This window comes from Mycobacteroides abscessus ATCC 19977, from assembly GCF_000069185.1.
GTDB classification, from domain to species: Bacteria; Actinomycetota; Actinomycetes; order Mycobacteriales; family Mycobacteriaceae; genus Mycobacterium; species Mycobacterium abscessus.
The window spans coordinates 2622922-2737122 of sequence record NC_010397.1; the positions used below are offsets into that span (position 1 = coordinate 2622922).

The 114201-nt window shown below is 63.5% G+C and carries 111 protein-coding genes, 1 tRNA gene and 1 pseudogene (2 of these 113 cut by a window edge); 52 read left to right on the plus strand and 61 right to left on the minus strand.

What is annotated here, in order from left to right; translation table 11 throughout:
* On the plus strand, positions 1 to 227 hold the 3' end of the coding sequence (locus MAB_RS13110) for a TetR/AcrR family transcriptional regulator (protein ID WP_005111103.1). 427 nt of this gene lie to the left of the window's left edge; the window shows 227 of its 654 coding nt (coding positions 428-654); its start codon lies off the left edge, out of view; its stop codon occupies positions 225 to 227.
* Between the two features lie 55 nt (positions 228 to 282).
* On the opposite strand, the gene MAB_RS13115 is transcribed toward MAB_RS13110, so the two are convergent.
* Positions 283 to 834 (minus strand): YaeQ family protein, encoded by a 552-nt coding sequence (locus MAB_RS13115; protein WP_005058086.1) that lies wholly within the window; start codon positions 832 to 834, stop codon positions 283 to 285.
* 337 nt (positions 835 to 1171) lie between these two features.
* On the opposite strand from MAB_RS13115, the gene MAB_RS13120 reads away from it, so the two are divergent.
* The 3 genes from MAB_RS13120 (at position 1172) to MAB_RS13130 (ending at position 5519) form a co-directional block, all read left to right on the plus strand.
* Positions 1172 to 1420, plus strand: a complete 249-nt coding sequence (locus MAB_RS13120) for a DUF3297 family protein (RefSeq protein ID WP_005058085.1) — start codon at positions 1172 to 1174, stop codon at positions 1418 to 1420.
* A gap of 1818 nt (positions 1421 to 3238) precedes the next feature.
* Complete coding sequence (locus tag MAB_RS13125; RefSeq protein WP_005082111.1) at positions 3239 to 3988, plus strand: response regulator transcription factor; 750 nt, start codon at positions 3239 to 3241, stop codon at positions 3986 to 3988.
* On the plus strand, positions 3966 to 5519 hold the full coding sequence (locus MAB_RS13130; RefSeq protein WP_005130271.1) for a sensor histidine kinase: 1554 nt from the start codon (positions 3966 to 3968) through the stop codon (positions 5517 to 5519). The genes MAB_RS13125 and MAB_RS13130 overlap by 23 nt, the downstream gene beginning before the upstream one ends.
* A 168-nt stretch (positions 5520 to 5687) precedes the next feature.
* Here MAB_RS13130 and MAB_RS13135 read toward each other — a convergent pair whose 3' ends face one another.
* Complete coding sequence (locus MAB_RS13135; protein WP_005111108.1) at positions 5688 to 6407, minus strand: DJ-1/PfpI family protein; 720 nt, start codon at positions 6405 to 6407, stop codon at positions 5688 to 5690.
* Positions 6408 to 6675: 268 nt separating this feature from the next.
* On the opposite strand from MAB_RS13135, the gene MAB_RS13140 reads away from it, so the two are divergent.
* From MAB_RS13140 to MAB_RS13160, 5 genes are all read left to right on the plus strand, one after another.
* Positions 6676 to 7701: an alpha/beta hydrolase gene (locus MAB_RS13140; protein WP_005111110.1), complete on the plus strand. Its 1026-nt coding sequence runs from the start codon at positions 6676 to 6678 to the stop codon at positions 7699 to 7701.
* Positions 7610 to 7960 carry an ectoine synthase gene (locus tag MAB_RS13145; protein WP_012296567.1) on the plus strand — a complete coding sequence of 117 codons (351 nt, stop codon included), beginning with the start codon at positions 7610 to 7612 and terminating at the stop codon, positions 7958 to 7960. Before MAB_RS13140 ends, MAB_RS13145 begins: the two co-directional genes overlap by 92 nt.
* A 224-nt stretch (positions 7961 to 8184) precedes the next feature.
* Positions 8185 to 8769, plus strand: coding sequence for a PAS and ANTAR domain-containing protein (locus MAB_RS13150; protein ID WP_005111113.1), 585 nt, complete (start codon positions 8185 to 8187; stop codon positions 8767 to 8769).
* A gap of 98 nt (positions 8770 to 8867) precedes the next feature.
* Positions 8868 to 9833, plus strand: coding sequence for a cytochrome c oxidase assembly protein (locus MAB_RS13155; protein ID WP_005111115.1), 966 nt, complete (start codon positions 8868 to 8870; stop codon positions 9831 to 9833).
* Between the two features lie 170 nt (positions 9834 to 10003).
* Positions 10004 to 10447 (plus strand): hypothetical protein, encoded by a 444-nt coding sequence (locus MAB_RS13160; protein WP_005111117.1) that lies wholly within the window; start codon positions 10004 to 10006, stop codon positions 10445 to 10447.
* A gap of 16 nt (positions 10448 to 10463) precedes the next feature.
* On the opposite strand, the gene MAB_RS13165 is transcribed toward MAB_RS13160, so the two are convergent.
* Positions 10464 to 11237 (minus strand): DUF2127 domain-containing protein, encoded by a 774-nt coding sequence (locus MAB_RS13165; protein ID WP_005082127.1) that lies wholly within the window; start codon positions 11235 to 11237, stop codon positions 10464 to 10466.
* Positions 11238 to 11307: 70 nt separating this feature from the next.
* Here MAB_RS13165 and MAB_RS13170 point away from each other — a divergent pair, with 70 nt between their 5' ends.
* Entirely contained in the window at positions 11308 to 12072 is a 765-nt protein-coding gene (locus MAB_RS13170; RefSeq protein ID WP_005082129.1) for a polysaccharide deacetylase family protein, read from the plus strand.
* Here MAB_RS13170 and MAB_RS13175 read toward each other — a convergent pair.
* Positions 12069 to 12924 (minus strand): annotated as a pseudogene (locus MAB_RS13175) (phytanoyl-CoA dioxygenase family protein). The gene MAB_RS13170 and the pseudogene MAB_RS13175 overlap by 4 nt on opposite strands.
* Before the next feature lie 42 nt (positions 12925 to 12966).
* Between MAB_RS13175 and MAB_RS13180 the strand changes: the two are divergent.
* From MAB_RS13180 to MAB_RS13190, 3 genes are read left to right on the plus strand one after another with little or no spacing between them, the layout of a single operon-like run.
* Complete coding sequence (locus MAB_RS13180) at positions 12967 to 13548, plus strand: TetR/AcrR family transcriptional regulator (protein WP_005122637.1); 582 nt, start codon at positions 12967 to 12969, stop codon at positions 13546 to 13548.
* 57 nt (positions 13549 to 13605) lie between these two features.
* Entirely contained in the window at positions 13606 to 14040 is a 435-nt protein-coding gene (locus MAB_RS13185) for a hypothetical protein (RefSeq protein ID WP_005086751.1), read from the plus strand.
* Between the two features lie 57 nt (positions 14041 to 14097).
* On the plus strand, positions 14098 to 14529 hold the full coding sequence (locus MAB_RS13190) for a PPOX class F420-dependent oxidoreductase (protein ID WP_005082136.1): 432 nt from the start codon (positions 14098 to 14100) through the stop codon (positions 14527 to 14529).
* Between the two features lie 3 nt (positions 14530 to 14532).
* Here the strand turns inward: MAB_RS13190 and MAB_RS13195 are convergent, their stop codons facing one another.
* A complete protein-coding gene (locus MAB_RS13195; protein ID WP_005082139.1) occupies positions 14533 to 14979 on the minus strand; it encodes a nuclear transport factor 2 family protein in 447 nt (148 codons plus the stop codon).
* An 83-nt stretch (positions 14980 to 15062) separates the two neighbouring features.
* On the opposite strand from MAB_RS13195, the gene MAB_RS13200 reads away from it, so the two are divergent.
* Positions 15063 to 15398, plus strand: coding sequence for a YnfA family protein (locus tag MAB_RS13200; protein WP_005082141.1), 336 nt, complete (start codon positions 15063 to 15065; stop codon positions 15396 to 15398).
* Positions 15395 to 16654 carry an APC family permease gene (locus tag MAB_RS13205; RefSeq protein WP_005111120.1) on the plus strand — a complete coding sequence of 420 codons (1260 nt, stop codon included), beginning with the start codon at positions 15395 to 15397 and terminating at the stop codon, positions 16652 to 16654. The genes MAB_RS13200 and MAB_RS13205 overlap by 4 nt, the downstream gene beginning before the upstream one ends.
* On the opposite strand, the gene MAB_RS13210 is transcribed toward MAB_RS13205, so the two are convergent.
* Genes MAB_RS13210 through MAB_RS13235 form a run of 6 tightly spaced genes read right to left on the minus strand, consistent with a single transcriptional unit; the run spans position 16629 to position 21545 of the window.
* Complete coding sequence (locus MAB_RS13210; RefSeq protein WP_005082147.1) at positions 16629 to 17627, minus strand: cation diffusion facilitator family transporter; 999 nt, start codon at positions 17625 to 17627, stop codon at positions 16629 to 16631. The genes MAB_RS13205 and MAB_RS13210 overlap by 26 nt on opposite strands.
* Positions 17627 to 18001 (minus strand): ArsR/SmtB family transcription factor, encoded by a 375-nt coding sequence (locus MAB_RS13215; protein WP_005082150.1) that lies wholly within the window; start codon positions 17999 to 18001, stop codon positions 17627 to 17629. Before MAB_RS13215 ends, MAB_RS13210 begins: the two co-directional genes overlap by 1 nt.
* 49 nt (positions 18002 to 18050) lie before the next feature.
* Positions 18051 to 18728 carry a cation efflux transmembrane domain-containing protein gene (locus MAB_RS13220; protein ID WP_005086746.1) on the minus strand — a complete coding sequence of 226 codons (678 nt, stop codon included), beginning with the start codon at positions 18726 to 18728 and terminating at the stop codon, positions 18051 to 18053.
* Positions 18728 to 19048, minus strand: coding sequence for an ArsR/SmtB family transcription factor (locus MAB_RS13225; protein ID WP_005082154.1), 321 nt, complete (start codon positions 19046 to 19048; stop codon positions 18728 to 18730). Before MAB_RS13225 ends, MAB_RS13220 begins: the two co-directional genes overlap by 1 nt.
* Before the next feature lie 42 nt (positions 19049 to 19090).
* Entirely contained in the window at positions 19091 to 20893 is a 1803-nt protein-coding gene (locus MAB_RS13230) for an N-acyl-D-amino-acid deacylase family protein (RefSeq protein ID WP_005111122.1), read from the minus strand.
* A 22-nt stretch (positions 20894 to 20915) separates the two neighbouring features.
* A complete protein-coding gene (locus MAB_RS13235) occupies positions 20916 to 21545 on the minus strand; it encodes a TetR/AcrR family transcriptional regulator (RefSeq protein ID WP_005111124.1) in 630 nt (209 codons plus the stop codon).
* Positions 21546 to 21663: 118 nt separating this feature from the next.
* Between MAB_RS13235 and MAB_RS13240 the strand changes: the two genes are divergently transcribed.
* From MAB_RS13240 to MAB_RS13275, 9 genes are all read left to right on the plus strand, one after another.
* A complete protein-coding gene (locus MAB_RS13240) occupies positions 21664 to 22986 on the plus strand; it encodes a flavin-containing monooxygenase (RefSeq protein WP_005111128.1) in 1323 nt (440 codons plus the stop codon).
* Positions 22983 to 23897, plus strand: coding sequence for an alpha/beta hydrolase (locus tag MAB_RS13245; RefSeq protein ID WP_005111129.1), 915 nt, complete (start codon positions 22983 to 22985; stop codon positions 23895 to 23897). Before MAB_RS13240 ends, MAB_RS13245 begins: the two co-directional genes overlap by 4 nt.
* Complete coding sequence (gene fadD1, locus MAB_RS13250; protein WP_005093450.1) at positions 23890 to 25542, plus strand: fatty-acid--CoA ligase FadD1; 1653 nt, start codon at positions 23890 to 23892, stop codon at positions 25540 to 25542. The genes MAB_RS13245 and fadD1 overlap by 8 nt, the downstream gene beginning before the upstream one ends.
* Before the next feature lie 361 nt (positions 25543 to 25903).
* The gene (locus MAB_RS13255) at positions 25904 to 27229 is read left to right on the plus strand and encodes a DegT/DnrJ/EryC1/StrS family aminotransferase (protein WP_005086731.1); all 1326 of its coding nucleotides are present in this window, start codon (positions 25904 to 25906) and stop codon (positions 27227 to 27229) included.
* Entirely contained in the window at positions 27213 to 28043 is an 831-nt protein-coding gene (locus MAB_RS13260) for an HAD-IIB family hydrolase (protein WP_005082162.1), read from the plus strand. Before MAB_RS13255 ends, MAB_RS13260 begins: the two co-directional genes overlap by 17 nt.
* 2 nt (positions 28044 to 28045) lie before the next feature.
* Positions 28046 to 29131 (plus strand): Gfo/Idh/MocA family protein, encoded by a 1086-nt coding sequence (locus MAB_RS13265; protein WP_005082163.1) that lies wholly within the window; start codon positions 28046 to 28048, stop codon positions 29129 to 29131.
* Positions 29132 to 29178: 47 nt separating this feature from the next.
* Positions 29179 to 30267 (plus strand): MFS transporter, encoded by a 1089-nt coding sequence (locus MAB_RS13270; protein WP_005111134.1) that lies wholly within the window; start codon positions 29179 to 29181, stop codon positions 30265 to 30267.
* A 347-nt stretch (positions 30268 to 30614) separates the two neighbouring features.
* Positions 30615 to 30986 (plus strand): HNH endonuclease signature motif containing protein, encoded by a 372-nt coding sequence (locus MAB_RS25415; RefSeq protein ID WP_234824821.1) that lies wholly within the window; start codon positions 30615 to 30617, stop codon positions 30984 to 30986.
* Positions 30987 to 31021: 35 nt separating this feature from the next.
* On the plus strand, positions 31022 to 32224 hold the full coding sequence (locus tag MAB_RS13275; RefSeq protein ID WP_005111136.1) for an FAD-dependent oxidoreductase: 1203 nt from the start codon (positions 31022 to 31024) through the stop codon (positions 32222 to 32224).
* Positions 32225 to 32233: 9 nt separating this feature from the next.
* Here MAB_RS13275 and polA read toward each other — a convergent pair whose 3' ends face one another.
* Genes polA through ctaD form a run of 3 tightly spaced genes read right to left on the minus strand, consistent with a single transcriptional unit; the run spans position 32234 to position 37100 of the window.
* Positions 32234 to 34942: a DNA polymerase I gene (polA, locus tag MAB_RS13280; RefSeq protein WP_005111138.1), complete on the minus strand. Its 2709-nt coding sequence runs from the start codon at positions 34940 to 34942 to the stop codon at positions 32234 to 32236.
* Positions 34943 to 34974: 32 nt separating this feature from the next.
* The gene (locus MAB_RS13285) at positions 34975 to 35373 is read right to left on the minus strand and encodes a VOC family protein (protein ID WP_005057988.1); all 399 of its coding nucleotides are present in this window, start codon (positions 35371 to 35373) and stop codon (positions 34975 to 34977) included.
* A 32-nt stretch (positions 35374 to 35405) separates the two neighbouring features.
* Positions 35406 to 37100: an aa3-type cytochrome oxidase subunit I gene (gene ctaD, locus MAB_RS13290; protein WP_005111140.1), complete on the minus strand. Its 1695-nt coding sequence runs from the start codon at positions 37098 to 37100 to the stop codon at positions 35406 to 35408.
* A 337-nt stretch (positions 37101 to 37437) separates the two neighbouring features.
* Between ctaD and MAB_RS13295 the strand changes: the two genes are divergently transcribed.
* From MAB_RS13295 to MAB_RS13305, 3 genes are read left to right on the plus strand one after another with little or no spacing between them, the layout of a single operon-like run.
* Entirely contained in the window at positions 37438 to 37878 is a 441-nt protein-coding gene (locus tag MAB_RS13295; protein ID WP_005075834.1) for a Zn-ribbon domain-containing OB-fold protein, read from the plus strand.
* Positions 37875 to 39080: a lipid-transfer protein gene (locus tag MAB_RS13300; RefSeq protein WP_005057979.1), complete on the plus strand. Its 1206-nt coding sequence runs from the start codon at positions 37875 to 37877 to the stop codon at positions 39078 to 39080. The genes MAB_RS13295 and MAB_RS13300 overlap by 4 nt, the downstream gene beginning before the upstream one ends.
* 40 nt (positions 39081 to 39120) lie before the next feature.
* A complete protein-coding gene (locus tag MAB_RS13305) occupies positions 39121 to 39840 on the plus strand; it encodes a YwaF family protein (protein ID WP_005111142.1) in 720 nt (239 codons plus the stop codon).
* On the opposite strand, the gene MAB_RS13310 is transcribed toward MAB_RS13305, so the two are convergent.
* From MAB_RS13310 to MAB_RS13335, 6 genes are all read right to left on the minus strand, one after another.
* Entirely contained in the window at positions 39822 to 40547 is a 726-nt protein-coding gene (locus MAB_RS13310; RefSeq protein ID WP_005111144.1) for an ABC transporter ATP-binding protein, read from the minus strand. The two genes, MAB_RS13305 and MAB_RS13310, sit on opposite strands and share 19 nt — an antisense overlap.
* On the minus strand, positions 40548 to 41492 hold the full coding sequence (locus tag MAB_RS13315) for an ABC transporter ATP-binding protein (RefSeq protein ID WP_005075839.1): 945 nt from the start codon (positions 41490 to 41492) through the stop codon (positions 40548 to 40550).
* Positions 41489 to 42661 carry a branched-chain amino acid ABC transporter permease gene (locus MAB_RS13320; protein ID WP_005075840.1) on the minus strand — a complete coding sequence of 391 codons (1173 nt, stop codon included), beginning with the start codon at positions 42659 to 42661 and terminating at the stop codon, positions 41489 to 41491. Before MAB_RS13320 ends, MAB_RS13315 begins: the two co-directional genes overlap by 4 nt.
* Positions 42658 to 43728 (minus strand): branched-chain amino acid ABC transporter permease, encoded by a 1071-nt coding sequence (locus MAB_RS13325; protein ID WP_005111147.1) that lies wholly within the window; start codon positions 43726 to 43728, stop codon positions 42658 to 42660. The genes MAB_RS13320 and MAB_RS13325 overlap by 4 nt, the downstream gene beginning before the upstream one ends.
* 30 nt (positions 43729 to 43758) lie before the next feature.
* A complete protein-coding gene (locus tag MAB_RS13330; RefSeq protein WP_005111150.1) occupies positions 43759 to 44943 on the minus strand; it encodes a branched-chain amino acid ABC transporter substrate-binding protein in 1185 nt (394 codons plus the stop codon).
* A 91-nt stretch (positions 44944 to 45034) separates the two neighbouring features.
* Entirely contained in the window at positions 45035 to 45652 is a 618-nt protein-coding gene (locus MAB_RS13335; RefSeq protein ID WP_005057960.1) for an ANTAR domain-containing response regulator, read from the minus strand.
* A 124-nt stretch (positions 45653 to 45776) separates the two neighbouring features.
* On the opposite strand from MAB_RS13335, the gene MAB_RS13340 reads away from it, so the two are divergent.
* Positions 45777 to 45853 (plus strand) — tRNA-Leu (locus tag MAB_RS13340).
* Positions 45854 to 45874: 21 nt separating this feature from the next.
* Here MAB_RS13340 and MAB_RS13345 read toward each other — a convergent pair.
* Positions 45875 to 46246, minus strand: coding sequence for a hypothetical protein (locus MAB_RS13345; protein WP_005068515.1), 372 nt, complete (start codon positions 46244 to 46246; stop codon positions 45875 to 45877).
* A 124-nt stretch (positions 46247 to 46370) separates the two neighbouring features.
* On the opposite strand from MAB_RS13345, the gene MAB_RS13350 reads away from it, so the two are divergent.
* The 6 genes from MAB_RS13350 to MAB_RS13375 all read left to right on the plus strand — a co-directional run bounded on the left by MAB_RS13350 (position 46371) and on the right by MAB_RS13375 (position 53406).
* Entirely contained in the window at positions 46371 to 46856 is a 486-nt protein-coding gene (locus MAB_RS13350; protein WP_005057955.1) for a nuclear transport factor 2 family protein, read from the plus strand.
* A 256-nt stretch (positions 46857 to 47112) separates the two neighbouring features.
* Positions 47113 to 48567, plus strand: coding sequence for a cytochrome ubiquinol oxidase subunit I (locus MAB_RS13355; protein WP_005111152.1), 1455 nt, complete (start codon positions 47113 to 47115; stop codon positions 48565 to 48567).
* 31 nt (positions 48568 to 48598) lie between these two features.
* The gene (cydB, locus tag MAB_RS13360; RefSeq protein ID WP_005111154.1) at positions 48599 to 49627 is read left to right on the plus strand and encodes a cytochrome d ubiquinol oxidase subunit II; all 1029 of its coding nucleotides are present in this window, start codon (positions 48599 to 48601) and stop codon (positions 49625 to 49627) included.
* Entirely contained in the window at positions 49624 to 51297 is a 1674-nt protein-coding gene (gene cydD, locus MAB_RS13365) for a thiol reductant ABC exporter subunit CydD (protein ID WP_005114396.1), read from the plus strand. The genes cydB and cydD overlap by 4 nt, the downstream gene beginning before the upstream one ends.
* A complete protein-coding gene (cydC, locus tag MAB_RS13370) occupies positions 51281 to 52927 on the plus strand; it encodes a thiol reductant ABC exporter subunit CydC (RefSeq protein ID WP_005111158.1) in 1647 nt (548 codons plus the stop codon). Before cydD ends, cydC begins: the two co-directional genes overlap by 17 nt.
* The gene (locus tag MAB_RS13375; RefSeq protein ID WP_005111160.1) at positions 52924 to 53406 is read left to right on the plus strand and encodes a DUF4190 domain-containing protein; all 483 of its coding nucleotides are present in this window, start codon (positions 52924 to 52926) and stop codon (positions 53404 to 53406) included. Before cydC ends, MAB_RS13375 begins: the two co-directional genes overlap by 4 nt.
* Before the next feature lie 3 nt (positions 53407 to 53409).
* Here the strand turns inward: MAB_RS13375 and MAB_RS13380 are convergent, their stop codons facing one another.
* The 14 genes from MAB_RS13380 to MAB_RS13445 form a co-directional block, all read right to left on the minus strand.
* Positions 53410 to 55104, minus strand: coding sequence for a purine-cytosine permease family protein (locus MAB_RS13380; protein WP_005111162.1), 1695 nt, complete (start codon positions 55102 to 55104; stop codon positions 53410 to 53412).
* A gap of 56 nt (positions 55105 to 55160) precedes the next feature.
* On the minus strand, positions 55161 to 56570 hold the full coding sequence (locus tag MAB_RS13385) for a bifunctional lysylphosphatidylglycerol flippase/synthetase MprF (protein WP_005111163.1): 1410 nt from the start codon (positions 56568 to 56570) through the stop codon (positions 55161 to 55163).
* Between the two features lie 48 nt (positions 56571 to 56618).
* The gene (locus MAB_RS13390; protein ID WP_005082187.1) at positions 56619 to 56804 is read right to left on the minus strand and encodes a PLD nuclease N-terminal domain-containing protein; all 186 of its coding nucleotides are present in this window, start codon (positions 56802 to 56804) and stop codon (positions 56619 to 56621) included.
* Positions 56801 to 57670, minus strand: coding sequence for an acyl-CoA thioesterase II (locus MAB_RS13395; protein WP_178051513.1), 870 nt, complete (start codon positions 57668 to 57670; stop codon positions 56801 to 56803). The genes MAB_RS13390 and MAB_RS13395 overlap by 4 nt, the downstream gene beginning before the upstream one ends.
* 9 nt (positions 57671 to 57679) lie before the next feature.
* Entirely contained in the window at positions 57680 to 59098 is a 1419-nt protein-coding gene (gene pyk / locus MAB_RS13400) for a pyruvate kinase (RefSeq protein WP_012296575.1), read from the minus strand.
* An 87-nt stretch (positions 59099 to 59185) separates the two neighbouring features.
* Positions 59186 to 59500 (minus strand): quaternary ammonium compound efflux SMR transporter SugE, encoded by a 315-nt coding sequence (gene sugE / locus MAB_RS13405; protein WP_005111167.1) that lies wholly within the window; start codon positions 59498 to 59500, stop codon positions 59186 to 59188.
* 83 nt (positions 59501 to 59583) lie between these two features.
* On the minus strand, positions 59584 to 59940 hold the full coding sequence (locus MAB_RS13410; protein ID WP_005132930.1) for an NINE protein: 357 nt from the start codon (positions 59938 to 59940) through the stop codon (positions 59584 to 59586).
* Entirely contained in the window at positions 59937 to 60968 is a 1032-nt protein-coding gene (gene lgt / locus MAB_RS13415) for a prolipoprotein diacylglyceryl transferase (protein WP_005075865.1), read from the minus strand. The genes MAB_RS13410 and lgt overlap by 4 nt, the downstream gene beginning before the upstream one ends.
* A gap of 25 nt (positions 60969 to 60993) precedes the next feature.
* A complete protein-coding gene (gene trpA / locus MAB_RS13420) occupies positions 60994 to 61782 on the minus strand; it encodes a tryptophan synthase subunit alpha (protein WP_005075867.1) in 789 nt (262 codons plus the stop codon).
* The gene (gene trpB / locus MAB_RS13425) at positions 61779 to 63038 is read right to left on the minus strand and encodes a tryptophan synthase subunit beta (protein WP_005111170.1); all 1260 of its coding nucleotides are present in this window, start codon (positions 63036 to 63038) and stop codon (positions 61779 to 61781) included. Before trpB ends, trpA begins: the two co-directional genes overlap by 4 nt.
* Before the next feature lie 5 nt (positions 63039 to 63043).
* A complete protein-coding gene (gene trpC, locus MAB_RS13430) occupies positions 63044 to 63862 on the minus strand; it encodes an indole-3-glycerol phosphate synthase TrpC (RefSeq protein ID WP_005057938.1) in 819 nt (272 codons plus the stop codon).
* Positions 63863 to 63982: 120 nt separating this feature from the next.
* Complete coding sequence (locus MAB_RS13435; RefSeq protein ID WP_012296576.1) at positions 63983 to 64600, minus strand: TIGR02234 family membrane protein; 618 nt, start codon at positions 64598 to 64600, stop codon at positions 63983 to 63985.
* Complete coding sequence (locus MAB_RS13440) at positions 64593 to 66128, minus strand: anthranilate synthase component I (protein WP_005111172.1); 1536 nt, start codon at positions 66126 to 66128, stop codon at positions 64593 to 64595. The genes MAB_RS13435 and MAB_RS13440 overlap by 8 nt, the downstream gene beginning before the upstream one ends.
* 64 nt (positions 66129 to 66192) lie before the next feature.
* The gene (locus tag MAB_RS13445; protein ID WP_005057935.1) at positions 66193 to 66684 is read right to left on the minus strand and encodes a MarR family winged helix-turn-helix transcriptional regulator; all 492 of its coding nucleotides are present in this window, start codon (positions 66682 to 66684) and stop codon (positions 66193 to 66195) included.
* 368 nt (positions 66685 to 67052) lie between these two features.
* Here MAB_RS13445 and MAB_RS13450 point away from each other — a divergent pair, with 368 nt between their 5' ends.
* Both MAB_RS13450 and MAB_RS13455 read left to right on the plus strand, forming a co-directional pair.
* On the plus strand, positions 67053 to 67496 hold the full coding sequence (locus MAB_RS13450; RefSeq protein WP_005115927.1) for an MmpS family transport accessory protein: 444 nt from the start codon (positions 67053 to 67055) through the stop codon (positions 67494 to 67496).
* On the plus strand, positions 67493 to 70312 hold the full coding sequence (locus MAB_RS13455) for an MMPL/RND family transporter (protein WP_005111175.1): 2820 nt from the start codon (positions 67493 to 67495) through the stop codon (positions 70310 to 70312). Before MAB_RS13450 ends, MAB_RS13455 begins: the two co-directional genes overlap by 4 nt.
* Positions 70313 to 70449: 137 nt before the next feature.
* Here MAB_RS13455 and MAB_RS13460 read toward each other — a convergent pair whose 3' ends face one another.
* The 3 genes from MAB_RS13460 to MAB_RS13470 all read right to left on the minus strand — a co-directional run bounded on the left by MAB_RS13460 (position 70450) and on the right by MAB_RS13470 (position 73616).
* Positions 70450 to 71751 (minus strand): NAD(P)/FAD-dependent oxidoreductase, encoded by a 1302-nt coding sequence (locus MAB_RS13460; protein WP_005111176.1) that lies wholly within the window; start codon positions 71749 to 71751, stop codon positions 70450 to 70452.
* Positions 71752 to 71909: 158 nt separating this feature from the next.
* On the minus strand, positions 71910 to 72161 hold the full coding sequence (locus tag MAB_RS13465; RefSeq protein WP_005114400.1) for a Rossmann-fold NAD(P)-binding domain-containing protein: 252 nt from the start codon (positions 72159 to 72161) through the stop codon (positions 71910 to 71912).
* Between the two features lie 240 nt (positions 72162 to 72401).
* Complete coding sequence (locus MAB_RS13470) at positions 72402 to 73616, minus strand: PucR family transcriptional regulator (protein WP_005111182.1); 1215 nt, start codon at positions 73614 to 73616, stop codon at positions 72402 to 72404.
* 161 nt (positions 73617 to 73777) lie between these two features.
* On the opposite strand from MAB_RS13470, the gene MAB_RS13475 reads away from it, so the two are divergent.
* Genes MAB_RS13475 through MAB_RS13485 form a run of 3 tightly spaced genes read left to right on the plus strand, consistent with a single transcriptional unit; the run spans position 73778 to position 77145 of the window.
* Positions 73778 to 75349: a flavin-containing monooxygenase gene (locus tag MAB_RS13475; RefSeq protein WP_005111186.1), complete on the plus strand. Its 1572-nt coding sequence runs from the start codon at positions 73778 to 73780 to the stop codon at positions 75347 to 75349.
* A complete protein-coding gene (locus MAB_RS13480; RefSeq protein WP_005111188.1) occupies positions 75346 to 76395 on the plus strand; it encodes an alpha/beta hydrolase in 1050 nt (349 codons plus the stop codon). Before MAB_RS13475 ends, MAB_RS13480 begins: the two co-directional genes overlap by 4 nt.
* 42 nt (positions 76396 to 76437) lie before the next feature.
* Entirely contained in the window at positions 76438 to 77145 is a 708-nt protein-coding gene (locus MAB_RS13485; RefSeq protein ID WP_005111190.1) for a carbonic anhydrase, read from the plus strand.
* A gap of 92 nt (positions 77146 to 77237) precedes the next feature.
* Here the strand turns inward: MAB_RS13485 and MAB_RS13490 are convergent, their stop codons facing one another.
* Positions 77238 to 78485 (minus strand): PucR family transcriptional regulator, encoded by a 1248-nt coding sequence (locus MAB_RS13490; RefSeq protein WP_005111191.1) that lies wholly within the window; start codon positions 78483 to 78485, stop codon positions 77238 to 77240.
* A gap of 342 nt (positions 78486 to 78827) precedes the next feature.
* Between MAB_RS13490 and MAB_RS13495 the strand changes: the two genes are divergently transcribed.
* The 3 genes from MAB_RS13495 (at position 78828) to MAB_RS13505 (ending at position 82249) form a co-directional block, all read left to right on the plus strand.
* On the plus strand, positions 78828 to 79538 hold the full coding sequence (locus MAB_RS13495) for a hypothetical protein (RefSeq protein WP_005111193.1): 711 nt from the start codon (positions 78828 to 78830) through the stop codon (positions 79536 to 79538).
* Positions 79539 to 80299: 761 nt separating this feature from the next.
* Entirely contained in the window at positions 80300 to 81688 is a 1389-nt protein-coding gene (locus tag MAB_RS13500) for a flavin monoamine oxidase family protein (RefSeq protein ID WP_005111195.1), read from the plus strand.
* Between the two features lie 120 nt (positions 81689 to 81808).
* Complete coding sequence (locus tag MAB_RS13505; RefSeq protein WP_005114401.1) at positions 81809 to 82249, plus strand: HIT family protein; 441 nt, start codon at positions 81809 to 81811, stop codon at positions 82247 to 82249.
* Here MAB_RS13505 and MAB_RS13510 read toward each other — a convergent pair.
* Positions 82236 to 82895 (minus strand): nitroreductase, encoded by a 660-nt coding sequence (locus tag MAB_RS13510; protein ID WP_005111198.1) that lies wholly within the window; start codon positions 82893 to 82895, stop codon positions 82236 to 82238. The two genes, MAB_RS13505 and MAB_RS13510, sit on opposite strands and share 14 nt — an antisense overlap.
* Before the next feature lie 50 nt (positions 82896 to 82945).
* Between MAB_RS13510 and MAB_RS13515 the strand changes: the two genes are divergently transcribed.
* The gene (locus MAB_RS13515) at positions 82946 to 83404 is read left to right on the plus strand and encodes a peroxiredoxin (RefSeq protein WP_005111199.1); all 459 of its coding nucleotides are present in this window, start codon (positions 82946 to 82948) and stop codon (positions 83402 to 83404) included.
* Here MAB_RS13515 and hisI read toward each other — a convergent pair whose 3' ends face one another.
* Genes hisI through hisD form a run of 8 tightly spaced genes read right to left on the minus strand, consistent with a single transcriptional unit; the run spans position 83405 to position 89810 of the window.
* The gene (hisI, locus tag MAB_RS13520) at positions 83405 to 83755 is read right to left on the minus strand and encodes a phosphoribosyl-AMP cyclohydrolase (protein ID WP_005111201.1); all 351 of its coding nucleotides are present in this window, start codon (positions 83753 to 83755) and stop codon (positions 83405 to 83407) included. It abuts the gene before it with no gap.
* The gene (hisF, locus tag MAB_RS13525) at positions 83752 to 84525 is read right to left on the minus strand and encodes an imidazole glycerol phosphate synthase subunit HisF (RefSeq protein ID WP_005111203.1); all 774 of its coding nucleotides are present in this window, start codon (positions 84523 to 84525) and stop codon (positions 83752 to 83754) included. The genes hisI and hisF overlap by 4 nt, the downstream gene beginning before the upstream one ends.
* Entirely contained in the window at positions 84522 to 85337 is an 816-nt protein-coding gene (locus tag MAB_RS13530) for an inositol monophosphatase family protein (RefSeq protein WP_005111206.1), read from the minus strand. The genes hisF and MAB_RS13530 overlap by 4 nt, the downstream gene beginning before the upstream one ends.
* Before the next feature lies 1 nt (position 85338).
* A complete protein-coding gene (priA, locus tag MAB_RS13535; protein ID WP_005114402.1) occupies positions 85339 to 86070 on the minus strand; it encodes a bifunctional 1-(5-phosphoribosyl)-5-((5-phosphoribosylamino)methylideneamino)imidazole-4-carboxamide isomerase/phosphoribosylanthranilate isomerase PriA in 732 nt (243 codons plus the stop codon).
* Complete coding sequence (gene hisH, locus MAB_RS13540; RefSeq protein ID WP_005057924.1) at positions 86067 to 86717, minus strand: imidazole glycerol phosphate synthase subunit HisH; 651 nt, start codon at positions 86715 to 86717, stop codon at positions 86067 to 86069. Before hisH ends, priA begins: the two co-directional genes overlap by 4 nt.
* Positions 86714 to 87337, minus strand: a complete 624-nt coding sequence (hisB, locus tag MAB_RS13545) for an imidazoleglycerol-phosphate dehydratase HisB (RefSeq protein WP_005082200.1) — start codon at positions 87335 to 87337, stop codon at positions 86714 to 86716. The genes hisH and hisB overlap by 4 nt, the downstream gene beginning before the upstream one ends.
* Positions 87334 to 88464: a histidinol-phosphate transaminase gene (locus MAB_RS13550; RefSeq protein ID WP_005068570.1), complete on the minus strand. Its 1131-nt coding sequence runs from the start codon at positions 88462 to 88464 to the stop codon at positions 87334 to 87336. Before MAB_RS13550 ends, hisB begins: the two co-directional genes overlap by 4 nt.
* Positions 88461 to 89810 carry a histidinol dehydrogenase gene (gene hisD, locus MAB_RS13555; RefSeq protein WP_005068574.1) on the minus strand — a complete coding sequence of 450 codons (1350 nt, stop codon included), beginning with the start codon at positions 89808 to 89810 and terminating at the stop codon, positions 88461 to 88463. Before hisD ends, MAB_RS13550 begins: the two co-directional genes overlap by 4 nt.
* Positions 89811 to 89954: 144 nt before the next feature.
* Between hisD and MAB_RS13560 the strand changes: the two genes are divergently transcribed.
* Positions 89955 to 90329, plus strand: a complete 375-nt coding sequence (locus MAB_RS13560) for a nitroreductase family deazaflavin-dependent oxidoreductase (RefSeq protein WP_005111210.1) — start codon at positions 89955 to 89957, stop codon at positions 90327 to 90329.
* 35 nt (positions 90330 to 90364) lie between these two features.
* Here the strand turns inward: MAB_RS13560 and nadC are convergent, their stop codons facing one another.
* From nadC to nadA, 3 genes are read right to left on the minus strand one after another with little or no spacing between them, the layout of a single operon-like run.
* A complete protein-coding gene (gene nadC, locus MAB_RS13565; protein WP_005082204.1) occupies positions 90365 to 91231 on the minus strand; it encodes a carboxylating nicotinate-nucleotide diphosphorylase in 867 nt (288 codons plus the stop codon).
* Entirely contained in the window at positions 91225 to 92790 is a 1566-nt protein-coding gene (locus MAB_RS13570; protein WP_005111211.1) for an L-aspartate oxidase, read from the minus strand. Before MAB_RS13570 ends, nadC begins: the two co-directional genes overlap by 7 nt.
* Before the next feature lie 2 nt (positions 92791 to 92792).
* The gene (gene nadA, locus MAB_RS13575) at positions 92793 to 93821 is read right to left on the minus strand and encodes a quinolinate synthase NadA (protein WP_012296580.1); all 1029 of its coding nucleotides are present in this window, start codon (positions 93819 to 93821) and stop codon (positions 92793 to 92795) included.
* A gap of 82 nt (positions 93822 to 93903) precedes the next feature.
* Between nadA and MAB_RS13580 the strand changes: the two genes are divergently transcribed.
* Together MAB_RS13580 and MAB_RS13585 are read left to right on the plus strand one after the other, a co-directional pair.
* Complete coding sequence (locus MAB_RS13580; RefSeq protein WP_005111216.1) at positions 93904 to 94599, plus strand: NUDIX hydrolase; 696 nt, start codon at positions 93904 to 93906, stop codon at positions 94597 to 94599.
* A gap of 63 nt (positions 94600 to 94662) precedes the next feature.
* A complete protein-coding gene (locus tag MAB_RS13585; protein ID WP_005111219.1) occupies positions 94663 to 95985 on the plus strand; it encodes a lipase family protein in 1323 nt (440 codons plus the stop codon).
* A gap of 6 nt (positions 95986 to 95991) precedes the next feature.
* Here the strand turns inward: MAB_RS13585 and MAB_RS13590 are convergent, their stop codons facing one another.
* Complete coding sequence (locus tag MAB_RS13590; RefSeq protein WP_005111221.1) at positions 95992 to 96528, minus strand: TetR/AcrR family transcriptional regulator; 537 nt, start codon at positions 96526 to 96528, stop codon at positions 95992 to 95994.
* An 80-nt stretch (positions 96529 to 96608) separates the two neighbouring features.
* Between MAB_RS13590 and MAB_RS13595 the strand changes: the two genes are divergently transcribed.
* Complete coding sequence (locus MAB_RS13595; protein WP_005111224.1) at positions 96609 to 97829, plus strand: FAD-dependent monooxygenase; 1221 nt, start codon at positions 96609 to 96611, stop codon at positions 97827 to 97829.
* A 159-nt stretch (positions 97830 to 97988) separates the two neighbouring features.
* Positions 97989 to 99719, plus strand: coding sequence for a prolipoprotein diacylglyceryl transferase (locus MAB_RS13600; RefSeq protein ID WP_005111228.1), 1731 nt, complete (start codon positions 97989 to 97991; stop codon positions 99717 to 99719).
* On the opposite strand, the gene MAB_RS13605 is transcribed toward MAB_RS13600, so the two are convergent.
* Positions 99716 to 100636, minus strand: a complete 921-nt coding sequence (locus tag MAB_RS13605) for a LysR family transcriptional regulator (protein ID WP_005111231.1) — start codon at positions 100634 to 100636, stop codon at positions 99716 to 99718. The genes MAB_RS13600 and MAB_RS13605 overlap by 4 nt on opposite strands.
* 60 nt (positions 100637 to 100696) lie before the next feature.
* Here MAB_RS13605 and MAB_RS13610 point away from each other — a divergent pair, with 60 nt between their 5' ends.
* Positions 100697 to 102199 (plus strand): malate:quinone oxidoreductase, encoded by a 1503-nt coding sequence (locus MAB_RS13610; RefSeq protein ID WP_005115934.1) that lies wholly within the window; start codon positions 100697 to 100699, stop codon positions 102197 to 102199.
* Here MAB_RS13610 and MAB_RS13615 read toward each other — a convergent pair.
* The 3 genes from MAB_RS13615 to bioB are packed head-to-tail and all read right to left on the minus strand — an operon-like array spanning position 102183 to position 104244.
* A complete protein-coding gene (locus MAB_RS13615) occupies positions 102183 to 102941 on the minus strand; it encodes a DUF2567 domain-containing protein (protein WP_032668104.1) in 759 nt (252 codons plus the stop codon). The two genes, MAB_RS13610 and MAB_RS13615, sit on opposite strands and share 17 nt — an antisense overlap.
* Before the next feature lie 26 nt (positions 102942 to 102967).
* On the minus strand, positions 102968 to 103219 hold the full coding sequence (gene bsaP, locus MAB_RS13620) for a biotin synthase auxiliary protein BsaP (RefSeq protein ID WP_005057908.1): 252 nt from the start codon (positions 103217 to 103219) through the stop codon (positions 102968 to 102970).
* Positions 103216 to 104244, minus strand: a complete 1029-nt coding sequence (gene bioB / locus MAB_RS13625; RefSeq protein WP_005057907.1) for a biotin synthase BioB — start codon at positions 104242 to 104244, stop codon at positions 103216 to 103218. The genes bsaP and bioB overlap by 4 nt, the downstream gene beginning before the upstream one ends.
* Before the next feature lie 61 nt (positions 104245 to 104305).
* Here bioB and MAB_RS13630 point away from each other — a divergent pair, with 61 nt between their 5' ends.
* The gene (locus MAB_RS13630; RefSeq protein ID WP_005111238.1) at positions 104306 to 104980 is read left to right on the plus strand and encodes a TetR/AcrR family transcriptional regulator C-terminal domain-containing protein; all 675 of its coding nucleotides are present in this window, start codon (positions 104306 to 104308) and stop codon (positions 104978 to 104980) included.
* Here the strand turns inward: MAB_RS13630 and bioD are convergent.
* From bioD to MAB_RS13645, 3 genes are read right to left on the minus strand one after another with little or no spacing between them, the layout of a single operon-like run.
* On the minus strand, positions 104977 to 105654 hold the full coding sequence (gene bioD / locus MAB_RS13635) for a dethiobiotin synthase (RefSeq protein WP_005111240.1): 678 nt from the start codon (positions 105652 to 105654) through the stop codon (positions 104977 to 104979). The two genes, MAB_RS13630 and bioD, sit on opposite strands and share 4 nt — an antisense overlap.
* On the minus strand, positions 105651 to 106796 hold the full coding sequence (locus tag MAB_RS13640) for an 8-amino-7-oxononanoate synthase (RefSeq protein WP_005111242.1): 1146 nt from the start codon (positions 106794 to 106796) through the stop codon (positions 105651 to 105653). The genes bioD and MAB_RS13640 overlap by 4 nt, the downstream gene beginning before the upstream one ends.
* 30 nt (positions 106797 to 106826) lie before the next feature.
* The gene (locus MAB_RS13645) at positions 106827 to 108143 is read right to left on the minus strand and encodes an adenosylmethionine--8-amino-7-oxononanoate transaminase (protein WP_005111243.1); all 1317 of its coding nucleotides are present in this window, start codon (positions 108141 to 108143) and stop codon (positions 106827 to 106829) included.
* 123 nt (positions 108144 to 108266) lie between these two features.
* Between MAB_RS13645 and MAB_RS13650 the strand changes: the two genes are divergently transcribed.
* The gene (locus tag MAB_RS13650) at positions 108267 to 110447 is read left to right on the plus strand and encodes an acyltransferase family protein (RefSeq protein ID WP_005111245.1); all 2181 of its coding nucleotides are present in this window, start codon (positions 108267 to 108269) and stop codon (positions 110445 to 110447) included.
* Positions 110448 to 110487: 40 nt separating this feature from the next.
* Positions 110488 to 112629, plus strand: a complete 2142-nt coding sequence (gene glgX, locus MAB_RS13655; protein ID WP_005111246.1) for a glycogen debranching protein GlgX — start codon at positions 110488 to 110490, stop codon at positions 112627 to 112629.
* A gap of 5 nt (positions 112630 to 112634) precedes the next feature.
* Here the strand turns inward: glgX and ilvA are convergent, their stop codons facing one another.
* A complete protein-coding gene (ilvA, locus tag MAB_RS13660) occupies positions 112635 to 113876 on the minus strand; it encodes a threonine ammonia-lyase IlvA (RefSeq protein ID WP_005111248.1) in 1242 nt (413 codons plus the stop codon).
* 14 nt (positions 113877 to 113890) lie between these two features.
* Positions 113891 to 114201, minus strand: partial view of a nitroreductase family deazaflavin-dependent oxidoreductase gene (locus MAB_RS13665; RefSeq protein WP_005057895.1) — the 3' portion only. The gene runs 127 nt beyond the window's last position; 311 of the gene's 438 nt are visible here — the last part of the coding sequence; the start codon falls outside the window, past its right edge — the gene reads right to left on this strand; its stop codon occupies positions 113891 to 113893.

Sequence of the window (114201 nt, forward strand, 5' to 3'; positions counted from 1 at the left end):
CCGGTCGATTCACTGTTGACGACTCCAAATTGGCCCTGGCCGTCGCTGCCGGGGCGCTCCTCGGACTCGGCAAGCTCTTGCAGCAAGAGCCCGAACGCGATGACGCGACGGCCGCGGATCGGGTCACCGAAGACGTATTGCGACTGCTCGGACTGCCCGCCGAGGAGGCGCGTCAGATCTGCAAGCGGCCGCTTCCCAGCCTTGATGGCGCCAGTGAACATGATTGACCTGATCGGAATCCAAGACGGTGATGCTATCGACTAGCACCTCGGGCTCAGTCGTTTACTCCAATGGCGCGGGCGTGAAGGTGACGTCGACCCCGCCTATGGTCATCGTCACCTGACCCTCGATCACCATCACCTGCGCCGAGACCCGTCGATCGACAGTCTGGGCCAGTTGCTGCACCGCCGCATGCGGTATCTGCACTACCGACAGGTTCGACAGCCCCGCCACTTTGGGGCCGGCGGTGCGCCACCAGGTCGCCACGCCGGCGGCGAACGGGAAGAGCAGCACCTGTTCGGCCTGGCTGGCCGCCTTGCCCAATGCGCGTTCATCGGGCTGGCCGACGTTGATCCATTCCAGGATCCGGCCGGTGTAGTCGGCTAGCCGCAAGTCCGGTACACCAGGAGTGGACAGGCCTGGCCCGAACGCCAACTCGCCGTCGACATCGCTGAGTCGGTGTGCACGAAGCCCAAAAGCCAACAACCGCACCACCATCCGTTCATCGGTCTCGCTGGGATGGCGGGCCACGGTCAGCGCGTGATCGGCGTAGTAGCCGTGATCGACATCGGAGATGCCAAGTTCGACTTTGAAAACTGTTGCAGAAAGGGCCACGTCATAGTGTCCACCCAAGTGGTGCGCCCCGAGCAGGCGGGCCGCATTCAGTGGTCGGGCCGACGAGCCAGACGCCAGTTCGAGTCGCCACCAGGCACGCAACCATGCAGCAACAGTGGGGTATGGCGATGGCGGCGGCGCTGATCGCCTGTGAAGATTCGGTACTCAGGTTGGTGGATGTGCGCGATGGGAGAGAGGCGCGTTCCTCCCGATACGAACGTGTGGACGGCAGGGGGAGCGGCCCTCCTGGACCTACGCGCAACCCACTACCGCAGGGTCGCGTAGATTCTTTGAGAACAATCCGAGCACCTAAACGCAGCATTCAACGAAGGCCATCATGTCCGAGGACCAGAACACAGACGTTCCACCGAATCACCTCTCCATCGATCCGCGTAGCGCCTTCTATAGCGAAGAGGTGCTTCGCCGCGACGTGGGTATTCGCTTTAATGGTGTCGAGAAAACCAATGTTCACGAATACAACGTGGCCGAGGGTTGGGTGCGTGTTGAAGTCCCCACCGCGAAGGATCGCCGCGGAAATCCGATGGTCGTCAAGCTCAGTGGCACGGTTGAACCTTTCTTCCGCTGAGCAAAAATGCAGACGCCCCTGGATTTCTGGCGCGGCTGTCAACCGTTGGGTTCCAGGTCGATGACTATTCCGACACCGGCCCATTACGTTTCTGTGGTGTCGCCTGAGTGGACGGTTCCATATACCGCGACCGTCGCCGACAGCGGCCTGCACTACCAAGCAGTGCACGACGACGTAGACATCCTGAATCACCACCGCATAACTGACATAATGTGTCTTATCGGCGTTAGATATGTGCAGGAGTTCCGAGTGACATTGGTTCAGGCTGCCGCATGGACCTCGGTTGGGCTAATGGCACCCACCCACGAGGCAAGCTGCTGCCCCTAGGGGCAGCTAACGACACCTAGCGCCCGCCGTGAACGGACGTCTCATGACCCGCCAGCGATACGTATCGGGTCCCGTCTAAACCATCGGTGCGTGCGAGAAAGTCTCCACAACAGCATCTTTCGAGTTTTGAGTGTTCCTCCTACCCGCCCAGTCCCATGGCGGCAAAACGTCACTGTGACGGTATGGCACCTCGTCGTTCTTCGACGAGCGGTGTGGCGGAGACGTTTGGCAGAGCCTTGGTGCATCAAGGGAATGCAATGTGGCCCAGCCGGCGCCTCGCCATGTGTAGTCGGCGGCGACCGTCCAGGCTCGGTGAATTGCCATACTCCCCAATGCGACAGATGAATGTGCTCTACGCGCGAACCCGACTGCACAAAAGGCCTAAGTCATGCAGTCGTATTCACGGTCGGGGCCGCACCCACCCCACTGTCCATCGGCGCCCCCCTAGGGATTATTGCGTCACAGTGACGTAATGATTGTGAATGGTGTTGCCCTGCAATACTTCTACCACCATGGGAAAGCTGGTTCTGTTCGCATCGAAGGTTTTGTTCCATAGCCAACGCACAGATTCTGCCCATTTAATACAAAGCCGGTCGGGTTAACGTTCTTTATAGCAGGGCTTTTCGGCGACGATAAGGTTTTGCGATCTATGGCCCCACTCTTCTGCGCTAAAATGCGCGGCGGACTCGGCGGTCATCGAGCCGGACGCGGCACGCGCCCCCGACCCCCACGGCGTGCCGCGTCCTCGGCGCGTCCCTATACTTCAGCGCTCGTATCCGGAGTGGATTGCCAAAGGCATTGCTAGGCAGAGCTTTTAGAGAATTCGGCAGTATTGGTGATGAGGTCGATATCCGGGTGGATCAACCTGAGAGGGGCGGTGCTGCCAGCCGGCGACCACCCCTCCCAGCCACCGTGCGAGCGCCTCTAGTGGAAGAAGGGCCCGTCTGGTCCGGGTCCGTCCGGGCCCGGAACGCCAGGTCCAGGTATGCCCGGGCCCGGGCCTGGAACACCTGGTCCAGGTATGCCGGGTCCCGGAGGCCCTCCGGGACCGGGAAGGCCCGGGACGGGGATGGGCGGAGGCGGCTCCGCCGACGCAACGCTGGCGCCAAAGCCTAGAATCCCCAGCGTCAGGCCACCTGCGACAGCGCCGTAGGTCAGTGCTCTTGCCATCTTCACGTGCTGCTCCTTCTGTTATGGCTACATCTCGGGAGATGTGGCGATATCCAAAGTACGATCCGATATTTTGCGGTAGATATGTCCAGACTGTGTGTTTGCTATGTGTGGGCGCACGGCTGAAGGCCAGCACATAGAACGGGAACCGCTTGTGTAAAAGGCATTTAGGGAAGCAAGACAAGAAGGTGCTGTCACGTATGCCCGGACGCAGTATGTTCGAGTCAACGGATAGCAGTTTGCTCTTTGCCCGTCCACACAGCGCACATAGGCGACTCACAGCTGACGCATAGACTGATCGTTGAGGATCGGTAGGTGGCCATGTCAGATGCAGCGTCGGTGAGCTCCGAGAAAGCACGCTCCTCATTACGTCGGCCTGACGGAAGCCCCGTCAGGGTATTAGTTGTCGACGACGAACGTTCGTTGGCCGAGCTGATTTCGATGGCGCTGCGCTACGAGGGCTGGGAAATTCACGTCGCCGGCGATGGCATGAGTGCCGTCAAACTGGCGCGCCAGGTACATCCCGACATTGTGGTGCTGGATGTGATGTTGCCTGACGTCAGCGGCCTGGAAGTGCTGCGGCAGCTTCGTGACCTTTACCCGGGATTGCCGCTGTTGCTGCTCACGGCGAAGGACTCACTGGAAGATCGGATAGCGGGCCTGACCGCTGGCGGCGACGACTACGTGACTAAGCCGTTCAGCCTGGAGGAAGTGGTGTTGCGCCTACGGGCATTACTGCGTCGGACGGGAATCGCGGGCGACAGCGGCGACGCACGATTGATCGTGGGCGACCTTGTCCTGGACGAGGACAGCCACGAGGTGACCCGCGACGGCGAGCTGATCAATCTGACGGCCACCGAGTTTGAGCTCCTGCGCTTCATGATGCGCAACAACAAACGTGTACTGAGCAAGCATCAGATCCTTGACCGGGTGTGGAGTTATGACTTCGGTGGACGTTCCAATGTGGTCGAGCTCTACATCTCGTACTTGCGGAAGAAGATAGACACAGGGCGCGAGCCCATGATTCATACGTTGCGTGGCGCCGGATATGTTCTCAAACCGGCGCATTAGCAGAGCAATTCGCCGTGCTCTGCCTAGGCCGTGGTCGCTGCGGGCGCGCCTATTGGCGGTCCAGGCCGCGTTGCTGGCTTTTGTCTGCGTGGGTATTGGCGCGGGCACCCTACTTGCGATGAACCGGTTCCTGAACACCCAGTTGGATGAGCAGGTACGGGACGCCGGCAACCGATCGGTTGTCTTGTTCGAACTAGGTCCCCCACCCCCGCTATCCCTTCCCCGACCGCTTGCCAACGGCTGGCGCCCCACCGACGGTCCGGGGCCGGCATTCCTTGACGCGCCGGGCCAGTCCATTGGCATGGTCGGGGCCGTTGCTGTCAATGGACACGTCACGGAAGCGGCTCGCATCACGGCCGACGGCTCACGAGAGCGTCTCTCTCCGCAGGCATGTCGAGAGGTGGAAGGTCTGCTACAGCAGTCCACCAGCACGGTCGATCTGGACCATGCGGGTCTGTACCGTCTGGTCACGATGCCCACCAATGGCGGAGCAGTGATCGTCACTGGGCTCCCCGCAGAAGGCGTCGGCCAGACCTTGTCGTCGGTCTTCGGCATCATCTGTGTGGTGGGTGCAGCTGCACTGATCACGGCGATCGGTGCAGGGATAGTCATAATCCGTCGTCAGCTCGATCCGTTGTCGCAGGTAGCCACAGCCGCACAAGAAGTCGCCGAATTGGAGTTGCACCGGGGCGAAGTCAATCTTCCTACGCCCATCATCGACGTCGCATCGAATCGGACTCACACGGAACTCGGACAACTTGGTGCGGCCTTGAACCGGATGTTAGAGCGTATCGACGACGCCCTGTCCGCTCGGCATGTCAGCGAGACCCGAGTGCGTCAGTTTGTCGCCGATGCCAGTCATGAACTGCGGACGCCGCTCGCTGCCATCAGCGGTTACGCCGAACTCGCGCGACGCAATCACGACGCGTTGCCCACAGATGTGGCACACGCAATGTCTCGGGTGCAGTCCGAAGCCGCCCGTATGACTGAGCTTGTCGAAGATCTGCTGCTGCTAGCACGACTGGACTCTGGGCGACCTCTTGCTCAAGAACCTGTCGATCTGTCCCGGCTTGTGGTCGACGCTGCCAGTGATGCACACATAGCCGCGTCGGAACATCGTTGGTTACTCAACTTGCCGGAAGATCCGGTTATCGTGTGTGGCGATACACCCCGCCTGCACCAGGTGGTCGCGAACCTGTTGTCTAACTGCCGTATCCACACACCGCCCGGCACCACCGTCACAGTGACGCTGAGAAGCGACGGCAACTCCACTTATCTCACAGTGGCAGATGACGGACCAGGCATTCCCGCCGGGCAGCAGAACGAGATTTTCGAACGGTTCGCGCGCGGCGATACGTCGCGGTCGCGCCGTGCGGGCAGCACGGGCTTGGGACTGGCGATCGCCGCGGCGGTGATCAAGGCGCACCACGGGGAGATCCGCGTGAATAGCGTTGCCGGTGAGACGGTTTTCACCATCACATTGCCCACGGCGGGCACACAGCACGGGGCGTTCACGGAGAAGCTGCCGTAATTGAATGGGAATGATTTCGGCCGCGGATAGCTGGGCTCGCCTGCGGCCCTGGACGAATCAGTATGTTCACGGGCTTGAGAACCTTCTCGCGGACAGCAGGTTTCGTGCGTGTCGGAAGCACACGGCTGGCACTTTCACCGAAGTGCTGCTCACTTGCCGTTCACGCGCCTAGAGCTGCCACTGGTGTGTGTATTGAAGTGCATGGGCCACGTCATTGGCTCGCGAGGGACCGCCCAGTTTTGACACGACATACAACGCCATGTCCACGCCCGCGCTTACCCCCGATGAAGTGACGTAGTTGCCGCCATCGACGTATCGACTGTTGCGATCAACGATGATGGTCGAGTCGAGTTGGGTCAACGTATCCAATGCGCTCCAGTGCGTGGTGGCGCGCCGATTCTTGAGGAATCCGGCCTTGGCCAGAAGTAGTGCGCCGGTGCATACGCTCGCGACGAGTTCAACACGCTCGGTGAGTTTCTGAATTTTGGCGATCGACTCGGGTTGGTCGACCAGAGTCCGCCAGCCCTTGCCGCCCGGGACCAGCAGGACATCGATCGGCGGGGCGGCCTCATATGTATGTTGAGCAACAACATCGAGCCCCTGCGCGCATCTGACTTGCCGTGAGGCCAAGGAAATGCTGACTGGTTTGTATTTGTCCTGAGGGAAATCCGCCGCCCACGCACCGAACACCTCCCACGGGCCAGCGAAATCCAGCTCCTCGACACCGTCGAAAAGCAATAGACCGATCGTCTTCGCATCCCCAACGTTCTCGGGAGCCGGGAGTTCACCCCCGGTGATGTTCGTATCGTGTCCGCTGCTGACATATCCGCCTGTGAAACCGGCAGTCGCAGCGACTGCGCTCGCAATCACGGTGGACCCCAACAGCATGCGTCGGGATACCGTCTGACCGCTTTGCTCAGGCTGATCGCCAGTCATTACGCCCGGTGACCTCTCTCGCTATGTGGTTGTCCTGCAACGGAATCATACAATCCGCACCGACCTGCGGAACTTCGGCCATCCATACTGCACACCTTTTTGAAAACCAGCGCATGCGTTTAGTCCCGGCAGAGCTGGGTAAGAACGTTCAGTGCTGCTCGCGCACAGTGAGAGGCCTGCGACGTGAGCCGCGGAACGTCAAGCACACGGAGGAGGTCATATGGTGTCGGTCCGCGCCCGGGCCTTCATCGCGGCGGCCCGGCTGCAGCGCAAGAAGTCGTTCTACGCCACCGCGGCGGGAATGCGTCGCCGCTTGAGTGCGCATCAGAGCGCCGCCCGCTGCGAGCCGCCACGGTCGGTGCGGCGCCATCGCCGAATCACCCGCCATGAGGTTCAGGGGCATTCCTGTTACACCCTGCATCCCGACGGCCGCTGGGACGGTTTGCATGTCTTTCATCTTCACGGTGGCGGTTTCGTCGAGCAGCCAGAGAAGCATCACTGGCGGTTCGCGGACAACCTCGTCGGCGCTCTTGGCTGCCGCTACAGCATGTTCATGTACCCACTTGCTCCCGAACACGATCATCGCGAAATCACCGCCGTGAGCCGCCGTGCCTATCGCGAAATGATGGCCGATACTCCGCAAAGCGGTCGGGTGTTGTTCGGCGACTCTGCCGGTGGCAGCCTCTCACTGGGCATCACGCAGGAACTTCGGGACCGTGGCGAGGCGCAGCCTGCCTGCATAGCGCTGTTCTCGCCCTGGCTGAACATGGCCGTCGACCACGAGCTGTCGCAGGTCATTGAACCTCATGATCCCGAGCTGGGTCTTGCAGGTCTGCAGCAGGCAGGGCGGTGGTACGCGGCGGATCGCCCCCTCGATGACCCCGAGCTGAGCCCGGAACATGCCAATCTTGCCGGTATTGCGGCATTGAGCATTTTCATCGGCACGCGCGACATACTGCTCCCGGACGCACTCCTGCTGCATTTCAACGCCTGCACCGTAGGTACCACTTCCCGGCTCCAGATCTACGACGGCATGTTCCACAACTGGGCAATGAAGCCCATCCCTGAGGCTCACCGAGCCCGTAGACAGCTGATCGAATTCCTTGCCGAGAGCACTCGCGCGGCGGCATTGAGCGAAAAGGAGCAAACTCATCATGATCGTTCGGACAACCGAAGAGATCACCGGAACCGACCGACAGCGCGACACCGAGAACTGGACGTCGAAGCGGATCGTTCTCGCGGATGACGGCGTGGGCTTCTCATTCCATGAGACGACGATTCATCCTGGCACCGAGACGCCGCTGCACTACCCCGACTACATCGAGGCCGTGTGGATCGTCGAGGGTCACGGACAACTGATCGATCGCGATCACGGCGCAACACATCGGCTTGCGCCGGGAACCATGTATCTGCTCGACAAGCATGACCGACACACCATCGTGGCCGACTCGCGTATTCGGGCACTTTGCGTCTTCGTGCCGGCGGTACCACCAGGGAGCCCATGACTCGCTGGTGGGCTCTGACGCCGCCTCGGCGGACACAGACATGCGCAGAAGCCACCCCAGCCACACATTTACGGTGTAAATTAGTAGTTCAATAGGCCGTAAATGGCTGTGTCACTTGATAAATGAGGGGTGCAGTGAGGGGTTCAACAGGGACGCCTGGGCTCGAGGACGACGACAAATCGTGGGAAGTCGCCGCCGTTTTGGGTGGAGGATCGCATCCACATGTGGGCACATTCCAGTACTTCATCGACGGCCAGCGCTGGGTGTGGTCGGACACCATCGCGCGAATCCACGGCTATCAGCCAGGGCAAGTGCAGCCCACTACCGACTTGTTATTGAGCCATAAGCATCCCGACGACCGTGCCAAGGTTGCCGAAATCTTGCACCGCGTACAAGCTGGCGGGCCCTTCAGCAGCCGTCATCGCATCATCGACACTCACGGCGCCACCCACTGGGTTGTCGTGGTGGGCGACCAAATGATGGACGACAGCGGCGAGGTAGTAGGAACCGAGGGCTTTTATATTGACGTCACCGACGGCCTGCAGTCCGACATTACGACGGAAACTTCCAGGATTCTCAAATCCCGTTCCATCATCGATCAAGCCAAGGGGGTATTGATGGTGGCCTACGGGATCGACGATGCGCGGGCCTTCGAGGTTCTGAAGTTGAGCTCTCAGCTGGCTCAAGTCAAATTAGCCACTGTCGCAAGACAATTCCTCGATGCTATTCGGTCTCACGGGTTGCCGCCCGAGACGGTCCGGACCATCGATCGGCTGTTGGTTCAAACCCGTCAAAGCTATCAAAAATAGGCCGCGATGGTGACTAGTGCGCGTGCCCGCACACAGGAGATTGGCAGGTGGGGAAACTAGCCTGATCCCTCAATCCGAGAATTGACGGGAAGCGCACGATGACGTTCAGCTCGCCGACAGAGCCACTTGCCTGGGCGACAGCGTGGCGTGCATGGCATTTCGATATGGCAGCCACGGTATGCGCAGTCCTGCTCGTGGCCGGATACGCCTGGCCGCTGTCCCGTGCCCGCCGACACCGATCCGACACCAGCGCGGGCTGGGTGAGTTGTTTCGTCATCGGTATTGGATGCTGGGTCCTGGCGAGCATGAGCTTTGTCGGTGTCTATGCACACACGCTGTTTTGGATCCGGGCCTTGCAGGTTGTACTGCTGCTACTGGTCGCGCCATTCTTCCTCACACTTGGCCGGCCGATGACGATCACGCGGAATGCACTGCCGCAGTGGGCGCTGGACGGGTTGAGCCGCGCGGTACCGTCAACGCTGGCGAGGACTATGACCCACCCGCTGACAACATCCCTGGCGATGTTGGCCACGCCCTGGTTGCTATATCTGACGCCGTGGTACACAGCGTCACTCACCAATGGTGCGCTTGGCGCCGCGACGCGAATCATGTTGGTGTTGATCGGGTTTTCCTATTTCTATGCGCGGCTACAAGTGGACCCGGTGCCCCGACGGTACCCGCAGCTGATATCGCTGTTGATCAGTGTCGCCGAGACCATCGGTGACGGGGTGCTCGGTTTGGTGCTTTGGCAAGGCCCGCTGGTGGCGTCTACCTACTACCTCGCGCTACACCGCTCCTGGGGACCGGATCTGCGGACCGATCAGACGATCGGCGCCGGCATTCTCTGGATTCTCGGCGACGTCCTTGGGCTGCCGTTCCTGGTGCTGCTCATGCGCGCATTGTCCGCGGACGACAGGGCACACGCTGCACAGATTGATGCCGAACTCGACCGGGTGGGCCAATCCCCGTCCGCAACGGCCACCGCGCCCGCCCAGGATCTGGCCACATCCACGCTATGGTGGGAGAACGACCCGCAGCTGCGTGACCGGTTCGGACGGCACTGAGATTGTTGGGCTTCCTACCCCTTCCACTGGGACGTAACCCGGACTTCTGTACAGTACGTCTATTTTTCGGGCAGTATGTACAGATGGACGTCCCTCAGTGCGCTCTATCGTCACTCACTGAAACCCCGTCGGCATCGTCACAACGTCCGTCACGACCGCCCTCCCCTGCCGTGGATAGATCAACGCCCATCGGACGTGCCGTCGCGGGGTTTTACCTGGCCTTCGAGGCTGTCGACGACTCCGATCGGCTTCGTGAAGCCGCCAATTCGGTGGGCAGCCGACAAGCTCCTGAATCAGACTCTCGTGGCAAGTACCTGGCTCTGGCCAACGCGATCACCAATGTGGAAAAAATTCGGCGTCATGCGGCGCGCACGTTGCGTGATATCGCCGCCAGCGCTTCGAATACGGCCACTCGCCTCACAGATAGCAGGACAGGCCTGCCCTCCGATATCAACGACGCGATCAACGCAGCAGTACGCCACGAGAGCGTCGCGGTCTGCCAGCGTGCCGTGGGCATGATCAACGACCAGACCCGGCTGGTTCTGGACCTCGACGAGGTCACCGCCACCATGTCGGTCGATGAGTGGTTGATGAGCCACCGTCTGGCCGATTGATCGGTATCAGCTGTGGCTAGGCCGCTTCTAAATTCTCGCCCAGCGCCGCCCGCTCGACGCTGAGGAGGCTCTCGGCGCGATGCTCCCGCTCGTACGCCTTGCCACCACCGTTGAGGCCGAACAGCCGCTTGCTCCACAGCAGCCAGACCACCGCCACAATGTTCACCAACAGCGCCAAAACTCGCAGTACGGTTACTTTTTCGATGAGCTCGTAGATTTCCAGCGGTAGAAAAATACTGGTGGCGATGACAGCGAAGTACTCACCCCAACGCTTCATCAACCAGAGTCCGATCGCTTCGATGAACTCGATCGAGGCATAAGCGGCAAGGCCCACCGCTACCCATAACAACGTCGTGGACGACAGCGAAAAGGCCTGGCCGATATGGTGAATTATCTTGGAGTTGTCGGGGTTCCAGCCGATCTGATTGGCCAGCGGACGAATCAACGGAATGTCTTGCTCGAACACCCGCTGAAGATGTTCCCGCGACCCGCGGACCTTCACCACGACAACGGCCAGTAGGACGAACACCAGCCCCCGGACCACGCGCTCGACGGCGAGCACTCGCATCAAGGTCCGGTCGCGCAGCAGCCGCCCGCGCGGGACCTCGGGCGCGGTGTCGGCCGGGCCCCGGTAGCGGGGCGTTCCCACCACAAATGTTTCGCATCGCAAGCACCGCCACGCCTCGCCGACCGGAGTGCTAACCCGCAATCGTTCGCGTAGCGGCTGTTCGTCGGGATCGAATGTCGCGTGCCCGCGCAGGCCGCACGAGCGCAGAGCAAAGTTGATCACGGAAGAAACGGTAGCCCGGCAACGGGAGCGGCGCCGCGCGATATCCAGGTTCCGGGTCTACCCTGTCACCGTGTTCGACCGACGTCGGTTCTTGACGCTGCTGGCAGGCGCCGCCGCGGCGGGGGCTTCGTTCATCGAGTATGTCTCGGCGGCCGCTGATCCCGGTACCGCCGCGGGATCGTCGAACAGCGGTCTGCCACGGGTTCCCCTGCCGGGAGGCGGCACCTTGACCGCGTTGCCATCGCGCACCGACGGTCAGCGTCTCCTTGCCTTGACTCTCGATGACGGCACCGATGCGAACGTCATCGCGGCCTACACACAACTGGCCCGCGATACCGGAATGCGCCTGACCTACTTTGTCAATGGCGTGAACGCGGGATGGACACAGAACGCTCCAATGCTGCGCCCGCTCGTCGACAGTGGGCAGATCCAGCTCGGCAATCACACCTGGTCTCATCCCAATCTGACGACGCTTACCGCTGAGCAGATCGCCGATCAAATGGCCCGAAACACCAAATTCTTGGTCAATACCTACGGGGTCGATCCGGCGCCGTACTTCCGGCCGCCGTACGGAAAGCACAATGCGGCAACGGATTCGGTTACCCGGGGACTGGGCTACGGCCCACCGGTCCTTTGGTATGGATCACTATCGGACTCCGGCGTAGTTACCCCGGAGTACATCGTGGACATGGCCCGCAAGTACTTCAACCCACAGGCAATTGTCATCGGGCACCTCAACCACCCGCCCGTGACGACGGTCTATCGCCAACTGCTCGACGTCATCGGCGAAAGACAATTGCGCACGGTCACGCTCAACGACGTGTATCAGCACTAGATCGGATGTGGTCCCGGCTCCAGCAGTCGCTTGGGGTGCATACCGTCGACCTGCCCGATAAAGGGCGGATGGATGCTGTATCCGAGCATGCGCCGAATATCCTCCGATACCGCGCGGACCGTATCGCGTGTCATCGACAGCGTGAATGCTTCCTGCGGACGAAGCCACGGCTCGCAGTACTGCGCGGTGAGCGCCAAGCGCGCCGAGTCCGACTGGTTCGCGCCGCCGCCATGCCATAGTGTGCCGAGAAAGAACACACAGGATCCCGCGGCCATCACCACAGGTGTTCGATCAGCCTCTTTCGGTGTCTTATCTCCCCAAAGGTGGCTGCCCGCAATGATATCGGTGGCTCCGTTGTCCGCGGTGAAATCGTCAATCGCCCAGATGGTGGCCGCACCGAGGGCGGCACGGGGCCGAGGGATCGGATAGAAGCCGTCGTCGGTGTGCAGCATCTGCGCCTGTTCACCCGGCAGAATGTTGATGACCTGAAGCATGGACAGCAGGTAGTTCGGCAAGAAGAGGCGATCCAACAACGCAAGTACCCGGGGGGTGGTCCGCGATCCGGTCACAAGCGCGCGTCTTGTTCAGCACGCTGTACACCCGTTGCGTGGTATGTCCCTCAAACCGGTTGCGCCCGTGCAGATCCAGCAGCGGTACGACGGCCTCCCGGATCTCAATGAGATCGTCCGCGGTCAGCAGATCAGGCAAGATCACATAGCCGTCGCGCCGCAGCATGGCCAGGTCCGCATCCGCGACGGCCGGATCGACGCTGTCGCCGCTGCTAGGTGTCCATCGATAAGTTCCCGCCAGATCGCCCGCGAGGTTCACCAATGACGAGACTTCAGCGCTCACTACGCCTCCCAAACATAAGATAATTATGTTTTGTAGAATCACATGATGGCACGCTCGCCAATTGGACGTCAACAGCTTCTCGATGCTGCCCGCGAGGAACTTGTGTGCGGCGGTGGCGTGATCGACCTCAGCGGCTTGACCCGCCGTGCAGGCCTGAGCACCGGCGCGCTCTACCACCACTTCGGGTCCAAAGCCGGCTTGCTGGTAGTGATCTACGACGATTTCTACGACGGCTTGGTCCACGCGATCGCCGACACGCATCTGGACCTGGAGACCGAGTGGCGTGTTCACGAATTCGAGCGCACCCGCCGCTTCGTGGACTATCACATGACCGATCCGCTGGCGCCGATCCTGTTGAATCGCTCGGCACTTGACCCACAACTCGCCGAGCTGGAGGCAACGTACCTCCAGCGGATAAGTCACAATGCCGGCAAGAACATCCGCCGCGGACAGAAATTGGGGCAGCTGCCCGTCGATATCGACCCGGATAGCGCCGGCGCCTTCATCATCGGCGGCATTCGCCACGGGATTGCTCAGCAGTTGCGGGTGGGGCCACTCCCCGATCCGGGCATTGTCACCGCACGGCTGTGGCGCCTGATCTCCGCCGCCCTCGGAGTCGCCTGAGAACCCTCGCGCGGGAAATGGCGGTCAGTGGAAGAGCGCATGAGCGATACTCCCTGCATGCGTTCGATAACTGTCGGCCGTGCGGCCATCCTGACCTTCGCGATCACCGGCTCCGGGTTCGCCATCTGTCCCATAGCGGCGGCAGCGCCATCGGGTGAGGTCGCTTTATGCTTCGACGGCGATGTCCGGGTCAGCGCCTGGCAAGCCAGTCAAGCCGACGCGCGTCGCGATCTGATCCCCGGCACACTCAACATGAACGCCACCGATGGCCTCGCCGGCCCCAAGCAGGCATATTTTCACTGGCGCAACCTGACCACCGGCGCCGCCGGTGAGGCACACGGGGATGGCTCCGGCACGGCGGGCGCGTCGACATTCAACGTCGTCACCGGCCCCGGCCAGGTGGAGATCACCACGGAATATGGGGGACGTTCCGGCTTCTTCTGGAACGACGAGAACCTTGCCCAGTGCACCGGCACGGTGACCGTGATCTGACCTCAAAGGTCTTGTGCCCGGCGGAATACCGTCGCGACGCAGGGGGTTGGCCGTAGCATGGCCTCCGATCGGTTTGATCCGCATGCGCTCATCACCGAGAGCCGTCTCGGTATCTTGGCGACAATCAAGTCCAGTGGACTACCACAGCTCTCCCCTGTCACCCCGTACTACGACCGGGACAACGGCATCATCTACGTCTCGATGACCGATGGGCGTGCCAAGACGGCGAACCTACGCCGCGACCCTCGCGCCGCGCTCGAATGCACCAGCTCGGACGGGCGGGCCTGGGCCACCGCCGAAGGACATGTCACGCTCACCGGGCCCGGAGCAGACCCTGATGGTCCGGAGGTGCAGGCGCTTGTCGACTACTACCGCGGCGCAGCGGGAGAACATCCCGACTGGGACGAATATCGCTCGGTGATGGTGTCGGACCGCAGGGTACTCATGGCGCTGCGCGTCGAACGGGTTTACGGCCAGAAACTGGGCTGAAGGTCAGACCTGACCGGTCGCGTCGTAGATCCAGCTCATGTCTGCGCTCATGAGGTTCTCCATCCAGGACGGCGGCGCTGAATTGGTGAGCGCGCCCATGTCCCAATAGTCCTTCCAGAGCGTGATCTTGCCGTCGTCCACTCTCAACACGGAGGCGAAATGCAGAAGAGCGGTTTCGCCGGTATCCCAGGTCCACGTCTCGGAATGCTCATACATCACGTCCTGACCATTGGAGATGATCAGACCATCGTGATGCGCGTAGTCCTTTAATGGCTCCAAACCCATTTTCAGACGTTTGACGATATTTTCCGGTCCGCGTGCTGCCGCGGCCGGCCCTACCGGCATATCCAGATAGATGCAGCCGTCGTCGAGAAACGTCTTGACCGCTTCCCAGTTGCGTTGCGCCAGCGCCAACCACAAACCGAGAGCCAACGATGCTTGCGCCGCCATCTACAACTTTCCTTCGCCCGGTGTACACAGATTCTTGAATCTGTGTACACCCCTTGTCTGGCGCCGGCAACTAGGCTCACCAGGTGCTCGTCGCAAAGTCGATTCTTTTGTTCACCGCGGCCGCGGTCCTGGAAATCGGTGGTGCCTGGCTTGTCTGGCAGGGGGTGCGCGAGCACCGCGGCTGGGCATGGATGGGTCTGGGTGCTATCGCCCTGGGTGCCTATGGATTTGTCGCGACCTTGCAACCTGACGCCCATTTCGGCCGGATCCTGGCGGCTTACGGCGGGATATTTGTCGCCGGTTCGCTGCTGTGGGGAATCGCGCTCGACGGATTCCGCCCTGACCGGTGGGACGTCATCGGTGCGCTGGTGTGCCTGGCCGGGGTGGGAGTCATCATGTACATGCCCCGCAGCGCATGAGCAGCCAACAGCCCGGGGCGCTGCGGCGCGAATTGGGCACCTTCGACGCCGTCATGATCGGGTTAGGCTCGATGATCGGTGCCGGGATCTTCGCGGCCCTGGCACCCGCGGCCCGGTCTGCCGGTTCCGCCTTGCTCATCGGTCTGTGTGTCGCCGCAGTCATCGCCTACTGCAATGCCACCTCGTCGGCCCGGCTAGCTGCGGTGTACCCCGCCTCAGGCGGCACATACGTATACGGGCGCGAACGTCTGGGCGACTTCTGGGGATACCTGGCCGGTTGGGGATTCGTGGTGGGCAAAACCGCGTCATGCGCGGCGATGGCGTTGACGATCGGCTTCTACGCATGGCCCGGACATGCGCATGCCGTCGCGGTGGCATCGGTGGTGGCGCTGACGGCGATTAACTATGTGGGAGTGCAGAAATCAGCGTGGCTGACGCGTGTCATCGTGGCGATTGTGTTGTCAGTACTGGCCGCGATTGTGGCTACCGCGGCGGGCTCCGGCAGCGTGGATATCGCGGCCCTCGACCTTACTGGCACGTCGTGGCGTGGAGTCCTGCAAGCTGCGGGCCTGTTGTTCTTCGCCTTCGCTGGGTATGCCCGCATCGCAACGCTGGGCGAAGAGGTCCGCGACCCGGCGCGCACTATCCCTCGTGCCATCCCGATCGCCCTGGGAATCGCACTGGTGGTGTATGTCGTTGTGGCATTGGCGGTCTTGATAACACTGGGGCCTTCGCGGCTGGCGAGCTCAGCGGCTCCCCTGCTCGATGCCGTCACCGCGGCGGGCGCTGGATGGATGGAGCCGGTGGTGCGGATCGGTGCCGTCGTGGCCGCCACCGGCTCGCTACTGGCGCTCATCCTCGGGGTATCACGCACCACCTTTGCGATGGCTCGCGACCGCCACCTGCCGCACACACTTGCCACGGTGCATCCCAAGTACGGTGTGCCATACCGCGCTGAAATCCTTGTCGGCCTTGTTGTTTCGGTACTTGCGGCCACAGCCGACCTGCGGGGCGCGATTGGCTTCTCATCCTTTGCGGTGCTGGTCTACTACGCGGTGGCCAACGCGTCGGCCTGGACGCTGACCCCGTCCCAAGGACGGCCTGCGCGGATCATCCCGGCAGTCGGTCTGGTCGGGTGTGTGATCGTGTCCCTTGCGTTGCCCCTGTCCTCGGTGGCGGCCGGTACGGGGGTGCTGGCCGTTGGCGTCATTGTCTACGCGCTGCGCCGGGTCAGTGGCCCGGGTAGGCGTGAATAAGAGCCGTATCGAGCTTTGGAACTGCGTGGGTCAGTTCATGTTCGGCGACATGGGCAATGCGGTGCGCCTCGCTGAGGCTGACGTCCGGATCGATGTCGAGTTCGGCGTCCGCATGCAACCGGTGCCCAATCCACCGCAACCGCACGCTGCGCACCGTACGCACCCCAGGCTGGGCTGCCAGCGCTGTTTCGGCAGCATCCACTAACGCAGGATCCACCCCGTCCATCAATCTCCGGAACACATCCCGCACCGCGGTACGGAGCACCGCGAGAATCGCGACAGTGATCACCAGCCCAATGATGGGATCGGCCAAGGGATATCCCAGCGCGACGCCTGCCGCCCCGAGCACCACGGCCAGCGATGTGAAACCGTCCGTGCGTGCATGGAGGCCATCGGCAACAAGGGCCGCCGAACCGATCCTGCGGCCCACACGAATGCGGTACAGGGCAACCAGTTCGTTGCCGAGGAAGCCAACCACGCCCGCTGCGGCTACCCAGCCCAATTGGCCGATCTGCATGGGATGGATGAGGCGCATTACCGCCTCGTAACCGGCCACCGCCGCCGACAACGCAATCATCGACACCACGAACAAACCCGCCAGGTCCTCGGCACGACCAAATCCATAGGTGTAACGCCTTGTCGCGGCGCGCGTTCCCAGTGCGAAGGCAATCCAGAGCGGAACGGCGGTGAGCGCGTCGGAGAAGTTGTGGATGGTGTCGGCCGCCAATGCCACCGATCCAGATACGACCACAATGGCCACCTGGAAAGCAGCGGTCATCAGCAACGCCACCAGGCTGATCTTGACCGCCCGGGTACCGGCAGCGCTGGCGCTCAGCGCGTCATCGATGCTGTCGGCGGCGTCGTGGCTGTGTGGGGTGACGATCTCCGCCAGCAGCCCCCTGAGCCCTGCCCCGTGCTGATGGTCGTGGTCGTGGTCGAGGTGATGAGCGGGGGCGGATCGGTTGTGGCTCATCACCGGCCGCCATTCTTCACGGCACGAAGCGCTGCCTCGGTACGGTGATGCGGTGGGATTCCCGGGCCCGCATGCTCGGCGTTGTAGACCGCATCGGTCACCAGCTGTTCGACATGTTCGTTTTCCAGGCTGTAGTAGACCGTCGTGCCGTCGCGGCGGGTCCGCACCAGTCGAGCCATGCGCAACTTTGCCAAGTGCTGGGACACCGACGGCGCCGGCTTGCCCACCGAGTCGGCCAGCTCATTGACCGAGAGTTCACCTGCGGTGAGCGCCCACAAGACACGCACGCGTGTGGCGTCAGCCAGCATCCGAAAGACCTCGACCACCAGCCCGACCTGCTCATCGCCCAGCGGTGGTCTATCCCGCTGTTCCATATCGGACACTCCTCCTGCATACCTGCATTGATACGCAGATAGTAGACCACTAGGGCGCGCGACGCTCGCAGCAGCCGCATTGGCTACCGGTCAACTCCGACGCTCCAGCGGCGAACACTGGCATGCAGCAGGATTCGCCGCGCCAGGCGTTCATGCCTTCACGTACCGCGATCACCGCGATCGCCAGCGCTGCGATCGGGTCAGCCCACGACCATGCGAACAGAGAGTTGACCAACAGCCCGGCGAGCAGAACCGCCGACAGATACGTGCACAACAACGTCTGTTTGGAGTCGGCGACCGCCGAAGCGGACCCCAATTCCCTGCCGGTTCGCCGCTGGGCCCAGGACAGCGCAGGCATGATCACGAGGCTGGCCGCCGCGAGGGCGATCCCCACCGTCGACTGCCTGGCTTGGTCGAGGCCCGCCAACGCTCGTACCGAGTCGACGGCCACGTAGGCGGCCAGCGCGAAGAATGAGAATGCGATCACCCGCAGGGCCACCTTCTCCCGCGTCTCTGGGTCCTTGGCGCTGAACTGCCAGGCCACTGCCGCCGCGGACGACACCTCGATGACCGAATCCAGGCCAAAGCCGATCAGGGCCGTCGACGACACCCGAGAACCCTCGGTGAGGGCCACGATGGCCTCGATCACGTTGTAGGCGATGGTGGCAACGACAAAGAACCGGATCCGGCGGTTGAGCACATCTCGCCGTTGTTGCGCGAGCACCATCAGCATTCCTCGCCCACTGGGCAGTACGACGGATCCACCGTCAGCACCAGGTCCACCAGGTCATCCAGGGCTCGTCCGATTCGTTCGTCCGCCAGCTCATATCGAGTGCGACGGCCCTCGGCGATCCCAACAACCAATCCGCAACCACGCAGGCAGGCAAGGTGATTCGACGTTATCTGCCGCGATACCCCCACCGCCTCGGCGAGTTCGGACGGATATCCGGGCCGTGACCGCAAGCTCAGCAGGATCGCGGCCCGGGTCGGGTCGGAGAGCGCGCATCCGAATCTCGTCAGGGCGTCACGATGAACCAACGTCGCCACGCGCCGATAGTACAGCTTGTCCTGTATTCAGATCTAGATGTACTAATGGGGCGCCGGCGCCGTATCGACGGGAACCGCGCGTGCCTTCGCCCCCGCCGGCAGGAAGCGACCGGTCCGCCGCTTGCCCAAGAGATCGCGGAGTTGTCCGTCAACCACGACCGGCTGTCCACCGATCAACACCGTGCTCACGGTCGCATCGTTGCGATTGACCATCCGGGACAACCCGCCGTAGGCGTCAACCGACTCCTCGGCATACGCGGTCAGTGTTGCGTCGAGCTTCTCCGGGTCGATCACGAAAAGATCAGCGCGGTCCCCGATTCGGAGGTGGCCGGCATCAATCTGATACCAGTCCGCCAGCTCGCCGGTAAGGCGGTGCACTGCCTGTTCGACGGTCATGAACGGTCTCCCGGCCTGTTGCGCCTCACGTACGTGGCGCAGAAGCCGAAGCCCGAAGTTGTAGAAGGCCATGTTCCTCAAGTGGGCTCCGGCATCGGAGAAGCCGATCTGGACACCGGGGTCTTGTGCCAGCTGCTTGAGCACCTCGGGCCTGTGGTTGGAAATGGTGGTGCGCCAGCGCATTGCCGTGCCGTGTTCGAGCACCAAATCGAGGAAGGCGTCCACCGGGTGCAGGCCCCCGCGATCCATGCCGACCTGCCCGAAAGACTTACCGAGAACCGACTTGTCCGGGCAGGAAACGATCTCGGCATCGAAGAAGTCTCTGTGCCAAACGCGTACCCCGAACTTGCTCTCGTACTCCTTGCGAAACCTGCGCCGATACTTCTCGTCGCGCAGTAGCTCATTCCGTTCGACCTCGTCCCGAAGGTGCAACGCGGCCGCCCCGGCACCAAATTCTTCGAAAATGACCAGGTCGATGCCGTCCGCATACACCTCGAACGGCACCGGAAGGTGCTGCCAGCGGAAGTTGCCGCCAAGCTTGTTCACCAGGCTTGCGACCGGCCCCATCGCCCGGATCGCGTACGGGTTGGCCTTGATGTCCGCGGCCGACAGCAGCGACGTGGACAGTGGCCTACGCAGGATGCCGAGGGACTGGACGGCTTGCGACAGCACATTGAGCGGGTTCTGAATGTCTGGGCCGGACTGCAGGACCCGGTTTCGTTGGCGCAATTGCGCTTTCAGCCTACGGAGCTCGCGAGGTTTCGCATAGGTGGAAGGCAAGGTGCGGGACCGGCAGACGTCGCCATCGAGCTTGTCGAACAACAGCTGCTGAGAGGACATGCCGACGAATCCGGCATCCAGGGCCTCGGTCAGCCACCGATCCATTTGCGCCTGTTCGGCGGCCGTCGGGCGCTCATCCTTTCGGGTCGCGCGATCCAACCCCATCGCAGCGGCGCGTATATCCGAATGCCCAAGGAAGGCAGCAACATTCGGCCCCAGAGGCAACGATTCCAACGCTGCGACGTATTGACCGGCATTCGTCCAGGTCTTGTACCGGTCGACGACCTGAATCACGTGGTCACGCGGTATCGCCTCCACCCTGCCGAAGATGTCCCCGGCATCGACGCCGTCGACGTGTACGACCGACAGGGAGCAAGAACCAAGCAAGACCGTGGTCACGCCATGACGCACCGACTCCGACAACGCCGGTGCGGCCAGCACTTCGATGTCGTAGTGAGTGTGGATGTCCACTAGCCCAGGCAGCACCCACTTTCCGCTGGCGTCAATGATGTTCGGACAGTGTGTCTCGTCGAGGTCGTCGGCCGAGACCGCGGCCACATGGCCATCCTTGATACCGATGTTACGTATGGCGGACGGCGCCCCCGTCCCGTCGAACCATCGCCCATTTCGGATGACGGTGTCGAACTGGGCATCACTGCACGGAACCATGCTGATTCTCCTTGTGGTACAGCTATTTCACGGGCGCAATACGAAGCGCCGGTAGGACATAACGCCGGAAGTGGCGGCGAAGCGACGCTGGATCATCGGGATCGATGCGATTTCCCGGAACGCTGCCCAGGCTGATCATCACCCGAGCAATCCATTCGCTGGCCTCCTCGATGTCGGTCAGCGCATGAATCTCGCCGGTGTCACGGGCGGCCTCTAGGTAGGGTCGCCAGAATCCAGCCAGGTCGGGCACCAGACCTTGGACACCCGTACCGGCGCACGCCATGAATTCCTCCGGCTCGCGCAGGCGGATGCGCATCAGCAAGGTGCCGGGATCGTCATAGGCACGCCGGCCGATCTTGACGCCGGCCACCAGCCGGGCCTCAAAACCGTCGATGTCCGCAAGTTCGGCCGCCGACTGGGCCCAGCTCACCTCGATCAGGCGAATGATCGCCGCTCCCACCAGGGTTGGCTTGTCGGGGAAATGGCGATACAGCCAGGAACGGGAAACACCCGCCTCCTCCGCCACATCCGTCATCGTGGTTGCACGAATCCCCTTGTCGGCCAAGAGTTTCTCGGTAGCGTCCAGCAGTCGCGTGGTCACCGAGTCGCCATCGGATTCAGGAGCTGAACCTTCGTCGAACACTGCGGTCATGGCCACAATCTAAACAAAGTGTAGACACATTTCAAGATCTGTGTACACTCCGAATGCACAGATTTTCAAAACTGTTCACAGGCGGCCGCACGGGTGCGGACGTATCGCAAGGAGGGCCATGACCGGACCCAGTACCGCAATCATCGGAGCCGGCATCAGCGGACTCACCTCCGTAAAGATGCTGTCTGATTACGGGATTCCGCATACGTGTTTCGAGACCTCGGATCGGATAGGCGGAAACTGGGCCTTCGGCAATCCGAACGGACACAGCAGTGCCTACCGCTCGCTGCACATCGACACCTCGCGGCATCAACTTTCGTTTCGGGACTTCCCGATGCCAGACAGCTACCCGCACTTTCCACACCACACGCTCATCAAGCAATATCTCGAGGACTACGCCAGAGCCTTTGACCTCAAGCGCAACATCGAATTTCAGAACGGCATCGTCCATGCCGAACATCGGCCGGGTGGCGGATGGGAGCTGCTGACACAGGCGGGCGAACGGCGGCTGTTCGACCTCCTCGTCGTAGCCAACGGGCATCACTGGGACCCCCGATACCCCGACTTCCCGGGGACCTTTACCGGCACCGCGCTGCATTCACACCACTACATCGATCCGCGGACTCCGCTAGACCTCATGGACAAAAGAATCCTGGTTGTTGGACTCGGCAACAGTGCGGCGGACATCGCCGTCGAGCTGTCCTCGCGGGCCACCGGCAATACCGTGACCCTGTCCACCCGATCCGGTGCGTGGATCGTTCCGAAGTACGTAGCCGGCCAACCTGCGGACAAGTACTTTCGCACCAGCCCACACCTCCCGATGTCCTGGCAGCGCAAGCTTTTTCAGATGATGCAACCGCTCATGTCGGGCCGTCCCGACCAGTTGGGACTCCCGATGCCGAACCACAAGTTCGGAGAGGCGCATTTCACCCAGTCCGTCGAGCTCCCCTTGCGCCTGGGATCGGGCGATATCGTTCCCAAGCCCGACATCAGCCGCTTCGACGGCCACACGGTGCACTTCGAGGACGGCACGTCCACGGACGTCGACGTCATCATCTTTGCCACCGGGTACAACATCACGTTCCCGTTCTTCGACCCGGAGTTCCTCAGCGCGCCGGACAATCGCATTGACTTGTACAAGCGGATGTTCAAACCAGGCCTCGACGATCTGATCTTTGTGGGCCTGGCACAGGCGGTCCCATCGCTATTTCCGTTCGTTGAGTGCCAGGCCCGGTTGGTGGGCGCCTACGCTGCGGGCAAGTACCGGCTGCCTCCTGTCGATGAGATGCGTGCGGTCATCGAGGCGGAGCATCGCAAATACACCGGGCATATGTTGGATCGCCCCCGGCATACCCAGCAGTTGGACTACTTCCTCTATGAACACGACATGAGGACCAAAGAGCTGCCCCGGGGTCTCGCGCGGGCAGGGGGTGTGGCATGAACCGGCAGAGTATTCGATTCAATAGCCATGGAATCGACTGTGAAGCATGGCTGTATCGGGCGCAGACCGTCGAGGATACGGCGCCGATAGTGGTCATGGCCCACGGCGTGGGCGGGACCAAGGACTCGGGACTGGAGCCGTTCGCCGTGCGCCTGGCGGAGGCCGGCATGCACGCACTCGCGTTCGACTACCGCGGCTTCGGTGCATCCGACGGCTTTCCCCGGCAGCACGTGTCGTTTACCCACCAAATCGGTGACTACCACGCGGCAGTGAATATGGCCAGACGGCTGCCTGGTGTGGATCCCACGCGGATCGTCCTATGGGGCGTGTCCCTGGCCGGAGGTCACGTCATGGCGGTTGCCGGTGCGCGCAACGACGTGGCCGCGGTCATCGCACTCACACCACTGGTCGACGGCATAGCGGCGGCCCGTTCGGCGATGACTGAACACAGCGCGGGCACCCTGCTGCGTTCTGCGGTGACCGGACTTCGCAGTCGGCTTGGCCGTCAGCAACGCACGATCCCCATCGTCGGACGCGCTGGTGAACTTGCGGCGTTGACCTCCGACGGATATTACGAGGCGCATCTGGCGATAGCCGGCCCCGCATGGCGCAACGAGATCGATGCGACGGTGGGCACGCAGCTCGTCTCGTATCGGCCCACCAGGTGCGCTTCTCGGATCGGCTGTCCCATCCTGGTCCAGATCGCCGACTTCGACCGTGCGGCACCTCCTCATGCGGCAGCCAAGGCCGCTTTCAAGGCGCGCGCCGAGGTGCGCCACTACCCCTGCGATCACTTCGGCGTGTACCACGGCCAGGAGTGTCACGAGCTCGTCATTGGCCACCAAATAAGTTTCCTGTCAAGGCATCTGAGCATCGAAGCAGTATCGCACACCGAAGCACTTCATGGCTGAGACGATCCAGCAACTGGTGCTGGCCCGTGCCACCGACGACAGCATTGGACTCATCTACCGGGGACAAACCTGGACATGGCGCGCTCATCTGGCCGCGGCCGCGCGCCACGCCGCGGCGCTGATCGGGATTGCCGACCCCACAAGGCCATTGCACGTGGGAACCCTCCTTGGGAATACGCCCGCGATGACAACGGCGATGGCGGCAGCGGCGCAGGGCGGATACATCTTGTGCGCCATCAACAACACGCGCCGTGGCGAAGGTCTGCTACGTGACATCCGGAAGTCCGATGTGCAGGTACTGCTGGTGGACGCCGAACATCGACCGCTCCTCGACGCGGTGGACCTGCCAGATGTGACGGTGATCGACGTCGACAGTGCCGAGTGGATCGAACGGATGAAGACGCCCGGCGAACTGCATCCCTACCGGACTGCCGCCCCCCTTGACCCCTTCATGATGATCTTCACGTCAGGAACCAGCGGCGACCCGAAAGCCGTTTTGGTGACACACGCGACGGTGCTCGTTGCCGCCGAATCACTGGTGGAGCGCTTCTCGCTGTCTGCCGCCGACGTCTGTTACGTATCGATGCCGCTGTTCCATTCGAATGCCGTGCTGGCGGGATGGGCCGTCGCCGTCGCCGCAGGAGCCGCATTGGCTCCTGCGAAATTCTCCGCGTCGCGATTTCTGGCCGACATCCGCGAGGTCGGCGCCACGTACATGAACTATGTGGGCAAGCCGCTGGCCTACGTGCTGGCGACCGCAGAACACGCGGACGACGCCGCCAATCCACTGCGGGTGGCATTCGGAAACGAAGCTTCCGAATCTGATATCGCCGAATTCGCAAGGCGATTCGATGTCACGGTGTACGACGGATTCGGTTCGACCGAGAACGCGGTGATCATAACCCGGGAGGAGGGAACGCCGACGGGATCCATCGGCAAGGGTTTCCCCGGCATAGCGGTCTACAACCCGGACACGTTGCGCGAATGCGCGGTGGCGCGCTTCGACGCGCACGGCATACTGGCCAACCCCGCTGATGCGGTCGGCGAGTTGGTGAATACCCAGGGCGCTGGGTTCTTTTCGGGGTACTACAACGACGACGACGCCACCGGCGAACGCATGCGGCACGGCATGTATTGGTCCGGCGACCTTGCCTACCGCGATGCCGATGGCTGGATCTACTTGGCGGGGCGCACGCCGGACTGGATGCGGATCAACGGTGAGAATCTTGCCGCGGCACCGATCGAGCGGGTTCTCCAACGCCACCCCGCGATCAGCCAAGCAGCGGTGTACGCGGTTCGTGATGAACATGGTGGCGACGCCGTGATGGCCGCGTTGGTGTTGCGTGCCCCGCTGACGTACCTGGGCCTGGCCGAGTTTCTTTCCGCCCAGCAAGACCTGCCGCGTATCGGATGGCCACGGTATATCCGGTTGAGTGAAAATCTCCCCACTACCGCGACCAACAAAATACTGAAACGTGTACTGATTTCCGAAGGTCTCGATATTGCGGACGAGACATTGTGGTATCGCGCGGAACGCGGTGCGGAATATATCGATTTCGATCCAGTGGGCCATTCGCCGCATCTCATCGCGCCAAGGCTCCGCAGCATAGGTGCCGCGGCCCCGCCAAGCGAGCCAACAAGGTGATTCTTGACTATTCCTTGAGGTCATTGAACCACGATGATTTCTGGACTGTTTACCCAGTTCAACGCTGTTATTTTCCGCATAAAACGTAAATAAAGCCGAATTTATCGAATGTGCAGATGACAGTGATCGACGTTCCGAATATCTGGGAATTTACTGTGAAGCCACATTAAGCACACGCTGATCAGATTAATTAGAAGTTAAGCATGCGTGATGGCTGCGTGAAAGCGGGTGTCATATCTATTGACGACGGCCCAATTAAATGACACGTTGCTTTTTGTGCCCGCCGTCGCATGACGCCCGGCGGAGCGGCGACAAGTCGCCATCACAGTTGATTAACCTGCCTTCTTTCCGGGAGTGTCATATGTCTATTGCCGAATCCGCCAATGCGTCGGTGCGCACGGGACCGGCGCCGTCCTCGAAAACCCGGGAGTTCGCGCGGGCGATACTCTCCGGTACCGCGGTGCATCCCGAGGAGATCCCTGCTGGTCGCGCATATACGACGCTACGAGACCTGGCCACCCATCCGGGTCTGCGCGATGTGACCGACGTGTTGATCCCGGGAAGCGCGCCCGACACGGTTGATTTCCTTCCGCTGGCGAGGCTGGTCAACGCCGCCGAACTGCCTGCGATACGTGCTGCCATCGACAGCGTGTTGCCATCCGGCAAGTTCACCTCCGGCCCCCATGTCGACGCATTCGAAGACGAAATTGCGACCTACCTGGGCATCGATCACGTAATCGGGGCCTCCAGCGGCACCGATGCGATGACCGCGGTTCTGTTGGCGCTGGGTGCGGGGCCGGGAACCGAAGTCATCTTGCCCGCCAACAGTTTTGCCGCTACCGAGAACGCGGTCTTCCTGACCGGTGCTCGGCCCGTCCTGGTGGATACCCGGGCAGACGACCACCTACTGGACCCCACCGAAGTGGAGGCGGCCATCACGAGTCGCACGGTCGCGGTACTTCCCGTGCACCTCTACGGTGCGTTCGCCGATATCCATGCTCTGACGGAGGTTACTTCGCGTCACGGAATCCCGGTAGTGGAGGACGGATGCCAGGGAATCGGCTTAGATGGGCTGGGCCACCACAGCGACGCGGCGATTCTCAGCTTCAATCCCTATAAGAATCTCGGCGCGGTGGGGAAAGCGGGCGCGGTGGCAACCCGCTTACCCGGCCTTGCACGCCGAGTCACCGAACTGCTCTATCACGGCTTCGCCGCCGGCCAAAAGAATGTCAAGGCAGCCGGATACGGTCTGAATTCACGCTTGGACAATCTGCAGGCAGCGGTTCTGCGCGCCCGACTCGATTGGCTCGGCGAGAACAACCTCGCCCGCAGCATTCTTGCCCGGCGATACGTCGACGGTCTGGCCGACCTGGCGGAGAGCGGGCTTCTTCGCCTGCCCCATTGGGATACCGACCACGTCTGGCATCTGTTCACCGTCGAAGTGACGAAGCATGACCGAGACAAGGTCACCGAGTCGCTGCGAGCCGCAGGCGTCGCAACTGATCTCTACTACCCGGTGCTCACCCACCGGCACCGAGTGCCCTTGGTGGCAGACCTATTCGAGGGAGTGCGGCTACCCCGCACCGAGGCTGCACATGCACGAATGTTCCAGCTCCCGCTCTATCCCACGCTCACGCTTGCCGAACAAGACCGAGTGATTGGTGTCCTACATGACGTCCTTGGTTGATATTCGCACGGCGACAGACTGGCTGGTGCTGTGCGATTTCGATGAGACATTCTTTGCTCATGACCCTGCGGTCCGCTCGCGACGCGACCTCGCTGACTTGGCAGCGCTGGTCAACAGCCTATCCGCCTCCCGGGGGCTCCGATTCGGGTTCATCACCGGGAGCGCCCCGTCGACAGTGATCGCGGTACTCGGCGATCTGGCCACGTCGCTACAGCCGGCGTTCATCGGTGGCAACTTGGGGACGGACCTACTGGTGGCAGATGCCTCCGGCGCACTCGTTCCCGATCTACTCTGGCATGCGAGATTCCCGGCGCCCGAGGAGTTTTCGGCCCGGGTAGACAGTGTACTGACGTCGCTGCCCGAGTTGATCCTCGCGCCGCAATCGACTCATGGGGCGGGCACCTACAAACGCAATTTCTATCTGCGCGCGGTGACGGAAAACCTCGATGACGACAGCCGGGTCTGGTCGTTGCGGCAGGCGACGGCTGCGCACTCCCTCGCGATCAACGTCAACCACTGCAATCCCGCGGCCGGTGACCCCGAGGGATACCTCGATGTCGACTTCCTGCCATTGGGTGCGGGCAAGCACGAAATCGCACGCTTCTTGCAGGAGACCTGGCAAGTACCGGCAAGCCGCACATTGGCTTTCGGTGATAGTGGTAACGATCTCGGCATGCTCGCCTGTGCCGGGCACGCCTGGCTCGTATCCAACGCCACTGCCGAGGCGCGCCAGGCCCATCCACACGTCACCGCCCGGCCGCACGCAGGCGGAATCGTCGACACCATCGCCAATATTCTTACGAAGGAGCAGTAGCCATGTTGAAAGTCGGAATTATCGGGGCCGGCGGTGTCGCCCGTGCCCACGCTCGCGCGCTGAACACCCTCAAATCTGCCGAACTGGTGGGTGTATTGGATATCGATGCCCGGGCCGCCGAGTCCTTCACCGACGCCTACGGCGGTACCCCGGTCACCGATGTCGATGCGCTGCTGGAACTGGCCGATGCCGTCGTAGTCGCCTCTCCCAACTTTACGCACCGCGACCATTCACTATCGGCACTGCGCGCCGGTCGATCGGTGCTGTGCGAGAAGCCACTCGCACTCTCTCGCGTCGAGGCCAAGGAAATGGTGGCGGCCGCCGGTGAGATCGCCTCCCCCGCACTCGTGGGATTCAACTACCGCCATCTGCCCGTGGTCACTGAGCTGCGCCGCCGACTGCAGCACGGCGACTTCGGCACGATCTGCGCCGTGGAACTTGGGTTTCGGAAGGACTCCGCATACCGGCGCAAGAACCACACATGGCGCGATAGCGGACGTTCCAACGGCACCAGCGGCGCGCTGGGTGATCTCGGCGTGCACCTGCTTGACCTGCTGACCTACATCTCCGGCGGCAGAATTCTCGTCGACGAATGCCAAGCCCGGATCACCACTCATGTGACCAACAAGAGCGACGAGGCGGTCGAGGTCGATGACCATGCGGAGATCTACGGACGCCTCAGCACCGGAAGCATTTTCACGCTCGTGGCCTCCAAAGCCGCGCCGGCGGCTGACTGCGGATTCTCCATCCGGATCGTTGGCACCAACGCGGTGTTCCGGTACCACACGGCCGATCCGGGGCGTTATCTAGTTTCCCGCGGTGCCGACACCGAAACCGTTGACTTGGCGCGTACCTTGCTGTCCGATCCGGACAACGAGGTGCACGGCTGGTCGGATTCCTTCCGCTCCGAAATCGATCACTGGAGCCGTCTTGTGGCGGTAGGCGGTGGAGCCAACCGACAGGCCCTCGCGACATTCGATGATGGTTTGGCCGCGCAAGAGGTCTTGGAGTCGCTGCTGCGTGGAAGTAAGCCGCAGCCAGAGCGCCTGCCGGTCGAGCACACGTTACCGACTCCTGCGGAATTGTGACGCGACGTGACCACGTTCACCTCGCATCGTGCGGTGCCTACGCGGGAGTGGGCACCGCACATGTGTTCTGGGGCACGGTTTCCCCCTACGCCCTGCCTGCCGACTCGGCCGGTCATACGCTGGCGGCCCTAGTCGCCGCGCAGTTCACCGGATTCTTGCTCGGTGTGCTCTCGGCGCCCCGACTCAGTGCCCGTATCGGGGTGGGTCGACACATCGCCATCGCGCTGGCACTCTTCGCGGTTGCGTTGTCGGCGCCGCTGTGGGGACTGAGTCCGCCAATTCTTTTGGCTGCCAGCGTCCTCCTCGGCGCAGCGGCCGGATCGCTGGAGACACAGATCGGCGCTCTGGCACTTGAACCTACCCGAGGGCCCAGGGCTCTGACGGTGCTGGAAGCGTGCTTCGGGTTCGCTGCCTTGTTGTTTCCCGTGCTGGTCTTTCTGCTATCACCGGCGATCTCGTGGCGGGCCCCGGTGGCGGCAGCTGCTATCGCCATGGCCCTGCTCAGTGTGACCTGGTCTTACATCCACAAGGTGTCCTTGGTACGCCCGGTTGGCGAGAGGCGGCCCGGCCCGACATCGCGTCGTGTACCAACCGCGGCCGCGTGCCTACTGCTGGCCTTTGCCATGGTGTACGCCGGGTTTGAGACCAACTTCGCGAATTTCCTGCCGCGAATTGTCGGCTCAGACGGTGAGGTCGGCGCCAGCGTCCTTGCGGTGAGCGGTTTTTGGTTCGGCATCACATCTGGCCGTCTCATCACCGTGACGGTGGTGCATGCCGTCGTCGGGCGAAAGGCATTGGCCGGCCTGGCTGTTGGCCTTACTGGTGTGCTGGTTGGCCTCGCCCAGTTTGGCGATGGGCTGCTCGCGGCCTTGCCGTGGGTGGTGGCGGCCGGGGTGTTTGCCTCAGCCATGTTCCCGGTGGCACTGACGCTGGCTACCCGGAACGGCGGCATTCCCATCCCGATCATGACGAGCTATTTTGTGGCCTGCGCAAGCCTTGGCGGCGCAGCGATGGCCGTCCCCGTCGGGTTCACGCTCGACAGGTTCGGATCGCATGGCGTTGTGCTGCTATTCGCAAGTGTTGCTACGCTTCTCGTAGCTCTCATCATCGCACCAACCCGCCTCCCCAAGGGGTGACGCTGTGCCTGCCGCGTGTGACACAAGTTGTTACGAAAGACGATGCACTGCTACGCCCGTACCACTTTATTCGAATATATGTTTGGCATACTGGGGGATGGTGAGCTGATCGATGTGATCGTGTCCTCCCAACGGACCGAGGCCCAGGCCGCACGGCTACCACGACACCCTGGAGGACCCCGAAAGTCCCGAGCCGGCGCAGCTATCCGGATTCGGAGTCACCAACGCCGCTCAGGCCCGTCGGATCGCCGCACAACCCGGCACCAGGATCCGCGCACTCGATGGACCGACGGATACCGAGGGTTACCGCCCGTCCCGTGCCCTGGACCGCTTCGTTCGGTGTCGTGATGAGACGCTTCCCCGGCTGCTCGCAGCCCGCCGAAAGCGCCGACCTCGATCACAGCATCCCGTACGCAATCGGTGGGCATACGAGTGCCGATAATCTGAAAGCGCTGTGCCGTAAGCATCATCTGTTGAAGACCTGCTGTGGATGGCGCGAAGTTCAAGAACCCGACGGCATCATCGTCTGGAAGGCGCCCACGGACACATTTACCGCTCCGGCCTGCGCGCTACTCTTCGCCAACCTCACTCGCTCTCGTACCCGAGCTCAAGATCGCAAACAACGGCGACGAACCGAGCGAAATTGTAACCGGCGCACACGATTACAGTGCGAAGATGCTCGGTTGGCGTACGCGGAAGCCAACCCACCTCCCTTTTAGCCTCCGCGGGAGCGTATCCGGCGTAGCGTCCAGATATGGCGCAAGTGCTACGAACTCAAGTGTGTGTCGCCGGCGGCGGTCCTGCGGGACTGATGCACGCCCTATTGCTGGCCAGGGCCGGGATCAACGTTGTGGTCCTGGAAAAGCACGGTGATTTCTTGCGTGACTTCCGCGGGGACACTGTGCATCCCACCACGATGCGGATCATGGATGACATCGGGCTCATCGATGAATTCCTCACGCTCCCCCATCAGAAAGTCGATCACATCGCGTTCGACGGCGACGGACAGTTGCGCACCTTCGGCGACTTCCGCGCCCTGAAATGGCTGGGCTACAAACAGCCGTATATCGCCTTCATACCGCAATGGGATTTTCTTGACTTCCTCGCCGAAAAAGCTGAGCGGTACCCGGAATTCACCCTGATTCGCAACGCGGAGGTCACCGACCTTGTCCTCGAAGGTCACCAGGTGACCGGCGTACGATCGTCGGCTCGGGAAGTGCGGGCAGACGTGGTGATCGCCGCCGACGGGCGCAACTCGGCAGTGCGTGCCGCCTCCGGTCTGCAGACCGCCAGCGAAAGCTCACCGATGGATGTGCTGTGGTTCCGGTTGAACCGCCGGCCCGGAGACCCGAACGAGAGCTTCGCTGTCCTGCGCCGGGGCATGCTGCTGGCAATGATCCACCGCGGCGACTACTGGCAGGTGGCTCACCTGCTACCCAAGGGCACGGGCGCACAGCGGGGTTCACTGGACGCGTTCAAAAAACGACTGGTGACGGCGCGCCCCCAGCTACGTGAGCACGTCGACGACCTGCATACCTGGGATGACACCAGCCATTTGGATGTCCGGGTCGACAGGCTCAAAACATGGTGGCGGCCCGGCCTGCTGTGTATCGGCGATGCTGCGCACGCCATGTCACCGGCCGGCGGTGTCGGGATCAACCTGGCCGTCGCCGATGCGGTGGCTGCCGCCAATATCCTGGTGGAACCACTGCGCACCGGGAGCCTGAGCGACCATCACCTCGAGGCAGTACAGCGGCGACGCGAACTGCCCACCAAGGTGGTCCAAGCCTTTCAGGTGTTCCTTCAGAACAACGCGATCGAGCCCGTCCTCAGCGGGGACCTGTCCCCTATCAAGCTGCCGTTTTTCGTGGGGCGGTGGCCGCTCAAATTCATACCGCCGATCGCCGTCGGCAGGGGGCTGCGTCCCGAGCGGGTACACACGCCCGACGTGCACTAGCGCGCAATATCAGTGTGCGGCGGCATCCCAGCTGCGGCCGTACCCCACGGAAACCTCGAGCGGCACATCGAGTGGATACGCCGAGCCCATGGTCTTGCGTACCAATGCCTCGAGGCTCTCGCGTTCGCCCTCGGCAACCTCGAAGAGGAGCTCATCGTGCACCTGCAGGAGCATTCGTGACCGTAAGCCCTTGTCCCTCAATGCCTTATCCGTGGTGATCATCGCAACCTTGATGATGTCGGCGGCGCTCCCCTGGATTGGAGCGTTCAGAGCCGCGCGTTCTGCGGCCTCGCGGCGGAGGCGATCGCCACTGTCCAAATCGGGCAGGTATCGACGGCGCCCCAGCACGGTCGAGGTGTATCCATCCTTGCGGGCCTGATCGACAACTGCACGCAGATAGTCGCGCACCCCGCCAAACCGCGAGAAATATTGGTCCATCTGCTCTTTGGCCTCATCATTGGAGATCTTGAGCTGTGTGGCCAGTCCATAGGCCGACAGACCATACGCCAGGCCGTAGGACATTGCCTTGACCCGCCGGCGCAACTCCGCGGTGACCTCGTCGATGGGCACACCGAAGGCACGGGCGGCCACGAACGAGTGTAAATCCTCACCGGTGTTGAACGCCTCGATGAGGCCCTCGTCGGCCGACAGGTGCGCCATGATGCGCATCTCGATCTGGCTGTAGTCGACGGTCATCAGCTCGCGGTAGCCCGCGCCGACCACGAATCCGTCGCGGATCTCCCGCCCGGCCTCGGTACGTACCGGGATGTTCTGCAAGTTCGGTTCGGTCGAGGACAGCCGACCAGTCGCCGCGATGGTCTGGTTGAACGTGGTGTGAATACGCCCGTCGGCCGCAACAGATTTGAGCAAGCCGTCGACAGTCACCTTCAGCCTGGTGACATCACGGTGCGTGAGCAGATGCTCCAGAAACGGATGCCCGGTCTTATCGAACAGCGTCTGTAGGGCGTCCGCGTCGGTGGTGTAACCGGTCTTTGTCTTCTTGGTCTTGGGCATACCCAACTCGTCGAACAGCACCACCTGCAGCTGCTTGGGTGAGCCCAGGTTGATCTGCTTACCGATGACGGCGTACGCGGCATCCGCAGCCTCACGGATGCCGCTGGCGAACTGATTCTGCAGCGAAGACAGATGATCGGTGTCGACCGCGATACCGACGGATTCCAGACCGGCCAGCACCCGCTGAACCGGCAGCTCCATGTCGGTGAGCAGCCCTGCCGATTCGATGCGTTCGAGCTCGACATCGAGCGCGTCGGCCAGATCGATCACCGCACGGGCACGCAACATCTGGGCTTGAGCTGCCTTCGCATCGCCCGCGCCATCCTCGTCCAGTAGTGAGAGCTGTTGTTCTCCATCATCTTCAGCGCGAAGTTCGCGACGCAGATACCGCAACGACAAGTCGTCGAGTGCGAAGCTGCGCTGCCCCGGGCGCACCAGATACGCAGCCAGCGCGGTATCGGAGGTCACTCCGCCGAGCTCCCACCCGCGGCCGGCCAAAGCGTGTATGGCCTGCTTCGCCTCATGCAATGCCTTGGGACGGGCCGCATCGGCCAGCCACTCGGCAAGTGCCGCCTCATCGTCCGGAGTCACCGTCGTGGTGTCTATATAGGCGCCGTCGCCATCGGCGGACGCGATCGCCACCGCGGTAGCGTCGCCGTCATAGGGCGTATAGGTCCCGACCACCGCCAAACCGCTACGGCGGCCATCCCCGGTGTGTTCGGCCAGCCACGCGGCGACCGTGCCGGGTTCCAGCGCCTGGCCGGCCAGCTGGAAGCCCTCGTCCACCTCGGGTTCGACCGCTTCCAGGGTTTCGAACAGCCGGTCACGCAGGACCCGGAACTCGAGGTCGTCGAACAGCCGGTGAATCTGGTCCCGATCCCACGGCGCCAGCGCCAACTGGGCGGGCACATAGGGCAGCGGCACCGTCCGCACCAGATCGGTCAGTTCGCGGTTCAGGATCACCGAGGCGAGGTTGGCGCGCAGCGAATCCCCCACCTTTCCGCGCACGGTATCGGCCTTGTCAACCAGCTCTTGGAGCGATCCGTACTCGAGGATCCACTTGGACGCGGTCTTCTCCCCAACTCCAGGAATTCCCGGCAGGTTGTCGCTCGGGTCACCGCGCAGCGCCGCGAAGTCCGGGTACTGGGAGGGCGTGAGTCCGTACTTCTCGACTACCGCTTCCGGGGTGAATCGGGTGAGATCGCTGACACCCTTGCGCGGGTAGAGCACCGTCACGTCCTCGTTGACGAGCTGCAGCGAGTCGCGATCGCCCGTGACCACGAACACCTTGAAACCCTCGGCCTGCCCCTGGGTGGCCAGGGTGGCGATGATGTCGTCGGCCTCGAACCCCTCCTCTGCCAGCACCGTGATGCCCAGGGCCTGGAGTACTTCCTTGGTGATGTCGATCTGTCCGCGGAACTCGTCGGGGGTGGCCGACCGAGTGGCCTTGTACTCGGGGTACCGGTCGGACCGGAACGTCTTGCGGGAGACATCGAAGGCGGCCGCCACGTGTGTGGGCGCCTCATCGCGCAGCAGATTGATCAACATCGAGGTGAACCCGTATACCGCGTTGGTGGTCAAGCCCGACTGCGTCTTGAAATTCTCGGCCGGAAGCGCGTAGAACGCGCGGAACGCCAGCGAGTTACCGTCGAGCAGCAGGAGGGTCGGCTGTTTGGTTCCGGTCTTCGTCGCAGGCGCAGTCACACTCCTACCCTAGGCAACGGGTGCGACAGGACCTACGACCCCGACGCTTCCCCTGACCCGTAGGGCCGGGTGAGGATCTCCAGGTAGTGGCCCGAGGGATCCCGGAAGTACACACCGCGGCCACCGTCGTTGTGATTGATCTCGCCCGGATGCTGCGCGCGCGGGTCAGCCCAATGGATGATGCCGCGGTCGGTGATCCGGCCGTAAATCGCATCGAAGTCGTCTTCCGATACCAGGAAGGCGTAGTGCTGCGGGGTTAGCTGCCCGTGCTCGATGGTGGCGAAATCGAGATTGCCGCCGTATTCGAGCGCGACATTGAGGAAGGGGCCGGCCTCCACGGCCTCCGGCAAGCCGAAGACCTCCGTGAAGAACCGGGCCGATTCTTCACGGTTCTCGGAATGAACGATTGTGTGATTGAACGCGATACCCATAGATCCTCGCTAACTCGTAGAAGCACATGGTGTCAAGGCTGCGCACGCACCACGTGTGCCTCGGCGCGCATGCGCTCAGACATGTGCGGATAGTGCAGTTCGAAGGCCGGGCGCTCGGACCGGATTTGGGGCAGCTCGGAGAAGTTGTGCCGCGGCGGCGGGCAGCTGGTGGCCCACTCCAGAGAGTTGCCGTAGCCCCACGGATCATCGACCGTGACAACCTCGCCGTAGCGGTAGCTCGTGAACACGTTCCACAGGAACGGCAGCATGGAAGCCCCGAGAATGAAGGCGCCAACCGTGGACACGATGTTCAAATCCGTGAAGCCGTCAGAGGGCAGGTAGTCGGCGTACCGGCGGGGCATGCCCTCGTTACCCAGCCAGTGCTGCACCAGGAACGTCGAGTGGAAGCCGATGAAGGTCAGCCAGAAGTGGAACTTGCCCAGGCGCTCGTCGAGCAGACGGCCCGTCATCTTTGGGAACCAGAAGTACACCCCGGCGAAGGTTGAGAAGACGATGGTGCCGAAGAGCACGTAGTGAAAATGTGCGACCACAAAATACGAGTCGGTCACATGGAAATCCAGGGGCGGTGAGGCGAGCAAGACACCGGTCAACCCTCCGAAGAGGAACGTGACCAAGAACCCGACCGCGAACAGCATGGGGGTCTCGAAGGTCAACTGCCCCTTCCACATGGTGCCGATCCAGTTGAAGAACTTGATGCCCGTCGGCACTGCGATGAGATAGGTCATGAAGGAGAAGAACGGCAGGAGCACCGCGCCGGTGGCGAACATGTGGTGCGCCCACACGGCCACGGATAGAATCCCGATGCCAACGGTCGCGTAAACCAATGTGTGGTAACCGAATATGGGCTTGCGGCTGAACACCGGGAAGATCTCCGACACGATGCCAAAGAACGGCAAGGCGACGATATAGACCTCGGGATGTCCGAAGAACCAGAACAAGTGCTGCCAGAGGATCGGCCCCCCGTTGGCAGGGTCGAAGATATGGGCTCCGAGGTGGCGGTCGGCAGCCAGACCGAACAGCGCGGCGGTCAGCAGCGGGAACGCGATCAGCACGAGCCAGCTGGTCACCAGGATGTTCCAGGTGAAGATCGGCATCCGGAACATCGTCATACCCGGGGCACGCATACACACGACCGTGGTGATCATGTTCACGGCCCCAAGGATGGTGCCGACCCCGCCGACGGCCAGACCCATGATCCACAGGTCTCCGCCCACCCCGGGACTGTGTACGGCATTGGAAAGCGGCGCATAGGCGGTCCAGCCAAAGTCGGCGGCGCCGCCCGGCGCGATGAACCCGGCCAGGGTGATCAATCCGCCGCACAGAAACAGCCAGTAGGACAAGGCATTCAAGCGCGGAAAAGCCACATCTGGCGCGCCGATATGCAGCGGCAGCACCAGATTGGCGAAGCCGAACACGATCGGCGTGGCGTAGAACAGCAGCATGACCGTGCCGTGCATGGTGAACAGTTGGTTGTACTGCTCATTCGAGAGGAATTGAAGCCCGGGATGAACCAGTTCAGCACGCATCAGCAGGGCCATCAACCCGCCCACGAAGAAAAAGCCGAAGCAGGTGACGACGTACATCACGCCGATCAACTTGTGATCGGTGGTGCCGAGCAGCCGGTAGACGAGAGTGCCGCGCAGACCCCGCGCCGGAAAGGGGCGCTGGGCCGGCACCGGCACGAGAAACTGCGTTTGTGCGCTCATCCGAGTTCCCGGCGGGCCGTGGCGGCCTGCCCGTGGACTCGTGACAGATTTCGTGTACTCAACATGGTTACGACCCAACAGATGCGTTGCGTATCTACACCTCTACACCCGACTCTCGATCCTTCAACGGTAGCCCCCTGACGCCGGGCGGTGCCAGGGCGTTTTCACTTTCGGCGCCGCGCGGTACCGACGGCGAGGCCCCTGGAGGACAAATCTCCATATCCGATGTCGACGGGATCCCAATACCCGGTTCCCACCGGGCGGAAACCCTTCTGACATTCGGCGCCAAAACTGACACACGTTTCAATTCGCTCCGCGGCATGGGTAATCTGACCGGGTGCCTACAGACCAAGCGCCCGCCATCGACGGCTGGTTCGACACCGACGAGTCCGGCCGGCCGCATTTGATCGGCGGTAAATGCACGCACTGCGCCACCATCGTCTTTCCGCCGCGTGCCAATAACTGCCCCAACCCCTCCTGCGACAGCGATGTGCTGGATCAGGTGCCGCTGTCCTCACGCGGCACGGTCTGGAGCTACACCGAGAACCAGTACGCACCGCCCCCGCCATATCCCGCCTCCGACCCGTACGAGCCATACGCGATCGCGGCGGTCGAGCTGTCTGCCGAGGGCATCATCGTGCTCGGCAAGGTGGTGACCGGCACCGGTGCCGCCGACCTGAGGGTCGGTCAGGCGATGGAACTCGCGCTGGAACCTCTCTATACCGACGACGAGGGCGTCGAGCGTCTGGTCTACGCATGGAAGAAGGTCTCCGCATGAGCCGTACCCCCGATCCGGTCTACATCCTCGGCGCGGGAATGCATCCGTGGGGTAAGTGGGGGCGCGACTTCACCGAGTACGGTGTCGCCGCGGCCCGCACCGCGCTGCAAGACGCCGAATTGGATTGGCGGCAAATTCAATTCGTCGCCGGCGCGGACACCATCCGCAACGGCTATCCGGGCTTCATCGCGGGGTCGACCTTCGCCCAGAAGCTGGGCTGGAACGGTGTGCCCATCAGTTCCACGTACGCCGCGTGTGCCAGCGGCTCGCAGGCTCTGCAAAGTGCCCGCGCGCAGATTCTCGCCGGATTCTGCGACGTGGCGCTGGTCATCGGTGCCGACACCACCCCGAAAGGCTTCTTCGCCCCCGTCGGCGGCGAGCGCAAGGCTGACCCGGACTGGCAGCGTTTTCACCTCATCGGTGCCACCAACCCCGTGTACTTCGCGCTGCTCGCGCGACGGCGAATGGACCTCTTTGGCGCGACCGTCGAAGACTTCGCCCAGGTCAAGGTGAAGAACTCGCGGCATGGCCTCAACAATCCGAATGCCAGGTTCCGCAAGGAGTCCTCTGTCGCGGACGTGCTGGCGAGCCCGGTCGTATCGGATCCACTGCGGCTGCTGGACATCTGTGCGACCAGCGACGGCGCGGCGGCACTCATCGTGGCCAGCGCCGATTTCGCGAAGAAGCATCTGGGTTCGGTCGACGGCGTCCCCTCCGTGCGCGCCGTTGCGACCATCACCCCCAAGTACCCCCAACATCTTCCGGAATTGCCGGACATCGCAACCGATTCCACCGCGGTGGTGCCGGCCCCGGAACGCGTGTTCAAGGATCAGATCGTCGACGCCGCGTATGCCGAGGCCGGTATCGGGCCCGAGGACATCAGCCTCGCCGAGGTCTACGACCTTTCGACGGCCCTTGAGCTGGACTGGTATGAGCACCTAGGCCTGTGCGCGAAGGGTGAGGGTGAGCAACTGCTGCGCAGCGGTGCCACGACCGTCGGCGGCCGGGTTCCGGTGAACGCCTCCGGTGGCCTCGCGTGTTTCGGTGAGGCCATCCCGGCACAGGCCATCGCACAGGTGTGCGAACTGACCTGGCAGCTGCGTGGACAGGCCGGAGATCGGCAGGTTGAGGGTGCCCGCGTCGGTATCACCGCGAATCAGGGCTTGTTCGGCAATGGTTCATCGGTCATCGTTGCCCGTTAGCCTGACCGGGCGGCAATTCGTTCGGCGATAGCCTCACACGATGGCATCGTCTGCGCTACGGGAGTTTCACCAGTACGGCCCATCTCATATCGCCGCCATGACACTCTTCGCATGTGGCGCGATGGCCCTAGTATGGTTGGGGCGCAAGCAAACTGAGACGCAGGCACGCATCCTCGGCCGGGTCCTCGGGGTAATCACGGCGGCCATCTACGTGGTGGTGCTGGCAGCGGGCCTGAATCCGCCGCGGCTCGAAGTGTCTGTACCGCTACGGCTGACCGATCTCGCCACCGTGGTGGGCGCCTATGCCCTGTGGTCGCAGCGACATTGGGCATATGCGCTGACCTACTACTGGGGCTTGGTGCTCAGCAGCCAAGCGCTCATCTCGCCGGCTCTCGACGGGCCCGACTTCCCCAGCTTCGGCTTTCTCGCCTTCTGGTCGATTCACCTGCTGGTCGTCTGGGCCGCGATCTACCTGACCTGGGGCCGGGGCCTGCGGCCAACGTGGCGCAGCTATCGGATGGTGGCCACCGTCAGCCTGACATGGACGGTTTTCACGATGGGTTTCAACGCCGTCGCCGGCTCCAACTACGGATTTCTCAATCGGAAGCCCTCGACGGCAAGTCTTTTCGACCTAATGGGTCCGTGGCCGTGGTACGTGGTGGTGGCGACCGTGTTGGTGCTGGCGGTGTGGGCACTGATGACCTGGCCGTGGGAACGGCCCTGGGGCAAGACGGTTACCTCTCAGACCACTCCGAGATAAGCCGACCGAATACTGTCGTCTTGCAACAGCTCTCGGCCAGCACCGGATCGAACCACCGATCCGGTCTCCAGGATATAGGCGTGATCCGAACGGCTCAGCGCCTGCTGGGCGTTCTGCTCAACGAGCACCACGGTGGTTCCGGCGGCGTTGATCTCCTCAATAATATTGAAGATCTTGGTGATCAGCAGCGGTGCCAGGCCCATCGACGGCTCGTCCAGGAGCAGGATCTTCGGCCTGGCCATGAGCGCACGGCCGATCGACAGCATCTGCTGCTCACCGCCGGACAGCGTGCCCCCAGGCTGATGTCGGCGTTCAGCAAGCCTGGGGAAGAGCGCGTTAATCCAATCCAGACGCTCCCGACGCTCCGCTCGTGACTTGAATTTGCGGCCGTAGCAACCCATTTCCAAATTCTCCGCGACCGTCATACCTGGGAATATGCCTCGGCCCTCGGGCGCTTGCACGATCCCGGCTCTGACGCGCCTGTGCGCCTTCATCTTCGAGATGTCCTGTCCCTCGAAGAATATGGTGCCGGAGCTGAGCGGGACCAGGCCGGATATGGCCCGCATGGCGGTCGATTTGCCGGCCCCGTTGGAACCCAGCAGCGTGACCAGCTCACCCTCACGCACATCGAACGAGAGCGTGTTCACAGCCTGGATGGGGCCGTAATGCACGCCGACGTTGTTGAGTTTCAGCTGTACGGGAGGCATCTACCTCTCGCTTTCAGAATCGGGTGGGGCCGAATCGAGCCACCCGGGCCCGTGGAAATCCTCATCCGCGACTCCCAGATATGCCTCGATGACGGCCGGGTCGTTCCTGACCTCGGCAGGCAGACCGTCGGCGATCTTCCTACCGAATTCGAGTACCACGATGCGGTCGGTGACACCCATGACCAGCTTCATATCGTGTTCGATGAGCAGCACGGTGTATCCGTAGTCCCGGATGCGCTGGATCAGCTCGATCAGCGAATCCTTCTCACTGGGGGTAAAGCCGGCCGCGGGCTCGTCCAAACACAGCAGCTTGGGCTCGGTGGCCAGCGCCCGTGCGATCTCAAGCCTGCGCTGACTTCCGTACGGCAGGTTTTTGGCCTTGACGTCAGCGTCGTCGGCGATGCCGACGAAGTCGAGCAGACCCATTCCCACGTCGACTGCGTAGTGCTCCTCGCGGCGGTGACGCGGTGTGCGCAGCAGTGCTCCCAACACTGAGGTCTTGTGGCGGGCATCAGTGCCCACGGCGACGTTCTCCAGTGCCGTCATCTCCCCGAACAGCCGAATGTTCTGGAATGTGCGGGCGATGCCACGGCGCGTTATCTGATGACGCCGCAGCCGGCGAAGCGGTTTGCCGTTGAAGACGATACTGCCGGACGTCGGCTTGTATACCCCGGTGATGGCGTTGAAGCAGGTGGTCTTGCCCGCGCCGTTGGGTCCCACGAGACCGAGGATCTCACCGCGCCGGATGTCGAAACTCACCCCGTCGAGCGCCTGCAGACCGCCAAACTTGAGCGTCAGGTCCTTGACCTCGAGCAGGACTTCGGCTTCGCCGGGGTCGACTGGTACCCCGGATTCACCCTCATCCGATCCCTCCTCGATCTCGGCCTGGAGCATCTCGACGGAGTCCTGCTCGTCATCAAGGCTGCTGTCGCGATGTTTGGTCATGCCCCGGCCTCGACTTCGTCGGGTTTCTGGGCACTCAAACGTTCGGATGTCTTGCGCCAGTAGGCCATCAATTTCTGATGCGCGGGGAACAGCCCCTGTGGGCGGAAGAGCATCAGCACCACCAGCGCCAGCCCGAAGAACAGATACTTCAGGTTGCCCAGGTCGATTCCCTGTACCTGCACGCCCAACAGGCGGTTTGGCAGGTAGACGATGATGAACGCACCGACGACGACACCAAGCTTGTTGCCTTGTCCGCCGAGGACCACCGCGCACAGAAACAGCATCGAGTTGATGATGTTGAAGGTCGGCGATGCCACATATTGGACCTGGCCCGCATACAGTGCGCCGGACAACCCGCCGATACTCGCCCCAATCACGAAGGCCCACAGCTTGAAGCGGAAGGTGGGCACGCCCATCATTTCGGCGGCGTCCTCGTCCTCACGAATAGCCACCCACGAACGCCCCACCCGGCTGCGCTCGAGGTTGCCCATCAGCACCAACACCGCGGCAATCAGGCACAGCCCCAGCCAGTACCACCACACGCCGTAGTTCAGATGGCCGCCCGAATTGGCACTGGAGAAAACGCCACCGCCGTGCACGTGCTGCTCCCCCACATGCGGGTACGCGACCTTGTGCAGTCCACGTGGGCCATTGGTGACATCCAGGTTATCTGCGAGCAGCCGGATGATTTCGCCGAAACCGAGCGTGACGATAGCCAGGTAGTCGCCCCGAAGCCGCAGCGTGGGCGTACCGAGGATCAGGCCGAAGCACGCAGTGATGGCCACGGCGATCGGCAGGCAGGACAGCCATGCCCAGTCCGAACTGAAAAACGCCGACGTGCCCATCCGATTCCACGGGCTGTCGGGACTGGTGAGCAAGGCGACTGTGTAGGCACCAATCGCATAGAAACCGACATAGCCTAGGTCGAGCAATCCCGCTTGTCCCACAACGACGTTGAGGCCTATCGCGATGAGCGCGACCATCGCAAACTGGGCCATCACCCCGCCGAAGCTGGTGTTGGGGGTATCTAGATAGGGGATCTTCCAGACCGGCAGCAGCGCAAGCAATGCGAATCCGACTACCCCGTACACCCACTGCACCGGACGGGCCAGCTCGGACCACCACCGTCGGATGGAGTCGCCGGGTGCCAGGGCACGTGCTGCGCTCATGCCTTTGCCCGCCCTAGGCTCTCGCCGAGAATGCCGGTGGGACGGAACATGAGCACCAACACCAGCAGTACGAACGCCACCACATCGCGCCACTGCGTGCCAAATACCGCCTGGCCGTAGTTCTCCATCACGCCCAGGATCAAGCCGCCAAGCAACGCACCGCGAAGATTGCCGATACCACCAAGCACCGCGGCCGAGAACGCCTTGATACCCAACAAGAACCCACCCGAGTAGATGATGCCCTGCGGCACCTTCAACGTGTACAGCAGCGCCGCGGCGCCGGCCAGCAGGCCGCCGATGACGAAGGTCGCCATGATGATGCGTTCGCGGGAGACACCCATCAGCGTCGCCGTCGTGGAATCTTGTGCGACGGCACGAATGCCGCGTCCGAACTTGGTGTGATTGATCGCGATATCCGTCACGAACGCCAGCACCAGCGCCGCCGCGACCACGACGACGGTGACATTGGTGATCGTCGCCTGGAACGGGATGTGGTGGCCGCTCACGTCGAAGGGACCGAACGTCCACACCGGCCTGGGAGTCACCAGCATGAGCGGCTGCTGTGCGTTGCTACCGCCGTACCCCTTGGCGATCTTCGGCAATACCCAGTGCACAAACTCCTGGATCACGAAGGACATACCGATGGCGGTGATGAGAAAGGTCAACGGCCGCGCACCACGGCGCCGCAGCGGCCGGTACGCAACGGCCTCCAGGCCCAGTGCGGTCGTGGCCGACACGGCCATGGCGACGAGCATGGCTACACCCAGGTACAGCACGGTCAGTGACACGCCTTTGTTGTAGGCATTGCCGCCCGGCGAGAATCCGAGCACCACATCGAGTGCGAAATACGCCCCGAACATGCCCAACATGAAAACTTCCGAGTGCGCGAAGTTGATAAGCCGCAGCACCCCGAAGACCAGCGTGTAGCCGACCGCGACCAGCGCATAGATGGCGCCCCATGCCAAACCGTCAATGGTCAGTTGTCCGATGCTGCTCCACAGTCCGTGCAGATCGAATGAAATTGTGCTGGCCTGCACACCCGTCTGTGCCATCCACCCCGAAATCATTTGCGGCTGAGCCTAGTCCCCTCGTATGTGTTACGTGACCTTATACACCCAGATAAGTGTGGAAGTTAGCTCCCCGTTTTCGTTCCACTTGTACTCTCGCGCCACGCCCTGTCCCTGGTAGTTCCGGACCCAATCAAGCAACCCCGCCCGAGTGCTCTTTCCGGCGTCGATTCCCTTGACGAGGATCGTGGCCAGGTCATAACCCTCCGTGCTGTACGTGCCGGGCTCCTGATTGAACTTAGCCGTGTAATCCTTGGCAAAACTGTTGGAAGCAGGCCCACACGGGCAGGACAGCAATGCATCCTTGGCCGAGTCGCCCGCCTGCTTGACGAACTCGACGTCCTTGGTGCCGTCCGAGGACACGAAGGTGGCGGTGACTCCTCCGTTGCGCAGCTGCTGCACCAGGGGCGCCGCTTCGGCGTAGTAACCACCGAAATACACCGCGTCCGGTGCAGCGTTCTTGAGCTGTGCGACCGCCGCGGAGAAGTCCTTGTCGCCCTTTTTCACCGACACATTGCAGTCGTTTCCGAGCGTTCCGCGCACCGCGTTCGCTAGACCGGATCCATAATCGGTGCTGTCGTCGACCACGCAGATCTTCTGGTATCCAAGGGTCTTCTTGAGGTAGTTGGCCACAGCGGGTCCCTGCACCCCGTCGTTGGCCAGACCGCGGAAGAACGTCTTCCAGCCCTGCTGGGTGAGGGTCACGTTGGTGGCGGATCCGGTCGTGGAGACCAGGCCGGCCTCGCTGAAGATCTGCCCGGTTGACTTGGTTTCGCCCGAAAACGCGGGTCCGATGAGCCCGACGATCGTCGGGTCCCCGATGATCTGCGGGGCGATATTGCTCGCGTTCTGCGGCAGCCCCTCGGTATCGAACTCACGGAGTTTGATCTGACATCCGGGATTAGCGGCGTTGTGCTTGTCGATAGCCAGTTGGACACCGTTGCGAATATTGGTACCGAGCGCCGAATCGGGGCCGTTCAGCGCACCCGCGGTGGCCAGAGAAACATTGGCGCACTGAGCTTTTCCGTCACCCGCGGGATCGGCCGCCGACTGCGTGTTGGACGCCGGCACCTCGCTGCCATCCTGGGCGATCTGTACCAGCGGCACGATCTTCAGGTTGCTCTGATGGGAGCTGTCGGTCTGCGCGCCGGCATGACATCCCGCCAACGCCAGGGCTACCGCCCCCAGCATGAACACACTCGCGCGTGCACGCACGGTTACCTCCGAATCGCTGGGGCTGTCTGGTCGAAACGCTGATCAGAAAACATAGCCAACCCGAGGGCGACGCGCAGTGCTTACCCGTGTTTCAGCTCGGCGCGTCGGTGTCGAGCGTTTCCAGCACGACCTCGGCAACTCGTTTCATGGTGGTACGGCGGTCCATGGCGGCACGCTGGATCCACTTGAATGCCTCGGGTTCGGTCAGCCCCTGGGTGGACTGCAGAACGCCCTTGGCGCGCTCGACGAGCTTGCGGGTCTCCAGCCTGTCCGCCAGGGTCTGGACTTCCTTCTCCAGCGCCGTGAGCTCGCCGAAACGACTCACCGCCACCTCGATGGCGGGTACCAGGTCGGTCTTGGAGAACGGTTTGACGAGGTACGCCATCGCCCCCGCATCGCGTGCCTTCTCGACCAAGTCGCGTTGGCTGAATGCGGTGAGGATGACGATGGGGGCAATGCGCTTGGTGGCGATCTCCGATGCGGCGTCGATGCCATCTCGGCGCGGCATCTTCACGTCCATGATCACCAGATCGGGTTTGAGCTCCTCGGCGAGGTCAACGGCCTCTTGGCCGTCCCCTGCCTGTCCCACCACGTCATAGCCCTCCTCATGGAGCATCTCGACCAGGTCGAGGCGGATGAGAGCTTCGTCTTCGGCGACGAGCACGCGGCGTGCGGGAGCCGCCGGTTCGGTGTTCTGCGGGCCGGTCATGGCGACCATTGTGACGCATGTGGTCGTGTGAACGGCGATACCCTGGTGAAAGTGACATTCCCCATCCCTTAAGGTGGGAGATCGCGCCACTGGTTGATGGTCACCAAAATGCCAGTAACGCCAGGCCCTCGTATCCCAACTGGCAGAGGAAACGGATTCAAAACCCGTGCAGTGTGAGTTCGAATCTCACCGAGGGCACCAGCTCAGAGCAGCCAACCGGCACTAACCGACGTCGGTGCAGTTCACTCCGGGGTTGTCGCAGTCGGCGCCGGTCTGATCGGGTGCACTCACCCAGCCGCCGGCATCGTCGGGACCGGGGCCCAGGTTGGAGACGGGCGGGTTGTCATCCGAGCCACAGACCACCCAGGCGTTCTCGCATTGGGCGCCTGCCCCGTTCGGTAGGTAGCCCCAGCCCGTGTCTCCCGAGTCGTTGGGCTGATCGACCAGAGACCCATGAGACGGCGCGTTCGGGGAACCGGGAACCGGAGGCGGTGGGGTCGGCTCGGCCCAGGCGGCGACGGCGCCGAATCCGAGGAACATGGCCGCCGCAGCTCCCGCCGCGGGAGCCAATACCAGACGGGTGAATGCGTTCATGGGCACCCCTTCGCGGATGGTCGATGCATGCAGGTCAAATGTATTCCCAATCCCCGCCCTGTGGACGATCTAGATGTACGCAAGACCGGCCACAGCCGCGACCGCGCGTGCTATGACTGGCTGCATGCCACGCCCGACCGCCGAGACCCTCGTCGACATCCACGAGATCACCGAGCTCAAATACCGCTACGCCCGCACCCTCGACAACAAGCTGTGGGACGAATTCGCCGATACCCTCACCGAGGACGTGCAGGCGACCTATGGCACCGCGGTGCACGGCGCTCCCCTCGAGTTCACCTCGCGCGCAGCGGTTGTCGAGTACATGCGCACCTCACTGACGACCGATATCACCAGCGTGCACACCATGAGCCATCCCGAGATCAATGTCACCGGCGACACGGCGACAGGAAGCTGGGCCATGAGCGATGTGGTCATCGTGCCCGGCCACAACGTCCTGATCACCGGCACCTCGTACTACACGGATCGTTATCGTCGCGACTCAGACGGCAGCTGGCGGATCAGTCACATCTCGTACTACCGCCTCTACGAGGCGATGCAGAACACCAAGGACATCGGTTTCCATTTGATCGCAAACCGCTGGTCGCAGTAGCGCCACGAATCAATCGGTGCGTGAGGCGTGTGCGAAACGCCCTCCCGATGAGGACATTTCAGTCGCACCGAGTTGCGGGATAACCACGGCTGGGCTCGCCGCCCCGGCGGCATTGCGGCGCGCTGGCTGGGGCTCACCACATGGGTTCACGCGTTTACCGTCCCGTGTTCGACTCCTTGGCGTATTAGTAAATGTGGCCCGTATCGCGTTGATCTTGTACTGCAACTACTACTACGCTGCGTCGTAGGAGGTGGCGATGAACGCCCTGGACGTATCCCGATGGCAGTTCGGTATCACCACCGTGTACCACTTCATCTTGGTGCCGTTGACCATTGGGCTCGCACCCCTGATCGCCATCATGCAGACGGCCTGGGTGGTGACCGGGAACAACTCGTGGTATCGACTGACCAAGTTCTTCGGCAAGCTATTTCTCATCAACTTCGCGTTGGGCGTAGCCACCGGAATCGTCCAGGAATTCCAATTCGGCATGAACTGGAGCGAGTACTCACGATTTGTCGGTGATGTCTTCGGCGCTCCCCTGGCGCTGGAAGGCCTGGTGGCGTTCTTCCTCGAGTCGACCTTTCTGGGCTTGTGGATATTTGGATGGACTCGCCTGCCCAAACTGGTTCATCTGGCCTGTATCTGGATGGTGGCCATCGGGGTCAACGCGTCGGCCTTCTTCATCATCGCCGCCAACTCCTTCATGCAGCACCCCGTTGGTGCCGTCTACAACCCCGAGACCGGCCGTGCGGAGCTGACAAGCATCACCGAGCTGCTCACCAATAACACGGCATTGGCCGCGTTCCCGCACACCGTTGCCGGGTCGCTCCTGACGGCAGGCACCTTCATCGCCGGCATCTGCGGCTGGTGGATGGTGCGCTCACACAAAGTGGGCACGCTGGACGATGCCCGCACGATGTACCGGCCGGCCGCCATCGGTGCGTGCGCGGTGATGATCTTGTCCGGGGTCGCGTTGGCGGCCACCGGAGACGTTCAGGGCAAGTTGATGTTCCAGCAGCAGCCCATGAAGATGGCCTCCGCCGAATCTCTCTGTTACACCGAGAAAGACCCTAAGTTTTCAGTGCTGACGGTGGGCACGCACAACAACTGCGCCAGTGTCACGCACGCCATCTCGCTGCCCTATGTCCTGCCGTTCCTCGCCGAAGGCAAGTTCACCGACGTCACCCTCAAGGGCGTAGAGGACCTGCAAAAGGAATACGAGCAGAAGTTCGGTCCGCGTAACTATCGGCCCAATCTGTTTGTGACGTACTGGTCCTTCCGGGCGATGATCGGGCTCGCTGCCGGGTCGGCGCTGTTGGCGCTGGCCGGACTGTGGGTCACGCGCCGCGGGCGGATACCCGGCCAGCGCTGGTTCGCGTGGCTTTCCATCCTGGCCATTCCGACACCATTCCTGGCGAACAGCGCCGGCTGGGTGTTCACCGAGATGGGCCGACAGCCCTGGGTGGTCGCGCCCAATCCGACAGGTGTGGACCAGATCCGGCTCACGGTGGACATGGCTGTCTCGCACCACTCCGCCGCGACGGTCTGGCTGTCATTGATCACCTTCACGCTGCTGTATGGGGCACTCGGTGTGGTGTGGTTCTGGCTCATCCGCCGCTACACCATCGAAGGCCCGCTCGAGCACGACGCTGAACCGAGCCCGCCCGCTTCCGACGACGACAGCGTCAAACCGCTGTCCTTCGCCTACTGACCCGACCAGCTACGTAAGGAGGTTCTTCGGCATGAATCCGACTGCATTGCAACAGTTCTGGTTCGTCGTCGTGGCGGTACTATTCCTCGGCTTCCTGGTACTGGAAGGCTTCGACTTCGGCGTCGGCATGCTCATGCATCCGCTCGGCCGCGGTGACGACCGTCGGCGGCGGGCCGTCCTCAACACGATCGGTCCGGTATGGGACGGCAATGAGGTCTGGCTGATCACCGCCGGGGGCGCCATGTTCGCCGCGTTCCCACATTGGTATGCGACCGTGTTCTCCGGGCTCTACCTCCCACTGCTGTTGATTCTGGTGTCCATGATCGTCCGGATCGTCGCCATCGAATGGCGTGGAAAAATCGACGACCCACGTTGGCGCGCCCGGTGCGATCTCGGGATCGCGATCGGCTCCTGGATACCTGCATTGCTGTGGGGTGTGGCGTTCTCGTCGCTGCTTGCCGGACTCCCGGTGGACGGTGCCAAACAGCTCACGCTGACAGTGGGTGATGTCCTCAGACCGTATGTCCTGCTGGGCGGTGTGGTTTTCGTGGGGCTCTTCGCCCTTCACGGTGCCCTGTTCATTTGCCTGAAAACCTCCGGAGTGGTCCGCGACGACGCGGTCGCATGGGCACGCAAACTCGCGGCGCCGGTGATCGTCGGCGCCGGCGGCTACGGATTGTGGACGCAGCTGGCCTATGGCGCGAGCTGGACATGGATCGCCCTCGGCACCGCCGCGCTGTCCTTGGTGGCGGCGGCGCTGGCTTCACGCATTTCTCGGGATGGCTGGGCCTTCGCCTGTACATGCCTGACCGTTGTCGCGGTGGTGGCGTTGCTCTTCGGCTCGCTGTACCCGAATCTCATTGTGTCCAACCTTGATCCGGCCTACAACTTGACGATCGTCAACGCGTCTTCCAGTCCCTATACGCTCAAGGTGATGAGTTGGGCGGCGGCCATTACCGCGCCGGTCGTACTCGTCTATCAGGGTTGGACGTATTGGGTATTCCGTCAGCGCATCTCGGCCGAGCAGATTCCCGATCCGGTCGGGCTGACCGTGCGATGACGAGGCCGCGCGGCGCTCCGGTCGATCCCCGGCTCTGGCGTCGCAGCGCGCCCGCCCGCCGGTACCTGTTCTTGACGGTGCTGTGCGAGCTGGTGATGACGGGATGCACGCTCGTGATCGCGATAGTGCTGGCGCAAGCCCTCTCCCAGCTGATCACCAACCCCGCCGCACGCGACCTGCCTCACATGTGGCAACCGATAATTCTCCTGTCTGCGCTCTGGGCCCTGCGGGCGCTCGCGCACGGTGTGCAGGTCCGCTTCAGCGAGCGGGGTGCGACGGGGGTCATCGCCGACCTCGACGATCAACTCCTGTCGGCGGTCGCCCAGGTGCAACCGCGCGATCTGGAACAGCATCGAGACTCGGCTACCGAGGTACTGACCCGCGGACTCGACGACCTGCGGCCCTACTTCGCGGGATACCTGCCTGCGCTGCTCAGCGCCGCGATCGTGACGCCGGCAGCGGCGGTGGTCATCGCGCTGTCGGATATCAGGTCGGCGCTGATCGTGGCGATAACCCTGCCGCTGATACCGGTGTTCATGATTCTCATCGGCCTGCTCACGCGCGATCGCGCCGCGACGGCACTGGCCGCCTCGACCGCGGCCACCGGACAGATCGTCGATTTGATCGCGGGTATTCCGACGCTGCGTGCGCTGGGACGCACCGCGACACCGCTGCGCCGCATCGCCGAACTCGGCACCGCTCAGCGGCGTTCGGTGATGGCCACCCTGCGCGTGGCCTTCCTGTCTGCGATGGTCCTGGAAATGATCGCGACACTGAGCGTGGCCCTGATCGCGGTGAGCATCGGCATGCGGTTGGTGTTCGGGCATCTGGACCTCACCACCGCGCTGACCGTCTTGATCCTGGCGCCGGAGGTGTATTGGCCGTTGCGCCGGGTGGGCATTCAATTTCACAGTGCCGCCGACGGAACGGCCGCCGCCGACAGGGCCTTCGAATTGCTCGACACTCTGACACCGTCTATGCCCGGCCCCGTCGCCGCGCCCGTGCAGGCGCCACCGCGCCGGCCGACCATCGGGCTGGAGGCGATCAGCGTGTTGGACAGAGGTGGTTATGCGCCATGGGAGTTGACGGCGACGATCCGACCCGGTGCTGTCACGGTATTGACCGGTCACAACGGCGCGGGAAAGTCGACCGCGCTACACGCGATAACAGGTCTCGCCGTACCAGCGACCGGCCGGGTTCTGCTGGACGGCATGACGCTTGAGCAGATCGAGCGTGACACCTGGTGGTCGATGATCGGATGGCTGCCGCAACGACCGGTGCTGATACCCGGCACCGTCCGGGAGAACCTCGAAATCTTCGGGCAGCTGGAAGATCTGGAGTCCGCGCTCGCTGACAGCCAGTTCGACACGGTCGTTGCGGCGCTACCACACGGGCTTGACACCCGACTCGGCACCGGTGGTGCCGGACTGTCGCTGGGTGAACGCCAGCGATTGTCTCTGGCCCGGGTCCTGGGCACCAACCGGCCGATTCTGCTGCTGGATGAGCCCACCGCCCATCTCGACGCCGATACCGAGGCCGCGGTGCTGGCCGCGCTGGTATCGCGTGCCCGGCAGGGCGCGACGGTGGTCCTGGTGGGCCACCGGGCTCCGGTACTTGCCGCCGCCGATGAAATTTTCACAGTGCAGGCCAGGCATGCCGCGAACCTCTGATCCCTTGCGCCACTGGCTGTTCGCGCTGCATGTGCGGCCCGCACGGCTGGCGATGGCCGTGATGTTCGGTGTCCTGGCGCTGGGAAGCGCTCTCGGGCTAGCCGGTTTATCGGCGTGGCTGATCACCCGCGCCTGGCAGATGCCGCCGGTACTCGATTTGTCGGTCGCCGTGGTGGCGGTACGCGCGTTGGGCATTTCGCGCGGCATCTGGCGGTACTGCGAACGGCTCGCCGGTCACGATATCGCGCTGCGCGGCGCGGCCACCGTCCGTACGCATGTGTATGCGCGGCTGACAGGCGGCCCTGCCGGCAGGCTTCGCAAGGGGGCGGTGCTCGAACGTATCGGTACCGACATCGACGAACTGGCCGAGACCGTGGTCCGCAGCGTCATTCCCGCAGCCGTGGCCGCCGTGCTCGGAATTGCCGCGACGGCAGTAGTCGCATTGATCTCCATACCTGCCGCCGCCGTCATGGCATGTGCCCTGCTCGTCGCCGACGTGCTGGCGCCGGCATTGGCAGCGCGTGCAGCCAGGGCCAGGGAGACGCGCGGAGCGCGGGCACGTGCTCTGCATTCCGAGACGGCGGTCGAGATCCTCGATCACGCACCGGAACTGCGGGTGGGAGGACTGTTACCACATCAGCTCGAGGTGGCGCGCCACCGCCGTGGGGAGTGGGCCGCGGCCCAGGACCGGGCGGCCGCTCCTGCCGCCTGGTCGGCGGCGGCGCCGACGATCGCCGTCGGCATGGCCTCGGTCGGGGCGTTGGCCGCAGCAGTCGAACTCGCGAACCATGTCGCACCCACGACACTGGCTATCCTGGTCTTGCTGCCGCTGGCGGCATTTGAGGCTTCGACCGCGTTGCCCGCCGCGGCCGTTGGCATCGCCCGCTCACGGGCCTCGGCGCGGCATCTGCAGGAGCTGGCACCCGACGGCCGGGGGGCCGAGCCTACCGACGTAATGCCCAGCGCAGCGGCCGGCGCAGCCGTCGAATGTAGCGAACTCCATTGGCATACTGGCAATTCCGTATCAGGGCCGCTGTCTTTCCGGCTACCGGCCGGAGCCAGGATGGCGGTCACCGGTGCCAGTGGCATCGGCAAGACGTCGTTGCTCACGACTCTTGCCGGACTCACCCGGCCGGTCTCGGGCACCATTCGCGTCCGCAACGACGCACTCGCGGACCTCCCCGCCGCCGAACTCCCCGGACTTATCCGGTTTTTCGCCGAGGACGCGCACTTGTTCGCCACCACCGTGCGCGACAATCTCCTCGTCGCGCGTGGTGATGCGCCCGACGGCGACCTGGTGGACGCATTGTCCGTTGTGGGTCTGGGCCCCTGGCTCGAGTCATTGCCGCAAGGACTGGACACGGTGATGACCGCAGGCGCCGGGTCCGTATCGGGCGGGCAGCGCCGACGGATACTGCTCGCGCGCGCACTGCTGTCCCGGGTGCCTGTGTTGCTCTTGGATGAACCGACGGAACATCTCGACGGACGCGACTCTGACAGCATTATGCGGAAGCTGTTGAACGCGAACAGTTCCCTACTGGCGGGGCGGACGGTGGTGGTGGCCACCCATCATCTACCCGACTCAGTGAGCTGCCTTCGCATCCAGCTCGGCGATACAGTGCAGGTATGACGGAAACGCCACCTCCGCCCCCGCCGTATCAGCCAGCCGGCGGCTATCCGCCGCCGTTCCCCTACCCGTACCCATACGGCGCGCCCGGCGTTCCGGTACCTCCGCCGGCCCCGAAAAACGGTCTCGGCCTGAGTGCGCTGGTGATCGGTATAGTTTCCGTGCTGTTGTCCTGCACGGTGTTTGGCGGCTTGTTCGGTGGTCTCGTTGCTGTCGTTCTCGGAATCGCCGGCCTGCTCAGGGTCAAACGCGCAGTCGCCGATAACCGCGGTGTCGCGATCGCAGGCATCGCCCTGGGCAGCCTCGCCGTCCTGCTCTCCGCCACGATTCTCGTTTTCACCCTGGTATTCATGAAGTCGGCCGGTCTCAACGACTTCATTAGCTGCCTGTCCGATGTCAAAGGCGATCAGGCCAAGGCCACCCAGTGCCAGAACGATTTCGAGAAGCGGATGAACGAGAAGGCCGGCACCTCCAAGCCCTGATCGCTACGGTCTGGGCGGATCGGCGGGCAGCACATGCTCACCGATCCGGTCGGTCGCCAGGCTGAGCGATGAGACGTACTGAACCTCGCCATTGGGGCCGGGCTTGGCCGAGGCAAGCATGTCGGGACGCTCGAACTCGATGCCGCTCACCGCGCAGTGAAGCAACTCCCCGGACGGGTTGCCGTACTCGTCATACATGGGCAGATCGATACCGTCATCGCTGCGCCGCAGGTAGTACCTGCCGCGGGTTACCAGTGCCAGGATCGGAGGCAGCACGAAGGCGATGACAACCGCCACGATCGGCGAATAAGGACGGATGGTCGCGCCGAACACCCCGAAGAAGACCAGGATCGATATACCCGCCGAGAGCAGCATCGACACGAAGCCGACCGGGTTCACGTCGTAGAGCATGCCTCGCCGGAACTCCGGTTCCTTGGGTGAGAGTTTGAGCAGGTATTTGTTGATCGCGATATCGGATGCGACGGTCACCACCCAAGCCATACCGCAATTGGCATAGAACCCGAGGATGGTGTTGAGGAAGTCGAACATGTTGGCTTCCATCAGAACCAGCGCGATCAGCAGGTTGAACAGTACAAAGATCAGTCGGCCCGGGTAGTGCTTGGTGATGCGGGTGAAAGAATTGGTCCACGCCAGCGAGCCCGAGTACGCGTTGGTGACATTGATCTTGATTTGGCTGATCACCACGAGGATCACCGCCAGGGTGATCGCAAGCCAGTGCGGCATCATGTTCTGGTAGATCTCCAGGAACTGATGCACCGGCTGGTTGGCGACCGTGGCCCCGCCCGCCACGTTGGCGATGAGGTAGACCGCCAGAAACAGCCCGATCACCTGCTTGATCGCACCAAAAAGTACCCAACCGGGGCCGGCCAACAACATCGCTGTCCACCACCGGCGGCTGTTCTCCGGGGTCTTCGGCGGCATGAACCGCAGATAGTCGATCTGCTCGGCGATCTGGGCGATCAAGGAAAGACAGACGCCCGCCGCGAGCATGATCGAGCCCAGGTTGACCCCCTGCCCATCCTTACCGCCGTATGCGAAGAATGCGCCGATCGAATCCGGATGACGCACAAGAAGGTAGACGAAGGGGATGACCATCATGACAAGCCACAACGGGGTGGTCCACACCTGCAGTACCGAGAGCGCCTTCATCCCGTAGATCACCAGCGGAATAATGATGATGGTGGACATCGCGTATCCGACCGGCAACGGTACGCCCAGCCCGAGTTTGAGCCCCTGGGCCATGATCGATCCCTCGAGGGCGAAGAATATGAAGGTGAATGTCGCATAGATGATGTTGGTGACGATGCTGCCGTAGTAGCCGAATCCGCTTCCCCGCGTGATCAAGTCGAGATCGATGTTGTAGCGGGCGGCGTAATAGGACAACGGGATACCGGTCAGGATGATGATGACCGCGAAAACACCGATTCCCCACAGGGCATTTCCGGTGCCGTAGGAAATTCCGATGTTGGCACCGATCGCGAAATCAGCCAGGTAGGCGATTCCGCCCAGGGCGGTGACTCCGACGACGGCAGGGCTCCAGCGCCGAAAACGCCTGGGCGCGAAACGGAGTGTGTAGTCCTCCAACGTCTCCCGGAGGGCTGCGCTTTCGGCGACGTCGTGGCTGGACGGAGCAGACGAAACGGGTGCGGATGCAGTCGTGTCGAGAGTGTCGGTCACGCGGACAGCCTGTCCACCGCCCAATTCGTGCGCGTTTTCCCGACGTTAATGTCCTGTTACGCGGCAGGCCCCCTAGCCACGTTGACCCGCAACCGGGGCATGAACTCCAGACTCAGCAACGCGAACGCGACCAGCGGCAACGTCGACATCTGTACCAGCACGTATCGCCGCTCACCGAGCGCGTGGAATTTACGCAGATAGCGGTACAAAGACTCCAGTGCGATCAGTGGATCGAGCATGTGAATCGCCGAATAGCAGATCTGCTGCGGGCGGGTGCGGTCCTTCTCGGCGAAGATCTCCGGGAAGGCCGCGAAGGCCAGGGACAAGCGGCGGGCGCCTTCCGACCGTGCGCGGCAAATCATGTCGACCGTCAGTCGCTCATCTATCCCGTTGGGAGAGCCGGGCCGCCGCCAGGGGACGTCCAGGGAAACGTCGGTGCCGCCGCCGGAGGTGGCATAGCGATGAAATCCCTGTACCACGCCAAGATTGTCCCGGGCAATGATCAGCCGAATGCCGGGATACCGCCCGAGTAACGCACCGTCGAGGAGCATCGAAAATCCCCGCTCGTACCGGCCTCCATGCGAAAGCTCCATGACCTGCTGAAGTTCGGCGCGTAGCGCACCGTCGAGAGCTCGCTCATCGACAACCTCGGTGGTGATCCCGGCATTGCGGGTGCGCTGAACGCCCTGACGCAGGTTCCGGTACTTGCGACCCACCAAGTCGAATGCCTGCACGTCGACGACGACATCGCGGCCCACGGCCACCGCGCGCAGGTGGTGGCCGACTGTCCGGGAGTCGGTCCACAACGGCAAGGCATGTTCACTGCACCCCAGGACTGCGACGCGCCAGCCGTGCGATCGGCACATTGCGGCGAAGTCGCGGACCAGCGCGGGGAACCGAGACTCGTCGCCGATCGGATCGCCACCGACCACGGCAAACCCGGCGCGGGTCCGATAGGCAATGGCCGCGCTCCGGTCCGCGTTGAAGTAGTACGACTTCAGCGAATGCATGGCGAACACCGCCAACGGATCGTCACTGGTCTTGTCGATCAAGGCGCTGACCTGCGCCAGCGCCTCCGGCTGCGGCCGCGCCGATGTCGGCCACATCAGGATGAGACCTGCCGCCACGACCAATGCCTCGCCTACCCGTTCGAACTGCAGCACATTCGCACCCAACGCGGTCATCACGGCGACCCCCGCCCACGCCGCGTGACCATAGGTCACCGGCCGGCCGAGAAAGATGCCCCGCGCGATGAATCCGACACAGAACAGCACGGTGAGAGGCCACAGGATTTCGTCGAAATCGGGGTGCCTCAGATATCCGGAATGGGCGACCAGAAGCACCAGCCAGCCCGTCACCAACAGCAGCGTGGCGGCACTTACGAAACGCGCGGGCCGCGAATCACTATGGACGGCAATGCGTTCGGCAATGCGCACCGGTGTGGTGGCCGCTGCCGGTTCTAACATTCAGCACCTCCCCTGATGCCCACGTTCACACCCAGGATACGCCTGGAACTACCAGCGGTCGGAGGGATCACTCTTCCCGATGGCAAACCACAATATGGGTCCGAAGACGGGAAATACGAGCACGATGACGGCCCACGGGAGCTTCTCGCCATTGGGCTTCACGGGATCCTTGATGATGGAAATGATGGTGATAACGGTGAGAACCAGCACCAGCAGAGAAAGAATTCGAATCATGACCGCCCCGGAAAGTATTTGACAATGCCTTCCTGGATAGTACTGGCCAGCAACGCTCCGTCGCGATCGAAGTACCGTCCTGCACCCATTCCCCGGCCCGCCGAGGCGACCGGCGACTCGGTGGCATACAGCACCCAGTCATCAAACCGCAGTGGGCGGTGAAACCACACACTGTGGTTGATTGTCGCGGCGAATATCCGGTCGTAGCCCCAGGACAGCCCATGAGTGGTGATGATCGAGTCCAATATCGTCGTGTCCGAGGAGTAGACCAGCGCCGCACTGTGCAGCACCGGGTCATCGGGCAGAGCGGCATGGGTCTTCATCCAAACCCGATTATGTTCCAGCCGTTGCGATTTGGCCTTCAATACCCAAGCGGGGTCGTTGTCGTACCGCCACTCGATCGGTTTGAGCGCAGCCACGAACATCGGCACGGTCTCTTCATAGCCGACCAGATGCTCATCGATGGACGGCAATGTCTCCGGATCTGCCACCACCGGTGGATTCACGGCGTGCTCCAGGCCCGGTGAATCCTTGAGATACGACACCAAGGCCGAGGACAGCAACAGATCACCCTGGACCGCATCAACACGCCGATTGGCGAAATTGCGTTCGTCCCGCAACCGCTGCACCCGGAACTCGATGTCCAGTTCGGGATCGCCGCCGTTGACGAAGTGGGTCGAGATGGCCGCCAGCGAGAGCTTCTCCGACACGGTACGCCCGGAAGCCACGAGCGACTGCGCCATCAACTGCCCGCCAAAGGTGCGCGGCGGATTGACAGTCGGATGCCCACCGACGAACACATCTGTCTCGGGATTCTTCAGTTCCAGCAGCGCGAGAAGCTGTTCGAAGTCCGGTGCGTTGCTGATGCTGAGCTCCTAGTGGTCGTCCTCGCCGATCCGGTGCACGTGGATCAGATTGGTCGAGCCTACTGTCCCGGGTGGGGCGCCCGCGACGATCACCACGAGATCTCCCCGCTGATAGCGCTCCATCTCCAGCAATGCCGTATCCACCTGTTGAATCATGCCGTCGGTGGTCTCCATGACCGGGACGATGAAGGTTTCCGTCCCCCACGTGAGTGCCAGCTGGCTACGCACCTCCGGCAGCGGGGTGAAGGCCAGCACCGGCAGTGGAGTATGCAGCCGGGCCAGCCGGCGGACGGTATCGCCGGACTGCGTGAAGGCGACCAGGGCCTTGGCGTTGAGGCGCTCCCCGATGTCGCGTGCCGCGTACGAGATGACCCCACGTTTGGTGCGCGGAACATGGGTCAGCGGCGGCGCACTCACCGAATGGCTCTCCACCGCGGACACGATGCGGGCCATGGTCCGCACCGCCTCCAGCGGATACTTGCCCACCGAGGTCTCCCCCGACAGCATCACGGCGTCGGCACCATCCAGGACCGCGTTGGCCACATCGGAGGCCTCGGCGCGGGTGGGCCGCGAATTCTCGATCATCGACTCGAGCATCTGGGTGGCCACGATGACCGGGCGCGCGTTTTCCCGAGCGATCTGGATAGCCCGCTTCTGCACAATGGGCACATCTTCCAGCGGCAGCTCCACACCGAGATCCCCGCGGGCGACCATGATCGCGTCGAAGGCCAACACGATCGCCTCGAGGTTGGCGACGGCCTCCGGCTTCTCCAGCTTGGCGATCACCGGCACGCGGCGTCCCACACGGTCCATGACGGCGTGCACCAGCTCCACATCGCTGGGCGAGCGCACGAAGGACAGGGCGATGAGATCGACGCCGAGCCGCAGCGCGAACTCCAAGTCGGCGATGTCCTTCTCGGAAAGGGCCGGCACCGAGACGTTCATGCCCGGCAGCGACAACCCCTTGTTGTTGCTGACCGGTCCCCCCTCGGTCACCCGGCAAACGACGTCATCGCCCTCGATTGCTTCGACCGTCAGGCCGACCTTGCCATCGTCGACCAGGAGCCTGTCGCCGACGGCAGCATCCGCCGCCAACTGCTTGTAGGTGGTGGAAACCCGGTCCGGGGTGCCTACCACGTCCTCAACGGTGATCCGGACCTGTTCGCCGGTGGCCCAGTGGGCGGACCCGGTAGCGAATCTGCCCAGCCTGATCTTGGGGCCCTGAAGATCGGCGAGCACGCCGACCGCCCGCCCGGACTCATCGGATGCCTTGCGCACCCAGCGGTAGTTCTGCTCGTGGTCAGCGTGCTCGCCGTGGCTGAAGTTCAACCGTGCGACATCCATACCGGCCTCGACGAGCGCGCGCACAAGCTCGGCCGAACCGGTCGCAGGACCGAGGGTACAAACGATCTTTCCGCGTCTCGTCACGACTTTTGAGCATAGTCGGGGTGCCACCTACTCACGAGTCAGCGCGGGCACGATTCACTCACCGGTTACCTTCAACGGTTTGCGTTGTCAGGTCGCCAATTTGAGGCCGATGATCCCTGCCACGATCAATCCGAGGCTAAGCAGCCGCCAAACGTTGGCGGAGTCGCCGAACAGCACGATGCCAAGGATCGCGGTCCCGACGGCTCCGACACCGACCCAGATCGCATACGCGGTGCCCACCGGCAGACTCTTCATCGCGATGCCCAGCAGCGCGATGCTGATGATCATCGAGCCGACAGTTCCGACCGTGGGCCACAACCGCGTGAAACCCTCGGTGTATTTGAGGCCGATGGCCCAGCCCACCTCGAGCAGACCCGCGAGAACTAGGACCAACCACACCATGAGAGATACCTCCGTATTCGGTGAGGCCGTCCCCTGGCGAAAGAATGACCGGGCCGTCCCGGTCACCTCAATTCTCGCACACGTCAATCCCGAAGCTGGCGCCCGACCTTATCGGTGACCTTGCCGCCGAAGATCAACACCGCATCCACAATCGCCCAGATGACCGCAACAATCCCGAAGGTCACGAAACCGATCAGGAGCTGCACGACGCCCAGCAGCGTCTGGCCCAGATAGATACGGCCAAAGCCCAGGAACCCCACTAGGCCCAGTAGCTGCAAGAGGCCCGCGACCAGCTTCGACTTATCCGAGTACGGTGCCCCGGTGGCGGGGTCACGCCCGTACGGGGCGGCGGGATCGACATACGGCGGCGGGTACGGGACGCCGGGCGCAGGGGGCACCGGCGGAGGCGTTCCGAATGGAGGCGGAGTGCTCTCGGTCATTTCTCCACAATGCCAGAATTGTCGGCCGACTCGTCCACAGATTTGTCCGTGGCGTCAGCCTCGGGAGCATCGGTGACTCCGTCTTCGGTGTCTTCGGTGTCTTCGGTATCGGCTGTTGCCTCGGTTTCCGCGGTGTCATCGCCCCCATCGGCTGACGAGGGTGTGCCACCCAAGGTCGCTGGATCCTCACGCCCCTTGGGTGCCAGCAAGATATAGGCGACGGCACCGACGAATACCAACGTCGAGGTGAACGAGTTCACCCGGATTCCCCCGAACTGCGTCGCCGGATCCACGCGCATCAACTCGACACAGAAGCGGCCCACACAGTAGGCCGCGACGTACATCGCGAACAGCCGCCCATGTCCGATTTTGAAGCGCCGGTCCACGACGATCAGCAAGACGAAAACGAGGACATTCCACAACAATTCGTAGAGGAAGGTCGGGTGCACGACCTGGGCGACCTCGCCGGTAGACACTCCATTGAGATTGAGGACATCAACCGTACCGTCGGCCGAACGACGATAGAACAGTTCCAGCCCCCACGGCAGCGTGGTGGGTCCGCCGGTGAGTTCCTGATTGAAGTAGTTGCCCAACCTGCCGATGGCCTGGGCCAGCACGATGCCCGGCGCGATCGCATCGGCGAAGGCAGGGAGCGGAATTCCCCGGCGGCGGCAGGCAATCCAGGCGCCAACTCCACCCAGCGCCACGGCGCCCCAGATACCAAGGCCACCCTCCCAGACCGCGATCGCCTTGCCGATGCCCTTGCCGTGCGCGCCGAAATACGTCTGCCAGTCGGTCATCACGTGATAGAGCCGACCGCCGACCAGTCCAAAGGGCACGGCCCACAGCGCGATGTCGTAGATGACGCCGCGTTCACCACCGCGTTGCTCCCACCGACGATCACCGATGATCAACGCGGCAACAATGCCCGCGATGATGCACAGTGCGTAGGCGCGGATCGGGATCGGCCCAAGATGCCAAACCCCTTGGGGTGGACTGGGGATGTATGCCAGATTCACGACAGTCACAGTGCTCTACCTGTTTTCCCTGAACTCATGCCCTTCGGACTCCGGTGGCCAGCTCCTCGGCCAGGCTGCGCACGGCGGCCGGCCCCTGCGGGGCCGCCGCCACCAACGCCGACCCGACGATGACGCCGTCGGCGTAGGCCGCGATCTCGGCCGCCTGCGCGCCCGACCGCACGCCGAGTCCGACCCCCACCGCGATATCGGAGACCTCACGGACCCTGCTCACCAGGGCGGGTGCGGCATTGGATACCGCGTCACGCGCACCCGTGACACCCATGGTCGACGCCGCGTAGACAAATCCCCGGCAGGCGCCGATGGTCCTCTCCAGCCTTTCGGGCGTGGACGACGGGGCGACAAGAAAGATCCGGTCCAGGTCATGAGCGTCCGAGGCGGCGATCCAGTCATCGGCCTCGTCCGGGATCAGATCCGGTGTGATGATTCCGAGGCCACCCGCCGCGGCGAGCTCACGTGCGAACGCGTCAACGCCGTAACGCAGCACCGGGTTCCAGTAGGACATGACGACCGCGTGACCGCCGGCATCGGTGATGGCGCGGACGGTGGTGAAGACGTCGGCCACCCGAACCCCGTTGGCGAGCGCCGTTTCCGCTGCGGCGGCGATCATCGGGCCGTCCATCATCGGATCCGAGTACGCGATCCCCACTTCGATGATGTCGCACCCGCCCCGCACCAGGGTGGTCATCAGTTCGATCGAGGTGTCCAGGTCCGGGTAACCGTTGGGCAGGTACCCGATCAGCGCGGCGCGTTCTTCGGCGCGGCACTTGTCGAAGACCTCGGTCAGACGGCCGGGCTGTGTCATGACTGGCTGCCGTCCTTCTCCAGTAGGTCGAACCACTTGGCGGCGGTCTCGACATCCTTGTCGCCGCGACCCGACAGGCTCACCACGATGACCGCGCCCTCGCTCAACTCGCCGCCGAGTTTGAGTGCGCCGGCCACGGCGTGCGCCGATTCGATGGCGGGGATGATGCCCTCTGCACGCGAAAGCAACAGGAAGGCATCCATGGCCTCGCCGTCGGTGATCGGACGGTAGTCCGCGCGCCCGCTCTCACGCAGCCAGGCGTGCTCCGGTCCGACTCCCGGGTAGTCCAGACCGGCTGAGATCGAATGAGATTCGATGGTCTGACCGTCGTCGTCCTGGAGCAGATAAGAGTAGGAGCCCTGGAAAGCGCCCGGGGTACCACCGGTGAATGTGGCGGCGTGCCTTCCGGTTTCGACACCGTCACCCGCAGCCTCGTAGCCCACCAGGCGCACTGCCGGATCATCGATAAACGCATGGAACAGGCCGATGGCGTTGGAGCCGCCGCCGACGCAGGCCACTGCCGCATCCGGCAATCTGCCCACTTGATCGAGAACTTGCGCCCGCGCCTCCATACCGATGATGCGCTGAAAATCGCGGACCATCACCGGAAAGGGGTGCGGCCCGGCGGCCGTACCGAAGCAGTAATAGGTGTTGTGCGCGTTGGTTACCCAGTCACGCATCGCGTCATTGATCGCGTCCTTGAGGGTTTTCGACCCCGATTCCACCGACACCACGGTCGATCCCAACAGCCGCATCCGCGCGACATTGAGGGCTTGCCGTGCGGTGTCGACCGCGCCCATGTAAATCACGCATTCCAGGCCCAGCAGCGCGCATGCGGTGGCGGTGGCAACACCGTGCTGCCCGGCACCGGTCTCGGCGATCACGCGGGTCTTGCCCATCTTCTTGGCCAGTAGAACTTGACCGAGAACGTTGTTGATCTTGTGAGAACCAGTGTGGTTCAGGTCTTCTCGTTTGAGAAAGATACGTGCGCCGCCGGCGTGAGCACTAAGTCGTTCCGCTTCGTACAGCGGCGATGGGCGTCCCACGTAGTGGGTCTGCAAGCGATCGAGTTCGTCGAGGAATGACCGGTCGGACCTGATCTTTTCGTAGGCGGCCGTTACTTCCTCGATGACGGCCATCAGTGCCTCGGCCACGTAGCGGCCACCGTACGGACCGAAATGGCCCCGGGCGTCAGGATCGTGCGCGGTGGGCTCAGCGATCGCAGTGCTCATCTGCGGCAGGCCGGTGTTCTTCATGACGTCTAGCGAGCCGGTTTGGGGCAGGACGGATGCGTGCCCGCGGTCACCAGATCGGCGACCGCACCTCGGGGGTCTCCGCTGGTCACCAGCCCCTCACCCACCAGTACGGCATCTGCGCCGGCGCCGGCGTAGGCGAGTAGATCGGCGGTCCCGCGGACCCCCGACTCGGCGATGCGGATGACACCGCTGGGCAGTCCCGGGGCGATGCGAGAGAAGCAATCCCGATCGATTTCAAGAGTTTTCAGATCGCGCGCGTTCACGCCGATGACCGAGGCTCCGGCGGACAGAGCCCTATCGGCCTCTTCTTCGGTGTGCACTTCGACCAAGGCGGTCATGCCGAGCGACTCGGTGCGATCAAGCAGCGAGACCAACGCCGTCTGTTCGAGCGCCGCCACGATCAGCAGGATCAGATCGGCGCCATGCGCACGCGCCTCGTGGATCTGATACGGGCTGATCACAAAGTCCTTGCGCAGCACGGGAACCGACACCGCGGCACGCACGGAGTCCAGGTCGTCGAGACTTCCGTTGAACCGCCGCCCCTCGGTGAGCACGCTGATGATGCGGGCTCCCCCGTCTTCATAGGCCTTGGCGAGCTCGGCGGGATCGCTGATCTCCGCCAGCGCGCCGCGCGACGGGCTGGCACGCTTGACCTCGGCGATGACGGCGATACCGGGCTCGCGCAGAGCCGCCATCACATCGAGTGGCTTGGGCGCGGCCTTGGCGGCTGCCTTCACGGTGGCAAGATCGACAACGGCTTCGCGAGCCGCGACATCAGCGCGCACGCCATCGAGGATCGAATCGAGTACGGTTCCCGAACTCATGACCTCGACAATTCCCTTCTTGCGGCGCCCCCGCGCCTGCGCACTCGAACCTCACAGAAGGGTAGCCGCTGCGGGCCCACACAAGGAAACCGGGTCACATCGAACCGGACTCGGACCGGACTACGTCTGGGCCGGACCCACGGTGGGATCGTGTCCGTCGTCGAGGCTATCCCACATCACCCGTTCGCTCTGTCCCTTATCCACCGGACTCACGGCCTCAGAGCGCCTCGCCGCGGGGGTCTGATATTTGGACGCCGAGGCGCCGCGTGCGGCCCGCAGCAGTGTGATGGCAGCCAACACCGATACCACGGCGGCGAGGACAGCAGTGATGGCACCGCCTGAGAGCCGATCGGCGCCGACCAGTGTCGACACGGCGACATTCTTGACCTCCGCCGCACGTGGCCCGACATCGCGCACCGCCCACAGACTGACACCGAGATAGGCAGCGGCTGCGCCGATGATCGCCACCAAGACGGCCAAGACACGCAGAGCCCAGCCTCGGACAGCGAGCGTGGCGATCGCGGCCGCGATCAGCGCGACGGCAAGCGGAACCAACGCGGCAGACCAATCGGCGCCCGACACCAACAGCGTTCTGGGCTCGCCGAGGCCATCGAACGAACGCAATCGGACCCAGCTGAATTTCGAGGCAACCCACAGCGCTCCCGCCGCGATCACGAGGAGCCCGGCGCCCATGAGCAGGCGCCGGCGGCCCGGATTCCGCGGGGCGGGGTCAGACATCCGCGGCGCCCGTGAGCGTTTCCGCCGCGGCGATGGCATTGAGCACGGCGGTGGCCTTGTTGCGGGCCTCGTTGTACTCGTACTCGCCGGTGGAATCGGCGACCACACCCCCGCCGGCCTGCACATAGGCGCGACCATCTTTGAACAGTGCGGTACGGATCGCGATGGCGAAATCGGCATTGCCGGCGAAATCCAGGTATCCCAGGACGCCCCCGTATAGTCCACGGCGGGTCAGCTCGACCTCCTCGATCAATTCCATGGCCCGCACCTTCGGCGCGCCCGACAACGTACCCGCCGGAAAGCATGCCGTGATGGCGTCCAGCGCCGTCTTGCCGTCGGCCAATGATCCGGACACCGTCGATACCAGGTGCATGACGTGGCTGTAGCGCTCGATATGGCTGTAGTCACTGACCTTGACCGAACCCGGCGTGCACACCCGGCCGAGGTCGTTGCGGCCCAGATCGACCAGCATCAGATGTTCGGAGAGTTCTTTCTCGTCGGCCAGCAGATCCTTGGCGAGCAGGACGTCTTCCTCATCGGTCGCCCCGCGCCAGCGAGTCCCCGCGATCGGGTGGGTGGTCGCCACCCCATCCTGCACGGTGACCAGGGCCTCCGGGCTGGATCCGACAATCGAAAACGCCGTTCCGCCTTCGGAGTCCGGCGCGTGAAGCAGGTACATATAGGGACTGGGATTGGTGACGCGCAGGATCCGGTACACCTCGAGTGGGTCGACATCGGTTTCCATTTCGAAGCGCATACTCGGTACCACCTGGAATGCTTCGCCGGCTTCGATGTCGCCCACCAGCTTGTCCACGATGGCGCTGTACTCCTGGACGGTGCGCTGGCTGCGATAGGTAGGTGCCGGGCGGTCGAAATGCGCGACGGTAGACGGCAGCGGCTGCCCGAGGGCGGCCGTCATCACATCCAGCCGCGCCACCGCGCCGTCGTACGCCTCGGCCACGCGTTCGGGGGTGTCATCCCAGTTGACCGCGTTGGCGATCAGGGTGATGGTGCCCTCATGGTGATCGACCGCTGCCATATCGGTGGCAAGCAAGAGCAGCAGATCCGGGAGCCCAAGGTCGTCGGCGGCAAGCTCCGGTAGCTTCTCGAGCCGCCGGACGATGTCGTATGCCAGAAAGCCGACCATGCCACCGGACAGCGGCGGGAGGCCCGCGAGGGACTCGCCTGCCAACAGATCCATCGTGGCGCGCAGCGCGTCCAGCGGGTCACCCCCCACCGGGGCTCCTTCGGGGGTCGCACCCAGCCACGCGGATTGGCCGTCTCGCACCGTCAGCGCCGAGGGCGATCCGGCGCCGATGAACGACCAGCGGGACCACGACCGGCCGTTTTCGGCCGACTCAAGCAAGAAGGTACCCGGACGGTTGGCACCCAGTTTCCTATACGCCGAGAGTGGAGTTTCACTGTCTGCCAGTACTTTTCGGGTCACCGGCACCACGCGATGCACGGCCGCCAGGGCGTTGAACTCTTCCCGGGTGGTGGTGGCGGCCCCGCTGACGGTGCTATGCATGACGCCATTCTCCCAGACCGTCGCCAACCGATTTGGCCATGTCGCCAGTCGCGGTGCTGTTGGCCTAGCCCTCGTACGCCTTCAGCGTCGCCACCAACCGCTCCAGGCCCGCGACAACGGCAGCGCGCTCATCCCCCAGCCCGGCGAGCGCTTCGGCCTCGATGCGCAGCCGCTCGGGAAACAGCTCGTCTACAACCGACCGCCCGCTGTCTGTCATCGTGATGATCGCGGCCCGCCGGTCATTGGCGTTCGCCTCCCTGCGCACGTAACCCCGCTCTTCGAGCTTGCGGAGCATTCTGCTCACCCACGCCTGCGATACACCGAGTTCCTCGGCGACGTGGCGGGCAATCACCGGACCCTTGCGGTGACGGAGCACCACCAGCACGTCGTGCTCCGGCTCGGCGATGGCAGAGGTCGCGTAGAGAGGTTCGAGCAGGCGAGCAAGCATCCCCGTTGCACGCTTGAGCGCCCCGATCACCTCCATCGGTGAGGTGTCGAGCTCTGGCCTGTTCAGCGTCCAGTCACGTGTGGTGATCGAGCTCTCGTGGACGGCCATCGTGCCTCTCGGTCCAGGTATGCCAGGTAAAAGCGGGTCGGGCCCAGGCTATCGAAACCGTGGCATCGCCATCCGGAGCTCGGAAACATCCGCCCGCGGTGTGTCCATTTTATTCCCCGAACGCTCCGATCACGACGTGAGACGAGGATCTCACCGGCGAGGTCCGCACCTGATACATAACTTGTATAGTATCTGTCACGCATGAGCCCCGCTTTCGCTCTCGCAAACCTAAAAGGGCGAAGCGAACACGGCGGCAGGCTCACCCGCCGTCACCAAACCAGTTCCACCCCGCTCGGCAAGCAATGAGGCCAGCCGATGTCTCCCGGATGTTGCGGGCCCACGATTCGCGAACCCCGAAAGGTGCAGCCATGAGCGTTTCCAGAAGCCGTCGTGTGGTCAACAAGATCTGGTTGCCGACATTGGCTTTTGTCGTACTCCTCACCGCCGGGCTCGCCATCAAGTTCGCGCATGGAATCTTCGGCTCGCAAGACCGAACGCACAGTCCCGGGGGAAATTTCGCGGTGGTCCAATTCAATCCCAAAAACATCGTCTACGAGGTGTTCGGTGACTACGGTGGCTGGGCGCGGATCAGCTACTGGGACACCAACAACAGGCCCGTGGATATCCAGCCGACGTCCTTGCCATGGACGCACACGGAAACGACGGTCTTGACCACCGCGACCGGAGATATCACGGCGCAGGTCGCAGGCGGAAATGTCGGCTGCCGGATCACCGTTGACGGCTTGGTCCGCTCGGAGCACACCGCCACCGGTGAGCACGCGGGCGTCTGGTGCCAGGTGCTGTCGGCATGAGCGCACACTCCGCACAGAAATCATTGTTCGCCAGAATGATTCGGAAGTATTCGATACTTGTGGTGCTGGCGTGGGTCGCGTTCACCGTCGTGATCAATGTGGTGGTGCCGCAGCTCGAACCGGTGACCGACGCCAATCAGGGGCCGCTGGTACCGCTCGACGCGCCGTCCTCCAAGGCGCTCATTCACATTGGTGAATCGTTCCAGGAGTCCGACAGCAACAGCCTGGCCATGGTCATCCTGGAGGGTGATCACAAGCTGAACGACGCCGACCACAAGTTCTACGACGTGCTGGCAAGCAAGCTGGAAAACGATAAGAAGCACGTTCAATACGTGATGAATCTGTGGGGCCAGGGAACCACCGCGGCAGGCGTGCAGAGCTCCGACGGCCAGGCGGCCTACACGCTCGTGCGCGTCGCCGGCGATCAAGGGTCTACGGTCTCAGACGAGTCCATTCGCGCTGTGCGCGAGCTGGTCGCCGAGGTCCAGCCCCCTAACGGGGTCAAGGTTTATGTCTCCGGGTCGGCCCCGTTGTCCACGGACATGCTGCAGGTGGGTAACCAGAGCATGATCCGCCTGATGTACGTGACCATCGTGATCATCACGGTGATGCTGCTCATCGTCTACCGGTCATTCACGACGGCATTCCTGACGCTGCTGATCGTGATGGTAGAATTGTCTTGTGGTCGAGGAGTTGTCGCATTCCTGGCCTATCACAAGCTCATTGGCATCTCGGTGTTCGCGTCGAACATCCTGGTGTCGCTGATCCTGGGGGCCGGCACCGATTACGCGATCTTCCTGATCGGAAGGTATCAAGAGGCGCGTCATGCCGGCGAAGACCGCGAGACTGCGTACTACTCCGCGGTCAAGGGCGTCTCCCACGTCATCCTCGGTTCCGGGCTGGCTATCGCGGGTGCAACCTTCTGCCTGCAGTTCACGCGCCTGAACTACTTCAACACCATGGGCCTGCCCTGTGCGGCGGCAACACTCGTCGCTGTCGCCGCCTCCCTCACCTTTGGGCCCGCAGTGTTGGCCCTGGGTAGCCGCTTTGGGATCTTTGACCCGAAAAGGAAAGCGGACTCGGGTATTTGGCGCAAGGTGGGTACCGTCACCGTGCGGTGGCCCGGACGCATTCTCGTGGTGAGCAGCGTGGTGGTGATGATCGGTTCGATCACCCTTCCGACATACAAGCCCAACTACAACGACAGGATCTACATCGCCGGCGATGTACCGGCGAATCAGGGCTACGCGGCGGCGGACCGGCATTTTCCGGTGAGCAAGCTCAACAGCGACATGCTGATGGTCGAATCCGACCACGATATGCGTAATTCCACGGACATGATCGCCCTGGACAAGGTGGCGCGTGAGGTCTTCCACACGCCCGGCGTTGCGATGATCCAAAGTGTCACCCGCCCGTTAGGCACACCGCTGGAGCATTCATCGTTCACGTACACGATGGGCACGATGGGCACCAAAATCAACGAAATACTGCCCTTCCTTACCGATCTCACCGATCGGTTCACCCAAATGGCCGATATCACCGACCGGATGGCCGCGCTGATGCGCCAACAGCAAGGGCTCACCGGGCAGCAGGCAGGGGCATCGCATATCTCACTCAAGGGTGCCCAAGAGCTGAAGGATGTCACGGTCACCATGCGCGACACCCTGGCCAACTTCGATGACCAATTCCGGCCGCTGCGCAACTATTTCTACTGGGAGCCCCATTGCGCGGACATCCCGATGTGCTGGGCCATGCGATCGCTGTTCGACATGACCGACCAGGTCGATTCGATGACCGACGCGGTGGACGACAGCCTCAAGGCCGCGGTGATCCAGGACGCGGTCACTCCCCAACTGGTGGAGGTGATCGGCAAGAGTGCTGCCGAACTGGACAACATGAGAAAGGTGGTACTCACCGAACAGAGCACCATGCGGCCGATGCTCACCCAGATGAATGAGCTGGGCCGCCAAATGATGGATCTCGGATACGCATTCGACAGTTCGAAGAACGACGAGTTCTTCTACCTGCCGCCCGATGCGTTCGACAACCCGTACTTCCAGATCGACCTCAAGTACTTCGTATCCCCCGACGGAAAATCCGCCCGCTACATGATCTATCACGACGGGGAGGCGCTGAGCACGGAAGGAATTGACCATGCGCAGGCATACCTGCCCAAGGCCAAGGAGGCCCTGAAGGGAACCACGCTAGCCGGATCACGGGTCTACCTAGGCGGCGCCGCGGCGACCTACTGGGACATCCAAGACGCCACCAAGACCGATCTGCTGATCGCCGCGATCGCCGCATTCGCCCTGATTTTCCTGGTGATGCTGGTGATCACCAGAAGTGTGGTGGCAGCGCTGGTCATCGTCGGCACGGTGGCGTTCTCGTACTCCGGCGCGTTCGGCCTATCGGTACTGGTCTGGCAGCACTTCCTCGGCATACCGCTGAGCTGGCTGAACCTGCCCATCACCTTCATCATCCTGGTCGCGGTGGGATCGGACTACAACCTACTGCTGATCTCCCGCTACCTGGAGGAAAGCAAAGCCGGGCTCAACACTGGCCTGATCCGGGCGGTGGCAAACTCCGGTAAGGTGGTGACCACCGCAGGCATCGTGTTCGCAACGACCATGATGGCCATGCTCTCCAGCGACCTGCTGTCGGTGGGCCAGCTGGGCTCCATCATCGGGTTAGGCCTGCTGTTGGACACCCTGATCGTGCGCTCGTTCATCACACCCGCGATCGCACGGCTCCTCGGCCCGCTGTTCTGGTGGCCCCGGCTGATCCGTTCGCGCCCGGCGCCCGCACAATACCGGTGAATTAAGTCGACTATTAATCGATTTCACGCGGCGAAGCAGGTTCCAATGGAGTGCCCAGACCGTGCCACCTAGCGGGAACAGAGCCCTGGCCCAAGGAAACCTCCATCTGGCGGCGCCCTACGGCCAGGCGCTCTATCTCAGGATCGCAACCGGTCGACCTGATCCGTAATGCGGTCCAGTGTCCACAGTGCGCGTGCGCCCAGTGCGCTGAATTGCGGGTTGGGTGGGAAGACGTTGTGGTCGTACCAGACGGCCCGCAGGTCCTCATGCATCTCATCGCCCGCCAGCCGGTCGGCCAATAGCGTGGCGAGGTAGGGCGCCTGGGTCATGCCATATCCGTTGCACCCGTTGGTATAGAGCACCCGCGAGCTGGATTGGCCGGCTACCGGGAGCAGCGTCGGCGACATTCCGATCCACCCGCCCCAGGTTTTTTGCGTTGCGACATCGCGCAAGGACGGGAACGCCTCGCGGAAGCCGCGCAACAAATCCTTGGCCACTGCCGGGTCGGTGGTCCGAGCACCCAGCGGGCCTTGCGGCGCCTGAACATTGCGGGTTCCGAACACGATGGTGTTGTGCGGAGTCTTCCGGAAATTCGACACTATGTTGTTGTTCGAGACGAAACCTGCCCCGTTTGTCCAGCCGGTGCTATCCAAACGCTCTGGATCAATCGGCTCGGTCTCCAACAGCGAGACCCATAAGGGGGCAGCCAGACGCGGCGGCGCGAACGGCAAATCAGCCGAATAGCCGTTGGTGGCCAGTAGCACCCGATCGGCACGCACCTTTCCACCCGGCACGGTGATGACAACCGCGGACCCGCTCGATTCCAGATCCTGTACCGGGGTCTGCTCGTAAACCCTTGCGCCCGAAGCCAGAAGCACCTTGCGCAAGCCAAGCGCATACTTGCCCGCATTACACAGGCCGCCATGCGGTTCATAAACTCCGCCCAGGAACGCGTGCGGCAACCCGAACTCGCGCCCGTCCACATACTCGGCGTCAGCGCCCAAGGACCGCAGGACCTCGGCGGCTCGCTCAGCGTTCTTGGCCCGATGCCGTGTCGTGCTGGCCATGCTGACCCAGCCGACGCGGTTGTAGTCGCACTCGATCTGGTGGCGTTCGATCAGATCCTCCGCGAACCTGAGCGCCGATTGGCCGAAGCGCATGACTCCGGGCAGCCGGCGCCGGTGCAACGCCGAGAGCATCCGCGGATCACCACTGAGCGCATCAGTGAGGTATCCACCGTTGCGAGAGCTTGCTCCCCAGCCGCATATTCCGGCCTCGAGCACCACCACATCGACGCCACGCTCAGCTAGCCGAAGGCCGGCGGCCATACCACCCACGCCCGCGCCGATAACCGCGACATCACAACGAATCTCACCCTGCAGAGCAGCAGCCGTCACCTCCGGCCGATCCACCCACCCCGTATCAAACAGGTACTCCATACCAGTCCCTTTCTGCGAAGTCTTCACGACGAAGCCCCAACAGTAGGAACGAACAACCACCCCCGTCATCGTCCTCAGAACCATTCCAGCCAACAAAAAACAGTGTCGGCATCACAGTCGTCGCGCCAACCGACCTTCGACAGGCCGTCCGCGGAGATTCAGACCGGTGCACTGCCGCGATGAACAATCTCATCGGTCCAGGCGCCTGGTCGTTCCGCGTGCAACTGCCAATAATGCTCCGCCACCAGGTCCGGGTCTGAGTCTGTTCCCGGCACCATATGGCAGTCCACGGTGACAGTTGCGACGTGCACACCCGCGGGCACCAAATCCGCCCGGAGGATTTCGGCGAGCGCGCGCAAACCTGCCTTTCCGAGGGACAGACTGGTCCAGCGCAAGTCCGGTTTAGGCATACCCCCGGTCAGGACGACAGTTCCTGCACGGCGTGCACGCAGCGCAGGAAGGTCAAGCGATCGCCTCGAACAAGTGCATGCTGATCGGTGAACTCGCGGAGCGGAGCGGGATCTCGGCCCGGCTGCCCGGAAATGAGCACACATCTGGCGCAGCATCAGATTCGCCCAACGTCGCAAATCGATCGATTGACCGAGGCGCACCGCGCCATCGGTGACCTGATGACTCGCATACCCAGATGATCAGTTCTCACCCGTCGACGACAAGTCCGAGCGCGCAAAGCGTATGAGGACAACGAGGTCGGCCAAATCTCGTGGATTGTCGAGCGATTTTCCGGTGAGTTCCTGAATCTTGTTGAGCCTCTGGCGCACCGTGTTGACGTGCCGATCGAGCGCGAGTGCGGTGAGCCGTACCGACCCCTTGCACTCAAGCCAACGCTCGAACGTTTCCAAGAGGTGCTCGCGGGTAGCGTCCGGCAGCCGCAGGACTTCACGAAAACTCTGACTGCTGAGCAGCCGCAACACCTCTGGCGACGCCGCAACAATCGTTGTGTCGGTTACGTTGTCGCCGAACACAATTACTTGCTCCCGTTCGGTCGTTGTCTCGGAAGCAAGTTGAGCCAGCCGCAATCCCTTCGGAATTTCAAGCGCGGACACCGGAACGCTGATACCCGTACCCGCAGCCTTCAGCCGGACCAGTGTCTCCTTCAATCGTATTGCACCGCTGCGGCTTTGAACTGCAACGATTCCGGTCTGAGCTTCGGCGCCCAACCGCCACGCAGAATCGAAAGACTCCCGGCGTAGCAAGTTCTCGATGTTCGGCAGCGGCGCCTCGCCGAGTTTCGCGACGCGTATGACGGTCACGCAATAGAACGGAGCGGACGCGATCATCAACTCGTTGAGCCTGGCAAAGGTAGTGTCTGGATCGGGCATAGCGTCAGCCAGCAAGACATCCACCAGCACGGCGTTCCGCTCCGCGCGTCGCATCTTTCGGCTGGTCTCTACTTCCCGATACGCCTCGACGATCGCATCGTCGATCTCGTTCATCAGCTCCCAGTGCGCGGCGGTGATGTCAACGGCGATCTCCACCGATATCGATCGGCTTCTTAAGCTGACGAACAAGTGACGCCAATCCGAGTCGAACACCATTCGCCGCAGTGTCTGTGCGTCGGCAAGCGCAACCTGAGCCTCGCAGCAGCGCGCTCCGAGGCGCCGGGCCAGCGCCAGGTCCGGTGGGCGATCTTCCCGCAAGGAGGCAACTGCGTCGGCATTGATCCGCTCGATCCAGTCCAAGACCTCCGAAAGCGGCATTCCGCCCGGTTTTTCGGAGAATCCGGCGATCAAATTCGCTGCCCGCTCGGCGATATCAACAACACGCTGGAGCTGCCCGTCCGAGACAATATCGGCCAGCAGAGTTCTGGCATCGACCGACATCTCATTCGCACTGTCGTGTGCCATCCGACCATGCTATCCCCGCCTGGTCACAGAGCCGACGAGGTGCGATTCACACCACCGCGGGACGCAGAACGTTGCATTTCGCCGTGGTGCGCGTCACATCCTTCCTGGCATTCTTGGGCTCATCGCGACACGCCGATGTCGGCGCAGGAAGGAAACGAAAGATGACCACCTCAGCACCTCGCCCCGACTACTACGACGTGGTGATCATCGGCGCCGGTATCTCGGGAATCGGCGCCGCCGCCTACCTCACTCGCGAATTCCCGAAGAAGAAGGTGGTGCTGTTGGAGGGGCGCGGCGCCCTAGGTGGCACCTGGGATCTATTCCGGTACCCCGGCATTCGGTCGGACTCAGATCTGCACACGTTCGCGTACGAGTTCAAGAGTTGGCGCCACAAGAACGCGATCGCCGACGCGCCGCTCATCCTGGACTATCTCAAGGAGACCGTCGATGAGTACGGCCTGGCCGACATCATCAAATACCGGCACAACGTCATTGCCGCCGCATGGTCGAGCGATGACGCGGAATGGGTTCTGACGGTCGATGTCACCGATCCCGACGGATCGGTGCGCAGCGAGGTGATCAAGGCGGGGTGGGTCTATGCGGGTACTGGCTATTACCGCTACGACAAGGCCTATACCCCGGAGTTCGAGGGCAGGGAAGAATTCGAGGGCGACATCATCCACCCCCAGTTCTGGCCCGAGGGCTACGACCATTCCGGCAAGAACATAGTCGTGATCGGAAGCGGCGCAACGGCAATCACGCTCATCCCGTCGATGCTCAAGGGTGACGACGCTGCTGAACATGTCACCATGCTGCAGCGGACACCTACGTACATCATGTCGATGCCACGCACTGACGCCCTCAGCCTCAAGCTCACCCGACTCCTCGGAGAGCGGCGCGGCTATTTAGCGACCCGGTGGAAGAACGTGTTGCTCGATTGGGTGGTCGTCGAGCTGATGACCAGATTCCCGAAGGCCGCGCGGCGCCTTATCCGCCACCTCAACACGAAGGAACTGCCGGCAGGATTCGATGTAGACCGCCACTTCAATCCTCCCTACGACCCCTGGGACCAGCGTCTTTGCCTGGCACCCGATGGCGATTTCTTCACCTCGATCCGTGAGGGCCGGGCATCGGTCGTCACCGACCGCATCCGCCGGTTCACCAAGAACGGAATCGAGCTCGAATCCGGCGAGGAGCTGCCTGCCGATGTCATCGTCACGGCAACCGGGCTGAACATGCGTCTCTTCGGCGGCGTCGACCTCACTGTCGACGGGCGCCCGATCGACCTGTCCAGCAGTGTGGTGTATCGAGGGCTGCTGCTGTCCGGCCTGCCGAACTGGATGATGGCCATTGGTTACACCAAATCGTCGTGGACTCTGAAGATATCGCTGCTCGGTAAGAGCCTCATCGAGCTCCTGCACCACATGGACACCCATGGTTACGACACTGTTGCTCCGTACGCGGCCGAGGGCGTCGGCACTCGGTCGATTCTCGACCTCGACGCCGGATACATGCAGCGCTCCAAGCACTCCCTACCGCGCCAGGGCGACGCCATGCCATGGCAGATGCGGAACGTGTTCCTGGAGGATCGAAAGATGTACCGGGGATCGATCATCGACGACAATCTCCACTTCAGTTCGCGGTTGGAGCGCGAACTGAAGGACAGCGGCAGCAACAGTCCTGATCGTCGCACCCAGATCAGCCGAGCATCTTCCGGAGGCGCGACGTCATGACGAGCATCACTGCGGAGGCACCGCCACGCCTGACCGTCTCCGAACTGATCCAGCGCGCCGCGTTCACAACACTGGACCGAATTCCGAAAGTTGTTCTTCGCCAGCTTATCCCACCGGTAGTCAACGCGGATGGCGATGTCATGGCACCGGAGATCGCATTGCTCATGCGATTCGCCGCCGCAGCACCTGACTTCAGCGACTGTGGCGTCGCCGAAGCGAGGGCCATCATCGAAACCGACTCCAGAGTGTTCGCGGACACCTCCGAGACCGCTGACGCAGACTCCGGCATCGTGCTCCCCAGCGGCATCCGAGCCAGCCTCTACCGCCCAAAGACACAGTCGAACGGGTTGGTGCTGTTCCTGCACGGTGGAGGTTTCGTCCTCGGCAGCCGCACGGCATACGACTCCCCCGCCCGGCTCATCGCGGCCCACGCCGGCGTCAACGTCCTGTCGATCGAGTATCGACTAGCCCCCGAGGCCCCCTTCCCCGCCGCGCTCGAGGATGCCTCGGAAGCATGGCGATTCGCAGTCGGCCACAGCTCCGACTGGGGCATCGACCCGGCCCGTATCGTGCTGCTCGGCGACAGTGCCGGCGCAAACCTGTGCGCAGTGCTCTCGAACCAACTCCGCGATGAGGAGATCCGGCCCAGAATGCAGGTATTGATGTACCCCGTCGTCGATGCCGTAGGTGAGTACCGTTCACGCGAGGAGTTCGCCGACAACCCGGCACTCTCGGCCAAGCAGATCGAATGGCTGTCCGCACTGTATGTGCCCGACGCGAGCGACCGATCCGACCCGCGCGTGTCACCGATGCTTGCCGACGATCTGTCCGGGGCGCCGGCGACGCTCATCACCGTCGCCGGTTTCGACCCGCTGCGCGACGAGGCAATCGCCTACGCCAAGCGGCTCAAGGATTCCGGGGTATCCACGCGACTGCTACGCGAAGGCAGCCTCGTACACGGCTACATCTCCATGACACAGATCAGCCAGGCCGCACGCAATGCCGTCCAACGTGTCGCCGCCGCCATCAACCACGCAGTGCGCTAACGGTTACCGGCCCCGCCCACACCTATATCGAAAGTCTGAGCTTTGATCGTGTCCACAAACCGGCGAGCACTGCTTCTAGGCGGGCTTGCGTTCACGGCCGTCGCCGCGTGCTCACGCATTGCTCCAGCGCCGGCAACTCACTCCCCCATCACCGAACACGGCGACCCGCTCGAAATACTGAAGGCAGGCAATGCCCGCTTCGTCAGCGGACAGATGTCCCATCCCCATCAATCGCCGCAACGGCGAGCCGAGCTGGCGACCGCTCAGGATCCTTTCGCAATAGTGTTCAGCTGCATTGATTCTCGGGTTCCGCCGGAGATCGTGTTCGACCAGGGTCTAGGCGATCTATTCGTAATACGCACCGGTGCACAGAATTACGATGCCCTAATAGCCGGCAGCGTTGAGTACGGCGCGGTCATGGACCACACGCCGCTCATGGTTATTCTGGGCCACCAGCGCTGCGGCGCAGTGACTGCGGCAGTGAAATCGCTGGAGCAGAGCACACCCGCGCCTGCTCACCTCGCCGATGTAGTCGAAGCGCTCAAACCGGCCTACCTACAAGCCAAACAGGCAAAGCGGGAATCCCGTGACGAATTGATCGAGGCGACCATTCGCGCCCAAATCCGGATAACGGTCAGTGAGGCGCACGCCGACCCGCCCTTGGCCTCGAACGTCAAGAACAACGAGCTACGAATAGTCGGCGCGTACTACACACTCGACACCGGCATCGTGACCTGGCTAAACAACTAGTCAGCTCAGTGGAGCCAAGGCAGAACCACAACCGACTCCGCCCAATATGGTTTGGCCTAGCGAGGACATAGATCGAGAAGCGTGGCCACCCATCACCGACCCGCGCGCACACGCAGCAGGGTCAGGGCGGCCGCCACCTCGATCGGGTTGCGTGCGAAGGGTTTCGGGAGGAGTTCGTCGACGCGAGCGAGGCGCCGATCAATGGTGTTGCGGTGGGTGTACAGCCGCTCTGCCGTGCTCGTCCGGTTGAGAGCCTCTTCCACGTAGGTGAGTACCGTCTGGTGCAGCACCGGGCTAGCGGACTGGAATTCACCGAGTACATCCGTGACGAATTGGTCTGCCGACGCAGGGTCGGCGGACAGCAGGTCCATCAGGTGGACGTCCTCATAGCGCACGACGGAGAGCGGAGAGCCCAGGCGGGCCAAAAGCCGTTGCGCGGCAGCCGCATCCATGTGGGTTCGGCGGAATCCCGCCATCCCGGTCGCGGCGCGGCCGAGCGCTACCCGCACACCTGACCGTCGCCCCAGACTGTCCATGAGAACAGCGACCGTGGGTGTCGTCTTCGCGGGTATCCACAGCCACAACGCCACCGTGCCGGCGACCACCGTCAGACGGCGGTCGGCCCCGCACGCTCTCATCACCTGTTCGCTGGCGCGCTCAAGCGCGGCGATCTCCTTCTCGGAGTCGACCCAGACCACCGCGCCGATATGTGAACCGGTCAGCGCGTAACCGAGCTGTGCTTCGGCCCGGGCGGGCGCAATGTCGGCGCCCTGGAGCAGGAGTTCGACCGTGGCGTAGCGCTGCAACTGCGAGCCGCCGGCGAGCTCCTCGCGCACTCGCCGCACATGTTCTGCCAGCTCGGCGATCGAGTCGTCGACGAATGTGGTGAGCGAATTGCTGGTGACCTCGATCAGCTCACAGAGTTGTTCCTTGTCATCGGTCACCTGAAAGCAGGCTGCTAACCACCACTTCCAACCCACCCGCTGAACCGCGCGCCATGACTGGATGTCGTCGGTCGTGAGACCGCGCAGGACGACGTCACGCGCATAGGTACGCATCGCGCTGCCCGTTGCGGGCCTGACCCGGTGACCGGGTTCGGAGATATTGGATGTCAGCCAATGCTTGAGGTTGGAGACCGTCAGACGTGCGTCGACCTCTGCGATCACCGGATCGTCGGCGATCGTCCGGTATCGCGGGTCTTCGAGGGATGCTGCCGTGAGATCGCCGGCGACTTCCCCGGACCTCGCCAACATCTTCTCGGCCAGTTCGCGGATCAACCGGCGGACCGGCTCGGATGCATCTGGCCACAACTGATCCGGCGTCATGCTCTGAGTGTGCACGCGCTCGCTCCCCTCGTTCAAGGCGTTCCCACAGATGCCTGCGGGGATTGCTTGAATCCGCCGTGAGGCATCTCAGCTAGCACGGGCATGTGATCACCTCATGCCTTTGTCGGCCTTTCATACCCTTGGCCTCAACCGACCGCGAACCCCCGGTACGGCAGCAGGCTGGATGTGTGCATGCTGCACCTAATCCGGCCAAAAGTAGGTGCGCAGTGCAGCTGTGACTCGGGTCACCAGGCGACGACAGTAATCCACCATGGCGAGACAACGCGCGCCTGCAGGCTGGCGCGCCCAGCTCACACCGTTGTCTCCGTCGCCTGAACTCGAAAGGAATTCTGCAATATGAGGGATATCGCCCTCCTGATATCCGCTGTCTGGCTGATTGTCATCGGATACTGGTTCGGATGGAAGTTTCTCCGCACCTATAGGAACTACCTTCTCGGCCTTGAATGGTTGGTCGTCGGGGTGTCCGCTAGTAACTTCCTCATCGGAGCGCTGCTTGGTGTCGAGAAGGGCGGAATCGCCTACGCCATCTCATTTTTCCTCGATGCGTTCTCGCGATCAGTCGGCTTCACGATCATTCTCGTCATGGGCATGATGGCCGTCACTCACCGGTACAAGCCGACTGTTCGCACCGAGATCAGCGTATTCGTGCTGGCGATCGCGGCTGCGCTCTACCTTCGCAAGTTCCACGACAACGGCTTCCATGTCGTTCCGGCAACCTTCTACGTCGTTGTCAACCTGCTGACCGCGCTGTTCCTGGCGTACGTCGCCAAAAGGCTCTGGGATTCCGGCGCCCGTAGACTCGCCGCCTGGACCGGCTCGGCTACAGCCGCGGGGTCTATCGTCGCGCTCACCTACGACTTTTTCCCTCTGCCCTTCGACGACCAGAATCGCACGATCTTCTACACCGCCGCACTGGCCACGTGGGGAGTTCAAGGGCTTGTCTACTTTCGCGCATACCGTGCACTGCACGCTCATAACGTGGCTACGGCTACGTACTCAGAGCACAGCCAGAGCCGGCAAGGAGATGCCCGACTCAATTGCGGCTGAATTCTTCTGAACTACACGAAAACCGATTTCCGCGGTCCGCACTTTCAGTGGTTGCACTAGCAGTCGAGCCCATGCTCAGAAGCTAGACCCCGATCCTGGCTGCAAACCCAATATGAAAGCAAAGCAATGAATTTCAGCGATAAGTCCACCTCCTGCGCGCTCTTCTGAGCATCGCATCAGACCTCGAACGCCAAGCCGCGACTCGTACCTCCGCTGAACAGCACGATTGCGAGACACGCGCGCATTCCCTCACCGAAGAACATCGACCTTTGCCTGAATTCTCTCGGTTCCATCCATCGTTCCGCGCACGGCCCGACGCAGACACCGCTGACCGCAGCACCCACCGCGCGTTTTTCATCGGTACCTAGGTCAGCCTCTTCCCGCACAGCAAAGCTGATCAGGACGTGATAGCGGGCCCGGCGGTCGCCTGGTATCTGACCACAACCATGGTGCACCTTGCACCTGCGCCAGCCGAAACCCGGTGTGCACTGTCGTGGCGGCGGGAAGTCACGGCCAGCCACAGTGGACCTACCAAGCTACGGCAAACAACGAGGAGCTGGCCTCCATGACCGCTGAGCACGCTGCCAAGGAGGTTTCTCGTTGCCATACCGGAGCAGGAGTCCTCGGGATCGGTAGGGCAGCCATGAGCTATTCACATCCCACAGAACTGTGGCCGACTCAACCCCCGAAGACGTCCCGCGGTCTGCCAACCACGCAAGCGCGGGAGAAAACCATGAAAGAAACCCAACGAAGGAGGAGCAATGTCCAGATCAGTTGATAATGCTGTCGAGGCCGCTTCGGTCGATGTTGTGATTGTCGGCGCAGGCTTTGCCGGTTTGAGCGCCGCAGATCGGCTCGTGAATATGGGCGTTTCGGTCCTGGTCATCGACGCACGAGAAAGAGTCGGTGGCCGATCGTTCACTGGCGAAGTAGCCGGCGTCAAGGTCGACCTCGGGGCAACGTGGGTTGCCAAGCGCCACACCGCGATCCGTGACCTCATGGACCGCCTGGGCTGTTCGCTGACCCCGCAGTACGACGAAGGCGTCAACCTGCTGTGGATGGCCGGGAAACGTAAGACCTGGACAGGCACCCTCCCGACGGTCGACCCCGTGGACTTGGAGGACCTAGGGCGAATCACCATCGAGATGGGTAAGTTGCTGGAGACTATCAATGTCGATGCCGCGTGGAAGTCTCCGAACGCCGACCAGCTCGACTCGATCTCGTTCGGCGAATGGCTCAGCCAGCAGCAGGCTGTCACCAGCACTAATGCGCTGATGTACATCGTCACCAGGGTGCAGTGGGGCTGCAGCCCGCTCGACGTGTCGCTGCTGCACGTGTTGCGCTACGTCCAAGCAGTAGGCGGGCTCGACCACATGCTCGCCGTCGAACACGGACAGCAGGAGTACCGCGTCACCGAAACCACGCAAGAGATCGCCAAGCGCCTCGCTGCACAGATCGGCGACCAGATTGTGCTGAACACCCGGGTTCGCCAGATCTCCCAAGACGATAACGGCGTCACGGTCTCCACCGACTCGGGAGTGATCAATGCCAAGTACGCCATCGTCACGGCGGCCCCAGAGCATCGGGCTTACATCGAGTACCAGCCGGCCCTGCCGGCCAAGATCGAGGGGCTCACAACGAGCTTCCCGATGGGTGCGCTGAGCAAGGCGTTCGTTGCCTACGACAAGCCCTTCTGGCGGGCTGAGGGACTTTCGGGTGAGGCGTTGACCGATACCGCGCCGGTGTTCATCACCTTCGACGTGTCACCCAGCGATGACGGGCCGGGAATCCTCATGGTCTTCTGCACCGCTCGGGTGTACGACGGCTTCGGCCCGGAGGTTCGCCGGAAACTGGTTCTCAAACAATTGGTCGACCTGTACGGCGAGCAGGCCAACACCCCGATCGACTACATCGATCACTGCTGGGGCACCGAACCATTCGCCGCGGGCGGCCCGCACCCGGCCGCGCCGCCTTTTGCATCGGTGAACTACGGCGAGGCCCTCAGAGAGCCGCACGGGCGCATTCACTGGGCAGGTACCGAAACCGCGGGCGAGTGGGTCGGAACCATGAACGGCGCCATCCTGATGGGCCTGCACACCGCCGATCAGATCGCCCAGCAGCTCGGCGTCACAGGAGAGGTCTCGAAGTAAACCTCGTCCCGGTGCCCTCGGGGGTCTGTCTACCCCGAGGGCACCGCCGTGGTTCTGCCTATTGATCTCCGCAACGGATCGGACATGCATTCGATACGTCAACGCCTCTAGCGTGGGACGATGGCCGACGACTGCTTGTTTTGCGGGATCATCTCCGGTGTAGTGCCCAGCGTGCGGGTCTCCGAGGACGCCGAAACGTACGCGTTCATGGACATCAACCCCGGATCGGACGGACATCTGCTGGTGGTTCCGAAGCGGCACAGCACGGATCTGCTCGAGATACCGCCGGACGACCTCAGCGCCGTTGCCTTGGCGGCGCAGCGCATCGCCAAAGCGGCAGTCGCCGAGCTCGGCGCCGACGGGGTGAACCTGCTGAATTGCTGTGGGGCGCACGCCTGGCAGACGGAGTTCCACTTCCATCTGCACGTGATCCCGCGGTACACCGACAAATCCAGGGACGGATTGCGGTTGCCGTGGATCCCGGGGGTGCGCGGCGATACGCGCACCATCGCGGCGCTGGGAAACAGGCTGTGCGCGGCACTCGACGTCAAAGAAATGTGACGGTCTCCGACAGCGCTGCCCGCGGCATCTCTGGGGCCTTCGTTTCTGGATTCCTGTAACCAATCGACATGCCGCAGTACAGGACCCGCTGCGGTGGTGGCGCAATGACTTCTGCGACCGTGCGGTGATACTCCGCCCACGCGATTTGCGGGCAGCTGTCCAGCCCCTCCGCACGAAGCAACAGCATGATGGTTTGTAGATACATGCCCGCATCACCCCACTGAGGCGGCGGCATATCGCGGTCGAGATAGCAGAACAGCGCCGTCGAGGCGCCGAAGCAAGCCCAGTTGCCCGCTCGCACAGCAGCCCGGGCGTCATGATCGTCATGATCGATGCCAAGGGCGCCGTAGCGCCGGTGCCCGAAGTCGTACAGGCGTTCCCGGTAGGGGCTGTCCAGCGGTTGCGGGTACATCGCTACCTCCAGCGCATCGCCGCGATCCCCAGCGATCACGCGCCGGGCGATCCGCTCCTTGAGCTCCGCGAGACGCGCGCCGCTCAGCACATACACATGCCATGGCTGCAGATTCCCTCCGGATGGGGCCCGCGCGGCCGCCGTCAGAACCCTCGTGAGCGTGGCAGGACTCACCGGGCGATCAACAAACTCCCGGACCGAACGCCGGGAAGCCACCGCGTCATATACGTCCACACCACCGATGGTATGGCGGCCCGTCACCGGGCACGGGTAGCGTGCGGTTCATGAAACCTGGTGATCGCGTCGCGGACTTCGAGCTTCCGGATCAGACCGGAACTTCCCGCAGCCTGTCCGCCCTGCTGGCCGACGGACCTGTCGTGCTGTTCTTCTATCCGGCCGCCAATACTCCCGGCTGCACCGCCGAGGCCTGCCATTTCCGTGATTTGGCAAGCGAATTCAAGGAAGTCGGGGCTTCCCGGGTGGGTATCAGTGTCGATTCAGTGGAGAAGCAGGCCGATTTCGCCGACAAGCGCAAGTTCGATTACCCGCTGCTCTCGGACACCGGCGGCAAGATCTCCTCAGCCTTCGGCGTCAAGCGCGGGCTGCTGGGCAAGCTCGCGCCGGTCAAACGGACCACGTTCATCATCGACACGGACAAGACGATTCTGGAAGTCTTTGCCAGCGAGCTCAATATGAACGCACACGCGGACAAGGCTCTGGAGTTCCTGCGCGCCCGCAAGTAGTTAGGGCGCCTCGCCCAAGAGTTCGCCGGCGTCAAAGCAACTGTGCGCGCCGGTGTGGCACGCGGGTCCGGACTGATCCACTTCCAGGACCAGCGTGTCGCCATCGCAATCCAGCCGCACCGAACGCACGTACTGGGTGTGCCCCGATGTCTCACCCTTGACCCACAGGCGCTGGCGGGACCGTGAGAAGTAGGTGCCCTTCCGCGTCGACAGCGTCAGCGCCAGGGCCTCATCATTCATCCAGGCCACCATGAGGACGGTGCCCGTGCCGTGTTCCTGCACCACCGCGGTCACCAAACCAGCGCCATCGCGCTTCAGGCGGGCGGCGATATCTGGAGCGAGTTCGCTCATCGCACCGTGATCCCTTCTGCTGCCATCGCGGCCTTCACCTCGCCGATGGTCAGCTCGCGGAAGTGAAAGACACTTGCCGCCAACACCGCATCGGCACCGGCCTGCACCGCGGGCGCGAAGTGGCCGATGGCACCCGCTCCACCGCTGGCAATCACCGGGACGTCGACCGCGGCGCGCGCCGCAGCGATCATCTCCAGGTCGAATCCCGCCTTGGTGCCGTCGGCGTCCATGGAATTGAGCAAGATCTCGCCTACCCCTAATTCTGCTCCACGACTTGTCCATTCGATCGCGTCGATACCGGTGCCCCGGCGTCCGCCATGAGTGGTCACCTCCCACCCGGACGAGGTGGGCACATCGCCATCACGGACGCGTCGGGCGTCGACACTCAGCACGATGCACTGCGATCCGAACCGCTGCGCCAACTCGGCCAGCAGTTCCGGGCGTGCGATGGCCGCGGTGTTCACACCTACTTTGTCCGCACCGGCCCGCAACAACACATTGACGTCATCGACCGATCGCACGCCGCCACCCACCGTCAGCGGTATGAACACCTGCTCAGCCGTACGCCGGACCACGTCCAACATCGTGGCGCGCCCAGACGACGACGCGGTGACGTCCAGGAAGGTCAGCTCGTCCACGCCCTCGGCGTCGTACGCGGCCGCCAACTCGACCGGATCGCCCGCATCCCGGAGGTTTTCGAAATTCACGCCCTTGACCACCCGGCCGTCGTCGACGTCCAGGCATGCGATGACGCGGGTGGCAACACTCATCGGTAGTCCTCCGGATCTCCGACCTCAGCCAGTACTTCCAAGATCTGCTCCTGCACGCCCGGTGCCGCCACCAGTAGCGAGGGCGATTCCGGGGTCCAGGGCTCACCGTTCAGGTCGCTCGCATGGCCGCCCGCGGCCTGTACCAATGCGATACCAGCGGCGTGATCCCAGACATGCGCACCGAAGCTCACCGCACCACCCAATATTCCGCCGGCGGTGAACGCCAAATCGATTCCGGTACTGCCATGCATACGCAGCCGCGAGGTGATGCGGCTCAGTTTCTCCAGCACGGTCAGGCGGTACCGCCCCGGAACCCGGCCCTTCCAATCAACATTGAAGGTGCCCAGGCCCACGGCCACGTCCGCAAGATCGGTGCGCGGCAAGGGTGGCATCGCAACTCCGTTGCGGAACAACGGACCGCCCGTCACGGCGGCATACTTCTCCCCCATGAACGGCAACCAGGTCAGCCCGGCCACCGGCACACCGTCGGACATCAGCCCGAGCAGAATTGCGGCCATCGGAGAACCCGCCGCGTAGTTGACGGTGCCGTCTATCGGGTCGACTACCCAGACCAATCCGGAATCCACCGCCGGGCCGCCGAATTCCTCACCGTGCACCCCGATTCCGGTGCGCTCGGTCAGTGCCTGCACCACCATCCGCTCGATGGCGAGGTCTTCCTCGGTGGCAAAATCCTTGCCGCCCTTGAAGACCACACCCTCGGCCCCATGACCGGCCACGAAACGCTGGGCCGCCGCATCCAGAATCACGGACGCCTCGCGCACCAGAGCTTCCAGTTCCGCGGTCGTGGTCATCTCAGGAAACGGCTGCTATCGCATCGGGCAGGGTGAAACGGCCTGCGTAAAGGGCCTTTCCGACGATCGCGCCCTCGACACCGGCGCCGGTCAATTCCGCGATGGCACGCAGATCATCCAGACTCGACACCCCGCCCGAGGCAATGACCGGAGCGTTGGCCACACCGGCGACCTGTGCCAGCAGCTCAAGATTTGGCCCGGTCAGGGTACCGTCCTTGGTTACATCCGTGACCACGTAGCGCGAACATCCCTGTGCACGCAGACGTTCGAGCACCTCCCAGAGATCTCCGCCGTCACTCACCCAGCCACGGCCGCGTAGACGGTGTGCGCCCTCGACAATTTCGACATCCAGACCCACAGCCACGCGTTCACCGTGCCGGGCGATCGCCGAAGCGCACCATTCGGGGTCCTCCAGCGCAGCGGTACCGAGATTGACTCGTGCGCAACCGGTGGCGAGCGCCGCGGTCAACGCCTCATCGTCACGGATACCACCCGAGAGCTCCACCTTGACGTCGAGCTCACCGACGACCTGCGCCAGCAGCTCACGATTTGAGCCACGGCCAAAGGCCGCATCCAGGTCCACCAGATGTACCCACTCGGCACCGTCGTTCTGCCACGCCAGTGCCGCGTCACGCGGCGAACCGTACGTGGTTTCACTGCCCGCCTTGCCCTGCACCAGGCGTACAGCCTGACCGTCCGCGACATCAACCGCCGGTAATAGAACGAGACTCAAGAGATTCCCTTCACCCAATTGCTCAACAACACGGCCCCCGCGTCACCACTCTTTTCCGGATGGAACTGTGTGGCAGCAAGTGGCCCATTCTCCACCGCCGCGACAAACGGCACGTGGTGGGTCGCCCAGGTCACCAGCGGCGGCGCGATCGGCGACTCGCCGGGCGTTTCCAGTTCCCACTTCTGCACCGCGTACGAATGCACAAAATAAAAGCGGGTGCCTGCGTCGAGCCCAGCGAAGAGCTGCGAACCAGGTGCCGCATCAACGGTGTTCCAACCCATATGCGGAATCACGGGCGCATCGAGGCGGCTGACCACACCGGGCCACTGCCCACACCCTTGCGTATCGACACCGAATTCGATGCCGTGACTGAACAGGATCTGCATTCCCACACAGATGCCCAGCACCGGGCGCCCCCCGGAGAGCCGGATATCGATGATGCGTTCGCCGTCGATACCACGCAGTCCCTCCATACACGCCGCGAAGGCTCCCACACCGGGGACCACCAGACCGTCAGCGTTGAGTGCCGTACTGGAGTCGGCGGTCACCGTAACATCGGCGCCAACCCGTTCCAGTGCACGCTGTGCGGACCTCAGATTGCCTGAGCCGTAGTCGAGGACAACAACTTTCGGCCCAGCACCGGTCACAGGCTGCCCTTGGTCGACGGCACACCGGTGACCCGGGGATCGGGCTCGACGGCCTGGCGCAGCGCCCGGGCCACCGCCTTGTATTGCGCCTCGGTGATGTGGTGCGGGTCGCGGCCGTAGAGAGTGCGCACGTGCAGCGCGATCCGGGCGTTGAGCGCCAGCGACTCGAATACATGCGCGTTGATCACGGTATGGTAGGGCACCGAAGAGCCAGCAATCGTGGTGTGCAGCAGATGGTCCGGCTCACCGGTGTGCACACAGTAGGGACGACCGGACACATCCACCACGGCATGCGCCAAAGTCTCGTCCATCGGGATGAAGGCATCGCCGAACCGCCGGATGCCCTTCTTGTCCCCGAGAGCCTCGGCCAGCGCCTGCCCCAGGGTGATGGCGGTGTCTTCCACCGTGTGATGGGCCTCGATTTCGGTGTCGCCCTTGGCGGTTATCGTGAGATCAAAGCTGGCATGCGTGCCCAGCGCGGTGAGCATGTGGTCGTAGAACGGCACTCCGGTGTCGATCTGTACCTGGCCGGACCCGTCCAGGTTCAGTTCCACCACGATGTCCGACTCACGGGTGGCCCGCGCCACGCGCGCTGTCCGCGCCTGAGTTGGAACCGTCATGATGCCTCCACTTCTAGGTCCGTCGCAGCCAGACTGTCGCTGACCTTCAAGAACACGTCATTCTCGCTCGCCAGTCCGACAGTCACACGCAGATAACCCGGAATGCCGACATCCCGAATGAGAACACCCGCATCCAGGTACCGCCGCCAGCTCGCCGCGGCATCCGCGAATCTGCCGAACAGGATAAAATTGGCGTCACTGGGAATCACCCGGAACCCGCTGGCCGACAAGGCTTCCGATACCCGAATGCGCTCCGCGACCAACGTCGCGACGCTGCCGAGAGTCTCGGCGCGGTGTTTCACAGCGGCACGCGCGGCTGCTTGGGTCAGCACCGAAAGGTGGTACGGCAAGCGCACCAATAACAGGGCATCGATGACAGCCGGGGCCGCCACCAGGTATCCGAGCCGCCCGCCCGCGAAGGCAAACGCCTTGCTCATGGTCCGACTGACGATCAGTTTCGCGGGATACTCATCAACGAGCGTGATCCCACTCGGCGCCGCCGAGAACTCGCCGTACGCCTCGTCCAGAATTACCACGCCCGGTGCCACGTCGAGAATCCGGCGGAGCGCATCCAACGGAATCGACTGCCCCGTCGGGTTGTTGGGGCTCGTCACGAAGACCACGTCGGGCTTACGTTCCCGCACGGCAGCCACCGCACTGCCGACATCCAGCGAGAAGTCCTCCGAACGCTGCGCCTGCAGCCACTCGGTTTGGGTTCCGTCCGAGATGATCGGATGCATCGAATAGGACGGCGTGAACCCCAGCGCCCTGCGGCCCGGACCGCCGAAGGCCTGCAAGAGCTGTTGCAGCACCTCATTGGAACCATTTGCCGCCCAGACATTCTCGGCCACGACAGGCACGCCCGTCTGCTCCGTGAGGTAGGTGGCCAAATCCGTACGTAGGGCAACCGCGTCACGATCCGGATAGCGGTGTAGCTCCCCCGCTACCTCACGGATGGAGGCTGCGACGTCGTCCACCAGGCCTGCCGACGGCTCGTGCGGGTTCTCGTTGGTGTTCAGCCGTACCGGCACTGTCAATTGCGGCGCGCCGTAGGGACTCTTGCCGCGCAGGCTGTCCCGCAGCGGCAGGTCCTCCAGCCGGGCCGAGCCACCGATCGGCACGCTCATGATCGCTCGAACCTGCGTCGGACGGCCTCACCGTGCGCGGGCAGATTCTCGGCGTTAGCCAGTGTGATCACATGCCCGGCGACCTCTTTGAGTGCCGCTTCGGTGTAGTCCACGATGTGGATACCGCGCAGGAAGGTCTGCACGGACAACCCGCTGGAATGCCGCGCGCATCCGGCGGTGGGTAGTACGTGGTTGGAGCCGGCGCAGTAGTCGCCGAGGCTCACCGGCGACCACGGCCCCAGGAAAATCGCACCGGCATTGCGCACCCGCGCGGCCACCGGCACCGGTTCCACCGTGTGAATCTCCAGGTGCTCGGCCGCGTAGGCGTTTACCACCTTGATGCCCGCGTCGATGTCGTCGACAAGCACGATCCCGGATTGCGTGCCGGTCAGCGCAGCGGTGACGCGTTCGGCGTGCACCGTGGTCGCCAATTGCGCAGAGGTCTCCTTGACCACCGCGTCGGCAAGTGCCGCACTGTCGGTGACCAAGACGCTGGCCGCCAACACATCGTGTTCGGCCTGGCTGATCAGGTCGGCGGCCACATGCACCGGATCGGCGGTCTCGTCAGCGAGAATCGCGATCTCCGTAGGGCCGGCCTCCGCGTCGATGCCCACCAGCGATCGGCACAACCGCTTGGCAGCGGTGACATAGATGTTTCCGGGCCCGGTGATCATGTCGACCGGTGCGAGCTCAGCCCCATCGGTATCGGTGCCGCCGTGCGCCAGCAGCGCCACGCCCTGTGCGCCACCGACCGCCCAGACTTCTTGGACACCGAGCAACTGCGCCGCCGCCAAAATGGTCGGATGCGGCAGACCGCCGAACTGCGCTTGGGGCGGCGACGCTATGACGAGCGATCCCACTCCCGCTGTTTGCGCGGGCACAACGTTCATCACGACGCTCGATGGGTACACGGCGTTGCCACCGGGCACGTATAGGCCCACCCGCTCGACAGGTACCCACCGCTCGGTCACCGTCGCGCCGTCGGCAACCGTGGTTACGGTGTCCTGGCGGCGCTGATCGGCGTGTACGGCCCGGGCACGCAGAATCGCCACCTCGAGCGCGTCGCGCACGGCGGGGTCTAGATCGGCGAGGGCGCGGTCCAGCTCTGCCGCGGGAACCCGGACGGTGCCGGGACGGACACCATCGAATTCGGCACAGAAATCCAGTGCGGCCTCCGCGCCGCGGTCACGAACTGCCTCTACGACGGGCCGCACCCGCGGTAATACCGCGTCGACGTCCGTGCCACCCCTGGGCAGGGCAGCGCGCAGGTGCGACGGCGACAGGCTCGCACCACGCATATCGATACGGCGAAGCAGGACGGGCGCGGCGTCATTCACATAAGCCATTCTCCCAGAGCTGCTCAACAGCATTTACCACGCAGTCACCGGTTGTATGTGACGCACGTCTAACTAGACTCGTGCGCGAGATTCCCGCACCGACCCCAAACGATCGGAATATCGATGTCAGCAAATAACCAGCCCGGCGTCCCCATGCTCCTGCCCGAATGGCTGGAACGAGCTCAGATCAAGTACATCAACCCGCTTATGGCCCCCATCGCGCGGTTTCTGCCCTCATTCGCCACCGTCACACATTACGGACGCACCTCTGGCACCAAGTACGAGACCACCGTGAACGCATTCCGCAAAGGCAACGTCGTCTCCATCGCTCTCATTCACGGCAAGACCAACTGGACCAAGAACGTGATCGCCGCCGGCGGAGCCGACATCACGCTGTTCGGCGGCAGGCAGATCCATGTGGTCAACCCCCGCATCGTGGAGCAGGGCCAGGGCGATCCCGCCCTGACACGCGCCACGCGTCAGGTGAACAAGCGCGCCGGCGTCTTCGTGGCCGAGATCGCACAGTAAGCCGGTACTCCCGGCGCCACACGCTGGTGCGCGAGTTACATGTCCAAACCGATGTCGAGCACCCGTGCGGAGTGGGTCAATGCCCCAACCGCAAGGTAATCGACACCTGTCTTGGCGTACGCAGCGGCGGTTTCCAGGGATAACCCGCCGGAGGCTTCGAGCTTGAGTTGCGGTGCGCGGGCGTCGCGCCGTTGCACCGCAACTTGAGCCTGCCACACCGGGAAGTTGTCCAGGAGCACCAGTTCTGCCCCTTCGGCCATGACCTCGTCAAGTTGTTCCAGCGAGTCCACTTCGACCTCGCACTCGATGTCCGGCGCTACCGCGCGGACCGCGCGCAGCGCAGCAACGACCGAGCCCGCGGCCACCACATGGTTGTCCTTGATCAGCGCCGCGTCTCCGAGGCCGAGCCGATGGTTGACCCCACCTCCGGCACGTACCGCATATTTCTGCAAAAGGCGAAGTCCGGGAAGGGTTTTCCTGGTATCGCGGATCCGCGCACCGGTGCCGTCGACGGCATCCACCCAGGCGGCAGTGGTGGTAGCGATGCCAGAGAGATGACACACCAGATTCAACATGGTGCGTTCGGCGGTCAATAGGTCACGCGTCGGCGCGGTGACGGTAAGCAGCGATACGCCGGTTCCCACCCGAGCCCCATCGGTGAGGCGACTGTCCACTCGGTAATTACCGGCACCGACAACCTGGTCGAGCACGATGAGGGCGATGTCGACTCCGGCGATCACCCCGCCCGCCCGGGTCACCATCGATGCGGTGCATTCGGCATCTGCGGGCACGGTCGCCCGACTGGTGATGTCCGGGCCGTAATGCAGGTCCTCGGCAAGAGCGCGCTCCACCACCGAACGCGCCTCCGCGAGTTCGGTTTCCGTCAGTGTTCCGGTCAACATGGCACTCCAGACGGTAGCGCAACTTCGCATCCATCCGCGTCGCGGCGCACCGGAAGGCTGACGGCAAAATGCGAATCGGTTCGGGGCCAGTCCGAACGGGCATGGCAGCCGCGCGATTCTGTGCGTGCCGCGGCAGCCGTCGCCACAGCCTGCGCTGTCAGGGTAAGCGCCGCATCCTCGACGTCGCGCGGTGTCATGCGAGCGGGGTCAACCGGTGACACAGTGCCGCAACGTAGTTCGGCCTCCAACAGGCCGAGCCCGTCGGCATCCCTCAGCACCGACGCCCACCGAGTCATCGCCGACTGCAACCTTCGGCGATCCAGACGCGGTGGTGCGGGGTCGCGTTCATCCACCACACCGGCGCGGTCAGCGATCCGCGCAGCAGCTTCCCCGGCACGCCTACCCACCACCAAACCTTCCAACAAACTGTTGGAAGCCAACCGGTTTGCGCCATGCATACCGGTGCGCGCGACCTCGCCCGCGGCGAACAACCCGGCCACCTCGGTGTGACCGTACGGATCGGTGACGACACCGCCGCAGCTGTAATGCGCCCCCGGCACTACCGGGATCAGCTGGACCGACGGATCTATCCCGGCCGCCGCGCACGCGGCGGTGATGGTGGGAAATCGGATCGCAAAGTTACCGATGGCGCGGGCATCGAGGTAAACACATTGGTCTCCGCTCTCACGTAGTCGCCGCGCGATGGCCCCGGCCACCACGTCGCGCGGGGCCAGATCCCCCTGCGGATGCACACCCGCGGTCACCGAATCCCCGCGTGCGTCAACCAAGACGGCACCTTCGCCACGGACCGCTTCGCTGATCAGGGGCCGGCATCCGGCCGCATCCGGGGTGTGCAGCATCGTCGGGTGGAACTGGATGAATTCGATGTCGGCCACCGATACGCCCGCGCGCAGCGCCAATGCGATGCCATCGCCGGTCGATCCCTCCGGATTGGTGGTGGCCGAATATAGATGTCCCAGTCCGCCGGTGGCGAGCACCACGGCTCCCGCGTGGATCACCCCAATCCCGTCGCTGTTTCCCACGAGCACGCCGCCCACGCCCTCGGGCCCGACGAGGATGTCGTGCACGACGTGGCTGCGGCGGACGTCCAACATCGCTGCCGCGTGATCAAGCGCGCGCTGCACCTCCGCGCCCGTGGCATCGCCACCGGCGTGGATGATGCGCCGCGCGCTATGCCCGCCCTCGCGGGTCAACGCCCACTGACCCGAACGCGATTCATCGAATCGCGCGCCGTCGGCGACCAGATCGCGTACCGCCCGGTATCCGTCGGACACGATGGACCGGACCGCCTCGGCATCACATAGCCCAGCTCCGGCGCTCAGCGTGTCCAGTACATGCGCCTCGATGGAATCCTGCGAATCCGGGAGCACCACGGCGATCCCGCCCTGCGCGAAATGCGTGGCGGTCGCACCGACCTTGCTCAGTACCACGACCTTGCGGCCACGCCGGTGCACCGCCAAGGCGGCCGCAAGCCCGGCGACACCCGCACCGACGACGACCACATCTGCGTCAGTGCGCCAGGTGGTCCCCGCCGGCATGGTCATTCTCCGCCGCCGGGTTGTCCGATCTCGATCATCCGCTGGACGCTGCGGCGGGCCAGGCGCGCGGTGTCCGGATCGACATCCACCTCATCGCGCCCCTCCACCAGGCATCGCAACAACGCCGCCGGAGTGATCATCTTCATGTAGGTGCACGAGGCCCTGTCGTTGACCGCCAGGAAGTTCACATCGGGAGCCGCCTTGCGTAACTGGTGCAGCATGCCCACCTCGGTGGCCACCAGCACTTCGCGGGCCCGGGTCTCGCGGGCGGCGTCGAGCATGCCGCCCGTCGAGAGGATTTTCACCCGATCGTCGGGAACGGCGCCCTCGCCGGCCAGGTACAGCGCCGATGTCGCGCAGCCGCATTCGGGATGCACAAACAGCTCGGCATTCGGGTGCGAGCGGGCCTGTCCTGCCAGCTCGTCGCCATTGATACCGGCGTGGACATGGCATTCACCCGCCCAGATGTGCAGATTCTGACGGCCGGTGACCCGCTTGACGTGTGCGCCGAGGAACTGATCCGGGCAGAACAGCACCTCACGGTCGGGATCTATGGAAGCGACCACGTCGACCGCGTTCGACGAGGTGCAGCAGATATCGGTGAGCGCCTTCACGGCGGCCGTGGTGTTGACGTACGAGACGACGACCGCGTCAGGGAACTCCGCCTTCCAGTCGCGCAGTTGGTCGGCGGTGATGGAATCGGCCAGCGAGCATCCCGCACGCTGGTCGGGGATGAGCACGGTCTTCTCGGGGCTGAGGATCTTGGCAGTTTCCGCCATGAAGTGCACGCCACAGAAAACGATCGTGTCTTCGGGCGCCTCGGCGGCGATACGGGACAAGGCCAGTGAATCACCCACGTGGTCCGCCACGTCCTGAATGGCCGGCAGCTGATAGTTGTGCGCGAGCACTGTCGCACCGCGCTGTTCGGCCAGTCGGCGCACCATCTCGGCCCAGCGGGCATCGCCCTCCACACCGGTGTATCCACCGGGACCGTCAATCACACCGTCAAGTACTACGTCAGCTGCGGTCATGGCCGCCTCCTCGCGCCTCGGGTCTCGGTCTACAGCCGGGCCGGGCTTGGATGACCGAGGTTTTCGACTTATGATCGAAAACATGGTCCATACTAGCACCGAGCATGAAGTGTTAGCCGTGGTGTTCCAAGTACGTCACTTTGACAAGGCCCAGACGCCCGAGCTCGCGGTGCTGCTGTGGCAACGAGCCCTCGATCCGCATCGCGGCGCCTGGGCCCTGCCCGGTGGCCGGGTACGCGCCGACGAGGATCTCCCCTCGTCCATCCGGCGCCAGCTCGCCGAGAAGGTGGACGTGCGTGAGCTGGCACACCTCGAACAGTTGGCGGTGTTCTCCGAACCTCGCCGAGTTCCCGGCCCACGCACCATCGCCTCGACGTTTCTCGGGCTGGTCCCCTTCCCCGCCACACCGGCCCTTCCCGACGACACTCAGTGGCATCGCGTGAACCATCTGCCTGCCATGGCCTTCGACCATCAGGTCATGGTCGCGCACGCACATACGCGGCTGGCCGCCAAGATGTCCTACACCAACATCGGGTTCGCCTTGGCGCCACAGGAATTCACCCTCTCGACACTGCGCGATATCTACTGCGCGACCCTTGGATATCCGGTCGACGCCACCAACCTGCAGCGCGTGCTGGTGCGGCGGGGTGTGCTTACCCCCACCGGCACCACCGCGAGATCGGGCCGCAGCGGCGGCCGCCCCGCCGCTCTGTACCGATTCACCGACGACCGGTACCGCGTCACCGACGAGTTCGCCGCGCTGCGCCCTCCCGGCTGACGGACTAGCTTCTTAGAGTCCTCTTAGGGTATGAATGCCAGGGACCTTGAAGGGAGCGCAGGTATGGCATCGCACGACCTGGCGATATCTGCTGACGTCAAGTGGATCGGCGAGGCCCCCCACCAGAATGTCGAGCGGGGCGCACCGACACTGCTGCCCACCGAGGACCCCTTCTACCTACCGCCACTCGGCTACGAGCACGCCGCGCCCGGAACGGTGCTCCGCAGCCGCGACGTCGAAATGGCTTTTCTCGGCGTCATTCCCCAGCGATTCACCGCGACCCAACTGCTCTACCGCAGCAATGACCTGAATCGGCGTGCGGACGCCGCAGTGACCACGGTCCTGATTCCCGACCACGACGATCCGGCCACGCCGGTGCCGATCGTGTCGTACCAGTGCGCCATCGACGCCGTGACCGACCGCTGCTTTCCTTCGTATGCGTTGCGGCGCGGTGCGCAGGCACTCGGCTCCTTCACCCAGTTCGAACTGCTCTTGATCGCCGCCCTGCTCGCTCAGGGCTGGGCGGTCTCCATTCCCGATCATGAGGGCGTCGACGGGAGCTGGGGTGCGCCTGACGAGCCCGGATATCGCACTCTCGACGGAATTCGCGCGGCCCTCAACTGCGACAGGCTCGGTCTCTCGCGGCAGGCACCCATCGGCTTGTGGGGCTACTCCGGTGGAGGACTCGCCACGGCCTGGGCCGCCGAAGCCAGCGCCGATTATGCCCCCGAGCTTTCGATCACCGGTGCCGTCCTTGGGTCGCCCGTGGGCGATCTCGGCCATACCTTCCGCCGTCTCAACGGCGGGCTGTTCGCCGCGCTACCCGGCCTTGTCGTCGCCGCTCTCTCCCATGTATACCCAGGTCTAGAACGGGTGATCGAAGAGCACGCGACCACCAAGGGCAAGGAGTTCCTCGGTCGGCTCGAAGATATGCCCACCTTCCGGGCCATCATCGCCATGGCCTTCAAGGATATGGACGATTTGGTGGACCGGCCGCTGGAGCAACTCCTGCAGACACCCGAGGTGCGGCACGTCTTCGACAGCATCAAGCTCGGCAAGACGGTGCCCACCCCGCCGGTCCTGATCGTGCAAGCCGTGCACGACGAGATCATCTCGACGTCCTGCATCGACGAACTTGCCGATACCTACCGCGGTGGCGGCGCCGATGTGGCCTACCACCGCGATCTGCTCAATGAGCACATCCTGCTGCACCCCATGTCCGCGCCCATGTCGATGGAATGGCTCAGCGCCCGGTTCCGTGGCGAACCACTTCCGACGGGACCACGCAGGACGAGCTGGCCACTGGCATTCAAACCGTCGACCTATCTCGGCCTGCTCAAACTGGGTTGGATCGGCGCCAAGGTGCTCGGCGGACGTTCCCTCTAGCGAATCTCAGCTCTCCAGCGCGGCGATGGCCGCCGCTACCGCCGTCTTCTTCACCTGTCGGTGCGGACGGTCCGCGTATTCGATGGTGCAATCCGACAATCCGCCGAGGGCCACAGTTGCCTGGATCATTTGCGCCGCCGAAGGTTTACCACCCGCAAGCAGGACGATCAGCCTGCGGCGCCATCCCATCATCCATTCACCCAATTCGAGTTGCCCCAGGGCAGCCAAGTCGCGCACGATGATGCCCAAGACAACCCGGTGAGTCCATAACACATCGAAGTAGTCCTCGAGCAGTTGACGCCTATCCCCTGCGTTATTCGTCGCCAGAAACGTTTGCAGGTCATCCACCATCGGCTGGACTATGCTCCGAACCAGCTCATCGCGCGACGAGAAGTGGTAGTACAGAGCGGGTTTGGTGATCTTAAGACGGCTTGCGATGTCCTGCAGGCTGGTATTGCGCAACCCGCGTTCGGCGAACAGGTCGCGCGCAACAGTCTGGATGCGCTCCCTGGTGCCTGGTGCGACGGCCGCGTCGGAGAGCATCTGCCGATCTTAACGCCTGACTTTCCGGTCGGTAAGCAGTACGCTCGCTCTACTTACCTATCGTTAAGTAAGGAGATGCCATGCGGGTGTTGATTTCGGGGGCGAGTATCGCGGGCCCCGTGTTGGCGTTCTGGTTGGCGCACTACGGGTTCGAGGTCACTGTCATCGAACGTTCACCCGCGCCGCGGAAGTCGGGCGGACATGCCGTGGACCTCTTCAAGCCCGCGATGGACATCATCGAGATGATGGGAATTCTCGACCACGTCGAGGCACAGAGCGCTGGCACCGAAGTCTTGTCGATACATCGCGAGGGCAAGCGGCTCATCGATCTTCCCGAGGTACTGATCTTCTCGGCCGTGTCGGAACGGCACGTCGAGATCATGCGAGATGACCTCAGCGAGATCCTGTATGGCGCCAGCGCCCCTAGCGCCGAGTACATCTTCGGCGATTCGATCACCGCCCTGACCGACGACGGCGCCGGCGTGCGAGTCGCATTCGACAGGGCCTCGGATCGACGATTCGACCTCGTCATCGGCGCCGATGGATTGCACTCACATGTGCGTGGCCTGGTATTCGGCCCGGAATCGGGGTATTCGCATTGGTTGGGCCAGTATCTCGCGGTCGCCTCCATACCCAACTATCTGGACCTGAGCGATCGCGCCCTGATGTACCCACAGGTGGACAAGATCGCCGGAATGTACAGCGCCGCACAGCTCTCTGATGCCCGGGCGTTCTTCCTCTTTCGCACACCAGAGCCCCTCGACTACCACCACCGCGATGTTGGCAGACAAAAGGCGCTGCTCGGCGAGGTGTACGCGGACGTCGGCTGGGAGCTACCCCGCATGCTCGCGGAGGTCGACGCCACCGACACCTTCTACATGGATTCGATCACCCAACTGCGCATGGATACGTGGTCCAAGGGCCGGATAACGCTCGTCGGCGACGCCGGGTACTGCCCCGGCCCGGCAGTGGGCGGAAGCACGAGCCTGGCGGTCGTCGGAGCGTATGTGCTGGCAGGGGAAATCGCGGCTGCCGCAGGTGATCACGCCAGGGCGTATCCCGCCTACGAAGCCGCACTGCGGGAGTATGTAGAGGTCAGCCGCAAACTGGCACTCACCGCATCCGGCACGCTCGTGCCCAAGAGCCGCCTTGGGCTGTGCACTCTTGTTCACGGCGCGCGAATCCTGGGACATTTGCCGTCGTCACTGACGCGCAGCCTCTCCCGACTCGTCGCCGCACGCCGGATAAATATCCACGACACGTTCGCGCTCCGCGACTACCAGGGCCTGATCAGCCGGTAGCGCATTAGCCAGAGCGTGGATGGGCAAGAGCGAGAACATCATTGGCGGCTACGACCGCCGAGTTGCTGAACGACACACTCTCGTTGCGGGTGTCACGCAGCGGCGCCGCACCACGTACGCTGACGTCCGGGTCGTCACAACAGAACACATAGGAGTGAGATGGACCGGACCGCCAATCCCTTGTTCAAGGCGGGCATGGCCGCTATCACCGCGACCGCATTGATAGTCGCGCCCGCGGTGACACCACCTACGCGACAGTCAATCCCCCTGCCCGACATCCGATCCGCCTCCGTGCGACTGAGTTCGCTCGCGTTCACTCCGCGGGCCGCCGAGGTACCGGCGAGTCCCCTCGCCGCACTGAAGCTCTCGCTCTCACCCGCATCCGCCGCGCCGGCCAGTCCACTGAAGCGTGCACCGCTCGGCCAACTCGCCACCGCCGTGCAGCCGCGCGCCGCTGCCGCGCCATTGCCCACACCCGTGAGTGCTCCTACGCAGCCCGACGCAGCGACTGCGTCGAGTCCCGTAGTGGCGAGTTCCCTCACCAACGGCATCGACCAGGCCTACCAGTTCATCCAATACTGGGTCGACTACGGGGTCGACCTCGCGCAGTGGGGCGCCGGATTCGTGCCCGTCATCGGTGGCCTCGTGAGCGCTCAGATCGGCATCGTCTACGACAATCTCGTTCGGCCCATTGCCAACAGCTTTGTCTATAACCTGGTCGACCCGATCCTCAACGACCCGAGTTTCTCCAACATCGTGAACTCGTTTGGACGGTTCGGCAGTGACATCGTGAATTCCGTCATCAACTTCGCGTGGGCGGAAGCGCGCTATTTCCTTCCCCCGCTACCGCCGCTGCCCGGCTTGGCCCTTCAGACGACTACCGATGCCAACGGCGCCGCACCCACCTCCGTCCACGAAGCATTGGTGCCGTTCACCAAGGCGTTCAAGGACGCCGAGGCACATTTCGCGGAGGCGCTTGGCCTGACCAAGCCCGACCCCAAGTCGGCCGCACTGGAAAAGACCGGCACCGCAGCGCAAACCGGAGAATCACTCAAGGAAACGACCGGGGAGTCCGTGCAGGAAGAGGGCAAGACCGCCGAGACGGGTGCTGCCACCGGCACCAAGGAGGCGCTGGACCGCAAGGAATCCGCAGAAGGCAAGGCGTCCGCCAACGACAAAGCCACCGCTGTCGCCGAAAAGACCAAGGCCGGCGACAAGGCGACGACGGAGAGCAGGGAACCGGTCACCACGGCGACCGAGGCCGCCAAGGAATCCACCAAAGACTCAGTCAAGGACGCCGCCGTACCAGGAGTTGCGGCTGACTCCGACGCGGCCTCCGGGAATCTGACCAAGGGCACCCTGGCCGCGAAAGAGACGGGGAATCAGCAACAATCGGCGACGGACGGCAAACCTTCCCCCAGTTCCGCGCCCGCCGACAAGCCCGACAAGCCGGTCAAACCGAAGGTCCCCGCGGCCAGCACGACCGAGCATGGGTCCATCAGCGCGCAGGGCATTGTCCGCGGCCCTGTGTCGCAGTCAACGTCGGGACAGTCCGGCCCGTCGGCCTCCACCCCCAAAACTGCCGATTCCAAGGTTTCCAGCTCCGGCGCTTCTGGTTTCCAGACGTCGGATACCGGCACGCCGGAGAGCAAGATGTCCGACACGAAGACTGCCACCGGCACGACGGCCGGCACCAAAGCAACCGAGACGAAACCAAAAGCTGCCGAGACGAAGCCCTCCGACGCCAAGTCTTCCGGTTCGACGACATCGGGCACGAAATCTCCCGGCACCACCGCGCACGACTCGGCGAACAAGCCCTCGGCTTCGGCGAGCAGTGCGGCCAAATCCGGTGGCGAAGGGTCGAAATCAAGCAGCGGCAGCCACCGCTAGCCCTTCCGGATCGCGGCGCTGTTGACTTCGGCTTGCGAGAAGTGTTGGAGCAGGAAGTCATTGAGGCGCCTCGTGGGTGCCGCACGGGTGGCTGTGCCCCAGGCCAGGGCAATGGCGCGGTGGTAACCGTCCCCCGCGAGCGGTATCTCGCGTATTCCGGGGAGTGCGCGATCATCGTGCGGGAGCAGCGCCACGCCGAGCCCCCGGCCGATGAGCTCGCGGATGGTGCTGAACTCCGTTACCTCGATCGTGACATTGGGGGCATATCCCGCTTCGCGGCACCACCGCTCGGTGAGCTGGCGCAGGTTGTAGCTGGGCGGATTGGCGATGAAGGTCTCACCGGACAATTCGCGGAGCCGCACCTGCGCGGCGCCGGCCAATCGATGGTCTTCGGGAACGGCGATGTGTATGTGCTGGGCACCTATCGTGATGTGGTGCAATCGTTCTGGCGCCGGTATCACGACGGCAAGGTCCAGGTCGCCGGTGAGCAGCTGCGCACCGAGTTCGCTGCCGTGGGCCTGCTTGAGCAGCACGCGGATGCCGGGGTGCCGATGCCGGAAGGCAGCCAGCAGATCGGGGATGTGACCTGACCCCATCGTCAGCGGGAATCCGAAGCGGACGGTGCCGCGCTCTGGGTCGGCGTCCCCCGTCACCTCCGAGAGTGTGTGATCGAGTTCGGCCAGCGGCTCGCGAGTCCGGGCCGCAAGCAGACGAGCCTCCGGGGTAAGGCGCACCGTTCTGCCGTCGTGAATGAGCAGCGGCACTCCCAGCGCCGCCTGCAATGCGTGAATACGCCGGCTCATCGACGACTGCGGAATACCCAATGTGAGCGCCGCCTGGGTCATGTGCCCGTCGTGGGCGGCGAGCTCCACCAGGGCTCGCAGCTGTGGCGCGAGCTGCGATGTCCACTGATCCATTATCGGATGGTACTGCTTCAATCATTCATTGGACGGAACGGATGGCATCGGCGGATTGTGATGGGTATGAGCAGAATCCCGCGAGCATCCCAAGCGCACCCCATAGACGCCGACGTCGTGCTGATCGGCGGCGGAATCATGTCGGCGACCCTGGGCTCGATGCTGTCGATCCTGGCACCGGAGTGGCGAATTGTATTGCTGGAGAGGTCAGATGCGCTCGCCACGGAAAGTAGCGGCCCCTGGAACAATGCCGGCACCGGCCACACCGGTTTCTGCGAACTCAATTACATGCCCGATCCCGGCGACGGCGCCCAGGCCGCCGCGATCGCTCGCCAATTCCACCTCAGCCGGCAGTGGTGGTCGTATCTGGCGGACCACGCATTGCTACGCCCCGACACCTTCATCCACTCTGCCGCGCATATGGACGTGGTCTTCGGGCACCGCGACGCGAACTATCTGCGCCAACGCTACGAAACCCTGGCCGCGGATCCGATGTTCAGCGGAATGCGGTTCAGCGATGACCCCGCCACCATCGAACGGTGGGCGCCCTTGGTGATGCGCGGTCGCACGCCCGGCGGACCCATCGCTGCCACCTTGCACCCGGAGGGGACCGATGTCGATTTCGGGGCTCTCACCGCAGCACTGACACGTATCGTCACCGATCGCGGTGGCCAGCTCCGGTTGGGGCACGAGGTCCGCGCGCTGCGCCAGAGTATCGATGGATCCTGGATGGTGACCGGCCGAAACGCCGAGGGCGGCTTCGCGGTACGCACTCACAAGGTATTCGTGGGCGCGGGTGGGCATGCGCTACGGCTCCTGCAACGCGCGCATCTGGCCGAGGTGCGCGGATACGCCGTGCTACCCGTGGGCGCCGCGTTCCTGCGCTCGGCCAATGCCGCCGTGGCCGACGCGCACACCACCAAGGTGTACGGGCAAGCCCCCGTTGGTGCTCCCCCGATGTCAGTACCGCATCTCGACAAACGCATCGTCGACGGACGGCCGTACGTGATGTTCGGGCCGTACGCGACATTCAGCACCAAGCTGCTCAAACACGGACGATGGACCGACTTCTTCAGCACCGTGCGCTGGCACAACCTGCATGTGATCGCTGCCGCACTACTCCAGAACCTCGCCCTCATCCGATATCTGATCGGGCAGGTCGTCGCCGGCCCGCGTCAGCGGATGGGGCAGCTGCGGCGCTACTACCCCACCGCCGCGCCAGACGATTGGGAACTTGTGCCGGCGGGACAACGCGCACAACTGATCACGCCCGATCCCCGGCAGGTTGGTGTGCTTCGGCACGGCACCGAACTGGTTGTCAGCGCCGATCACAGCATCGCCGGGCTACTCGGCGCCTCCCCCGGGGCATCCACCGCGGTGCCGATCATGCTCGACGCACTGCGACGCTGCTTCCCCGAGCAATGGCGGACCACCTGGCAACGGACGCTGACCGCGGCCATGCCGGGTGCCGGAGACATCACCTGGGACGAGGCGGCGGTCACCCGTTCGGCGCGGAGTACTGCACGTTCACTGCGGCTCGATCAAGCTAGGCCGTCGAATTAGCGCCTTCTGTCGGCGGCACGAGCACGGGCGCCCGGTATTCGGGTACCGGCGCAGGCGGCCAGGCATCCAGATCGTCACGGGCGCAAGCAACTACGCAGAACATATAGACCACCGCGGCCAGGCAGGGTGCCAGCGCCAGCGTGACGGCTATCTGAGCTTCCGTATGACCGTAGAACACCGCAGGAGCCTGGACGACATACTTGATCCGATGTCCCGCATCCAGTGAGGCGCCCGCGATATCCAATGCGCCGTAACGCAACCGGACCAGGACGGCGCCGACTCCCGCCGCCACCGCCGAGCAGGCCAAGGATCCCAGGGTGAGCGCGCCCACCATCATCGGGCCGCGGTGCGCCCGCCACTGCCATGCCGCCGCCGCCGCGATCACCGCGACCACCGCGGCCATCCCCACAAGCAGGGTGGTGCCGATGAAGAAGTTGTCGGCCTGGTTGCCCAAGTGCACAAATACTCGACCATTGTCCCGCGTGTCAGCGATGGCCCCGTGCACACCGGGGGCCAGAAAGCTCCAGAGCACTCCCACCAGCACACCGGTCGCGGCCAATCCGCCGAACACGATCGCTGCCGCGCCAATGTGCGAAAAGCGCGGCGCGCCCTCCCGGCTCGCCACAGCCACCGGTTGCCCGCTCACGCTCATCGGAACCTGCGGCTCTTCGCTCACGCTCATCGGAACCTGCGGCTCTTCGCTCACGCTCATCGGAACCTGCGGCTCTTCGCTCACGCTCATCGAAACCTGCGGCTCTTCGCTCGCGCTCATCGCTGCTCGAGCTGCTTGGAGTCCACCTCGCCGTGCCGGGAACACTTCGCGTGCCACCCATCCGGCCGCACCTGGACGATCATTCGTCGTCCACACGCCGCACAGAATCGCGGCGGTTCCAGACCCAGCTGGGCGGCGGTCGGAAGCAGCGCACCAGCAGCGCCGCCATCGATCTCGATCCCGGTGTACACGTTGTACTTACCGGCAGCCACCGGTTCGGTACCCATGAGGTACAGGCTATTGGTCACAGGCTGCTGTTCAGAGCCTTGATCGGCATCTGCAGATCGTCGAGCAGCTCCAAGTCCGCCTCGGCCGGACGTCCCAGCGTGGTCAGGTAGTTGCCGACGATGACGGCGTTGATTCCACCCAAGATGCCCTGCTTGGCGCCCAGGTCGCCCAGGGTGATCTCGCGTCCACCGGCGAACCGCAGCATGGTGCGCGGCAACGCCAGCCGGAACGCCGCGACCGCGCGCAGCGCGTCCGATGCCGGCAGCACCTCAAGATCACCGAACGGCGTTCCCGGACGCGGGTTGAGGAAGTTCAGCGGAACCTCGTCGGGCTCCAGTTCGGCCAGGTTCGCGGCGAATTCCGCGCGCTGCTCCAGGGTTTCGCCCATTCCGAGGATGCCACCACAGCAGACCTCCATGCCTGCCTCGCGCACCATCTTCAGGGTGTCCCAACGCTCTTCCCAGCTGTGCGTGGTGACCACGTTGGGGAAGTGCGACTTCGCCGTCTCCAGGTTGTGGTTGTAGCGGTGCACGCCCATCGCCGACAGACGATCGACCTGCTCCTGTGTCAGCATGCCCAGCGAGCAGGCGATCTGGATGTCGACCTCATTGCGGATGGCTTCGATACCGGCGGCAACCTGCGCGAGCAGACGCTCGTCGGGCCCACGGACCGCCGCCACGATGCAGAACTCGGTAGCACCGGACTTTGCGGTCTGCTTGGCGGCCTCCACCAGGCTCGGGATGTCGAGCCACGCGCTGCGCACCGGGGAAGCGAACAGACCCGACTGCGAACAGAAATGGCAGTCCTCGGGGCAACCGCCGGTCTTGAGGCTGATGATGCCCTCAACCTCGACCTCCGGGCCGCACCAGCGCATGCGCACCTCGTGAGCGAGCGCGAGCAGCTCTTCCAAGCGATCGTCAGGAAGTTGCAGGACTCGCAGCACCTGCTCCTGCGTCAGGCCCACGCCTTGTTCCAAGACCTGCTCACGGGCGACTGCCAATACGTCGGCGTCCGTCGCGGCTGTCAGCTCGGCTGTCTCAGTCACGCAGGGCTCCTCACTAGGTACAAACCTGATACACAATCCTGAACGGTGTTCAGGTTAGAGTATGGCCATCACTGAGCCAAACAAGGGGCGCACAGCCCCGCCGATGAGCCGCTTACGCGAAGAGCGTCGAGCGCTGAACCGACACGACCTGGTACGCCGGGCGACCGCGATTCTCGACGACTACGGAATCGCGGACCTCACGATGCGGCGGCTCGCTCGCGAGCTCGATATCGCACCCAGCGCGCTGTATTGGCATTTCGCGAACAAACAGCAGCTGCTCGGCGCGGTGGCCGATCACGTGCTGGCACCTTTGGCCGAGTCCGACCGCCGGGATGCGCCCTGGCAGGAACGCATCGACTTTTTGTGCTCGGCTCTTCGCGATGCACTGCTCTCCCATAAGGACGGCGCCGAACTGGTGTCGGCCAGCTTCGCGTCCGGACAGACCGCACACATGATCACCGTGCTGGATCGCCTGGCCGAGGCCGCGGCGACCGCGGGCCTGGGCGCAGTTCCCGCCGCCCTCGCCGCCCGTAGCATCGTCTATTACGTGCTCGGCTACGTCGCCGATGAGCAGTCGCGGCTGCAATGGGACTCCGCGGGCGCCCTTGAGAACGGTCAATCGTTCCTCGCGGACGGCGCGGGGTTCGCCGATCCCAGCGCGCAATTCGGTTTCGGCGCGCGCCTTCTGGTGGACGGGATCGGCCAGTTGGCCCGTCAGTCCAGTCCGATCGGTTAGGCGACCAGGCCGGCGACCCACTGCGGTTCGAAAAGTTCGATACTCAGCTCCGCGAATACCGGGGGCATGAGCCGCGCCGCACCCTCGGGAATCACCGCGCGCACGGGCGTCCCGAACTGGTTCGCCAGGTTTTCACGGTTGAGCCGTTGCGCCAGATCGGGCTCTGCCGGAAAGCTACCCACCACCAGTCCTGCACAGGGAACCGACTGTACGGCAAGAGCTTCCAGGGTAAGGGCGGTGTGATTCAGGGTGCCTAGATCGGCGGTGGTCACCACCAGCACTGGGGCATCGAGGACCATCGCGAGGTCGCGAAGAGTCTTGCCGTCGGCCGCCAACTCCACCAGCAGACCGCCAGCGCCCTCGACCAAGGTCAAGGCGCCGGGCCGATCGAGGGCAACGATCGCAGTGGCCATCTGCGTGTGGTCCAGCAGTTCCAATCCAGCCCGTGACGCCGAGGCCACCGGGGCCAGCGGCTCGGGATAGCGCACCAGGGTCTGGACCCGCGTCACGCCGGAGAGCCGCGCCACCTCGCCAGCGTCATGGTCATCGCCGGTCTGCACGGGTTTACACACCGTCACGTCGATGCCCTGACGGACAGCCGCGGCGGCCAGCGCAGCCGTCGCCACCGTCTTGCCCACCCCGGTCGATGTGCCGGTGACCAGCAAAATCGTCATCGCCGCGCCAGCGTCAGCACCCCGGCAAGCACCTCGTGCACGCGTTCCATATCGGCCTCGGTGAGCGAGGCGCGGGCCGTCAGTCGCAACAGCGACTGACCTTCCGGGACGGAGGGCGGACGAAAACAACCCACCCGAACGCCCTGCTCCAAACATGACCGCGCGGCATTGAACGCGACCGTGGGATCACCGAGAACCACCGGCACCACCGCCGATTCCGGCTTATCGGGCACGCCGCACCACTGCCCCAGCGCCGCCGCATGCGCCAGGACAGCACGTATCCGCGCGGGTTCGTCGATCATCAGGCGCAGGGCCGCCAACGCCGACCCGACCGCCGCGGGCGCGAGCCCAGTGTCGAAGATGAACGGACGGGCGGCGTCAATGAGGTGCGCACGCACCGCCGCCGATCCGAGCACGGCCCCGCCCTGACTACCCAGCGCCTTGGAAAGCGTCACGGTCACGACGAGGTCATCCCGGCCCGCCAGGTTCATTTCGGCGACCAGACCGCGGCCACCCGACCCACGCACACCAAGCCCGTGCGCCTCGTCGACCAGCAGCACTGCGCCGTGGCGGCGGCACACGCCATACAGTTCGGCCAACGGGGCCAGCGCACCGTCGGCGCTGAAGACCGCGTCGGTGAGCACCAGCGCACGTTCTTCGGGGCGCTGCGCCAGGGCCGCCGCCACCGCTTGCGTGTCGCGGTAGGGGGTCACCACCACCCGCGCGCGCGACAAACGGCAGGCATCGATCAGCGAGGCATGCGTGCGCGCATCGGAGACGATGAGGGTCCCCGGGCCGGACAGGGCGACCACCGCCCCGAGGTTGGCGGTGTATCCCGAGGAGAAGACCAGCGCCGACTCCGTACCCATGAAGGTCGCGAGCTCTTGCTCGAGTTCTTCATGCAGCTCGGTGTTACCGGTGACCAGACGTGAGCCGGTGGATCCGGCACCCCATATCCGCAACGCCTCGACACCTGCCTCGATGACCTGCGGATGCCGGGAAAGGCCCAGGTAGTCATTGGAAGCCAGGTCGATTTCGGGTTCTGCCGCGCTGCGCGTACGCAGCCGTCGACGCAGCCCGGCAGCTTCCCGTTGCCGCTCGACCTCACCCAACCAGGCAAGCGGTGATGATGCCTCGACCACCGGCACCTCCTCTCCTGAACGGTGTTCAGGTTAGCGCACCTGTCGGCCGGCTACTACCGCCGTCGCCGCCCGGACCATCGCACGGGTGATTCGGCGGATTTCGCCCTCGTCGCAGATGTACGGCGGCATCGTATAAATCAGCGTTCGGAAGGGACGCAGCCAAACGCCCTCGTCCAGTGCCGCACCCGTAGCAATTCGCATGCCCTGCTCACCCAACGGATGCTCCATATCGATGACGCCGATGGCCCCGCAGACCCGCACGTCGGCGACGCCCTCGAGATCCGCTGCGGGCGCCAGGCCCTCGCGCAGGCCCGCTGCTATCCGGGCGACCCGAGTCTTCCAGTCTCCAGACAGCAACAGCTCGATGGAAGCGACAGCCACAGCGCACGCCAACGGATTGGCCATGAAAGTCGGTCCGTGCATCAACGCACCGGCGGGGCTGTCGCTGATTGTCTGCGCGATCTTGGCCGTACACAGCGTGGCAGCCAGGGTGAGGTAGCCGCCGGTGATCGCCTTGCCGACGCACATGATGTCCGGACTCACCCCGGCATGGTCGGCGGCGAACAGCTCGCCGGTACGCCCGAACCCGGTGGCGATCTCGTCGAAGATCAGCAGCACACCATGCCTGTCGCAGATGGCGCGCAGCTCTGCGAGATACCGCGGATCGTGAAATCGCATCCCACCGGCGCCCTGCACCATGGGCTCGACGATGACCGCCGCAAGTTCGGCAGCGTGTTCGGTCAGCTCCGCTTCGAAACGCCTCATGTACTCGCCGTCGTAGGCGCCGGGGACACGGTCGGCAAAGATCTGCTCGACCAGCACGTCGGTCCACAGTGAGTGCATGCCGCCCTCGGGATCACAGACACTCATCGGCGCGAAGGTGTCCCCGTGATAGCCGCCACGCCACGTCATCAACCGATGCTTGGCCGGCAGTCCGAGGCTGCGCCAATATTGCAGCGCCATCTTGATCGCCACTTCCACCGACACCGATCCGGAGTCGCAGAAGAAGACCGTCTCCAGCCCCGCCGGTGTGAGCTCGACCAGCAGCTGAGCCAGCCGGGCTGCCGGCTCATGGGTCAAGCCCCCGAACATCACATGGCTCATCGAGGCCAGCTGGTCGGTCACCGCGCGGTCCAGCACCGGGTGACCGTGACCATGGATGCAGGACCACCACGAGCTCATCCCGTCAAGCACCTCGACGGATCGGCCATCGCGCACGACCGTGATGTTGGGGCCACTGGCACCTGTCACCACCAGCGGTCGCTGGGCCGCCGCGGGGATGCCGATCCCGCTATACGGATGCCACAAATGCGCGGCGTCGACGGCTTCGACCTCTTCTGGTGTCAACTTCGGCACAGTCAGCGAGCCTGTCACAGGCCCCCGGCATTGGGCCATTCGCCTCTCGCGCACACGCCGTTGGCGCGCAACTGCCAAGACTCTCGGCAACCATGGGTACATTGGGGGCCGAAAATGTTCTTCGTCTCAGCAACTAAGCCCACAAAAGATCCCGAGGTGTCACCCGCCGCGGCGATGGACGCCACCCCAAAACCCAAGGGCGACAAGGCGTTCTACCGCTACGACCTGGACGGATTGCGCGGAATCGCGATTTTTCTGGTCGCCGTGTTTCATGTCTGGTTCGGCCGGGTGTCGGGTGGAGTTGACGTTTTCTTAACTCTTTCGGGCTTCTTCTACGGCAGCAAGCTACTACGCACAGCGACCACACAGGGAGCTTCCCTCAATCCGGTGCCTGTCGTGAAACGACTGGTGCGGCGCCTGCTGCCCGCCCTGATTCTGGTGCTGGCCGCCTGCGCGGTGCTGACCGTGCTGGTGCAACCGGAAACACGCTGGGAGACGTTTGCCGAACAGAGCCTGGCAAGCCTGGGTTACTACCAGAACTGGGAGCTCGCCAACACCGCCGCGGACTATCTGGCAGCCAGCGAGTCGGTGAGCCCGCTACAACATCTGTGGTCGATGTCGGTACAGGGGCAGTTCTATGTCGGCTTTCTCGCATTGGTGTATCTGCTGGCAGTTCTGCTGCGCAAGCCGCTCGGCCGACACATCCGTACCGTGCTGATCGTGGTGATCGCGGTCCTGTCCGCGGCTTCCTTCGGGTACGCGATCTATGCCCACCTCGATTTTCAATCGATTGCCTACTACAACACCTTCGCCCGCGCCTGGGAATTGCTGCTCGGCGTACTGGTCGGTGCGTTGGTGGCGGGCACCCGGTGGCCCAGGTGGCTGCGCCAGCTGCTGAGCTTCGTGGCCGTCGTGGCGATCCTGTCGTGCGGTGCACTCATCAACGGCGTGCGCGAGTTCCCGGGCCCGTTGGCATTGGTGCCCGTCGTTGCCACCCTGCTCCTCATCCTGTCGGCAGCGAACCTGCCGGCGGATGCCCGGCAGCCGGTGGCCAACCGGTTCCTCGCCACCCGCCCGCTCGTCGAACTGGGTGCGCTGGCCTACTCGTTGTACCTGTGGCACTGGCCGCTGCTTGTCTACTGGCTGGTCTACACCGGCGAGGCCAGGGTCACCGTCGCGGAGGGCGCCGCCATCCTCGGCATTTCCCTGGCGCTGGCCTACCTCACCAACAAATACATCGAGACTCCCCTGCGTTACCCGCGGGTCTCACCCACGTCGGCATCGCTGTGGACCCGGTTGCGGCGCCCCACGCTGGCGCTGGGCACCTCCATCGTGCTGATGGCGGTTGCATTGACCGCGACCTCATTCACCTGGCTGGAGCACGTCACGGTGCAGCGTTCCAATGGCAAGGAGCTCTCCGGACTGCGCCCGCGTGACTATCCCGGTGCCGGAGCACTGCTGTACGGCGATCGGGTACCCGACCTGCCGATGCGGCCCACCACGCTCGAGGCCTCCGACGACCTGCCGATCACCACCGAGCAGGATTGCATCAGCGATTTCCGCAATCGCGCGGTGATCACCTGCACGTATGGCAATCCGCATGCCACCCGAACCATCGCCCTCGCCGGTGGCTCACACGCCGAGCACTGGATCACCGCACTCGACATCCTGGGGCGTCAGCACAATTTCAAGATCACCACGTATTTGAAGATGGGCTGCCCGCTGAGCACCGAGGAGGTCCCGCGCATCGCCGGGTCCAACGACCCGTACCCCGACTGCAAGAAATGGGTCGACGAGGTCATGTCGCGGATCATCCAGGAGCACCCTGACTACGTGTTCACCACGACCACCCGTCCACGTTCCGCCTTGGGCGACGGCGACGTGATGCCCGAAAGCTACCTGGGAATCTGGTCGGCGTTCGATGAAGCCGGCATCCCGGTGCTCGGTATGCGCGACACACCGTGGCTCATCGATAAGGACGGCACCACCTACACCGCCGCCGACTGCATCTCCGCGGGTGGAACCGCCGACTCGTGCGCCATGGATCGCAACCGCGCACTCGATGATGTGAACCCCACCCTGGCCATCGCGAACCGTTTCCCGCTGTTGAAGATCCTGGATATGACCCGCGCCATCTGCCGTCCCGACAAATGTCGAGTGGTGGAAGGAAACGTGTTGGTGTATCACGATTCTCACCACATCTCCGCCACCTACATGCGCACCATGGCCAAGGAACTGGGCCGCCAGATCGCGCTCGCCACCGGATGGTGGCGCCCGGCCCAACCGGGCCAGTGACGCGCGCGATCCGGGCCCTCGACCGATAGGGTCTATCAGCATGACCCTGCCACCCCTTCAGGTATGGCCGGGTAACCCATATCCGCTGGGCGCCACCTATGACGGCGCGGGCACCAATTTCTCGTTGTTCTCCGAGGTGGCCACGTCCGTCGAACTGTGCCTGATCGCCAAGGACGGGACCGAAACCCGGATCCCCCTGGATGAGGTCGATGGATATGTGTGGCACTGCTATCTGCCGACAATCTCCCCGGGCCAGCGTTACGGCTTCCGTGTGCACGGACCGTGGGATCCGGAAAGCGGGCATCGGTGCGACCCCAGCAAGCTGCTGCTCGACCCGTATGGAAAAGCCTTTCACGGCGAGTTCGGTTACGTCCCCGATACCGCGCCGCCGTTGCTCTCCTATCAGATAGATCCCGTGGACACCGAGACGCTCGTGCCACGGGACTCGCTGGGGCGCACCATGACCACTGTCGTCATCAACCCCTACTTCGACTGGGGTTCGGACCGCCGACCACGCACCCCGTACCACGAGACAGTCATCTACGAGGCACACGTCAAGGGCATGACGCAGACTCACCCCGGGATACCCGAGGAACTTCGGGGCACCTATGCGGGGCTGGCGCATCCCGCGGTGATAGACCACCTGCATTCCCTCGGTGTCACCGCCATCGAACTCATGCCGGTACACCAGTTCTTCCACGACAGCCGGCTGATCGCGCTGGGGCTGCGAAATTACTGGGGATACAACACCTTCGGGTACCTCGCACCGCATGCCGGATACGCGTCTTCACCACATGCCGGCGGAGCAGTGGCCGAGTTCAAGGCAATGGTGCGCGCACTCCACGAGGCAGGCATCGAGGTGATTCTCGACGTCGTCTACAACCACACCGCCGAGGGCGACCATATCGGACCGACACTGAGCTTCCGAGGTATCGATAACCGCGCCTACTACAAACTCAACGACGACAACCTCGCCCGGTATACCGACTACACCGGAACCGGGAACAGCCTCAACGCCCGTAACCCGCACACGTTGCAGCTCATTATGGACTCGCTGCGCTACTGGGTCACCGAGATGCACGTCGACGGTTTCCGTTTCGATTTGGCCTCCACCCTGGCGCGGGAACTGCACGATGTCGACAGGCTCTCGGCCTTCTTCGATCTGGTGCAGCAGGATCCGATCGTCAGCCAGGTCAAGCTGATCGCCGAGCCGTGGGATATCGGCGAAGGCGGATATCAGGTGGGCAACTTCCCCGGGCTGTGGACCGAATGGAACGGAAAGTTCCGCGACACCGTCCGCGATTATTGGCGTGGACAGCCAGCCACCCTCGGAGAATTCGCGTCGCGCCTCACCGGTTCATCTGACCTGTACGAAGCCACCGGGCGCCGCCCCAGCGCGAGTATCAACTTCGTCACCGCTCACGACGGATTCACCCTGCGAGACCTGGTCTCCTACAACGAGAAACACAACGAGGCCAACGGCGAGAACAATCAAGACGGCGAAACCTACAACCGGTCCTGGAACTGCGGTGTGGAAGGGCCCACCGATGATCCGCAGATTCTCGCGCTGCGCGCCCGGCAGATGCGCAACATCTTCGCAACCCTGGTACTGAGCCAGGGCACGCCGATGCTGTCACACGGAGACGAGATCGGCCGTACGCAGCAAGGCAACAACAATGTCTACTGCCAGGATTCGGCGCTGTCCTGGATGGATTGGGAACTCGCCACCGCGAACGCCGACCTGCTGCAGTTCGCACGTAGCGTGATCGCGCTACGTAAACAACACCCGGTGTTTCGGCGCCGGCGGTTCTTCGCCGGGCGTCCGATCCGGGAAGGCGAGGAAGTGCGCGATATCGCGTGGCTCACCCCCGCGGGCGAGGAAATGACCACTGCCGACTGGGACAGCGGATTCGGCAAGAGCCTGGCCGTATTCCTCAACGGTGACGCAATCCCCGAGCCGAACGCGCGCGGCGAGCGAGTATCCGGCGACTCGTTCCTGTTGTGCTTCAACGCATACGACGAACCACTGGATTTCGTGACGCCCGACGGCGATTACGCGACCCAATGGACCGCCGTACTGGACACCGCCACACCCAATGGCCAATGCTCGACCGTGGTCAAGGCTGGCGAAGCAGTGCGCGTACAAGACCGCGCCCTAGTGGTGCTGCGTAAAAGCGGGTAGCCGCCCTATGTCAGATAGCGGAAGGCCGGCGAGTCCGGCTCCAGCCGTTCGATATCCAGCCCGGAAAACCGCATCCGATCCAGCAGACCCGACAGGTCATCCGCGTAGCTGAGCTCGATGCCCACCAAAGCGGCACCCATCTCGCGGTTGTTCCGCTTGACGTACTCGAACAGCGTGATGTCGTCGTTGGGCCCCAGCACCTCGCCGAGAAAGCGCCGCAGCGCACCCGGTTCCTGCGGGAAGTCCACCAGGAAGTAGTGCTTGAGCCCCAGGTGCACCAACGAGCGTTCCAGGATCTCGCCGTACCGCGAAACATCATTGTTGCCACCGGAAATCAGGCAGACGACGGTGGCGCCCGGCTCGATCGCCATCTCCGCCAGCGCGGCCACCGACAGCGCACCGGCGGGCTCAGCGATGATCCCCTCGTTCTGGTAAAGCTCCAGCATCGCGGTGCAGGCGGCACCCTCATCGACTGTCGTGAGCGTGAGCATCTCCCCCGCCGCGGCAAGCACCCGATATGGAGCAGCCCCGGCTACCTGTACGGCACAGCCGTCGACAAAGGGATCCACATGGTCGAGCGGAACCGGACCGCCGGCCCGCAAGGCCGCGGCCATACAGGCAGCACCGGCGGGTTCCACCCCCACCACGCGAACCTCAGGGGCACGCTCGCGCAGGTAGGTGACGATCCCCGAGATGCAGCCGCCACCGCCGACCGGTACCACCACCACGTCGGGCGGACTATCCAATTGATCGAGTATCTCCGCGGCGATGGTGCCCTGGCCCGCGATCGTTCGCACATCGTCAAAGGCCGGCACCAGGGTGGCACCGGTACGCGCGGCATCGGCCTTGGCCGCGGCCGCAGCCTCGTCATAGCCGTGCCCGACCGCGATCAGCTCCACAAACCCATTGCCGTGGTAGATGATTCGCTGCCGCTTCTGCTTAGGGGTTTTACTGGGGATGTACACCCGGCCGTGCACGCCCATCGACTTGCACGCCAGCGCGAATCCCTGAGCGTGGTTACCGGCACTGGAACACACCACGCCGGCGGCCTTCTCCTCATCGCTGAGCTGCATCAGCAGGTTGAACGCACCGCGCACCTTGTAGGAGCGGACCGACTGCAGATCTTCACGCTTCAGATACACCTCGGCGCGGGTGAGGGCCGAGAGCCGATCGGCGTGCTGCAGCGGTGTGGGATGGACGACCTCGTCGATGCGCTTGGCCGCGGCATCGATATCGGCGGCCGTCACCACCTCGGACGTGCTCAAGAGACAGGTGTCAGCACGAAAACCGGGATCTGACGGTCGGTCTTGGTCTGGTATTCCGCATAGGGCGGGTAGGCCTCGACGGCACGATCCCACCACGTGGCCTTCTCGTCGCCGATGACTTCCCGTGCCTGGTAGTCCTTGGTGACACTGCCGTCTTGCAGCTCGACAAGCGGGTTCTCTTTGACGTTGTAGTACCAGACGGGGTTCTTGGGGGCGCCGCCGAGCGAGGCCACAAGGGCGTACTCGCCGTTGTGCTCCACGCGCATCAAGGCGATCTTGCGCAGCTTGCCCGACTTGGCGCCCAGCG

What these genes read in the sequence shown, in the direction of transcription:
- MAB_RS13240 (WP_005111128.1), top strand. Translation starts at nt 21,664, where the DNA reads ATGACCGGACCCAGTACCGCAATCATCGGAGCCGGCATCAGCGGACTC.
- MAB_RS13630 (WP_005111238.1), top strand. Translation starts at nt 104,306, where the DNA reads ATGGCCATCACTGAGCCAAACAAGGGGCGCACAGCCCCGCCGATGAGC.
- MAB_RS13550 (WP_005068570.1), bottom strand. Translation starts at nt 88,464, where the DNA reads ATGAGCGTGCCGATCGGTGGCTCGGCCCGGCTGGAGGACCTGCCGCTG.
- MAB_RS13650 (WP_005111245.1), top strand. Translation starts at nt 108,267, where the DNA reads ATGTTCTTCGTCTCAGCAACTAAGCCCACAAAAGATCCCGAGGTGTCA.
- MAB_RS13465 (WP_005114400.1), bottom strand. Translation starts at nt 72,161, where the DNA reads ATGCCTAAACCGGACTTGCGCTGGACCAGTCTGTCCCTCGGAAAGGCA.
- MAB_RS13185 (WP_005086751.1), top strand. Translation starts at nt 13,606, where the DNA reads ATGCGTTCGATAACTGTCGGCCGTGCGGCCATCCTGACCTTCGCGATC.
- MAB_RS13605 (WP_005111231.1), bottom strand. Translation starts at nt 100,636, where the DNA reads ATGGATCAGTGGACATCGCAGCTCGCGCCACAGCTGCGAGCCCTGGTG.
- MAB_RS13125 (WP_005082111.1), top strand. Translation starts at nt 3,239, where the DNA reads ATGTCAGATGCAGCGTCGGTGAGCTCCGAGAAAGCACGCTCCTCATTA.
- hisF (WP_005111203.1), bottom strand. Translation starts at nt 84,525, where the DNA reads ATGAGTGTTGCCACCCGCGTCATCGCATGCCTGGACGTCGACGACGGC.
- MAB_RS13205 (WP_005111120.1), top strand. Translation starts at nt 15,395, where the DNA reads ATGAGCAGCCAACAGCCCGGGGCGCTGCGGCGCGAATTGGGCACCTTC.
- MAB_RS13195 (WP_005082139.1), bottom strand. Translation starts at nt 14,979, where the DNA reads ATGGCGGCGCAAGCATCGTTGGCTCTCGGTTTGTGGTTGGCGCTGGCG.
- MAB_RS25415 (WP_234824821.1), top strand. Translation starts at nt 30,615, where the DNA reads ATGAGACGCTTCCCCGGCTGCTCGCAGCCCGCCGAAAGCGCCGACCTC.
- MAB_RS13130 (WP_005130271.1), top strand. Translation starts at nt 3,966, where the DNA reads ATGTTCTCAAACCGGCGCATTAGCAGAGCAATTCGCCGTGCTCTGCCT.
- MAB_RS13300 (WP_005057979.1), top strand. Translation starts at nt 37,875, where the DNA reads ATGAGCCGTACCCCCGATCCGGTCTACATCCTCGGCGCGGGAATGCAT.
- MAB_RS13315 (WP_005075839.1), bottom strand. Translation starts at nt 41,492, where the DNA reads ATGACCAAACATCGCGACAGCAGCCTTGATGACGAGCAGGACTCCGTC.
- MAB_RS13615 (WP_032668104.1), bottom strand. Translation starts at nt 102,941, where the DNA reads ATGAGCGTGAGCGAAGAGCCGCAGGTTCCGATGAGCGTGAGCGAAGAG.
- MAB_RS13410 (WP_005132930.1), bottom strand. Translation starts at nt 59,940, where the DNA reads ATGACCGAGAGCACTCCGCCTCCATTCGGAACGCCTCCGCCGGTGCCC.
- MAB_RS13210 (WP_005082147.1), bottom strand. Translation starts at nt 17,627, where the DNA reads ATGAGCCACAACCGATCCGCCCCCGCTCATCACCTCGACCACGACCAC.
- MAB_RS13480 (WP_005111188.1), top strand. Translation starts at nt 75,346, where the DNA reads ATGACGAGCATCACTGCGGAGGCACCGCCACGCCTGACCGTCTCCGAA.
- MAB_RS13245 (WP_005111129.1), top strand. Translation starts at nt 22,983, where the DNA reads ATGAACCGGCAGAGTATTCGATTCAATAGCCATGGAATCGACTGTGAA.
- MAB_RS13275 (WP_005111136.1), top strand. Translation starts at nt 31,022, where the DNA reads ATGGCGCAAGTGCTACGAACTCAAGTGTGTGTCGCCGGCGGCGGTCCT.
- MAB_RS13500 (WP_005111195.1), top strand. Translation starts at nt 80,300, where the DNA reads ATGTCCAGATCAGTTGATAATGCTGTCGAGGCCGCTTCGGTCGATGTT.
- MAB_RS13515 (WP_005111199.1), top strand. Translation starts at nt 82,946, where the DNA reads ATGAAACCTGGTGATCGCGTCGCGGACTTCGAGCTTCCGGATCAGACC.
- MAB_RS13595 (WP_005111224.1), top strand. Translation starts at nt 96,609, where the DNA reads ATGCGGGTGTTGATTTCGGGGGCGAGTATCGCGGGCCCCGTGTTGGCG.
- MAB_RS13180 (WP_005122637.1), top strand. Translation starts at nt 12,967, where the DNA reads ATGATGGCACGCTCGCCAATTGGACGTCAACAGCTTCTCGATGCTGCC.
- MAB_RS13580 (WP_005111216.1), top strand. Translation starts at nt 93,904, where the DNA reads ATGGTCCATACTAGCACCGAGCATGAAGTGTTAGCCGTGGTGTTCCAA.
- MAB_RS13375 (WP_005111160.1), top strand. Translation starts at nt 52,924, where the DNA reads ATGACGGAAACGCCACCTCCGCCCCCGCCGTATCAGCCAGCCGGCGGC.
- MAB_RS13610 (WP_005115934.1), top strand. Translation starts at nt 100,697, where the DNA reads ATGGGTATGAGCAGAATCCCGCGAGCATCCCAAGCGCACCCCATAGAC.
- MAB_RS13345 (WP_005068515.1), bottom strand. Translation starts at nt 46,246, where the DNA reads ATGAACGCATTCACCCGTCTGGTATTGGCTCCCGCGGCGGGAGCTGCG.
- MAB_RS13455 (WP_005111175.1), top strand. Translation starts at nt 67,493, where the DNA reads ATGAGCGCACACTCCGCACAGAAATCATTGTTCGCCAGAATGATTCGG.
- MAB_RS13120 (WP_005058085.1), top strand. Translation starts at nt 1,172, where the DNA reads ATGTCCGAGGACCAGAACACAGACGTTCCACCGAATCACCTCTCCATC.
- MAB_RS13265 (WP_005082163.1), top strand. Translation starts at nt 28,046, where the DNA reads ATGTTGAAAGTCGGAATTATCGGGGCCGGCGGTGTCGCCCGTGCCCAC.
- MAB_RS13585 (WP_005111219.1), top strand. Translation starts at nt 94,663, where the DNA reads ATGGCATCGCACGACCTGGCGATATCTGCTGACGTCAAGTGGATCGGC.
- MAB_RS13260 (WP_005082162.1), top strand. Translation starts at nt 27,213, where the DNA reads ATGACGTCCTTGGTTGATATTCGCACGGCGACAGACTGGCTGGTGCTG.
- MAB_RS13235 (WP_005111124.1), bottom strand. Translation starts at nt 21,545, where the DNA reads ATGACCGCAGTGTTCGACGAAGGTTCAGCTCCTGAATCCGATGGCGAC.
- bioD (WP_005111240.1), bottom strand. Translation starts at nt 105,654, where the DNA reads ATGACGATTTTGCTGGTCACCGGCACATCGACCGGGGTGGGCAAGACG.
- hisI (WP_005111201.1), bottom strand. Translation starts at nt 83,755, where the DNA reads ATGAGCGAACTCGCTCCAGATATCGCCGCCCGCCTGAAGCGCGATGGC.
- hisB (WP_005082200.1), bottom strand. Translation starts at nt 87,337, where the DNA reads ATGACGGTTCCAACTCAGGCGCGGACAGCGCGCGTGGCGCGGGCCACC.
- MAB_RS13190 (WP_005082136.1), top strand. Translation starts at nt 14,098, where the DNA reads ATGGCCTCCGATCGGTTTGATCCGCATGCGCTCATCACCGAGAGCCGT.
- MAB_RS13135 (WP_005111108.1), bottom strand. Translation starts at nt 6,407, where the DNA reads ATGCTGTTGGGGTCCACCGTGATTGCGAGCGCAGTCGCTGCGACTGCC.
- MAB_RS13435 (WP_012296576.1), bottom strand. Translation starts at nt 64,600, where the DNA reads ATGTCTGACCCCGCCCCGCGGAATCCGGGCCGCCGGCGCCTGCTCATG.
- nadC (WP_005082204.1), bottom strand. Translation starts at nt 91,231, where the DNA reads ATGTTGACCGGAACACTGACGGAAACCGAACTCGCGGAGGCGCGTTCG.
- trpA (WP_005075867.1), bottom strand. Translation starts at nt 61,782, where the DNA reads ATGACACAGCCCGGCCGTCTGACCGAGGTCTTCGACAAGTGCCGCGCC.
- MAB_RS13475 (WP_005111186.1), top strand. Translation starts at nt 73,778, where the DNA reads ATGACCACCTCAGCACCTCGCCCCGACTACTACGACGTGGTGATCATC.
- MAB_RS13335 (WP_005057960.1), bottom strand. Translation starts at nt 45,652, where the DNA reads ATGACCGGCCCGCAGAACACCGAACCGGCGGCTCCCGCACGCCGCGTG.
- MAB_RS13390 (WP_005082187.1), bottom strand. Translation starts at nt 56,804, where the DNA reads ATGATTCGAATTCTTTCTCTGCTGGTGCTGGTTCTCACCGTTATCACC.
- MAB_RS13460 (WP_005111176.1), bottom strand. Translation starts at nt 71,751, where the DNA reads ATGGAGTACCTGTTTGATACGGGGTGGGTGGATCGGCCGGAGGTGACG.
- MAB_RS13320 (WP_005075840.1), bottom strand. Translation starts at nt 42,661, where the DNA reads ATGAGCGCAGCACGTGCCCTGGCACCCGGCGACTCCATCCGACGGTGG.
- MAB_RS13285 (WP_005057988.1), bottom strand. Translation starts at nt 35,373, where the DNA reads ATGGGTATCGCGTTCAATCACACAATCGTTCATTCCGAGAACCGTGAA.
- MAB_RS13220 (WP_005086746.1), bottom strand. Translation starts at nt 18,728, where the DNA reads ATGGTGCTCGCGCAACAACGGCGAGATGTGCTCAACCGCCGGATCCGG.
- trpB (WP_005111170.1), bottom strand. Translation starts at nt 63,038, where the DNA reads ATGAAGAACACCGGCCTGCCGCAGATGAGCACTGCGATCGCTGAGCCC.
- MAB_RS13440 (WP_005111172.1), bottom strand. Translation starts at nt 66,128, where the DNA reads ATGCATAGCACCGTCAGCGGGGCCGCCACCACCACCCGGGAAGAGTTC.
- MAB_RS13305 (WP_005111142.1), top strand. Translation starts at nt 39,121, where the DNA reads ATGGCATCGTCTGCGCTACGGGAGTTTCACCAGTACGGCCCATCTCAT.
- trpC (WP_005057938.1), bottom strand. Translation starts at nt 63,862, where the DNA reads ATGAGTTCGGGAACCGTACTCGATTCGATCCTCGATGGCGTGCGCGCT.
- MAB_RS13350 (WP_005057955.1), top strand. Translation starts at nt 46,371, where the DNA reads ATGCCACGCCCGACCGCCGAGACCCTCGTCGACATCCACGAGATCACC.
- MAB_RS13310 (WP_005111144.1), bottom strand. Translation starts at nt 40,547, where the DNA reads ATGCCTCCCGTACAGCTGAAACTCAACAACGTCGGCGTGCATTACGGC.
- MAB_RS13560 (WP_005111210.1), top strand. Translation starts at nt 89,955, where the DNA reads ATGCTCCTGCCCGAATGGCTGGAACGAGCTCAGATCAAGTACATCAAC.
- MAB_RS13140 (WP_005111110.1), top strand. Translation starts at nt 6,676, where the DNA reads ATGGTGTCGGTCCGCGCCCGGGCCTTCATCGCGGCGGCCCGGCTGCAG.
- MAB_RS13325 (WP_005111147.1), bottom strand. Translation starts at nt 43,728, where the DNA reads ATGATTTCGGGGTGGATGGCACAGACGGGTGTGCAGGCCAGCACAATT.
- MAB_RS13155 (WP_005111115.1), top strand. Translation starts at nt 8,868, where the DNA reads ATGACGTTCAGCTCGCCGACAGAGCCACTTGCCTGGGCGACAGCGTGG.
- fadD1 (WP_005093450.1), top strand. Translation starts at nt 23,890, where the DNA reads ATGGCTGAGACGATCCAGCAACTGGTGCTGGCCCGTGCCACCGACGAC.
- MAB_RS13495 (WP_005111193.1), top strand. Translation starts at nt 78,828, where the DNA reads ATGAGGGATATCGCCCTCCTGATATCCGCTGTCTGGCTGATTGTCATC.
- ctaD (WP_005111140.1), bottom strand. Translation starts at nt 37,100, where the DNA reads ATGAGCGCACAAACGCAGTTTCTCGTGCCGGTGCCGGCCCAGCGCCCC.
- MAB_RS13145 (WP_012296567.1), top strand. Translation starts at nt 7,610, where the DNA reads ATGATCGTTCGGACAACCGAAGAGATCACCGGAACCGACCGACAGCGC.
- nadA (WP_012296580.1), bottom strand. Translation starts at nt 93,821, where the DNA reads ATGACCGCAGCTGACGTAGTACTTGACGGTGTGATTGACGGTCCCGGT.
- MAB_RS13590 (WP_005111221.1), bottom strand. Translation starts at nt 96,528, where the DNA reads ATGCTCTCCGACGCGGCCGTCGCACCAGGCACCAGGGAGCGCATCCAG.
- cydB (WP_005111154.1), top strand. Translation starts at nt 48,599, where the DNA reads ATGAATCCGACTGCATTGCAACAGTTCTGGTTCGTCGTCGTGGCGGTA.
- MAB_RS13230 (WP_005111122.1), bottom strand. Translation starts at nt 20,893, where the DNA reads ATGGTTCCGTGCAGTGATGCCCAGTTCGACACCGTCATCCGAAATGGG.
- glgX (WP_005111246.1), top strand. Translation starts at nt 110,488, where the DNA reads ATGACCCTGCCACCCCTTCAGGTATGGCCGGGTAACCCATATCCGCTG.
- MAB_RS13470 (WP_005111182.1), bottom strand. Translation starts at nt 73,616, where the DNA reads ATGGCACACGACAGTGCGAATGAGATGTCGGTCGATGCCAGAACTCTG.
- MAB_RS13445 (WP_005057935.1), bottom strand. Translation starts at nt 66,684, where the DNA reads ATGGCCGTCCACGAGAGCTCGATCACCACACGTGACTGGACGCTGAAC.
- cydC (WP_005111158.1), top strand. Translation starts at nt 51,281, where the DNA reads ATGCCGCGAACCTCTGATCCCTTGCGCCACTGGCTGTTCGCGCTGCAT.
- MAB_RS13215 (WP_005082150.1), bottom strand. Translation starts at nt 18,001, where the DNA reads ATGGAACAGCGGGATAGACCACCGCTGGGCGATGAGCAGGTCGGGCTG.
- MAB_RS13255 (WP_005086731.1), top strand. Translation starts at nt 25,904, where the DNA reads ATGTCTATTGCCGAATCCGCCAATGCGTCGGTGCGCACGGGACCGGCG.
- hisD (WP_005068574.1), bottom strand. Translation starts at nt 89,810, where the DNA reads ATGGCTTATGTGAATGACGCCGCGCCCGTCCTGCTTCGCCGTATCGAT.
- MAB_RS13505 (WP_005114401.1), top strand. Translation starts at nt 81,809, where the DNA reads ATGGCCGACGACTGCTTGTTTTGCGGGATCATCTCCGGTGTAGTGCCC.
- MAB_RS13530 (WP_005111206.1), bottom strand. Translation starts at nt 85,337, where the DNA reads ATGACCACGACCGCGGAACTGGAAGCTCTGGTGCGCGAGGCGTCCGTG.
- MAB_RS13600 (WP_005111228.1), top strand. Translation starts at nt 97,989, where the DNA reads ATGGACCGGACCGCCAATCCCTTGTTCAAGGCGGGCATGGCCGCTATC.
- cydD (WP_005114396.1), top strand. Translation starts at nt 49,624, where the DNA reads ATGACGAGGCCGCGCGGCGCTCCGGTCGATCCCCGGCTCTGGCGTCGC.
- MAB_RS13385 (WP_005111163.1), bottom strand. Translation starts at nt 56,570, where the DNA reads ATGTTAGAACCGGCAGCGGCCACCACACCGGTGCGCATTGCCGAACGC.
- MAB_RS13450 (WP_005115927.1), top strand. Translation starts at nt 67,053, where the DNA reads ATGAGCGTTTCCAGAAGCCGTCGTGTGGTCAACAAGATCTGGTTGCCG.
- MAB_RS13570 (WP_005111211.1), bottom strand. Translation starts at nt 92,790, where the DNA reads ATGCCGGCGGGGACCACCTGGCGCACTGACGCAGATGTGGTCGTCGTC.
- sugE (WP_005111167.1), bottom strand. Translation starts at nt 59,500, where the DNA reads ATGGTGTGGTTGGTCCTAGTTCTCGCGGGTCTGCTCGAGGTGGGCTGG.
- MAB_RS13355 (WP_005111152.1), top strand. Translation starts at nt 47,113, where the DNA reads ATGAACGCCCTGGACGTATCCCGATGGCAGTTCGGTATCACCACCGTG.